Below are 98,922 nucleotides of genomic sequence, written 5' to 3'. Positions count from 1 at the left end.
ACGTATGTTCACTCAGAGACTTGGTATTCATTTATTGTCCGAAGACATTAAGAATCCATGTCACTTTGAGTGCCCACACAGATTGTCTGATAAATTGTTAAAGAGCAGTGCAACGCGGCGTTAAGCTCACCGTTGCGAGGTCCCGTATATTACGTTTTCCTCATTCAGAGTCAAGTGATTATTTTCGCTTTTCTCTGCCGGCGTTCATCTCTGAACCCCGCTAACCCGGCGGCCTGTAAGCCGTTGTTCCGTGTCAGTGGAGGCGCATTATAGGGAGTTCTCAGACGTTGACAACCCCTCTTTTAAAAAAAACTTTCAACCGTCTCTTTTTTGCTCAAAACCGTGCTACAGCGCCAGTTTTTCGAGCGTTTCAAAGCCATAACGGCGTAAAACGGGTAAAAGTTGCTCAGTCTCTTTCGTGATGGCCATACAAAACGCGATATTCGCATCGGTAGATTTCGCATCCGGCGCTTCATGCTCCAGCAACCAGGCCGTACGACGGGCAATAGCCGCACCGGAATCCACAAGGCGTGTCCCCTCCGGCAGCACCTCCAGTAGCTCTTCCTGTAATAGCGGGAAGTGAGTACAACCCAGCACAACGGTATCCGGAGGTTCGGGCATCCGCAGCCACGGACGTAGAATACGACGCAGCTCCTCGGGTGATACCGCCTTGCCATGCAGCTTCGCTTCAGCCATCTCCACCAGCTCAGCCGAACCCAGCATCGCTATCTGGCATTCGTTTGCAAAACGGTCGATCAGCTCGCGGGTATAAGGACGCTTTACCGTACCTCGCGTGGCCAGCAAGCCCACAATGCCGTTCGCCGTCAGACGCGCGGCAGGCTTTATTGCAGGAACGACGCCCACAACCGGGAACTGGAATTTTTCACGCAGGGCGGGAAGAGAAACGGTGCTCGCCGTATTACAGGCGATGACGGCCAGCGCAAGGGGATAGCGCTTTTGTACCGCAGTGACGATTTCCACCACACGCTCAACAATAAAATCTTCGCTCTTTTCCCCGTACGGGAAAGCGACGTTATCGAAGGCGTAGATGTAATGGAGATCCGGCAGAAGATGCCGAATCTCATCATAGACCGAAAGCCCACCGACGCCGGAATCAAACACCAGCACGGTGGGACGCGGATTAGAAGGTGTAGCTGCCAGACAAGGTGTATTCCCGTCCTGCAGTTTGGTAGCCATAAACTGTCTCGTAATCTTTATCGAACAGATTGGCTATTTTACCACGAACTGTGAGATGTGAGGTGACAGGATACGAAACTGCGACATCCCACAGACTGACACCGCCCATTTTCACGCGTTCTGACGAATAGGTGTCTGGATCAATCGCGACATCATAGCGGGTGCCCAGATAACGATAGGCAAGGTTCCAGTCGAGATCCCATACCTGCCAGTCAAGCTGGTACTTAACCTGCTGTTTAGAACGGCGGGCCAGTACTTCGTTGGTTTTGGCATTACGCGGGTCGACATAATCATAGGAAATCTGATGTCCGACCGGGCCAGTATCGAACTGTGCCGTCGCTTCCACACCTTTAATACGTGCTTCGTCAACGTTGTAGTAACGATACGTATGCGGATCGCTGCTAATAAGATTATCAATGTCATTGCGATAACCGGTGATACGCCAGTTGACCGGTCCCGTCAGGCCTTCAAAGCCCCCTTCCCACTGCTTACTCTCCTCCGGTTTAAGGTCCGGATTACCGTAAGAGGCACTGTGGATTTGGCTCATGGTCGGTGCTTTAAAAGCGGTACCGTAGGAGGCAATGACGCGATAGCCCTCCACAAACTCCCACGCTGCGCTGGTTTGCCACGTGCCATGGTTGCCGAAGTTAGAGTTATCGTCATTACGCGCCGCCGCTTCCAGCGTCACGCTGCTGAACTGCTGCATCGCCGAAACAAAGACGCCGGTATTGCGTTGCTCGTAACCTTTCTCCAGATAGCCCGTTCCAGCCTGGGTCTTCTGCTTTTGCCAGTCCAGACCTGCGCCAATGTTGCCGTGACCGACTTCTACGGTGTTGAGCCATTGGGTGGTGTACTGCTTCACGTCATCCATGGTGGCGGAATCAGCGTAACGCCCTTTCTTCGGATCATAGTTCTGATCTTTACTGCGACCGTAACCCGCCACCAGCTGTGACTGGAAAATCCCCCGGTTGTAACGCAGACCGGTATCCCAGTTCTGGCTGTAGAGCTGGCGAGTATCAGGTCGTCCATCCACCATAAAGTTGGCGTCGTAGTGATCGTAACCGTCATACGCGGTGCGGTTGTCATAACCAAAGCCACGGAAGAAGCCGCTCACGCTGTCGGTAATCTGCTGTTCCACGGAGCCGTACAGCGATTTACTCATAAAGCCATCGCGGTCAGGCTGGCGCGGCGCATCTTTTGCAGCGATGTCAAAACCCCGGGTATAGGTGTAGTTACCGGCCATGGTGATTTTGGTTTTATCCAGCACCTGCTGGAAGGCGCCATCATAGGTCTGGTAACCCTTAGAGCCAACACCCGCTGAGATTTCTGCACCCGGCTTATCACGTCCGGTAATGATGTTAATCACGCCACCAATCGCGTCGGAGCCATACAGGGCTGAACGCGGACCACGGATGTACTCAATACGCTGAATCAGCGAGGTCGGGATTTGGCTCAGATCGGGAACGTTGCTGATCCCGGCGTTATTCAAAGGAATACCGTCAACCAGCACCAGCACATGGCGAGATTCCGTTCCGCGAATAAAAGTCGAAGAGTTCGAGCCCATTCCACCGCTTTGCGCGATATCCACGCCTGGCAGACGTGACATGATTTCCACCACGCTCTTTGCCTGCCAGCGCTCAATGTCTTCACGCGTCACGACGGACGTCGGTGCCAGAACAGTTTTTGCCGGTTGTTCAAAACGATTTGCCGTCACCACCAACGAGTCGGCGCTGTCCTGCGCCCAGCCCGAAAATGCCGTGACGGACAACGCCGTCAACAGCGATACTTTTTTAATCATTGTTAAAGCATCCACAATATAAGAAGGATGCCGCAGGCCTCATCGATAGCACGCGATGATGAAACCAAATGCGACGTGATCCCGGCAGGTCTTCGGGCTAGGTGGCTATATAAGGATGAAGACTTCCCATTTACACAGTGTCTACAACGCTCATCCCGCCAGTCTTTACCGCTGCGCGTCAGCTCCAGATTTACACTGGATTCCCTTTTCACTCTCAGGAGACCGGAAACAGAATGCTACAATTAGACACGTATGGATGTCCAGACAGCTATTGGCCATTAAATCTGGACATCCCCTGAACAATGCCTACAATCGCCGCGTAATTCTTTATCACTCAGGACGCATCATGACCCCAGAACACCTCCCGACAGAACAGTACGACGCGCAGCTGGCAGAGAAAGTTGTCCGCCTGCAAAGTATGATGACGCCTTTCAACGCGCCCGTTCCCGAGGTGTTCCGCTCTCCTGTCAGCCACTACCGCATGCGCGCCGAGTTCCGCATCTGGCACGACGGTGACGACCTGTACCACATCATTTTCGATCAGCAGACAAAGTCCCGTATCCGCGTGGACAGCTTTCCGGCGGCGAGCGAGCTCATTAACCAGTTAATGACGCTGATAATGGACGGTGTGCGTAACAATCCGGTACTGCGTAACAAGCTTTTCCAGATTGACTACCTGACCACGCAAAGCAATCAGGCGATTGTCTCTCTCCTGTATCACAAAGCGCTTAACGACGAGTGGCGCGAGCAGGCGGAAGCGCTGCGCGATGCGCTGCGCGCGCAGAACATCAACGTTCACCTGATTGGCCGCGCGACCAAAACCAAAATCATGCTGGATCAGGACTACATCGACGAGCGCCTGCCGGTAGCGGGTAGAGAGATGGTTTACCGTCAGGTCGAGAACAGCTTCACCCAGCCGAACGCCGCGATGAACGTGCAGATGCTGGAGTGGGCGCTGAAGGCGACGGAAGGGTCAACGGGCGATCTGCTTGAGCTCTACTGCGGTAACGGCAACTTCTCGCTGGCGCTGGCGCGTAACTTCGATCGCGTGCTGGCAACGGAAATCGCCAAGCCGTCGGTGGCCGCCGCGCAGTACAACATTGCCGCCAACCATATCGACAACGTGCAGATCATTCGCATGGCCGCTGAAGAGTTTACCCAGGCCATGAATGGCGTTCGCCAGTTTAACCGCCTGGAAGGTATCGATCTGAAGAGCTACCAGTGTGAGACGATTTTTGTCGACCCGCCGCGCAGTGGCCTGGACAGCGAAACAGAGAAGATGGTGCAGGCGTACCCGCGTATTTTGTACATCTCCTGTAACCCGGAGACGCTGTGCAAGAATCTCGAAACATTAGGCCAGACGCACAGTATTGAACGTCTGGCGCTGTTCGATCAGTTCCCGTATACGCACCATATGGAGTGCGGTGTACTCCTCACGGCGAAGTAATATGGCCTTGTAGGGCAGGTAAGCGAAGTGCCACCTGCCAAAAAAGCCGGATGACGCTTCGCTTATCCGGCCTACAATGACAAAACCCTTTACTCTGGTAACTGGCTCTTACGGCTACGCATGCGCGAGCCAATCCAGAACACCAGCGCCACAGACAGTACCGCAGGGAAGAAGTTAGAGCCGATATCCGGATATTCCGCGCGAACCACGGTGCTGTACAGCAATACGCCCAGAATAAAGCAGGCGGCGGCCAGCCCCGGTAACCCCACCGGCATGGTGCGGTTCAGGTAGCGTTGATGCAGGCAATAAACCGTCAGCACCAGCGCAATAAGCGGGAAAATCGAAAACGGCACGATTGAGCTAAAAATAGCGGCAAACGTACCATTAATGGATAAGCCAGCGATCAATGCCAGCAACAGCGTCCCTTTATCCTGACCTGACTGTTTCATTACTCACCTTCACTCTTCGGTTTGATGTGCCAGTTTCTCTTGTTCACGGCGATACCAGTAGTACGCGCCTTTGGAGATCATCCTGAGCTGTAATACCAGTCGCTCTTCGAGCTGCTTGCGTTGTTCAATGCTGACATCCAGCGCTTCGGCACCCGCGCTGAATACAATCGTCACCATCGCCTCGGCCTGTGCTTCAGTAAACGCACGCGGCATATGGTTTTCGAGTTCAAGATAGTCGGCAAGTTCCGCGATGAAGTGCTGAATTTCGCGCGCGACGGCGGCACGAAACGCTGCCGAGGTGCCCGAACGCTCGCGCAGAAGCAGACGAAACGCGTTGGGATTGTTGCCGATAAATTCCATAAAGGTCGACACGGAGGTGCGGATCACGCTGCCCCCTTTGGCGATACGCTGACGCGCCTGGCGCATCAGCTGACGCAGCATCAGGCCGCTCTCGTCGACCATGGTCAGGCCCAGTTCATCCACATCACGGAAGTGACGATAGAAGGACGTTGGCGCAATCCCGGCCTCGCGTGCGACTTCGCGCAGGCTCAAACTGGCAAAACTCCGCTCGGCACTCAGTTGACTGAATGCGGCTTCCACCAGCGAACGCCGGGTTTTCTCTTTTTGTTGTGCTCTTACGCCCATCACGATAGTTGAATCCTTCCAAAGGCCTGATGGCACTATACCAGAGAATAAAATTAATCTGTTTGCCTGGCTTTGTGAATGATTGTTTACGTGCGGTTTGTGCTCCACTGCCGGAAAAAAGCACAACGATAATTGGGTTACTCTGGCAATGATGTTATGATTCTGTTGCTTTTATGTATAAGAACAGGTAAGCCTTGCCATGCCACATTCCTACGATTACGACGCAATAGTTATTGGTTCCGGCCCCGGCGGCGAAGGCGCTGCTATGGGTCTGGTGAAACAGGGAGCCAGAGTAGCGGTCATCGAGCGCTACCATAATGTCGGCGGCGGTTGCACCCACTGGGGCACCATCCCTTCGAAAGCCCTCCGCCACGCCGTTAGCCGCATTATCGAATTTAACCAGAACCCTCTTTACAGCGACCATTCCCGACTTCTTCGTTCATCTTTTGCCGACATCCTGAATCACGCGGATACCGTCATTAACCAGCAGACGCGTATGCGTCAGGGGTTTTATGAGCGTAACCACTGCGAAATTTTGCAGGGCAACGCGCATTTTGTGGATGAACACACCCTGGCACTCGAATGCCACGACGGGTCGGTTGAAACTATTACCGCTGAAAAATTTGTGATTGCCTGCGGTTCACGCCCATACCATCCGGCCGACGTGGACTTCTCGCACCCGCGCGTCTACGACAGCGATTCGATTCTGAGCCTGCACCATGAACCCCGCCACGTCATTATCTATGGCGCAGGAGTTATTGGCTGCGAATATGCGTCGATCTTCCGCGGAATGGACGTCAAAGTTGACCTGATCAACACCCGCGACCGCCTGCTGGCGTTCCTCGATCAGGAAATGTCAGATTCGCTCTCCTACCACTTCTGGAACAGCGGCGTGGTCATTCGCCACAACGAAGAGTACGAGAAGATCGAAGGCTGTGACGACGGGGTGATCATGCACCTGAAGTCCGGCAAGAAGCTGAAAGCAGACTGCCTGCTGTACGCCAACGGCCGAACCGGCAACACCGATTCCCTGCAGCTGGAAAATATCGGACTTGAGACCGACAGCCGCGGTCAGCTGAAGGTCAACAGCATGTATCAGACCGCCCTGCCACACGTTTACGCGGTCGGCGACGTGATTGGCTACCCAAGCCTGGCCTCAGCCGCTTACGACCAGGGACGCATTGCCGCACAGGCGCTGGTAAAAGGCGAAGCGACGGCGCATCTGATTGAAGATATCCCGACGGGCATCTACACCATCCCGGAAATCAGTTCCGTAGGGAAAACCGAGCAGCAGCTGACGTCTATGAAGGTGCCTTACGAGGTGGGTCGTGCGCAGTTTAAACATCTGGCGCGGGCGCAAATCGTGGGGATGAGCGTGGGAACGCTGAAGATCCTGTTCCACCGCGAGACGAAAGAGATCCTCGGGATTCACTGCTTTGGTGAACGCGCCGCGGAAATCATTCATATCGGACAGGCGATAATGGAGCAGAAAGGTGGTGGTAACACCATTGAGTACTTCGTTAACACCACCTTTAACTACCCGACCATGGCGGAAGCCTACCGGGTAGCGGCACTAAACGGCCTGAACCGCCTGTTTTAACGCGCTGTCGAAATGGCCATCCATCGAACCACGGATGGCCTCTGCCAGCTGCTCATAGCGGCTGCGCAGCGGTGAACCCGGACGATATACCAGGCCGATAGTGCGACGCGGCTCCGGCTTGATGCACGGCAAATAGACCACGCCATCACGCTTACGCTCGCGCGGCACGGCCAGCGCAGGCAGCAGCGTTATACCGCTTCCCGCCGCGACCATGTTACGCAGCGTTTCCAGGCTGGTTGCGCGGAAATGGGTATCCTCATCCGCACCCGCTTCGAAGCAGAAGCCCATCGCCTGGTCGCGCAGGCAGTGGCCATCTTCCAGCATCAGCAGCTTTTCACCCGCCAGATCGGCCATCGGCACGCGATCGCGGTTCGCCCACGGGTGATCTTCATAGATCGCCAGCATCATCGGCTCATCGAACAGCGGCACTTCAATAAAGGCTTCACTCTCTTTTACCAGTGCCAGAATGGCGCAGTCGAGCTTGCCGCTATCTAACTGCGCCAGCAGCTGATGGGTTTGCGCTTCGTGCAGGTACATTTCGAGTTTCGGGAACGTCTGGTGCAGCATCGGAATGATGTGCGGCAACAGGTACGGGCCAACGGTTGGGATCAGGCCAATATGCAGCGGGCCGGACATCGCCTCCCCCTGCTGGCTTGCCATTTCCTTGAGCACTTTGACCTCGCGCAGCACGGTGCGCGCCTGATCCACCAGCAGAAGACCTGCCTGTGTGAACAGAACCTTACGACTGGTGCGCTCCAGCAGCATCACGCCCAGCTCGTCTTCCAGCTTGCGGATCTGGCCACTCAGCGTGGGCTGGCTGACGTGACAGGAATCTGCCGCGCGGCGAAAGTGACGATGCTCGGCTAACGCTACCAGGTATTCAAGATCACGAATATTCATTATTCATCCTCCGTCGCCACGATAGTTCATGGCGATAGATAGCATAGCAACGAACGATTATCCCTATCAAGCATTCTGTTGAATAATACACCACATAGACGAGGCGGCACGTGTTTGACCCTTGACGTCCCCGCACCGTCAGCGAGTTTCTCTCAAAACTCGAACAACTAAAGCCAACGTGAACTTTTGCGGACCCCGTGGTCCGCTTTTTTTTGCGTAAAAAAGCCCGGCGCTAAGCCAGGCTCCGTTTTTCTCCCTCTCCCTGTGGGAGAGGGCCGGGGTGAGGGCACCAGCCCGCACGGTTCAAACCAGCCGGTTTTTCGCATCCGCAATCGCCTGCGCCACCTGCTTCGGCGACACGCCGCCTTTCGCGGCACGCTTGTCCAGACAGGACTGCAGCGCCAGAATCGGATACACATCATCCCCGATAACCGCGCTGAACTTCTGCAGATCGGCCAGCGCCAGATCCTCCAGCGGTTTACCCTGACGAATGGCTTCCACAACCGCTTCACCGACAATATGGTGCGCTTCACGGAACGGTACGCCCTTCGCCACCAGATAATCCGCCAGTTCGGTAGAGTTCGCATAGCCCTGCTGCGCCGCTTCCTGGCAGCGCGGACGTTTCACCTGAATGCCGTCCAGCACAAGCGCGCCCATATGCAGACAGTCCAGCCAGGTGTCGAGCGCGTCGAACAGCCCCTCTTTGTCTTCCTGCATGTCTTTGTTGTACGCCAGCGGCAGCCCTTTCAGGGTCATCATCATGCCGGTCAGCGCACCCTGCACGCGACCACATTTGCCGCGGATCAGCTCGAGCGCGTCCGGGTTTTTCTTCTGCGGCATCAGGGATGAACCTGAGGTCACGCGGTCGGACAGCTCGACGAAGCCCGCTTCACCGGAGTTAAAGAAGATCAGGTCTTCGGCAAAGCGCGAGAGGTGAACCATCCCGATAGACGCATTGGAGAGCAGCTCCAGCACGTGGTCGCGGTCGGAGACGCTATCCAGGCTGTTACGGGTGGCGGAGGCAAAGCCCAGCCAGCCTGCCAGTTGTTCACGGTCGATTTCATACGCCGTACCCGCCAGCGCGCCGCTGCCCAGCGGGCTGACGTCCAGACGTTTCAGGGTATCCTGCAGACGGCTTTCGTCACGCGCCAGCATCTCTACGTAGGCCAGACACCAGTGCGCAAAGGTCACCGGCTGCGCGCGCTGCAGGTGGGTATAACCCGGCATCACCGCGTCCTGGTTGTTCTGCGCGGTTTCCACCAGCGCGCTCTGCAGCTGACGGTTGGCCGCCAGCAGTTCGCTAACGGTATCTTTACACCACAGCTTCAGGTCGGTGGCGACCTGATCGTTACGGCTGCGCCCGGTGTGCAGCTTTTTACCCAGCTGGCCGACTTTGTCGATCAGTTTGCCTTCCACCCAGCTGTGAATATCTTCGGCATCGCTCTGCAGGATTTGCTGCGGATCCAGACGCACCTCTTCCAGCAGATTGTTCAGCGCTTCTTCCAGCTGTAACTGTTCGTCTGCGGTCAGTACGCCTACCGTTACCAGCGCTTTGGACCAGGCCACAGAGCCGACAATATCCTGTTCGGCCAGGCGGTAGTCGAAGCGCAAAGAGTCGTTGAACTGTTTGAACCGCTGATCCGCTGCCTGTGTAAAACGCCCACCCCAAAGTGCCATAACATGCTTCCTTAATATCTTTGAATTTCATTGCCCGGTGGCGCTGCGCTTACCGGGCCTACAAAACATTAAATCGATTACGCTAAAATACGCGTGCCAATCGGCGTGCCGTTAAACAGCGCCGGAAGCTGCTCCGCGTGACGCCATGAGGCGATATCCACCGGGCGGCCCAGCGTGCGTGCCGCATCCAGCGCGGCGTTCACTTTGACGATCATGCCGTCGGTGATGATGCCCTGAGCAATCAGCTGCTCGGCTTTCTCAGCCGTCATTTCCGCAATGCGCTGGCCTTTACCGTCCAGAATACCGCTCACGTCGGAAAGCAGGATCAGGTCCGCACCCAGCGTTGCCGCCAGCGCGGTCGCCGCCTGGTCAGCGTTAACGTTCATCAGCTCGCCCTCTTCGGTCACGCCGATGGAGCTCACCACCGGCAGGAAACCGCCTTCCAACAGCGTGTTAATCAGCTTAGGCGAACCTGGCTGCGCCAGTCCAACATGACCGAGCGCTTCGTCGAGCTGGGTCACTTTTACGCTGTCGCCATCGCCCAGATAGAGGCCCACGGACGCAATATGGTGTTTCTTCGCCCACGCCAGCAGCGTTTTGTTCGCCGTACCCGCCAGCGCGCCGGTAATGATGTCAATCTGGTCAGCAGGCGTCACGCGCAGGCCGTTCTTCTTTTTCACCGGCAGGTTGAGCCCTTTCATCAACTCATCCACCACACAGCCACCGCCGTGCACAATCACCAGCGGACGTTGATGTGATTCGCGATAGTTCACCAGCGCGGTAAACAGACGCTCCAGCGCTTCTTCGCTGTCCAGCAGTACACCACCGAGTTTGATAATTAATGGGTTCATCATCACACCTTAAATAAGAGCCTGCGTTTCCGGGAAACCGAAACGAATATTTGCACACTGCATTGCCTGTGCGGCAGCGCCTTTCAGTAAGTTATCTTCTGCGGCCACCACGATGAGATGCTCACCCTGAACGGCAAAGCCGATATCGCAGAACGGCAGACCGACCACGTTTTTCAGCGCCGGCACGCCTTTGTCGTACAGGCGCACCAGCGGTTTATCCGCATACGCCTGCGTGAAGACCTCACTCACCTGCTCTTTGGTCACGCCCGGTTTCAGGCGGCAGGTGATGGTTTCGAGGATCCCACGCGGGAAGCTGCCCAGGTGCGGGGTGAAAATGACGTCCGCGCCCAGATGCGTCGTGATTTCAGGGTGATGACGGTGATTAAACACGCCATACGGCTGAAGGCTCACTTCGCAGAAGCTATTGGAGATCGCCGCCTTGCGTCCTGCACCGCTCACGCCGCTGGTGGCGTTGATCACCGGCCACTGGTTCAGATCCAGCAGACCCGCGTCGATCAGCGGCTTCAGGGAAAGCTGCGCCGCCGTCGGGTAGCAGCCCGGAACGGCAATCAGGTCCGCTTCTTTCAGTTTATCTGCGCTCCACTCCGCCAGGCCGTACACCGCTTTTTCAAGCAGATCCGGGTGCTGATGGGTGAAACCATAATATTTTTCGTAAAACGCGCCGTCGTTAACGCGGAACGCGCCGGAGAGGTCGAAGACCACGCAGCCGGCCGCCAGAAACTGCGGCGCCAGGTCGTGGCTGACCTCATGCGCGGTGGCTAAAAACACCACGTCGACGCCGTCGGTAAACTCGCTGATGTCAGACATGGGCTGCAGCGGCAGATCGACCAGGCCCTTAAGCTGCGGATGCAAATCGGAAATTAACTTTCCTGCATCATTGCTTTGCGCTGACACGGTCAAAGCGGTTATGGTCATATGTGGATGGCGATTCACGTAGCTTACAAGCTCTGCGCCCGCATAACCGCTAGCGCCTACAATCAGCGTATTCAACATCGGGTTCCTTTATGCTCAACGTTAATGTATTTTTATTCACATTTATTGCATGAATATTGATACTATCACGACCTAAGGTGTGTCAACAATGAAAATGAACTTACCGCCATTTATCGAGATCTACCGCGCCCTGATTGCCACACCGTCCATCAGCGCAACGGAAGAAGCGCTGGATCAGAGCAATGAGTCTTTAATCAATCTGCTGGCGGGTTGGTTTAGCGATCTTGGGTTTAACGTTGAGGTTCAGCCCGTCCCCGGCACTCGCCACAAATTTAACCTGCTCGCCAGCACCGGAACCGGTGCGGGCGGCCTGCTGCTGGCCGGTCATACCGACACCGTGCCGTTTGACGATGGCCGATGGACGCGCGATCCGTTCACCCTGACCGAGCACGACAACAAGCTCTACGGTCTGGGCACCGCCGACATGAAAGGCTTCTTCGCCTTTATCCTCGACGCGTTGCGTGACGTGGACGTGACGAAGCTGAAAAAACCGCTCTACATTCTGGCGACCGCTGATGAAGAGACCAGCATGGCGGGCGCGCGCTACTTCTCTGAAAACACGTCGATTCGCCCGGATTGCGCCATTATCGGCGAGCCGACGTCTCTGCAACCGATCCGCGCGCACAAAGGCCATATTTCTACCGCCGTGCGCGTGCTGGGCCAGTCCGGCCACTCCAGCGATCCGGCGCGCGGCGTGAACGCCATCGAGCTGATGCATGACGCCATCGGCCGCATCATGACCCTGCGCGACGATCTGAAAGAACGCTATCACTACGAGGCGTTCACCGTGCCGTATCCGACGCTGAACCTCGGCAGCCTGCACGGGGGTGATGCCTCCAACCGTATCTGCGCCTGCTGCGAACTGCACATGGATATCCGCCCGCTGCCGGGCATGACCCTGAGCGATCTTGACGGCCTGTTGAATGAGGCTCTGGCCCCGGTGAGCGAGCGCTGGCCGGGTCGCCTGACGGTCTCCGAACTGCATCCGCCGATCCCGGGTTATGAATGCCCGCCGGACCATCAGCTGGTTGAAGTTGTGGAAAAACTGCTCGGTGAGAAAACCGACGTGGTGAACTACTGCACCGAAGCGCCGTTTATTCAGACGCTGTGCCCTACCCTGGTCCTTGGCCCTGGCTCCATCAACCAGGCGCACCAGCCGGATGAATATCTGGAGACCCGCTTCATCAAGCCCACCCGCGAACTGATTACCCAGGTTGTGCATCACTTCTGCTGGCATTAAAACCGCACCGAAGAGTCCCCTCTCCCTGTGGGAGAGGGTTAGGGTGAGGGCAACAAATCGCATGATCTCCGTCACATTCCCATAAGCATCTCTTATCTGACGCAATGCGAATTAAATTTCGTAAATTGCCCGCATTTATTCGTTTGCTGAACCGTTTTCGCAGCAATTGACGACGGGGGTTTTACGTGGCTTTATAAAGGGAGATGACAAAATAATGTCCAGAAGATTTTCGCCTGGGCATAAACAAAAATGATGGGGTGACTGGGTTTTTATGAACGAACAATATTCCGCGTTGCGTAGTAATGTCAGTATGCTCGGCAAAGTGCTTGGAGATACCATCAAAGATGCGTTGGGGGAGAACATCCTCGACCGCGTTGAAACCATCCGCAAGCTGTCTAAATCTTCCCGCGCCGGTAACGAGGCCAGTCGTCAGGAGCTGCTCACCACCTTGCAGAACCTCTCTAACGATGAGCTGCTGCCCGTTGCACGCGCCTTCAGCCAGTTCCTGAACCTGGCCAACACCGCTGAGCAATACCACAGCATTTCGCCAAACGGCGAAGCGGCCAGCAACCCGGAAGTCATTGCCCGCACCCTTCGTAAACTGAAAGACCAGCCAGACCTCAACGAAGCCACCATCAAAAAAGCGGTGGAGTCGCTTTCACTGGAGTTGGTGCTGACCGCACACCCAACCGAAATTACCCGTCGCACCCTGATCCACAAAATGGTGGAAGTGAACAACTGCCTCAAGCAGTTGGATAACAAAGACATTGCCGACTACGAACGCAACCAGCTGATGCGCCGTCTGCGCCAGCTGATTGCCCAGTCCTGGCACACCGATGAAATTCGTAAGCATCGCCCCAGCCCGGTCGACGAAGCCAAATGGGGCTTTGCGGTGGTGGAAAACAGCCTGTGGGAAGGGGTGCCTAACTACCTGCGCGAGCTGAACGAGCAGCTGGAAGAGAACCTCGGCTACCGCCTGCCGGTCGATTTCGTGCCGGTGCGCTTCACCTCCTGGATGGGCGGTGACCGCGATGGCAACCCGAACGTGACCGCGGAAATCACCCGCCACGTCCTGCTGCTGAGCCGCTGGAAAGCGACCGATCTGTTCCTGAAAGATATTCAGGTATTGATCTCCGAGCTGTCGATGGTTGAAGCAACGCCGGAACTGCGCGCGCTCGCCGGCGAAGAAGGCGCCAGCGAGCCGTACCGTTTCCTGATGAAAAAGCTGCGTGGTCAGCTGATGGCCACTCAGGCCTGGCTGGAAGCACGCCTGAAAGGCCAGCGCCTGCCAAAACCAGAAGGCCTGCTCAGCCAGAACGGACAGCTCTGGGAGCCGCTTTACGCCTGTTATAAATCACTGCAGGCCTGCGGGATGGGTATCATCGCTAACGGCGAACTGCTCGACACCCTGCGTCGCGTGAAGTGTTTCGGCGTGCCGCTGGTGCGTATCGACGTACGTCAGGAAAGTACCCGTCATACCGAAGCGCTGGGCGAGCTGACCCGCTATCTCGGCATCGGCGATTATGAAAGCTGGTCCGAAGCTGACAAGCAGGCGTTCCTGATCCGCGAGCTGAACTCGAAGCGCCCTCTGCTGCCGCGCAACTGGGAGCCAAGCAACGAAACCCGCGAAGTGCTCAACACCTGTAAAGCGATCGTTGATGCGCCGAAAGGATCGGTGGCCGCCTATGTGATCTCCATGGCGAAGACCCCGTCCGACGTGCTTGGCGTTCACCTTCTGCTGAAAGAAGCGGGAATCGACTACGCCCTGCCGGTCGCCCCGCTGTTTGAGACCCTCGACGACCTGAACAACGCCAACGACGTGATGAGCCAGCTGTTGAACATCGACTGGTACCGCGGCTTTATTCAGGGCAAACAGATGGTGATGATTGGCTATTCCGACTCCGCGAAAGACGCGGGCGTGATGGCGGCATCCTGGGCGCAATATCAGGCGCAGGACGCACTGATCAAAACCTGCGAGAAAGCCGGTATTGAACTGACCCTGTTCCACGGACGCGGCGGTTCAATTGGCCGTGGCGGCGCACCGGCGCACGCAGCGCTGCTGTCGCAGCCGCCGGGAAGCCTGAAAGGCGGCCTGCGCGTCACCGAGCAGGGCGAGATGATCCGCTTCAAATACGGCCTGCCGGAAGTGACCATCAGCAGCCTGTCGCTCTATACCAGCGCGATCCTGGAAGCCAACCTGCTGCCACCGCCGGAGCCGAAAGCCTCCTGGTGCCATATCATGGACGAGCTGTCGGCTATCTCCTGCGATCTGTACCGCGGCTACGTGCGTGAAAACAAAGATTTCGTCCCTTACTTCCGCTCAGCCACCCCTGAGCAGGAGCTGGGTAAACTGCCGCTGGGCTCACGTCCTGCGAAGCGTCGCCCAACCGGTGGCGTAGAGTCTCTGCGCGCGATCCCGTGGATCTTTGCCTGGACGCAGAACCGCCTGATGCTGCCCGCCTGGCTGGGTGCCGGTGCTGCGCTGCAAAAAGTGGTGGAAGACGGCAAACAGAACGAACTGGAAACCATGTGCCGCGACTGGCCATTCTTCTCTACCCGTCTGGGAATGCTGGAGATGGTCTTCTCGAAAGCTGACCTGTGGCTGGCGGAATACTACGACCAGCGTCTGGTGAAACCTGAACTGTGGGCGCTGGGTAAAGAGCTGCGCGAACTGCTGGAAGGCGACATCAAAGTGGTGCTGGACATCGCCAACGACTCACATCTGATGGCGGACCTGCCGTGGATTGCAGAGTCTATTCAGCTGCGTAACATTTACACCGACCCGCTGAACGTCCTGCAGGCAGAACTTCTGCACCGTTCGCGTCTGGCGGAAGAAGAAGGGAAAGAACCGGATCCGCGCGTTGAACAGGCGCTGATGGTGACGATTGCGGGCGTTGCGGCGGGTATGCGTAACACCGGCTAATGCTTTATGCCCGGCGGCGCTGCGCTTGCACGGGCCTACGTTAAGTAGGCCAGGTAAGCGTTAGCGCCACCCGGCAATACCCTGGTATCCACCATGCACCACGACATTACCCGCATCCTGACGGACCTGATCAACAGCACAACGCCGCTGCGTCAGGTGCATTTTGCAAACCCAGCGACCTCAGCCCCCGAACTTGCCTTGCAGGTCGATTTTCCGCGTCTGGAGATTGTGATCGAAGGTTCGATGAAAGACCAGGCTGCCTGCGTTTTACAGCAGGGTGATGTTTTATACGTCCCGGCTGGCGGCTGGAATAATCCACAATGGCAAGCCCCCGCAACAACGCTGAGCATCCTGTTTGGCAAACAGCAGCTTGGGTTTAGCCTTCTGCACTGGGACGGTGTAGACGTTTGTAACCTGGCGAAGCAGCACGTTGCCCGCCGCGGTCCGCGCATTGGCTCGCTTCTCTTACAGACGCTCCATGAAATGCAGATGCAACCGCACGAGCAGCAAACCGCGCGGCTGATTATCGCCAGCCTGCTTAGCCACTGCGTCGACCTGCTGGGGAGTCAGATCCAAACCGCCTCCCGCAGTCAGGCTCTGTTTGAGGCGATTCGGGTCTATATTGACGAACACTTCGCCACTCCGCTTACCCGGGAATCCGTCGCGCAGGCGTTTTATATCTCCCCAAACTACCTGTCGCATCTGTTTCAGAAAACGGGCGCAGTGGGTTTCAATGAATACCTGACGCATACCCGGCTTGAACACGCGCGCCAGCTGTTGAAAGGGTATGATTTAAAAGTGAAAGAGGTGGCGCATGCCTGCGGATTTGTCGACAGTAACTATTTCTGTCGGTTATTTCGCAAGAACACGGAGCGTTCGCCGTCAGAATACCGTCGCCAGTATCACAGTCAGCTCACCGGAAAGGCAGCTAGTCCAGAATGACCTGAGTATGCTGCGGAGCGGATAGCATTTTACGCACCGCTCCCATCACCTTTTGGGGATCACGTAAAAAGGCGTTAATACCGCACTTCACGTAGCGCGTATGCTCGAAACGTTCACTGCCCGCCAGTTCGATATCAGTAATGAGCAATACGACATCGGCACGCCGGATGTCCTCTTCCGTAAGCTCGCTCTCAACGCCCAGCGCTCCCTGCGTCTCGATGTTAACGCTCCACTTCTCCTGCTGGCAGAGCTTTTCCAGCCGTTCGGCAGCCATATAGGTATGTGCGACACCACTGACGCACGCGGTCACCGCCACCAGATGACGTCCCGCTATCACTGTCATGTTCAGCCTCCCAGGGTAACATTGAAACCTTCGCGCTCGGCCAGTAGACGCATCGCTGACACCTCATCTTCTGTCGGCGGGCTCGCTTGCCGCATTCCCCACTTCTGCCCCAGCAGGCGGTATTTTGGCTCCCCATACTGATGGAAGGGCAACAAATGCAGCTGCCGTATTCCTGAAGGTAGCAGGAAAGCCAGCACGCGCGCCATGTTCGTTTCGTTAAGCGTATAGCCAGGAATAAGCGGGACGCGGGGAATCACGTTTATCCCGTCAGCCACCAGCTGACGGAAATTATCCAGTACTCTGGGAAGATTCATTGCCACAATTGATTGGGCCAGCGCCGTGTCCATGATCTTCAAATCAAACAGCACTTCATCACACTGGCGCGCCAGCGGCATTAGTCGGGACAACGGCGCATCGCCTGCCGTTTCGATGGCCGTATGCACGCCGAAACGACGCAACCTCTGTAGAAACTTTGTCGCGAAAGGCGCCTGCAGCAACACTTCCCCGCCCGAAAGCGTCACCCCGCCTCCCGAGGATCGAAAGAAGACATCGTCTTTCATTACCTCGTTTTCCAGCTCATCCAGGGTCACATCTCTTCCGATATGCCCGAAGGCACCGGACGGACATTCATCTGCGTCCCGCAGGCAGGGAACACAGTGCAGGCATTTACTCTCCCGACGCACCGTTTCGATTTTCGGCGAGATCGACTCCGGATTCGCGCACCACGGACAGCGGTGAGGGCAGCCTTTAAAAAAAACCACCGTACGGATGCCGCGTCCGTCATTTAATGAGTAGCGCTGGATATTGAAAATACGCGCCACGTCGACGCGCGTTTCAACCACGTCACAGCTGATGCGCTGTGCGGCGGATAATATCATCCTGGATCTCCTTCGATAGCTCAACAAAGAAGGCGCTGTAGCCTGCAACGCGTACCACCAGCCCGGCAAAATCCTGCGGACGCTGTTGCGCTTCACGCAGTGTTTCCGCATTCACCACGTTGAACTGGATATGCTGCAACTTAAGCTGGGTGAAGGCGCGAAGGAAATCCGCCAGCTTTTGCAGCCCGGCATCACCTTCCAGCGTCGCAGGGGTGAATTTAACGTTTAGCAGCGTGCCATTAGATAACAGATAGTTATCCAGCTTACTTACCGATTTCAGTACCGCCGTCGGGCCCTGCATATCTTGTCCAAGCATCGGCGAAAGCCCACCGTCTGCCAGTTGTTCCCCGGCAAAACGGCCATCGGGCGTTGCCCCCACCACCGCCCCCAGCGGCACGTGTGCCGATACGGTATAAGAACCCGGGGTGAACTGCCCGCCGCGCGGGTTGCGGTATTTTTCGACCTCTTTACAGTAGTGGCGCAGCAGTTCAGCGCTGATGTTGTCGACATCATCGATATCATTGCCGTATTTTTCGAAGCGATTGATCAACCGGGCGCGGATTTTTTTGCCCTCAGGCGTGGCAAAGTTAGCGTTTAACACGGCTAACAGCGCGTCAAAACTTAAGCGCTGCTGTTCAAAGACCAGCCCTTTCAGGGCGTGCAGCGAGTCGCTCAAATTCGCTATCCCGATGCCCTGCACGCCGGAAAAGTTATAGCGCGCGCCACCGTCGGTGATGTCTTTCCCTGATGCTAAGCAATCGCTGATAAAAGAAGAGAGCAATGGCACCGGAGCCCAGTCACGATGGCCGATATCGCAGATATTGCTCCCCTCAACCATCAGCGCAATGTAGTGATTAATTTTGGCGCGAATATGCTCCAGCAAGCCTTCATAACTCAGCGCTGCGTTGCCTTCGTTCTCCTGCATCGCGATTTCCATCACCTTCAGCAGGTTAAACATCGCGATATCGTGCAGACCGTAGGTTTTACCCGGAATTGACAGCTCTACACAGCCAACCACCGCGTAGTCGCGCGCATCTTCCAGCGACACTCCCCTGTTGAGGAAGGCAGGCACCACCACTTCATCGTTAAAGATCTGCGGGATGCCGGTACCCAGGCGGATCGTTTCCGCCGTTTTAAGCAGGAATGCCCGGTCGATGAGTTCGTTAACCCGCACGCCGAGGTTCGGTTGAGGAAGCTGAACGCTCTGGTAAGCATCCAGACACAGGAAGGAGAGCACGTTAACCGCGCTACGCCCGCTCTCCGTCAGGCCGCCCAATAGTGCGGTATACCCGGTCGGGAACCCGGCAAAATAGCGGGCGCTGCTGGTGGAGCGTAAAAGCACCACATCATTGCACTTCACCCACAGCGATTCCAGAATCTCTTTCAGGAACGCGGGTTCTTCGCCCTGTGAGAGCGAGGCCTGATAAAAGGGCAGCATGTACTGGTCAAAGCGCCCGATGGAGAGCGAGCTGGCGTTAGATTCATACTGCAAAATGACGTTCATGTACCAGAAGAGCTGACACGCCTGCCAGAACGTTTGCGGCTTATGCTGCGCGTTGTGGCGCGAGATTTCTGCCATCTTCCGTAATTCTTCACGCCGTGAAGCTTCATCACAGACGGTAGCAAGGGTTTCAGCCAGCGCGGCGTAGCGCAGAATATGACGCTGGGACGCTTCAAGCAGAATCAGCGCGGCGGCATAGAACGTGTTCTGCGCATCGCGGGCGCAGTGTTCGCGCAATTCCTCCACCAGCACACCCAGGCCGTTATTGAGCAGGCGCGGATAATCAATAATGATATGCCCCTGCCCTTTGTCCGTTTGGTTGACGCTGAAAATTTGCGTCCCCACAGCGGCTTTCACCTCATCCGTCATCTGGCTGTTAATGAAATCCTTCATCGACCGTTTTTCCCAGTAGGGATACAGCACGTCACGGTAGATCTGCTTATCCTCATCGCTGATTTCAAAGCGATCCTGCGGACGCCTGGCAAACTGGTCCAGCTCCTTAAGCAGCCAGTAGGGATCCATCTCAGGAGACATAATGCCCGCACGCGGTTTAACGGTCCGGTTTCCGGCAATCAGTTCCTCATCACGAATCGCGATGTTCACATGGTCAAGAATGTACGCCGTGGCTTTTGCACGCCTGAGGATAACCGGCTCGCCCTCCGTCTGCTTATGGCTGGCGGTATAGAGCAAAGCACGCTCAAGCGAGATTTCACGTGGGCTGGCAAAAAGTGCGTCTTTCAAACGCTGGGTACGATTCGTCATGAGGGAACTCCTGTAACGGAAAACGAGCCCGCCCCGAAGGGCGGGAGAGCGTCAGGCGGTTTGCGCCAGGTGGGCATCAATTTTGTTCATGATGGCGTCAGCGCGTTTCACCGCGTCGCTGATGTTGACGCGCACGATGGTTTTCCCGGTAAAACGTTCTTCGAACTTAATGCCAATATCTTTGGTCAGGATCACCATATCCGCTGCGGCGATATCCTCAGCATTCAGTTCGTTCTCAAGACCAATCGACCCCTGCGTTTCAACCTTCACTTCCCAGCCTTTGGCTTTAGCGGCGCTTTCCAGCGCTTCGGCCGCCATGTAGGTATGAGCAACGCCTGACGGGCATGCGGTTACTGCGATAATTCGGGCCATGTTCTCTTCCTCACTCAGTTAATTTCGAAATCCAGATCCAGGTCGTCCTCTTTTTCATCGACCTGTTTTGCATTCTTGCGGGCAATACTCTTCAGCACGTTGACGCTAATGGCAGTCACCACAGCCCCTAAGGCAACCGCCGCGATGTAGCCCAGTTTGCCCTCCACCACAGGGAGAACGATAAGCCCGCCCCATCCGGCATAACATTGCGCGCCCATCACGGCAGCCGTCACTGCGCCGCACGCGGATCCCAGCATGATGGAGGGAATGACACGCAGAGGGTCGGCTGCGGCGAACGGAATGGCCCCTTCGGTGACCCCCACGCAGCCCATCACTAATGCAGCCTTGCCCGCTTCGCGCTCTTCACCGGTAAAATTCTTGCGATTAATCAACGTCGCCAGGCCTAAGCCCAGAGGAGGCACGCAGATGCCTACCGCCGCAATCGCCACCACGGTGTAGACGCCCTGAGCAACGCAGATCAGCATGAAGGCATAGGCGACTTTATTAATCGGGCCGCCCATGTCGAAGGCCAGCATCAACCCCATGATGATGGCCAGCACGACGATGCTGCCCTGCTGCATCCCTTGCAGCCACTGGGTTAAGCCCGTCGTCAACGCACCAACAGGTTCGCCCAGACCCCACATCATGATGCCCGCGGTAACAAAGGTGCCGATGATAGGGATGATGAAGATAGGCATGACGGAGCGCAGGACTTTCGGGACCGGCAGTTTTTTCAGATACCAGACCACAATCCCGCCGAGGATCCCGGCAATAATGGCGCCGAAGAAACCCGCACCGAAGCTGTTACCAACCCACGCGGCAATAGCACAGGGAGCAAGCGCGGCGCGCTCGGCAATGGAGTAGCCAATATAGGCGGCCAGGAAAGGCACCATCAGCGTTAACCCCGCCACGCCGATATCGAATAGCTTTTTGAGGTTGGGATCGGTTGCGGCATCCGGTACCGCGCCCTTGCCGTACAGCATGACTGAAACCGCCAGCAAAATACCGCCCGCGACCACGAACGGGATCATGTGCGACACCCCGGTCATCAGATGCTGCCGCGTGTTCTTGAGAATATGCACCAACTCTTTCATATGTCGCTCCAGGCCTAAAACCATAAAGATGTTGTGGCAAACAATAGGCAATCAGGAAGACGGCGGACAGGAGACAAAAAGGCCATTTACTGGATTTTTGTAATGTCGAAATGAAAATGCGATCCGCCTCGACATTTCGAAGCACTCCGGCGCTAAGCAAAAATTAATAACCTGTGAGTCAAATCTCACTTTTCGCGTGATATTACATTTATCCAGTGTTTGGCATATTTGTCACATGGCGCGCATCATCACCACGCTCGTATGCTGTTCCCCAATGAATGTTGATTGCTTTCAGGAGTGTGTATGGCTCTGGTAGTGGAATTTACCTGTGAATTACCCAACGGGGTTCACGCGCGTCCGGCAAGTCATGTGGAGACGCTGTGCAATACGTTTATCTCACAGATCGAATGGCATAATCTGCGCACCGACCGAAAAGGGAATGCCAAGAGCGCACTGGCACTTATTGGCACCGACACGCTGGCAGGCGACGCCTGTCGTCTGGTGATCCACGGTGAAGATGAGCAGAGCGCCCATCAACAGCTGGAACAATGGCTCCGGGAAGAGTTTCCACACTGTGATGCGACGCTCGCAGAAGCCATCAATATTGAGCGCGATCCGCTGCCAGAATCCCTCGCGCGCCTTAATCCAACGCTTTTCCGCGCCCTGCCCGTTTGCAGCGGTAGCGCCCAGGGCGTGTTGACCTTGCTGACCTCGCTGGATCTCAATGCACTGACGGATTTACCCGACGCGAAAAACGTGGAAGAAGAGCAGTCAGCGCTGGATAGCGGCCTCACCCTGCTGGTGAAAAATATTGAGCTGCGCGCGCTGGACAGCGACAGCACCGCCAGCGCCATTCTTGAAGCCCATCGTTCGCTGGCTACGGATACCTCTTTGCGCCAGCATCTTCTTGCGGGCGTAAGCCAGGGGCTAAGCTGTGCGCAAGCGACAATCGCCACAGCCAACCATTTCTGCGATACGTTCTCTCGTTCCAGCAGCAGCTACTTACGGGAACGTGCGCTGGATGTGCGCGATGTCTGCTATCAACTTTTACAACAGATTTATGGTGAACAACGCTTCCCCGCACCGGGACAGCTCACTCAACAGAGTGTTTGTCTGGCTGATGATCTTACGCCCGGCCAGTTCCTGGAACTCGATAAAACCTTACTTAAGGGGCTGCTGTTAAAAAGCGGCGGAACCACCTCGCACACCGTCATTCTTGCACGTTCCTTTAATATTCCGACGCTGGTGGGCGTCGACAGTGAAAGCCTGCTGCAGTGGCGCAATAAATCCGTATTTATTGATGGAAATGCCGGTGCGGTCGTGGTCAACGCCAGCGATGCGGTGGCACGCTACTACCGCCAGGAAGCACGAGTACAACAGACACTACGCGAGCAGCAGCGTATCTGGCTCGATCGGGAAGCCAGAACCGCCGATGGCCTGCGCGTTGAGATTGCCGCGAACATCGCCCACGCGGTGGAAGCGCAGGCAGCATTCGGGAACGGCGCCGAGGGCGTTGGCCTGTTTCGCACCGAAATGCTGTATATGGACCGCAGCAGCGCACCCGGTGAAAACGAGCTGTACAACATTTTCTGTCAGGCGCTGGAGAGTGCAAACGGGCGCAGCATTATCGTGCGCACCATGGATATCGGCGGCGATAAGCCGGTGGCGTACCTGAATATCCCGGCCGAAAACAACCCGTTCCTCGGCTACCGCGCCGTACGCATTTACGAAGAGTATGCAGCGCTTTTCACCACCCAGCTTCGGGCGATCCTGCGCGCCTCTGCTCACGGCAGCCTGAAGATCATGATCCCGATGATCTCTTCTATGGAAGAGATCCTGTGGGTGAAAGAGAAACTTGCCGAAGCGAAACAGCAGCTCCGGGCTGAACATATTCCATTTGATGAAAAAATCCCGCTCGGCATCATGCTGGAAGTGCCTTCGGTAATGTTCATCATCGATCAGTGCTGTGAAGAGATTGATTTCTTTAGCATCGGCAGCAATGACCTGACGCAATATCTGCTGGCCGTCGACCGCGACAACGCCAAAGTCACACGCCACTACAACAGCCTGAACCCAGCCTTCCTGCGGGCGCTGGATTACGCGGTGCAAGCCGTCCATCGCCAGGGGAAATGGATTGGCCTGTGCGGCGAACTGGGTGCAAAAGGTTCGGTGCTGCCATTGCTGGTGGGTCTGGGTTTGGACGAACTGAGCATGGGGTCGCCCGCCATTCCGGCAACCAAAGCGCGTCTGGCACAGCTTGATAGCCGCGCCTGCCGCCAGCTGCTGAACCAGGCCATGGCGTGCCGCACCTCGCTTGAAGTGGAACACCTGCTGGCACAGTTCCGCATGAATCAGCAGGACACGCCGTTGGTCACACCTCGCTGTATTTCGCTGGACAATGACTGGAACAGTAAAGAAGAGGTCATGAAAGGGATGACCGATAACCTGCTGCTCGCCGGACGTTGCCGCTACCCCCGCAAGCTGGAGGCCGATCTGTGGGCGCGCGAAGCCGTATTCTCTACCGGTCTTGGCTTCAGCTTCGCCATTCCGCACAGCAAGTCTGAGCACATTGAGCAATCCACCATCAGCGTCGCACGCCTGAAATCGCCGGTCATGTGGGGCGATGAAGAAGCGCAATTCATCATCATGCTGACGCTGAATAAACACGCCGCGGGAGATCAGCATATGCGTATTTTCTCCCGTCTGGCACGCCGCATCATGCATGACGATTTCCGCAGCGCGCTGGTCAACGCCAGCTCAGAAGAGGCCATCGCCTCCCTGCTGCAACACGAATTAGAACTCTGAAACGAGGAAGAGTAATGGAACTGTATCTGGATACCGCCAACGTGGCGGAAGTTGAACGTCTGGCGCGCATCTTTCCTATTGCGGGCGTCACCACCAACCCGAGCATCATCGCCGCCAGCCGCGAATCCATCTGGGACGTGCTGCCGCGTCTGCAAAAAGCCATCGGACCGGAAGGCACGCTGTTTGCTCAAACCATGAGCCGCGATGCCGAAGGCATGGTGGCGGAAGCCAAACGTTTGAGTAACGCCATACCGGACATCGTGGTGAAAATCCCTGTCACGGCTGAGGGCCTTACCGCGATCAAGGCGTTGAAAAAAGAGGGGATAACCACGCTGGGGACCGCCGTTTATAGCGCTGCACAGGGCTTGCTCGCCGCACTCGCAGGGGCGAAATATGTCGCGCCGTACGTAAACCGCGTTGATGCGCAGGGCGGTGACGGCATTCGCATGGTGCAGGAGCTGCAGTCTCTGCTGGAACTGCACGCGCCGGAAAGCAAGGTGCTGGCCGCCAGCTTCAAAACGCCGCGTCAGGCGCTGGACTGTCTGTTGGCGGGATGCGAGGCAATCACGCTTCCCTTAGACGTAGCGCAACACATGCTCGGCACGCCAGCGGTAGAGTCAGCCATAGAGAAGTTTGAGCAGGACTGGAAAAACGCGTTTGGTAACCTCAACCTCTAAGGGAGAACTGTTATGGACCGTATCATTCAATCGCCGGGGAAATATATCCAGGGCGCTGATGTGCTTACCCGTCTCGGCGACTACCTGAAACCCCTGGCCAATCGCTGGCTGGTGGTCGGCGATAAATTTGTGCTGGGTTTTGCCGAAGAGACCCTGCGTCAGAGTTTTAAAAAAGCCGAACTGCATGCCGAAATCGCGCCGTTTGGTGGTGAATGTTCACAAAATGAAATCGATCGCCTGAAAAAGCTGGCCGACAGCGCCGACTGCCTGGCAGTGCTGGGCATTGGCGGCGGTAAAACGCTGGATACCGCCAAAGCGCTGGCCCATTTCATGGACGTACCCGTCGCTATTGCGCCAACTATCGCCTCCACCGATGCGCCATGCAGCGCCCTTTCCGTCATTTACACCGACAGCGGTGAGTTCGATCGCTACCTGATGCTGCCTCACAACCCGAACATGGTTATCGTCGATACCAAAGTGGTAGCGGGTGCGCCGGCACGTCTGCTGGCCGCCGGGATTGGCGATGCGCTGGCGACGTGGTTTGAAGCACGCGCCTGCTCGCGCAGCGGTGCGACCACCATGGCGGGCGGCAAATGTACGCAGGCAGCACTCGCGCTGGCCGAGCTGTGCTACAACACGCTGGTTGAAGAGGGTGAAAAAGCCATGCTGGCGGCGGAACAGCATGTGGTTACACCGGCGCTGGAACGCATTATCGAAGCCAACACCTATCTCAGCGGCGTAGGCTTTGAAAGCGGCGGGCTGGCGGCAGCACACGCTATTCATAACGGCATGACGGCGGTGCCGGACGCGCATCACTTCTATCACGGCGAAAAAGTGGCGTTTGGTACGCTGACGCAGCTGGTACTGGAAAACGCGCCGGTAGAAGAAATAGAGACCGTCGCCGCGCTTTGTCACAGCGTTGGGCTGCCGATCACCCTGGCACAGCTGAACATCAAAGAGGATATTCCGGCCAAAATGCGTCTGATCGCGGAAGCGTCCTGTGCGGAAGGAGAAACCATCCACAACATGCCCGGCGGCGTAACGCCGGATCAGGTGTATGCGGCACTGCTGGTAGCCGACCAGTATGGGCAGCGGTTCCTGCAGGAGTGGGAGTAAATAGCGTGAATAAAAATCCCCGCATCAGCGGGGATTTTTTTGCCCGTAGGCCGGGTAAGCGTTAGCGCCACCCGGCACAAGGGTTACTGCAGGTCAAACCGGTCCAGATCCATCACCTTCGCCCATGCGGCAACGAAGTCGCGGACAAACTTCTCATGCGCATCATCGCTGGCGTAAACCTCTGCCAGCGCACGCAGGACGGCGTTCGAACCGAAGACCAGATCGGCGCGGGTGGCGGTATATTTCACTTCACCGCTGGCGCGATCGCTTCCGGCAAACAGCTCATTGGATTCGTCGGTCGCCTTCCACTGCGTGTTCATGTCCAGCAGGTTCACGAAGAAATCGTTGCTCAGCACGCCCTCGCGGTCGGTGAACACGCCATTCTTGCTGCCATCAAAGTTGGCACCCAGCACGCGCAGGCCGCCGATCAGCACCGTCAGCTCCGGTGCGGTCAGCGTCAGCTGCTGGGCCTTGTCGATCAGCAGTGACTCCGTGGTGGACACATCCACCTGCGCACGATAGTTGCGGAAACCATCGGCAACCGGTTCGAGCAGGTTAAACATCTCGATATCCGTCTGATCCTGACGTGCATCCACGCGGCCTGGGGTGAACGGTACGGTGACGTACACGCCTGCGGCTTTTGCGGCCTGCTCAACGCCTACGACGCCCGCCAGCACGATGATATCGGCCAGTGAGGCTTTGTTGGTGGTGCGCTGAATAGCTTCCAGAGCCGGCAACGCGCGAACCGCCGCGGCGTTCACATCCCAGTCGCGCTGAGGCGCCAGCGCCAGACGCGCGCCGTTAGCGCCGCCACGCTTATCGCCACCGCGGAAGGTTGAAGCTGACGCCCAGGCAACGGAAACCAGTTCGCTCACGGACAGACCAGAGGCCGCAATTTCCGCCTTCAGGCTTTCAATGTCTTCTTTCGACGGATTGAACACCGCCTGCGGCAGCGGGTCCTGCCAAATCAGATCTTCTTTCGGCACTTCCGGGCCAAGGTAACGCGATTTTGGCCCCATATCACGGTGGGTCAGTTTGAACCACGCGCGCGCGAAGGCTTCGTTGAAGGCCTGCGGGTCGTTCAGGAAGCGGCGGGAAATTTTCTCGAATTCCGGGTCAAAACGCAGCGTCAGGTCGGTGACCAGCATGGTAGGTTTGCGTTTTTTCGACGGGTCGAACGGATCGGGCATGATTTCCGGTGCATCTACGGCTTCAAACTGAATCGCCCCTGCCGGGCTGCGGGTCTGCACCCATTCGTATTTGAACAGGTTTTCGAAGAAGTAGTTGCTCCACTGCGTCGGGGTTTGTGACCAGATGACTTCCAGACCGGAGGTAATGGCATCAGCACCCACGCCCGTGCCGAGCGTGCTCGCCCAGCCCAGGCCCTGCGCTTCAATTGGTGAGGCTTCCGGGTCGGTACCCACGTGGGTGGCTTCACCCGCGCCGTGAGTCTTACCGAGGGTGTGGCCGCCTGCAATCAGCGCGACGGTCTCTTCATCGTTCATGCCCATGTTGCCGAAGGTCGCGCGAATCGCTGCCGCCGCTGACAGCGGTTCACCGCTGGCGTTTGGCCCTTCCGGGTTCACGTAGATCAGGCCCATTTCGGTGGCGGCCAGAGGACGCTTCGCCAGCGCTTCCGGATCGCGGTGGGTCAGCCAGGCTTTTTCATCACCCCAGTTTACGTCCAGATCCGGTTCCCAGACGTCTTCACGCCCGGCACCGAAACCAAAGGTGCGGAAGCCGGAGTTCTCCAGCGCCACGTTACCCGCGAGGATAAACAGGTCAGCCCAGGAAATTTTTTGTCCGTATTTTTGCTTGATGGGCCACAGCAGACGGCGCGCCTTATCCAGGCTCACGTTATCCGGCCAGGAGTTCAGCGGCGCAAAGCGCTGTTGACCGCGTCCTGCGCCACCGCGTCCGTCAACGGAGCGATAGGTACCCGCGCCATGCCAGGCCATACGGATAAACAGGCCCGCATAGCTGCCCCAGTCGGCAGGCCACCACGGTTGGGAGTCGGTTAAAAGTGCTTTGAGATCGCCTTTCAGCGCGGAGTAATCAAGCTTGCTAAATTCTTTGCGGTAGTCAAAGTCTTCACCCAGCGGGTTCGAACGATTGGAATGTTGGTTAAGAAGATCGATGCGGAGTTGTTTTGGCCACCAGTCGCGGCTGCCTGTACCTGCGCCCGCGCTGTGATCGACGCCGCCCTGATGGAACGGGCATTTGCCGACTGATGCCGCTTTATTGGTTTCGTCTGACGTGCTCATCGCTATGCTCCCTTTTACAGTGTTACCGTTACGATATACGCCCTTGTTGATAAGGTATAGTTGAGATAACCCACAGATTCGATAGTTAAATCCGTTTAATTTCTCATGGAAAATACATGAGTTTTGTACGTCAAAGGCAGCATTGCTGATATGGCAGGAAAATAAAACCCTTATAAATCAAAAAACCCTCCGAAGAGGGCTCTTTTTTGTTACACGCCTGGTCTAACGCCGAGCGTGTGGCATATGGCGTAACTCATCTCAGCACGGTTCAGCGTGTAGAAGTGGAAATCCTTCACCCCTTCACGACTTAAGATCTTCACCATGTCCATCGCGATATTTGCGCCCACCAGCTTGCGTGTTTCCGGGTCATCGTCCAGCCCCTCGTACATTTTAGACATCCAGAGAGGAATACGCACATTGGTCATATCAGCAAATTTCTTCGCCTGTTTGAAGTTAGAGACCGGCAGAATACCCGGGATAATTTCAACGTCGATGCCCGCGGAGACGCAGCGGTCACGGAAGCGCAGATAGCTTTCCACATCAAAGAAGAACTGAGTAATGGCGCGGTTTGCGCCGGCATCCACCTTACGCTTGAGGTTAAGCAGATCGGCCTGAGCGCTTTTCGCTTCCGGATGTACTTCAGGATAAGCGGCCACGGAGATATCAAAGTCCGCCACCCCCTTCAACAGCCCCACCAGATCGGCGGCATACATGTCCGGCTTACCGCTCCCAGGAGGCAGGTCACCGCGCAATGCAACAATATGACGGATACCGTTATTCCAGTAATCCTGGGCGATGGCGCGCAGCTCGTCGCGGGTGGCGTCGATACAGGTGAGGTGCGGGGCCGCTTCGAGACCGGTGCGATCTTTGATGCCTTTAATGATGCTGTGCGTACGGTCACGCTCGCCGGAGTTCGCACCGTAGGTCACGGAGACAAACTTCGGTTTCAGGCTGCTGAGACGATCGATAGAGCTCCACAGGGTTTGCTCCATTTCACTGGTGCGCGGCGGGAAAAATTCAAAAGAGACGTTAATCTGGCCGTTTACTTCGGCCAGGCTCTGATTCAGTGCTTCCCGCTGGTTGGCGTGAAAAAAGCTCATACCTTACCTCTATCAATCGCGTGTCATTGTCTGTTGTGTTGTGAACTTCTATACGTTTAGACGTCCAGATGTAAAAATGACGGAAAAGCGGAGGGACGTCAATAGAAATAATCAACAATAACGGTGAGGTTTGCTCAGGGAATATGAGAAAAATTCAAGATGAGGGTGAGTGCGGTCTGATGCCCTCACCCTAACCCTCTCCCACAGGGAGAGGGAAATGCAGATGTTACAGCAGCTTAGCCAGACGGTTGATGTCGGACTGGATGGCCCCGGCGGTGACATCGCGCCCCGCGCCCGGACCGCGGATCACCAGCGGGTTATCGCGGTACCAGCGGCTTTCGATGGCGAAGACGTTATCGCACGGCAGCAGCGCCGCCAGCGGATGTTCAGGACGCACCGCCTCGACACCGACTCGCGCTTTTCCGTTGGCCTCGAAACGCGCCACGTGGCGCAGCACCAGCCCCATCTCGTTCGCCGCTTCCAGACGCTGCACCATTTGCTCGTTAAGCTCTTCTCCATTTTCAAAGAAATGGTCCACAGAGCCTTCTTCACAGCCGGCAGGCACCAGCGATTCGACGCGTACGGAATCCGGTTCGATGTCATAACCGGCTTCACGCGCCAGGATCACCAGCTTGCGCATCACGTCTTTACCGGAGAGATCAACGCGCGGATCGGGTTCCGTTAAGCCCTGCTGCCACGCCTGATCCACCAGGTCGGTGAACGGTACGGTACCGTCAAACTGCAGGAACAGCCAGGAGAGCGTGCCGGAGAAGATACCGCTCAGCGCCAGAATGCTGTCGCCGCTTTCAATCAGGTCACGCACGGTGTGGTTAACCGGCAGGCCTGCACCCACGGTGGCGTTATACAGCCAGTGGCGCCCCGTTTTTTCAAACGCGTCGTGGATCTGGCGGTATTTATCGGTGCTGCTCGCCCCCGCCAGCTTGTTCGCACTGATGACGTGGAAACCGTGGCTGGCGAAATCAAGGTACTGATCGGCAAGCTGCTCGCTGGCGGTCACGTCCAGCACCACCAGATCGTCATACGGGTGCGCGCGCATCCACAGGAACAGCGACTCTTCATCCTGCTCTACGGCTTCATCATTAAAGAAGGCAAGCGCGCGGCTGGCGTCCAGCCCTTCGTAGTTCAGCAGGCTGCGACGGCTGTCCACCACGCCTGCGAGAATGAATTCGAACCCGGTACGCGCCGAGAGCGTGACCTGTTCGCGGGCGAACAGCTCCAGCCAGCGGGAACCGATGTTGCCTTTACCAAACAGCACCAGGCCGATGCGCTTTTCCGCGCGGAACAGGGAGGTGTGCAGACCCTGAATCAGGCTTTCGGTTGGCCCTTTGCGCAGAACGGCCACCAGGCTGATGCCCTCTTCCGACTGCCAGGTGAACTCCACCGGCTGGCCTTTCAGCTGCTGCCAGAAGCGGTGGCAGTGCAGCGGGTTACGGGTGACGCCCGCGCCCACCATCGCCACCAGCGCCAGCCCCTGACGCAGGCGAAGCTCGCCCGGCAGGCCCGCTTCATCCAGAATTTTCAGGGCGCTGTCCGCCACTTCAGCGGTATAGCAGAACTGCAGCAGCTGGCGGTCATTGTGGACGCCAACGGCCAGCGGGCGCACCTGAGCACGCTTTAACACCAGGTCGATCTCTTTATGCGCCAGTTTGAAGTCCTGGCCCGCAGGCACCTGGAACTCAATCAGGCAGATGTCGTCGTGGCTGGTGACAATACGCGCCCCGGTGCCGGACGCCAGTACGCGTTCAATACGGGTAGAGCCTTGATCCGGGGTGTAGCTGCAGCGCAGCTGGAGGTCGATATCGCTGCCGGAAACCGGCTGCAGCGTGCGCGCGTGCAGTACCGGCGCCGCCAGACGCGCCAGCTCGCTGGCTTCATCCAGGCGCAGCAGCGGCAGCAGACAGGCATCTTTCACTTTACGCGGGTCGGCGCTGTAAACACCGGCCACGTCGCTCCAGATGGTGACGCGGGACACGCCCGCCAGGGCACCGATTTGCGTTGCCGAGTAGTCGGAGCCGTTACGGCCCAGCAGCACGGTTTCACCCGCGTTGCTGCGGCTGATAAAGCCGGTAACCACAATACGTTTGCCCGGATGCTGCACCAGCAGCTGTTGCAGCAGCGGATAGGACAACCCTTCATCCACCTGCGGCTGCGCGGCGCGTTCGGCGCGCAGGAAATCACGCGCGTCGAGCCAGGCCGCCTCCACGCCCAGGTGTTGCAGCACCGCGGCCATCAGGCGCGCGGACCACACTTCACCGTGGCCCACCACTTCGGCATACACCGCATCGGTGATCCCGCTGTCCAGCAGGGCGGCCAGACGCTCAAGGTCATGGGTAAAGGCACTGATCAGCCCGTCCGCCACGTCCGCAGGCAGCAGGCCGGCAATCAGCTCGCTCTGGTAACGGCGTAAGGACTGTTGCACCTGATGCGCAGAGAGGCGATCGGTCTGGCTCAGTTTCAGCCAGCTAATCAACTGGTTGGTGGTGCTGCCCGCCGCCGAGACAACCATCATGTCACCCGGCTGTGAATATTCCGTCATGATCCCTGCGACACGCAGGTAACATTTCACATCAGCAAGACTACTACCACCAAACTTGTGCAGCTGACGACCCTTCGCCCCTGCCTGCGCTATCACACTCATGATTACCCCTTGGCTGCGATCCGGAAGCCATTTTCCAGATCGGCAATTAAATCTTCAGAATCTTCAATACCGGTTGAGATCCGCAGCAGCGTCTCAGAAATCCCGGCGGCGGCACGTGCTTCCGGTGCCATACCTGCGTGCGTCATGGTCGCGGCGTGGGAGATCAAGCTTTCAACCCCACCTAAGGATTCCGCCAGCGTAAACAATGACAGCCCGCTCAGGAAGCGACGCAGCGTTTGCTCGTCACCGTCCAGTTCAAAACTTAACATCGCGCCAAACCCTTTCTGCTGGCGCGCGGCAATTTCGTGCCCCTGATTTTCCGGTAGCGACGGGTGATAGAGCTTCTTCACCAGCGGCTGGTCTTTCAGGAAATCGACAATCGCCTGGGCATTGCGTTGCGCCACTTCCATGCGCGGCGACAGCGTGCGAATGCCGCGCAACAGCAGATAGCTGTCGAAGGCACCCGCGGTGACGCCAATATTATTGGCCCACCATGCCAGTTCGGTGACAACGTCGGGATCTTTGGCAATCACCACGCCCGCGACCACATCAGAATGGCCGTTCAGATATTTAGTGCATGAATGCAATACCAGATCGGCACCCAGTGCGAGTGGGTTCTGAAGGGCCGGACTGAGGAACGTATTATCCACTACACTTATCGCTCCCGCATCCCTTGCGAGCTGACAAATTTTCGCAATATCGACAACGCGCAACAATGGATTGCTTGGACTTTCCACCAGAACCAGCTTTGGCTTCTCTGCCAGCGCCTGTTTCAGCGCCTGTTCATCGTTTTGATCGACAAACAGTACGCGATAGCAGCCGCGTTTTGCCAGGCTATCAAACAGGCGATAGCTGCCGCCGTAGCAATCGTGCGGCGCAACCAGCAGGTCACCTGGTTTCAGGAACACGGTGGTCACCAGGTGAATGGCGGACATCCCCGTATTGGTTAATACGGCGCCTGCGCCACCTTCCAGCTCGGCCAGCGCGCGCTGGGTCACGTCACGCGTAGGGTTGCCACGACGCGAGTAATCATGCGCGCGGGGTTCATTAAATCCGGTGAAGTTGTAGGTACTGGAAAGATGAATGGGCGGGACAACGCAGCCGTACTGCTCGTCATCATTTAATCCGCTACGCACTGCGATAGTGGCCTGTTTACGCGTCATGGTGAGGGCTTCCTGGCGAATGAGGTGAAAAGTCAGGCACCAGAGTAAACATTGAAAGTATGGACGTCAATACATCTGGACATCTAAACTTCTTTGCGTATAGATTGAGCAATGCGCAAATAGCCGTTAAAATTATATGCTTTAGTGCACGCTGCAGCGGCAATATCCGTGCCACGGTATCGTCTCTACGGTAAACTAGGCAAGATTGCGGTTCAAAACGAGTGGTTACAGGTTTTGCACCTTTAGATAAATGACTGAGAGGATTAAAGGTATCTCATGGCTGAATGGAGCGGCGAATATATCAGCCCATACGCTGAGCACGGTAAGAAGAGTGAACAAGTAAAAAAAATTACGGTTTCTATTCCTCTGAAGGTGTTGAAGATCCTCACCGATGAACGTACGCGTCGTCAGGTGAACAACCTGCGCCACGCAACCAACAGCGAGCTGCTGTGCGAAGCGTTTCTGCATGCGTTTACCGGTCAACCGTTGCCGAACGATGAAGATCTGCGTAAAGAACGCAGTGATGAAATCCCGGAAGAGGCGAAGGTGATCATGCGTGAACTGGGTATTGACCCGGAGACGTGGGAATACTGAGAAGCGGATACAAAAAAGGCACCTTGCGGTGCCTTTTTTTTCGGGAAACTTATTTAGCGCCCGGGATGCTGAAACGCTTGTTGAAGCGGTCAACACGGCCACCGGTTGCAACATCACGCTGCTTACCAGTGTAGAACGGGTGGCATTTGCCGCACACGTCCAGGTTCAGATCGTGACCCACGGTAGAGCGGATCTGGATAGAGTTACCGCAAGAACAGTTTGCAGTAATCATTTCGTATTTCGGGTGAATATCTTTTTTCATGGGAGAACCTCAGTTAAGGCCGCGTCGCTCTTCCAGCCCTAACGCCAGACACCACGCGATGTTGATTGTAAGTTCTTTGGCGTAAAGTACACCAAAGGCGGCGAATCATACAGAATTTGACCAACGTATGCAAACTGATCCGCACGCCGCTTTCACTAATGTGTATACTAACGCGCCACTTTTCAAGTCAGGAAGATTCGATGCCCGTCGCTCACGTTGCCCTGCCCGTTCCGCTTCCTCTCACCTTTGACTACCTGCTGCCCGACAGCATGAGCGCCAAAGCGGGCTGTCGCGTGACCGTGCCGTTTGGCAAACAGCAGCGCGTGGGAATTGTTGTCTCCGTCAGCGATCGAAGCGAACTGCCGCTCAATGAACTGAAGTCGGTGGTTGAGGTGCTCGACAGCGAGCCCGTTTATTCCACCAGCACCTGGCGACTGCTGCTGTGGGCGGCGGATTATTATCATCACCCCATTGGCGACGTCCTGTTCCACGCCCTGCCCATCATGCTGCGCCAGGGCAAAAGCGCCAGCCATGCGCCGATGTGGTACTGGTTTGCTACGGAAGATGGCCAGGCCGTCGACATTAACAGCCTCAAGCGCTCACAGAAACAGCAGCACGCCCTGGCGGCGCTGCGTCAGGGGAAAATCTGGCGGCATCAGGTCGACGAGCTTGAGGTCAGCGAAACGGCGCTACAGGCATTAAGAAAGAAAGGGTTGAGCGACCTGGCAAGCGAAGCGCCTGCCCTTTACGACTGGCGCGAGAGTTTCTCCGTTTCAGGGGATCGCCTGCGTCTGAATACCGAACAGGCCACCGCCGTGGGCGCGATTCATAGCGCCTCCGATCATTTCTCCGCCTGGCTGCTGGCGGGCGTGACGGGCTCCGGCAAGACGGAAGTCTACCTGAGCGTGCTGGAAAACGTGCTTGCGCAGGGCAAACAGGCGCTGGTGATGGTGCCGGAAATTGGCCTGACGCCGCAAACCATCGCCCGCTTTCGCGAACGCTTTAACGCGCCGGTTGAGGTGCTGCACTCCGGCCTGAACGACAGCGAACGCCTCAGCGCCTGGCTGAAAGCGAAAAACGGCGAAGCGGCGATTGTGATCGGCACCCGCTCGTCGCTGTTTACGCCGTTTAAAAATCTTGGCGTTATCGTGATCGACGAAGAACACGACAGCTCCTATAAACAGCAGGAAGGCTGGCGCTATCACGCCCGCGATCTGGCTGTTTATCGCGCCCACAGCGAGCAAATTCCTATTATTCTCGGCTCCGCCACGCCTGCGCTCGAAACGCTGCACAACGTGCGCCAGCGTAAATACCATATGCTGCGCCTGACGCGTCGCGCGGGGAATGCCCGTCCGGCCATTCAGCACGTACTGGATCTGAAAGGTCAGCAGGTCCAGGCCGGGCTTGCGCCTGCACTGATTACCCGCATGCGCCAGCACCTGCAGGCGGGCAATCAGGTGATCCTGTTTCTTAACCGTCGCGGATTTGCACCTGCCCTGCTGTGCCACGACTGCGGATGGATTGCCGAGTGCCCGCGCTGTGACCACTACTATACCTTCCACCAGGCCCAGCGGCATTTACGCTGCCACCACTGCGACAGCCAGCGTCCGGTGCCGCGCCAGTGTCCGTCATGTGGCTCAACGCATATCGTGCCGGTGGGGCTGGGAACGGAACAGCTGGAACAGGCCCTTGCGCCCTTCTTCCCCGACGTGCCCCTGTCCCGCATCGACCGGGACACCACCAGCCGCAAAGGCGCGCTGGAACAGCAGCTGGCGGAAGTGCATCGCGGCGGCGCACGCATCCTGATTGGCACTCAGATGCTGGCAAAAGGCCACCACTTCCCGGACGTGACGCTGGTCGCCCTGCTGGACGTGGACGGCGCGCTGTTCTCGGCAGATTTCCGTTCAGCCGAGCGCTTCGCTCAGCTTTATACCCAGGTGGCAGGGCGCGCCGGGCGTGCCGGTAAACAGGGCGAAGTGGTATTGCAAACGCACCACCCGGAGCACCCGCTGCTGCAAACCCTTCTGCACAAAGGCTATGACGCCTTTGCCGAGCAGGCGCTGGCCGAACGCCAGACCATGCAGTTGCCGCCGTGGACCAGCCACGTCATCATCCGCGCGGAAGACCACAACAACCAGCAGGCGCCGCTTTTCCTGCAGCAACTGAGAAACCTCCTGCAGGCCAGCCCGCTGGTGGATAATCAGCTGTGGATTTTGGGCCCGGTGCCGGCACTCGCACCAAAACGCGGCGGACGTTTTCGCTGGCAAATTTTGCTCCAGCACCCCTCTCGCGTTCGTCTTCAGCACATCGTCAGCGGCGCGCTGGTGCTGATTAACACCCTGCCCGAGGCGAGAAAAGTGAAGTGGGTACTGGACGTCGATCCCATTGAAGGCTGAAGCTGGATCGAAAAATTTAACGCTCCTCACACTTTTTATGAAAATTCTGTAACCGATTCCATTAACTATCTGTAAAAATGGTGATGTCAGAAGTTCGGTGTTCAGGCGAGGAGAAGACGTTGAAGTCCAGGAAAGAGGTTGCACCGGCGACCATGAAAGACGTTGCCCAGAAAGCGCAGGTCTCTACGGCAACGGTATCCCGCGCATTAATGAACCCGGATAAAGTCTCCCAGGCGACCCGTAACCGGGTGGAGCAGGCTGCGCTTGAAGTGGGCTATTTCCCACAGGCGATGGGGCGTAACGTCAAACGCAATGAGTCGCGCACCATCCTGGTGATTGTACCGGACATCTGTGACCCTTTCTTCAGCGAGATTATCCGCGGTATTGAAGTCACCGCGGCGGAACAGGGTTACCTGGTGCTGATTGGCGACTGTGCTCACCAGAACCAGCAGGAAAAAACCTTCATCGATCTCATTATCACCAAGCAGATCGACGGCATGCTGCTGCTTGGCTCTCGCCTGCCGTTTGATGCCAGCATTGAAGAGCAGCGTAATTTACCGCCGATGGTCATGGCCAACGAGTTTGCGCCAGAGCTGGAGCTGCCGACGGTCCACATTGATAACCTCACCGCCGCATTCAACGCCGTAAACTATCTCCAGGAACTGGGGCATAAGCGTATTGGCTGTATTGCCGGACCGGAAGAGATGCCGCTGTGTCACTACCGCTTACAGGGCTACGTTCAGGCGCTGCGCCGTACCGGCGTCACCGTCGATCCGCACTACATTGCGCGCGGTGATTTTACCTTCGCTGCGGGTGGACAGGCGCTGGAGAAACTTCTGGACCTGCCTGAGCCGCCAACCGCCGTATTTTGTCACAGCGACGTGATGGCGCTGGGTGCATTATCGTATGCCAAACGCCGCGGCCTTCGCATACCGAAAGATTTATCGATCATCGGATTCGATAATATTTCGCTTTCGGAATTTTGCGATCCGCCGCTCTCAACGGTCGCTCAGCCGCGCTATCAAATCGGCCGCGAAGCAATGCTTCTGCTGCTGGATCAGCTTCACGGTCAAACAGTTAGCAGCGGCTCGCGGTTGCTGGACTGCGAACTGATTGTTCGCGGCACGACCCAGGCATTGACTTAAAGTAAACGTCTTTCGGATACCCTTATCTGGTCAAAGCCCCGCCGCTTAAGTAACATGGCGGGCTGACGAACGAATAAATACAGCGAAACGATAGTGGCACAACGAGATTATGTACGTCGCGGCCAGCCGGCACCTTCGCGACGCAAAAAGAGTAGCTCAAGGAAAAAGCAACGTAACCTGCCTGCTGTCTCGCCAGCAATGGTCGCTATTGCTGCGGCTGTAGTCGTCGCCTTTATTGGTGGCCTGTACTTTATCACGCACCATAAAAAAGAAGAGTCTGAGGCGCTTCAGGCCAGTAAAGTCGCCGGAAACGGCCTTCCTCCGAAGCCTGAAGAGCGCTGGCGCTATATCAAAGAGCTGGAAAGCCGTCAGCCTGGGGTACGTGCGCCAACCGAACCTTCTGCGGGTGGTGAAGTACAGAATGCGAATCAGCTGACGGATGAACAGCGTCAGCTGCTGGCACAAATGCAGGCCGATATGCGCCAGCAGCCTACGCAGCTGAACGAAGTGCCGTGGAATGAACAGACGCCGGCGCAGCGCCAGCAAACGCTGCAGCGACGTCAGGCACAACAGCAGATTCAGCAGCAACAGCAGCAGCAGTGGGCGCAAACCCAGCCGGTGCAGCAGCCTAAAACGCAGCCGCGGGTAACGGAACAACCATACCAGCAGCAGACGCGTACGGTGCAGTCTCAGCCTGTCCAACAGCAGCCGAAAACGCAGCCGCAGAAACAGGCGGCTCAGCCGTATCAGGATTTGCTCCAGACGCCAGCGCATACCACCGCGCAGCAGCCGAAAACGCAGCAGGCCGCACCGGTCACCAAAGAGACCGAAGCGCCGAAGCAGACGGCCGAGAAAAAAGATGAGCGCCGCTGGATGGTACAGTGCGGTTCGTTCAAAGGTGCCGAGCAGGCGGAAACGGTACGTGCTCAGCTGGCCTTTGAAGGGTTTGATTCGCGTATTACCACCAATAACGGCTGGAATCGCGTGGTGATTGGTCCGGTCAAAGGCAAAGAAAATGCCGATGGCACCATTTCGCGTTTGAAAGTCGCCGGCCACACAAACTGCATTCGACTCGCCTCCGGGGGTTGAAACCCCCGAAATCCCCCCCATCTATCATTTAATTCAGCCCTGAGCACAGGCTCAGGGCTTCTGTTTCCCGATTCTGTAACCAGGGGGTCTGCTCGTGACAACAATAGTAAGTGTACGCCGTAACGGCCATGTGGTAATCGCCGGTGATGGCCAGGCCACGCTGGGTAATACCGTCATGAAAGGCAACGTGAAGAAAGTGCGCCGTCTCTACAACGACAAAGTGATCGCCGGTTTTGCAGGCGGCACGGCGGATGCCTTCACACTGTTTGAACTGTTTGAACGCAAACTGGAAATGCACCAGGGTCATCTGGTGAAAGCTGCCGTTGAGCTGGCGAAAGACTGGCGTACCGACCGCATGCTGCGCAAGCTCGAAGCGCTGCTGGCGGTCGCCGATGAGACCGCATCGCTTATCATCACCGGTAACGGTGACGTGATTCAGCCGGAAAATGACCTGATTGCCATCGGCTCTGGCGGCCCTTATGCCCAGGCTGCAGCCCGCGCGCTGTTGGAAAATACCGACATGAACGCGCGTGATATCGCGGTGAAGGCGTTGGATATTGCAGGTGATATCTGCATCTATACCAACCACAACCACACCATCGAAGAATTGACCTCCAAAGCGTAAGGATCTCCCATGTCTGAAATGACCCCACGCGAAATTGTCAGCGAACTGAACAAACACATTATCGGCCAGGATAACGCCAAGCGCTCCGTGGCTATCGCCCTGCGTAACCGCTGGCGTCGTATGCAGCTTGACGAAGAGCTGCGCCACGAAGTCACGCCGAAGAACATTCTGATGATCGGCCCGACCGGCGTCGGTAAAACCGAAATCGCCCGTCGTCTGGCGAAGCTGGCCAACGCGCCGTTCATCAAAGTTGAAGCCACCAAGTTCACCGAAGTGGGCTACGTGGGTAAAGAAGTGGACTCCATCATCCGCGATCTGACCGACTCGGCGATCAAAATGGTGCGCGTCCAGGCGATCGAGAAAAACCGCTATCGCGCGGAAGAGATGGCCGAAGAGCGTATTCTCGACGTGCTGATCCCACCGGCAAAAAACAACTGGGGCCAGGCAGAACAGCAGGCGGAACCGTCCGCTGCGCGTCAGGCGTTCCGCAAGAAGCTGCGTGAAGGCCAGCTGGACGACAAAGAGATTGAGATCGATCTCGCTGCCGCACCAATGGGTGTGGAAATCATGGCGCCTCCGGGCATGGAAGAAATGACCAGCCAGCTGCAGTCCATGTTCCAGAACCTGGGCGGCCAGAAGCAGAAAGCGCGTAAGCTGAAAATTAAAGACGCAATGAAGCTGCTGATTGAAGAAGAAGCCGCGAAGCTGGTGAACCCGGAAGAGCTGAAGCAGGACGCTATCGACGCGGTTGAGCAGCACGGTATCGTGTTTATCGACGAAATCGACAAAATTTGTAAGCGCGGTGGCAACAGCTCCGGCCCGGATGTGTCCCGCGAAGGCGTTCAGCGCGACCTGCTGCCGCTGGTTGAAGGCTGCACCGTCTCCACCAAGCACGGCATGGTGAAAACGGACCACATCCTGTTTATCGCATCAGGTGCCTTCCAGGTTGCCAGCCCGTCGGATCTGATCCCGGAACTGCAGGGCCGTCTGCCTATCCGCGTTGAGCTGCAGGCGCTGACCACCGAAGATTTCGAACGTATCCTGACTGAGCCAAACGCCTCTGCTACCGTACAGTACAAAGCGCTGATGGCGACCGAAGGCGTGAACCTCGAGTTCACCGAAGACGGTATCAAACGTATTGCCCAGGCTGCATGGCAGGTGAACGAAACCACCGAAAACATCGGTGCGCGTCGTCTGCATACCGTGCTGGAACGCCTGGTCGAAGATATCTCTTACGACGCGAGCGACCTGAACGGTCAAACCGTTACCATTGACGCAGAATATGTGAGTAAACATCTGGATGCGTTAGTGGCAGATGAAGATCTGAGCCGTTTTATCCTATAATCGCGGTTACTGGATTCTCATCACGTTTAATGGGGGCTAATGCCCCCATTTTTATTGGCTAAATACTTATGACTGACATCAGCCGTACTCAGGCGTGGCTCGAAAGTCTGCGCCCTAAAACACTTCCTCTGGCCTTTGCCGCGATTATCGTCGGCACCGCCCTTGCCTGGTGGCAGGGTTATTTTGATCCGCTGGTCGCCGCGCTGGCATTGATTACCGCCGGCCTGCTGCAAATCCTCTCCAATCTCGCCAATGACTACGGTGACGCGGTAAAAGGCAGCGACAAGCCGGACCGCATAGGGCCACTGCGCGGAATGCAGAAAGGGGTGATTACCCAGGCGCAGATGAAGCGCGCGCTGATTATCACCGTGGTGTTGATCTGCGCATCCGGCCTGGCGCTGGTGACGGTGGCGTCTAAGACTCCCAGCGATTTCATTGGCTTCCTGGTGCTGGGTTTACTGGCCATTATCGCGGCCATCACCTACACCGTCGGCACGCGACCTTACGGTTATATTGGGCTCGGTGATATCTCCGTACTGGTTTTCTTCGGCTGGCTGAGCGTGATGGGAAGCTGGTACCTGCAGGCGCATACGGTGATCCCTGCCCTGTTCCTGCCCGCGACCGCCTGCGGCCTGCTGGCAACGGCGGTGCTCAACATCAACAACCTGCGCGACATCGACAGCGATCGCGAGAATGGCAAAAATACCCTGGCCGTGCGTCTGGGGCCGGTGAATGCGCGCCGCTATCATGCCTGCCTGCTCACTGGCGCGCTGGTTTGCCTGGCGCTGTTTAACCTGATTTCGTTGCAGAGCGTGTGGGGCTGGCTGTTTGTGCTTGCCGCGCCGCTGCTGATTAAGCAGGCCCGCTTTGTGATGCGTGAACGTAGCCCGTCCGCCATGCCGCCGATGCTGGAGCGCACGGTAAAAGGCGCGCTGCTGACTAACCTGTTGTTCGTCATCGGGATTGTATTAAGCCAGACGCTCAGTTAGCTGACAAATATCAATTAACAATTGATGATTTTGCCAACAACGCATTTCGCACGATATACTGAACACATTCGCAGCAACTGAGCGTTAAACCTATGAAATACGATACCTCCGAGCTTTGTGACATCTACCAGGAAGATGTCAACGTCGTTGAACCGCTGTTCTCCAACTTTGGTGGGCGGTCGTCGTTTGGCGGACAGATCGTCACGGTGAAATGTTTCGAGGACAACGGGTTGCTGTACGATCTGCTCGAACAGAACGGCCGCGGCCGCGTACTGGTGGTCGATGGCGGCGGTTCCGTGCGCCGTGCATTGATTGATGCTGAGTTGGCCGGCATTGCCGTGCAGAACGAGTGGGAAGGCCTTGTGGTATACGGCTCCGTGCGCCAGGTGGACGATCTGGAAGACCTGGATATCGGGATTCAGGCCATCGCGGCCATACCGGTAGGGGCGGCGGGTGACGGCATCGGCGAAAGCGACGTGCGCGTTAACTTCGGCGGCGTGACCTTCTTCTCCGGCGACCATCTCTACGCCGATAATACCGGCATTATCCTTTCCGAAGATCCGCTGGATATCGAGTAGTAAAACCGTAAGCGTGAACCATAAAAAAACCGCCAGCAGCAATGTGGCGGTTTTTTTTGTCCCTCGGGATTCGCGGTCCGTTGGGAAGTTTTGCAACCTTTAACCAGGATTTTTATCTTACCCTGGTTCAAATCTCAGGTAACCCCATCGACCCTTTATAAATTCCTAATTAACTATTAAAACCTTAACTACGCTGCTGCTGCTCATTATGATGCATCGTCCCTTTCCGCCATCTCGCACATGGGCATCGGTCCAGGGAAAGGTGTATTCACAACCGTAAAGCAACCTTTAACCGGGCTTGTGTCCACCGACTTATCACCGGTGGTGAACGGTGGAGCGGTTAGCTGCAGGGACCGCATAATGAAACGCTATTTATGTATCGCGTTCATTGTCGCCAGCGTACTCGTTGTAAAGAGTGATGAACCGAATGTGTTCGTTGCTTTTGCTATGACAGCGCAGGACAAGTAGCGTTAAGGCCGCCTCTGGCGGCCTTTTTTATAACTGGCATAAAAAAAGCCGGGTAGCGGCATCGCCTTACCCGGCCTGTTCAGTTCATCCCAATGGGAATCAGACTTCTTCCATACGTCCCAGCAGCGCCTGCAGGCGATCCTGCCAGCCGTTCTGCTGTTCGCGCAGCTGGTTGTTTTCGCGCTCCAGTTCTTCACGGCCGTGCTGCGCGTTCTGAACTTCCTGCGCCAGGCTGTTGTTCTTCTCTTTCAGCTCTTCAATTTCCATCTGCAGCAGGGTGATGGTGTCAATCGCCTGCTGTACTTTCGATTCCAGTTTCTCAAACACTTCTAAAGACATGATGCTACCTCTCCTGAATTGCAAGGCGACGCTTTAACATAAACGCGCACGACATATACCGTCGATTGTATGGAGCGCGGCGCTCTGTGTCCAGCGACACACCGCGCAGATCGCGGTTTGCAACACTTTTAGGTCTGGTCCTGGTGCGTTCGCGTCATATACCCCTAAATTGTTAACTGATTCGTTAATGAAATGATTCAGCTCACATTCCTGTACCGATCCTGCACTGCTGCAAAAATGTGCTTTATGGCGCGAAAACGCTCATTTTATTGACGCAGACCACACATTTTGATTTCGATATTTCTCGTTTTTGCTCGTTAACGATAAATTAACACTATGTCTACAGGGCATCGTGGCTGTCACGGGCGGCCATGCTAACAATAAACATCAATTTCTTCAGGATTCCGATTATGAGTCAGACATCAACCTTAAAAGGCCAGTGCATTGCCGAGTTCCTTGGTACCGGGTTGTTGATATTCTTCGGAGTGGGCTGTGTCGCTGCACTGAAAGTGGCGGGTGCCAGTTTTGGTCAGTGGGAAATCAGTATCATCTGGGGTCTGGGCGTGGCGATGGCCATCTACCTGACCGCAGGGGTGTCTGGTGCACATCTTAACCCGGCGGTGACAATCGCACTGTGGCTGTTCGCGTGCTTCGACGGACGCAAAGTTGTTCCTTTCATTCTTTCTCAGTTTGCCGGCGCGTTTTGCGCAGCGGCGTTAGTTTACGGGCTTTATTACAATCTTTTCATCGACTTCGAACAGACGCATCATATGGTACGCGGCAGCGTCGAAAGTCTGGATCTGGCAGGCATCTTCTCAACCTACCCAAACCCGCATATCAATTTTGTGCAGGCGTTCGCAGTTGAAATGGTGATTACCGCTATTCTGATGGGCGTTATCCTGGCGCTGACCGACGACGGAAACGGCATTCCGCGCGGCCCGCTGGCCCCCCTGCTGATTGGCCTGCTGATTGCTGTGATTGGCGCCTCCATGGGCCCGCTGACCGGCTTCGCGATGAACCCGGCACGTGATATCGGACCAAAAGCGTTCGCCTTTATCGCAGGCTGGGGCGACGTCGCCTTCACCGGCGGCAAAGACATTCCTTACTTCCTGGTACCGCTGTTTGCGCCGGTTGTCGGGGCTGCGCTGGGTGCGTTTAGCTACCGCAAATTAATTGGTCGCCATTTACCGTGCGACACCTGTGTGGAAGAGGAGAAGGAAACGACTTCTACCGCACAACAAAAAGCTTCGCTGTAATCTGACTACGGGACACATACCATGACCGAAAAAAAATATATCGTTGCGCTCGACCAGGGCACTACCAGCTCCCGCGCTGTCGTAATGGATCATGACGCGAACATCGTCAGCGTGTCACAGCGCGAATTTGAGCAAATTTATCCTCGTCCAGGCTGGGTAGAACACGACCCGATGGAGATCTGGGCGTCACAAAGCTCCACGCTGGTCGAAGTGCTGGCGAAAGCCGATATCAGTTCCGACGAGATTGCCGCGATTGGTATCACTAACCAGCGTGAAACGACGATTGTCTGGGAACGTGAAACCGGTAAGCCTATTTACAACGCCATCGTCTGGCAGTGCCGCCGTACCTCTGAGATCTGCGAACAGCTTAAGCGCGACGGCATGGAAGAGTACGTGCGCAGCGCCACCGGCCTGGTGGTTGACCCGTATTTCTCCGGCACCAAAGTGAAATGGATCCTCGACCATGTGGAAGGTTCACGCGAGCGTGCTAAACGCGGCGAGCTGCTGTTCGGTACCGTTGACACCTGGCTTATCTGGAAGATGACCCAGGGACGCGTTCACGTCACCGACTACACCAACGCCTCGCGCACCATGCTGTTCAACATCAACACCCTGGAGTGGGATGACAAGATGCTGGACGCGCTGGATATCCCACGCGCGATGCTGCCTGAAGTGCGCAAGTCTTCAGAAGTGTACGGTCAGACCAACATCGGCGGTAAAGGCGGCACCCGTATTCCTATCGCCGGTATCGCCGGTGACCAGCAGGCGGCGCTGTTCGGCCAGCTATGCGTCAAAGAAGGGATGGCGAAGAACACCTACGGCACCGGCTGCTTTATGCTGATGAACACCGGCGAGAAAGCGGTGAAATCAGAAAACGGCCTGCTGACTACCATCGCCTGCGGCCCGCGCGGCGAAGTGAACTATGCCCTGGAAGGTGCGGTGTTCATGGCCGGCGCGTCTATCCAGTGGCTGCGCGACGAGATGAAGCTGATCAGCGATGCGTTCGATTCCGAGTACTTCGCGACCAAAGTGAAAGACACCAACGGCGTGTACGTGGTACCTGCGTTCACCGGTCTGGGCGCACCGTACTGGGATCCGTATGCACGCGGCGCGATTTTCGGCCTGACGCGCGGTGTGAACTCTAACCACATTATTCGCGCCACCCTGGAATCCATCGCCTACCAGACGCGCGACGTGCTGGAAGCGATGCAGGCTGACTCCGGCATTCGTCTGCACGCCCTGCGCGTGGACGGCGGTGCGGTCGCGAATAACTTCCTGATGCAGTTCCAGTCCGACATTCTGGGCACTCGCGTTGAGCGTCCTGAAGTGCGTGAAGTGACGGCGCTGGGCGCGGCGTATCTTGCCGGTCTGGCGGTAGGCTTCTGGCAGAACCTGGACGAGCTGCAGGAAAAAGCGGTGATCGAACGCGAATTCCGCCCGGGCATTGAAACCACCGAGCGTAACTTCCGCTACAGCGGCTGGAAGAAAGCGGTGAAACGCGCCCTGGCGTGGGAAGAGCACGACGAGTAAGCCCCCCAAAGGGGAGAGGGGACTTAAAACCCCCCTCCCCACTCTGTGATAAACTTCGTGCAATTCCTTTTGATTGCACGAGTACCTCATGAAACGTGAACTTGCTATCGAGTTTTCCCGCGTCACCGAAGCGGCCGCCCTTGCAGGCTATAAATGGCTGGGTCGTGGCGACAAAAATACCGCAGACGGCGCAGCCGTCCATGCCATGCGCATTGTCCTTAACCAGGTCAACATCGACGGCACCATCGTGATCGGCGAAGGCGAGATCGACGAAGCGCCAATGCTCTATATTGGTGAAAAAGTCGGTACCGGCAAAGGCGATGCCGTGGATATCGCCGTCGACCCGATCGAAGGTACGCGCATGACGGCAATGGGTCAGGCCAATGCCCTGGCAGTGCTGGCCGTGGGCGATAAGGGCTGCTTCCTTAACGCGCCGGATATGTACATGGAAAAGCTGATTGTCGGGCCTGGCGCAAAGGGCGCAATCGACCTCAGCCTGCCGCTGGAAGAGAATCTGCACAACATCGCCAAAGCCCTGGGCAAACCCCTTAGCGAACTGACCGTGACGATTCTGGCCAAACCGCGCCACGACGCCACCATCGCGCAGATGCAAAAGCTCGGCGTGCGCGTGTTTGCTATTCCTGACGGTGACGTTGCCGCCTCAATCCTGACCTGCATGCCGGACAGCGAAGTAGACGTGCTTTACGGCATCGGCGGCGCGCCGGAAGGTGTCGTCTCTGCGGCAGTGATCCGCGCGCTGGACGGCGACATGCAGGCCCGTCTGCTCCCCCGCCATGAGGTGAAAGGCGACAGCGAAGAGAACCGCCGTATCGGAGAAAACGAGCTGGCGCGCTGCGAAGCGATGGGCATCGAGGCCAATAAAGTGCTGGCTCTGGACGAGATGGCCCGTAGCGACAACGTTGTCTTCTCCGCGACCGGCATCACCAAAGGCGATCTGCTGGACGGTATCACCCGCAAGGGCAATATGGCGACCACCGAAACGCTGCTGATCCGCGGTAAATCGCGGACCATTCGCCGCATCCAGTCTATCCACTATCTCGACCGCAAAGACCCGGACGTACAGACGCACATTCTGTAAAACCGTTTGATCGATAGAGCTTTCCGGCCCTGATGGGCTGGAAATTGTCACCACAAGTACGGAAGATAGAACAGAGAAACAGCACAGGAGAAGATCATGGCGGACTGGGTAACAGGTAAAGTCACGAAAATAGAGTTCTGGACCGATGCGCTATTTAGTCTCACCGTCCATGCTCCCGTCCACCCGTTTAAAGCCGGGCAATTCGCCAAGCTGGGGCTGGATGTCGACGGCGAGCGCGTGCAGCGCGCCTACTCTTACGTTAACGCGCCTGATAACCCGGATCTCGAGTTCTATCTGGTCACCGTTCCGGACGGTAAGCTCAGCCCGCGTCTTGCCGCCCTCAAGCCCGGCGACGACGTGCAAATTGTAAGTGAAGCGGCAGGCTTCTTTGTGCTCGAAGAGATCCCTGATTGTGACACGCTCTGGATGCTGGCAACCGGCACGGCCATCGGCCCTTATCTCTCTATTTTGCAGTACGGCAAAGATCTGGAGCGCTTTAAAAACATCGTGCTGGTGCACGCTGCGCGCTACGCTGCAGACCTGAGCTACCTGCCGCAGATGCAGGCGCTGGAACAGCAGTACGGCGGAAAGTTAAAGATTCAGACGGTGGTCAGCCGCGAAACCGTAGCAGGAGCGCTTACCGGTCGCGTGCCGGCGTTAATTGAGAGTGGAGCCCTGGAAGACGCGGTGGGTTTGCCGCTGAACGCTGAAACCAGCCACGTCATGCTGTGTGGCAATCCGCAGATGGTTCGCGACACGCAGCAGCTTCTGAAGGATACCCGGCAGATGACGAAACATCTTCGCCGCCGGCCGGGCCATATGACCGCCGAACACTACTGGTGATCAGCGGTACTTCACCTCAACGGTATCTTTACCGTATTTGTTTTCGCTCTGGGTGCCAATAAACGCGCCCAGATCGACAATCATCATCACGAAGATGACCGACGGCAGCAGCCTGCCCACGACCCACGGCAGGATGGACGGCAGCATCGCCCAGTTTCCCGCCACCAGCATCCACGCCAGAATAATCAGAAATGCCCACGCGCCGGAACGTCCGCGATCGTGCAGCCGTTTCACGACGACAGCCGCCGTTGGCCATAGCAGACAGACCAGCGCGAAGGCCGCCGTTTGCGTGCTTAGCCATGCGTTATAGGCAACGAAAAACAGAAGCAGCATGGCGACAATCCACGTCACCATCCAGATCCAGAAATCACGGCGTCCAATACGCCCTTTGAACGAAAACAGCCACTGCTGTATGGTCATGTAAGGTTCCTTATTATCGTATAGCGCGCATTTTACCCTGGAGTTGTGACCTTTTGACAAGCCGACCAGATATCGTTTTAATCATGAGCACTTACGGCCAGGGGCAATGTTGATGAAAAGTTCGGCACGTTCTCTCTTCCTGTGTTTAGCGCTGCTCAGCGTGGGTTATCCCCTGCACGCCGCCGAAAGCACTGCCCCGACCACAGCTCCGTATCTGCTGGCGGGCGCGCCGTCGTTCGATCAGTCCATTAGCCAGTTTCGTGAAACCTTCAATCAGGCCAACCCTACGCTGCCGCTGGATGAGTTTCGTGCCATCGATGGCCCCCGCGACACGCCTACCCTGACCCGTGCGGCAAGCAAGATTAACGAGAATTTGTATGCCTCCACGGCGCTGGAGCGCGGGACGTTAAAAATCAAAAGCATGCAAATCACCTGGCTGCCAATACAGGGGCCAGAGCAGAAAGCCGCTAAGGCGAAAGCGCTGGAGTACATGAGCGCGGTATTGCAGGCCTTTACTCCGGCACTGACGAAAAAACAAAGTCAGCAAAAGCTGCAAAAACTCCTTACCGCCGGGAAAAACAAGCGTTACTACGCCGATACCGAAGGCGCGATCCGCTATGTTGTAGCGGACAACGGCGAAAAAGGACTGACCTTCGCTGTTGAACCGATTAAGCTGGCACTATCTGACACTCTCGACGGGGCGAATTAATGACAAAAAGCAAAGCCTTTCGAGGGAAAATCTCTATACTGATTCACAGACCATGCTGCCCGACAGGGTGGCCATATTCCTTAATTCGCTTATTGAGCGTGGAGAATTGAAATGCGACATCCTTTAGTGATGGGTAACTGGAAACTGAACGGCAGCCGCCACATGGTAAACGAACTGGTTGCGAACCTGCGTAAAGAGCTGGCTGGCGTGACGGGCTGCGCGGTTGCTATCGCTCCGCCGGATATGTACCTGGATCTGGCTAAACACGCCGCTGACGGCAGCCACATCATTCTGGGCGCGCAGAACGTTGACGTTAACCTGTCTGGCGCGTTCACCGGTGAAACCTCCGCTGAAATGCTGAAAGATATCGGCGCGAAATACATCATCATCGGCCACTCCGAGCGTCGCACCTATCACAAAGAATCTGACGAGTTCATCGCGAAGAAATTCGCCGTGCTGAAAGAGCAGGGTCTGATCCCGGTTCTGTGCATCGGTGAAACCGAAGCAGAAAACGAAGCGGGCAAAACCGAAGAAGTGTGCGCACGTCAGATCGACGCCGTGCTGAAAACCCAGGGCGCGGCAGCGTTCGAAGGCGCGGTTATCGCTTACGAGCCAGTCTGGGCGATCGGTACCGGCAAATCAGCAACCCCTGCGCAGGCTCAGGCGGTTCACAAATTCATCCGTGACCACATTGCGAAAGCTGACGCCAAAGTCGCTGAGCAAGTGATCATCCAGTACGGCGGTTCCGTAAACGCCTCCAACGCTGCTGAGCTGTTCACCCAGCCAGACATCGATGGCGCACTGGTTGGCGGTGCATCCCTGAAAGCGGACGCTTTCGCGGTGATCGTTAAAGCGGCAGAAGCGGCTAAACAGGCGTAATTGCCTTTGTGGCGGGTGGCGCTTGCGCTTACCCGCCCTACAAAAACGCTACAACTTACCTAACACGCTAAACCACAGATAATCCAGCGGCAGCAGCACCAGATAAGTTGCCACCGCCAGCGCCAGACAAAGCACCATCCCCGCCCTTGCAGGCACCTTCCCGAGCCCCATCGCCACCACAATCGGCGACGCCTGATACGGCAGCAGCGGCGTAGAATAGCCCAGCACCTGAATCATGATCACCGACAGCAGCGGGAAGCCGGTCGCGTCCGAGAAGCTCTGCGCCAGGGTGGTGTAAAGCGCCGGCACGCCGTTGGCGGTCATAATGAAGTTGAGTGCGGTGGTAATACCGGTCAGCGCCAGGAAACTGGTGAACGGTCGGTCTGCATCCAGAGGCATAATGCGGAGCAACGCCTCGCCCACCGCCGTTCCGATGCCGGTTTGGGTCACGACGATCGCCAGCCCCAAAATACCGGCAACGTAGATACAGGTGCGCATATTCACCCCCGCAGAAAACTCCTCCCCGGTGATAAAACCTATACGCGGTAGCATAACGATGATCGACGCCGCCAGCCCCGTCCACGCGGGTCCCACGCCGTGCCAGCTCTCCGTCACCCACATCCCCAGCACCACCGCCAGCAGCCAGGCGAGACGCTTTTCGTCCCGCCCCATAGGCTCAGACGGCGCCTGTTCCTTCGGCGGTTTCGGGCTACCGGGAAATAGCCAGCAGATCAGGCCAATCAGGATCAGGCCTTTGAGAATGCCCAGCACCGGCGTGTGCAGCAGCAGATACGGGACATAGTTCAGATGGATGCCGTACGAGCCTTCCGCCGCACCGCTCATCACCAGATTAGGGACGTTAGCGGGCAGAATCGTCGCCGAAAGCTGGAAAGTCCCGAACCCTACCGCCAGCGCCAGACCAAACCAGGCGCGGGAGCCGTCGGCGATACCGGCGCGTTTTGCCATCGCCGCGACAATCGGCATCAGCAGCGCAATACGTCCCATGTTCGACGGCATCACAAACGCCAGCGCATAGCTCAGCAGCACCACGCTCGCTACCATTAATACCCAGGAGTCGGTGAGCTTTGACGACAGCGCCCGGGCGGCCCTGTCCGCCAGTCCGGTTTTACGGATCGCCACGCCGAGCACAAAGCCGCTGAATACCAGCCAGAAAGCCGACGAGGCAAAACCGCCGAAGATGACCTCCGGCGGGGCGATTCTGGCGGTCATCGCCGCCGTGAAGAACAGCAGCGCGGTGATGAATTCCGGCAATAACGACGTCGCCCACAGAACGATGGTGACGCCAACAATCAGTGAGGGTAGCAGCAGAGGATACGTTAACCAGAGCGACATACCTGTCTCCTGTAGAATTTTTCAGCAAGTCTACGGTGACAGGCAGCCCGAGTAAACGCGATTTATGGTGGGGTTACTTCAGGATAGCGCATTGATGATCCTGCAATTCCTCTGCCGACGCGCGGTTGAGCATCAACAGATTGCGCTCGGTCGCCAGCAACACAAACGAGCCATCCGACTGCTGCGCCATCGCCAGGGCAAAGCGCCCCATATGGTCGCGCGCTTCCGGCAGCTCTTCAGCCAGCATTATGAACGGGCTGCGCTGCACCAGTTCATTTTCCGTCACCCGGCGAGCAAGATACTCATGTCCTTCCAGCCCTCCGGGAAGAGGCAGCCACTGGGTGCTGATTTCTCCCTGTGCCGCGTTGAGCTTCTCGCGCACGTCCGGGCGCAGGCAGGAGATATGAATATGGAAATGGTTCTGCGTGCGCCCTGTCGGCGAGTTAATCGTCAGCGAAATGGCGCTGTCAGGCACCTCGGAGCCGCGCTTCAGAGTCATAAAGCTGCGCGACTGCCAGGCCAGCCAGAAAAAGTTCGGCGTGTGCGCTTCGGTCAAAAGCGGGCTTTCGGTGCCGTTGATGCGGTAGGTTGGCATCAGCAGGTACTGCAGCGGCCCGTTGCGATCTTTAAACACCACGTAGCCTGCGTCCGTTTTCACCTGCGCACACGGTGCCGGGTTACGGTTCTGGATCTGATTCGGCACACACTGGTCGAGAACGATATGTCGCAACGCATTCGGATTACCCACCTTCATCCAGTACCAGCCGCCTGCGGCAAGGGCGATGACAATGAGGAGCAATAAGATAATTTTTTTCACAACGCGTTCCCTGTTTTCAATAGAGGCAAAAGAGTAACGCAAAATGATGACCAAATAAAAAACCCGGCGGATTTCTCACGCCGGGTCACCGTGTCATGGGCTAAGGGGTTAGCGCTGGCTGATCTGGTCGAAGGTGCCGCCGTTAGAGAAGTGCTCTTTCTGCGCTTTGGTCCAGCCACCGAACTCGTCATCAATGGTGAAGAGTTTCAGTTTAGGGAATACGCTTTCGTATTTCTTCGCAACGGCCGGATCGCGTGGACGATAGAAGTTTTTCGCCGCAATTTCCTGGCCTTCTGGCGAGTACAGATACTTCAGGTAGGCTTCTGCTACCGCTTTGGTGCCTTTCTTCTCAACCACTTTATCGACCACGGAGACGGTTGGCTCAGCCAGAATCGATTCGCTTGGGGTCACGATCTCGAACTTGTCTTTACCCAGTTCATTGGTAGCCAGCAGGGCTTCGTTTTCCCATGCGATCAGCACGTCGCCAATCCCGCGCTCGACGAAGGTGTTGGTGGCGCCACGCGCGCCGGAGTCCAGCACCTCAACGTTTTTATACAGCGCTTTCACGAACTCCTGCGCTTTGGCCTGATCGCCATTGTTATGGTGCAGCGCGTAGCCCCATGCGCCCAGGTAGTTCCAGCGAGCACCGCCAGAGCTTTTCGGGTTAGGCGTGATGACTGACACGCCCGGCTTAATCAGGTCATTCCAGTCATGGATCTGTTTCGGGTTGCCTTTACGTACAAGGAAAACGATGGTCGACGTGTATGGCGCGGAGTTATCCGGAAGGCGTTTGATCCAATTTTTGTCGATACGGCCACGCTCGGCGATCGCGTCAACATCGTAGGCCAGCGCCAGGGTCACCACGTCGGCTTCAATCCCGTTGATAACGGAGGTCGCCTGCTTGCCAGAACCACCGTGAGACTGGCGAACCACGACGTTGTCGCCGGTTTCATGTTTCCAGTGTGCTGCAAACGCTTTGTTGTATTGCTCGTACAGCTCACGCGTCGGGTCGTATGACACGTTCAGTAACTGGATGTCCTTAGCCAGAACGCTGGTCGATGCCAGCAATAATGTTAAACCCACGCCCCATTTATTCATCGCCCAGCTCTCTTGTGTAGTGTTTTGATGAATGCAGCGTGCCAGAAAGCGAATCGAGGATTAAAGAATAAAAAAAGATTGGGTATAACGTAGTGGAATAAAAAAGCGTGTACACATAAAAAAGCCGGGTGGCGGCTTCGCCTTACCCGGCCTACGAACCGTGCTTTTGTAGGCCCGGTAAGCGCAGCGCCACCGGGCAAAAAACGCCGATCAGTACAGTTTTTTCGCGCAGTCCAGCCAGTCACCTTTGAACGGACGCTTCATGTTTTCAATCGCGTCGATGATGTCATGGTGAACCAGTTTTTCGTTCTGAATACCGACGCAGCGGCCGCCGTGACCCTGCAGAAGCAGATCGATAGCGTACGCGCCCATACGAGACGCCAGAATACGGTCGTAAGGGCCTGGGGAACCGCCACGCTGGATGTGACCCAGTACGGTCGCGCGGGTTTCGCGTTTGGTTTCGGCTTCAATGTACTTCGCCAGCTCGTCAACGTCACAGATGTGCTCGGTGATAGCCACGATCGCGTGTTTTTTACCTTTCGCGATGCCCGCTTTGATTTCAGCCACCAGATCTTCACGGCTAAATTCGACTTCTGGCACGACGATAAATTCGCAACCGCCCGCAATGGCTGCCGCCAGGGTCAGGTCGCCGCAGTAACGGCCCATCACTTCAACGATAGAGATACGCTGGTGAGAAGACGAGGTGTCACGCAGACGGTCAATCGCTTCAACAACGGTACCCAGCGCGGTAAAGAAGCCGATAGTGTAGTCAGTACCTTTGATGTCGTTGTCGATGGTGCCCGGCAGACCGATGCACGGGAAACCCATTTCGGTCAGACGTTTTGCACCCATGTAGGAGCCGTCACCACCGATAACCACCAGGGCGTCCAGGCCGCGTTTCTTCATGTTTTCGATAGCCACTTCACGAACGTGTTCATCACGGAATTCCGGGAAGCGCGCAGAACCGAGGAAAGTACCGCCACGGTTGATCATGTCAGACACGCTGTAACGGTCGAGCTGAACCATACGATCTTCATACAGGCCCAGATAACCGTCATAAACGCCAAAAACTTCCAGGCCTTCCGTCAGCGCTGCACGGACAACACCACGAATTGCCGCGTTCATGCCCGGCGCATCACCGCCGCTTGTCAACACACCGATTTTCTTAATCATGACTACCTCTGAACTTAGGAATGCAAAATTGAAATCTGTTGCCGGAAGAAACTTATCGACCAACGAATACTGCAAATAGTATATCAATCCCTTCCAGCTGAATTGATTCAGGTCAGACCAAATGGCGGTAATTTATACACAAAATGCTGGCCTGGCTCACTTTTTTACAACGAATTACGAAAGCCCAACATGACCGGGTACAACCGAGCAGGGATCCTGGTGAATGATGACGTCTGAACCAGGAAAACGCTGCAAAATCGCCTGCTCGACCTGCTCAGCTATCACGTGAGCCTGAACCAGTGGCAGGTTGTCTTCCATTTCAATGTGAATCTGAATAAAGCGGGTCGGCCCTGACTGCCGCGTTCGAAGATCGTGTGCACCGCTGACGCCGGGCCAGGAGGTCACGATAGAAAAAATTTCATTTCGTTCTGAGTCCGGGAGGGCGCGGTCAAGCAGTGATTGCACCGCTTCATACCCCATCCGCAGGGCGCTATATAAAATATAGATACCAATCCCTAACGCAAACAACGCATCGGCCCGATGCCAGCCATACCAGGCCAGACCGAGCGCAATAAGAATAGCCCCATTCATCATAACATCAGATTGATAATGAAGCATATCCGCCCGTACGGCCTGACTTTGCGTTTTGCGAACGACCCAGCGCTGGAACGTTACCAGAACAAGTGTGCATATAAGCGCGACAATCGTCACAACGACGCCGACACCGGGATCGTTCATTGGTGTCGGCGAGACGAGATGCTGAATGCCGGTGAGAAACAGGAACAGCGCGGAACCGGATATAAACATGCTCTGCGCCAGCGCGGCCAGCGACTCCGCTTTGCCGTGCCCAAACGTGTGCTCTTCATCCGCTGGCTGCAGCGAGTAACGCACCACCAGCAGGTTGGTCAGCGAGGCGGCAATATCGACCAGCGAGTCCACCAGCGCCGCCAGAATACTGACCGATCCGGTATACCACCACGCAAAAACCTTAATGACCAGCAAACACGACGCCATGATCGTCGCGGCCATGGCGGCCCGGTTTACCAGTCTTCCATAGGATTGATTCATAAACGCTCCTGTCATGTCATGCCGCTAGTATAACGGAAGCATGTGGAGTCGAAGGATGAATAAACGGTTAACAAATCAGAATGCGGGGCAAAAAAAACCCCCACATCATGTGGGGGAAGACAGGGATGGTGTCTATGGCAAGGAAAACAGGGTTTACTGGTTACTACGGGTACTGCTATTGCTACTGAAAAACGTCGTTTCTGAGCTTCGCTGCATCCGTGCAACCTCACGCAGCTGATCCATACGCTGCTGATGTCTGGTGTTCAAAACCGCTTGCTGCTCGGGCGTTAGCAGGTGGAACATCTGGTTGCGGACCTTCGCCATTTCAACCTGGCGAGCAACCTGTTCCTGTGCCATTTTTTCGGCCTGAGCGCGCACAGCGCTTTCGTCAAAATTTTCTGCGGTGACAAGGCGATGCATTGTCTCCATTTCGCTAACATTAACAGGGGGCTGGTCGTGTCTCGCCCTCTGCATCAGATCTCGCATCTGTTGACGCTGATGTTCGGTTAAACTTATGCCGTCAAACATATGGCTTTGGCTACTGTGCTGCGTTGTGTCCTCTTGTGAGGAACCGTTATCGCTGATGATAGCTACAGCAGCCTGGCTAAACGCACTGAACGCCAGCGTTGAGGCCATGACGGCAGCGGTAACTTTGCGCATCACTTGCTCCCAAAATCTTTCGTGTCGCGATTCAACGAGAGACAGTCTACGATTCAGGCTGCAAACATGCGTCAGGGGGTGTAAAACAACGTAAAGTCATGGATTAGACAGCCTTGATGTCGTAATTTCTGCCTCGGAGGTATTTAAACAATGAATAAAATCCTGTTAGTTGATGATGACCGAGAGCTCACATCCCTTTTAAAGGAGTTGCTCGACATGGAAGGTTTCAACGTCCTGGTTGCCCATGATGGCGAGCAGGCGCTGAGTCTCCTTGACGACAGCATCGATTTACTTTTGCTCGACGTGATGATGCCGAAGAAAAACGGTATTGATACGTTGAAAGAACTTCGCCAGACACACCAGACTCCCGTAATCATGCTGACCGCTCGCGGCAGCGAACTCGATCGCGTACTCGGCCTTGAGCTGGGCGCGGATGACTATTTACCGAAGCCGTTTAACGACCGCGAACTGGTCGCCCGTATTCGCGCGATCCTGCGTCGTTCCCACTGGAGCGAGCAGCAGCAAAATACCGACAACAGCTCACCTACCCTTGAAGTCGACTCCCTGAGCCTGAACCCGGGCCGTCAGGAAGCAAGCTTTGATGGCCAGACGCTGGAACTCACCGGCACGGAGTTCACCCTGCTGTATCTGCTGGCACAGCACCTCGGCCAGGTGGTCTCGCGTGAGCATTTAAGTCAGGAAGTGTTGGGCAAGCGTCTGACCCCGTTTGACCGCGCCATCGACATGCACATCTCTAACCTGCGCCGTAAGCTGCCGGAGCGTAAAGACGGTCACCCATGGTTTAAAACCCTGCGTGGTCGCGGTTATCTGATGGTTTCCGCTTCATGATAGGAAGCTTAACCGCCCGCATCTTCGCCATCTTCTGGCTGACGCTGGCACTAGTTTTAATGCTCGTACTGATGTTGCCAAAACTCGACTCACGCCAGATGACGGAGCTTCTCGACAGCGAGCAACGTCAGGGCGTGATGATCGAGCAGCACGTGGAAGCCGAGCTGGCAAACGACCCGCCGAACGATTTAATGTGGTGGCGCAGATTATTTCGCGCTATCGACAAGTGGGCGCCGCCCGGACAACGCCTGCTGCTGGTGACCAGCGAAGGCCGCGTCATTGGGGCCGATCGCAATGAAATGCAGATTATCCGCAACTTCATTGGCCAGGCGGATAACGCCGATCATCCCCAGAAGAAGAAATATGGCCGCGTAGAAATGGTAGGGCCGTTCTCCGTCAGAGATGGCGAGGATAACTATCAGCTCTACCTGATTCGCCCCGCGAGCAGCTCCCAGTCCGACTTTATCAACCTGCTGTTTGACCGCCCTCTCCTGCTGCTGATTGTTACTATGCTGGTCAGCTCGCCGCTGCTGTTATGGCTGGCGTGGAGCCTGGCAAAACCGGCGCGTAAGCTGAAAAATGCCGCCGATGAAGTGGCGCAGGGTAACCTGCGACAACACCCTGAACTGGAAGCCGGACCGCAGGAATTCCTTGCCGCCGGGACCAGTTTTAACCAGATGGTGAGCGCTCTCGATCGCATGATGACCGCACAACAACGTCTGCTGTCGGATATCTCGCACGAACTGCGTACCCCGCTTACCCGCCTGCAGCTTGGCACCGCGCTGCTGCGCCGCCGCAGCGGTGAGAGCAAAGAGCTGGAGCGTATTGAAACAGAAGCTCACCGCCTGGACAGCATGATCAACGACCTGCTGGTCATGTCGCGCAATCAGCAGAAAAACGCGCTGGTCAGCGAAACGGTGAAAGCCAATCACCTGTGGCACGAGGTGCTGGACAACGCGGCGTTCGAAGCGGAACAGATGGGTAAATCCTTCACCGTCAACTTCCCACCGGGTCCATGGCCGCTGTACGGTAACCCCAACACGCTGGAAAGCGCGCTGGAGAATATCGTGCGTAACGCCCTGCGCTACTCGCACACGAAGATTGAGGTGGCGTTCTCGGTGGATAAAGACGGGATCACCGTCATTGTCGACGACGACGGTCCTGGCGTCAGCCCGGAAGACCGCGAGCAGATTTTCCGTCCGTTCTATCGTACCGATGAGGCGCGCGACCGGGAATCGGGGGGTACGGGGCTGGGCCTGGCGATTGTGGAAACCGCCATGCAGCAGCACCGTGGCTGGGTGAAAGCCGATGACAGTCCGCTGGGTGGATTGCGATTGACCCTCTGGCTGCCGCTGTACAAACGTTCATGACGCCCTGTCCCCGGCGTTTGCCGGGGACAGCTGACCTTATACCTCCGCGGTGACTGCCGCGCGGTTCTGCTTTTTGATCCGTTTCACCAGCAGCGTTGAGCAGACGAATCCCATCAGGCTGAACGCGATCATCACGCTAAAAACATAGTTGTAGCCTGCGATACCGGTGTGGGTATCCAGCAGCCAGCCATAAAGCGTGTAAGCAAACATGGCGGGCATGTAACCGATGATGCAGCCAAACGCCATTGCCGAGCCGGCATACTCACGCGGGGTGCCTATCTCATCCATCGGCGCGAAGAAAATGGCGCGCTGCGAGAAAATAATCGCCCCAAAACCTAAGGTTGCCGCCATCCCGATATAGACGTTCATCGATTGGTGGGGTAGCTGCATAAAGACAATCATCGCCGCGGCGGCAATCAGGAAGGTCCACTTCAGGTAGACAGTAGGCGATTTTGCCACTTTATCCGCCAGGAAACCGCCCACCGGTCCCCCCACCATTTTCAGGGCATACTGGTTGATAATGCCGTAGGCTCCCACCAGCGCAACCGGAAGCATATAGATATCTTTGAGGAAAGGGATAAAGTATGTCAGCCCGCAGTAGGCAGCGTACACGAAGAAAATGCCAAACGCGGCCAGCCAGACGTTGGCGCAGGAGAGGATATGTTTGATCCCCTTGAGCACCTCCATGTTGGCACTCCCCTTTTCGCTGCCTTTGACCTTGTCGTCATCGACAATGAAGTAGGTGATCACCCCTGCGACCAGGGTAATCAGCGTGTAGTATAACAGCCCCGCCTGCATGCCCGCTTTGCCTTCCCCGAAGTGCACAAAGACGAACAGTGCCCCGGAGGCAACAACCACGTCCACCACGCCGCGGCCAGCCTCAAGAAAGCCAAACATACGCCCCTGTTCCTCCTGCGTTCCCAGCAGACGCACCGCTTTCAGCAATACTGGCCAGTAAACTACGTCAGCGAAAAAGGCCATCGCCGCAAAACAGAGCAGATACCCGGTAAATGACGGCAGCGTGGATAAGTAGAGGCCGCACAATCCCACGCCGATTAAACCAAACGGCAGCAGTATTTTTTTAGAGTAACGGTCGGCAATATACAGAGAGAGGAACAGGCCCGTTGTCTGGACAATAGTATATACCGTAAAGCTTAAACCAATTTGGGTATTGGTTAATCCCCAGTCATTTTGCATAGGTACATAAAAGACATCTTTCATACTGGAAAGTTTGAATATCGTCCCGCCGCCTAAAATCAAAAAGCAGAGTCGTGCCCATTTATTCATGAACATAATTAACACCCTTAGCGTAGGTTGAGAAAACGTTCTCAATCAGAAAATGAATGCAATAATCCTCAGCCAGCTCAAAATGAAATGGCCTTCATGTTGACGTTCTTTTTTAACGATCTAAATACTAGTCAGGTTGTTATAAATTTTTGACACACGTTACGTATATACTGAATTTGAGAAAGGGCGTGATGTTTTTCCTCCGCAAGACGGGCATCTACCATCGTGCTGTCGGGCAATGGGGTATAGCTCGCATTTCGCCACGGTATCCAGGGGTTATTCCCTTCATCGTCGAAACGGAACGCAGGAGCATAATATTCCACCTCTTCTTCTAAGCCAAAAGAGGTGACCTGGGGTTGCTCATCACCTAAAAGTAGTAATCTTTTTAGCATCTCCTCCACAGGTAGATCACCGTATCCGGTACGACAGGCTTCATGTCCCCAACCTTTCCCCTCGTTAATAATCCGCGCATCTTTAATATGCACCTGGGTAATCAAGGGGGCCATAACCTCTAATGCCGCCAGCGGCTCTTCGTTGGCATTAATCATATTGCCAAAGTCGAACAGAATGGAGAGGTTTTTCATCCCGCTGTTTTTCACCAGCGTCACCAGTTCATGGCCCTGTAAATCTTCATGTTGTTCAATAGTAAAACTCAGGCCGCAATCGTCATAACGAGATAAATACGCAATATCGCTGGCAATTCTATCGAGCACGTCTTTCAGATACCCTTCATAACGCGGGTAGAAGCGCACCGAGGTCGCTCCCGTCGCCAGGGCGATACGGATCGCATCATCCAGCGTCGCTTTATCCGAAGCGCTGGTTTCAATATGAATATCCAGATGATAGCCTTGCGCTTTTTCTTTAAACGTGCGTAACTGTTGGTCATTTAATTTTTGCAGGGATTGCGTTTCACCGTCTTCGACATGAATTTTTACCCCCTTTAATTTCTGCTGATACGCTATATCTAACAAATCACCCGGCAATACGCGTTCGTAGCGCATATTTAAATGAAACGCGTAGGCGTGCAGATAGAGAGGTATATTTCTCGCACGTTCCGCCAGCCGCACTTTATCAATATTTTTCATTTTTCTTCTCATTCATCATGAATAACGAGTTCCACTGATTCAAGGCGCCAGTATTCAAAATCGACCTGCACCACTTTTTTATCCCGTGTCGCTCGGTGTTTTTCCACCAAAATTCCGTAAGTATTCGGTGCCACACCCAGTTCTTTGCAGGCCAGCTCCGGCATATTGACCGGTTTGAAGATCATCTCTTTAATGGTTAAGGTATGACCGAATTCATCTTCCCAAACGCTGGCAAACGACTGATTCTCCAGTTTATGGATATATCCCGGCGCGGTTTCTGCATCAATATATGACTCGTGGTAAAAAACCTTATGTTCATCGAGCCCACACCATCCTGTTACCCGATAGCAATTCTCAGACGCGGGAAACACCCTCTCAACCTGATGCGGCACGCTCTCCATGCTCTCACGGGATAAATAGCCCCAGGAGGGATTTCGCCCCTGGGCACGGGCTTCCGCATTAAAACTGGAGAGGGATTTTGGGTTATAGATAAAGCGCTTAGCAGAAATAAACCAGCCGCTGCGGTTCTTTCTAAATATCCGTGCACCCACCTCCAGCTCAATCAGCACCTGCCGTAAGGTCATGCGTTTGGCATCCAGCAGTTCGCACAACTCGCGCTCAGACGGTAGCTTCGAGCCAGCCGGTAAGTTTTGTTCACTCAGCCAGCGTTCAAAACGTTCCCTGAGCACATCCACGTAGTTTTTTTCTTTCATCCCACACCATCTGGTTTAAACCAATTTGATCATAAGATATTTGAGCCGGAAGAATTCTCAAGTGTTTTTACATGGCCAACACTTTTTTTGTGGGCCATGTATCAGGAATGAAGCAAGGAAAGGTTGAGTACGGTGTAAAAGAAGGGAGCATCCCCCGTTAGCACGGGGGAGACGAACGAAAGAGAAACCTATTTACCCCATAACCGACGGGCATTGTCTTCAATTTTGTTACTGAGCCGCCGTTTTTGCATGGTGCGCGTCCAGCTGGTCGACAACCCCGCCGCCGACAGCAGGCGGTGATACTGTTCGTCATCAAACGGCATATGCCAGGCAATGGCGCAGGCGTCATAAACAGACACATCGCTCAGGCGTGATGCCAGCTCAAGCGGTGCGTCCGCTGAAACCTGCCCAGCCAGCACCACACGGTACAGCCAGCCGGTTTTACCCGCGTTTTGCATCTGAGCCGACATGTCATGAATGCTGAAATGGTAGTTGAGCTTGAAGCACGGCGAGCGCGGCTGCGTCACCTGAATCAGGGCATCGCCCCAGCGGTAAATATCACCGATAAAGACGTTTTGCTCGGTCAGCCCTTCGGTCGAGAGGTTCTCACCGAACGCGGGCGCGACAAACAGATCCGCCTGTTCGGGGAATTCGGCTTTCCAGTGCTGATAGTGCTCGCGCGGGTAGTGGCACAGCGCGCGCTCGGGCCCGCCGTGGATTTTCTTTTCGGCCTGCTCGTCACCCGCCAGCCCGAGGTCGGTAAGCGTCAGCTCACCGTCGACCTGAATTTTAGCGATGGCGCTCGGGCGACTGCCGTCGTACTCCCTTACCTTGCCTGTAAACACGTTCACCGGGTAATGCATTGCTGCCTCCATTACGCAGATACAAAAAAAGCGAGTCATAAGACTCGCTTCTCACAGGCGTCAACGCAACCTTATTTTTTAGCGGCGAAACGTGCTGCAGCTTCGTCCCAGTTCACCACGTCCCAGAAGGCTTTGATGTAGTCCGGGCGACGGTTCTGGAATTTCAGGTAGTAAGCGTGTTCCCACACGTCCAGACCCAGGATTGGGAAGCCCGATGCGCCAGAGATCGCTTCACCCATCAGCGGGGAGTCCTGGTTAGCAGTAGAAACCACCGCCAGTTTGTCACCTTTCAGAACCAGCCACGCCCAGCCAGAGCCGAAACGAGTAGCCGCGGCTTTTTCGAACTCCGCTTTGAAGTTGTCCACGGAACCGAAGTCGCGCTCGATAGCCGCTTTCAGGTCGCCCTGCAGGGTGGTACCGGTTTTCAGGCCTTTCCAGAACAGGCTGTGGTTAGCGTGGCCGCCAGCGTTGTTACGCAGAACGGTTTTCTTGTCCGCTGGCAGCTGGTCCAGCTTGGTGATCAGCTCTTCAACAGGCAGGTTAGCGAACTCTGGCAGGCTTTCCAGCGCGGCGTTCGCGTTGTTCACATAGGTCTGATGGTGTTTAGTGTGATGGATTTCCATCGTCTGCTTGTCGAAATGCGGTTCCAGTGCGTCGTAGGCATACGGCAGGGATGGCAGTGTATAACTCATAATCCTCTCCATTATTGTCGGGCGGCACAGCTGTTAATGCCGCGTAAGCAGTTGGTTCATTATAGTTAATTAAATGATATTGAAAATGATTATCAATGCCGTAGTTTTTATAAGGTTATTCACATTCTGACAAAAGCCAAAATGGGTAATTCACTCAGGAGGTTAACGGAAGATGCTGCCGCGAAGACGACAGCATTGTCGGGTTAGTTTTGTTCCGCCACCAGCAGCGCGTAAGTGTCTGGCTCCAGGGCTTTAAAGATGTGCGGCTGGTCGGCGGGATAACAAATGTAATCCCCTGCGCCGAGCTCTTCCGCCGCGTCAAGCAGGCCAACCAGCGCCCGACCTTGCGTCACAATAATATGTTCAACCGAGCCCGGCGGATGCGGCTGTGAAATACGGTCTGCACCCGGCTGGGTCATCAGAAGATAAACATCGCGGCGCGCGCCGGGGGGGCATGCGGCCAGTAAAATAGCCTCGTAATTAGCCTGTCCGGCGACCACTTTCGTCCCTTCACCGCGGCGGATCACCTGTGTGGTCGGCAACTGCGGCTCAAGCAGGCGGGCGAAAGGAATATCCAGCGCCACGCAAAGCGACCACAGCGTTTCCAGGCTAGGGTTACCGTTGCCGGACTCCAGCTGGGAAAGGGTGGATTTTGCGATCCCGGCACGGCGGGCAATTTCCGCCAGTGAAAGCCCGGTTCGCAGGCGTTCTCGCACCAGACTTTTGGCGATCAGGCTGATCGGCTGCGTCATATAACGGCCTCTTGTTCTATAAAACGAACGAATCGTTCGTCTTGAAAATCAGTTTCGTTGCGTTCATTATAATGGATACACGTTCGATATGGCTAAAATTGTATGAAGCATCATCTCTCTTGCCTGAAAGGCGACACCATAAAAGCAATTATCCTGGTCTGCCTCGCGGTGGGCGTGGTCGGGATGTCCTACGGCTCCCTGGCGATGGCCTACGGTTTCCCGGTCTGGGTACCGTTTGTACTCTCCATCACCGTACTCGCGGGCGCGTCAGAGTTTATGTTTATCGGCATTGTGGCAAGCGGCGGTAACCCACTGGCAGCCGCAGCCGCGGGGTTGCTGGTCAACGCGCGGCACGTGCCGTTTGGCGTGACGGTGCGTGAACTGGTAGGCAAACGCGGCCTGAGCCTGTTGGGTTGCCACATTATGAACGACGAAAGCGTGGTGTTTGGCCTGTCGCAAAAAACCGCCGAGCAGCGTAAGGCCGCCTACTGGCTGTGCGGCTTAGGCGTCGCCATCGTCTGGCCGCTCGGCGCGCTGCTGGGCGCAATGGTTGGCAAACTGTTACCTGACCCGGAAACCATCGGCCTGGACGCGGTATTCCCGGCCATATTACTGGCGCTGGTGGTTCCCGCATTTAAAAACCGTACCACGCTAATCCGCGCCTGCAGCGGTGCCGCGCTATCACTGGCTGCCGTGCCGTTTGCCCCGGTAGGATTACCGGTGCTGCTCTCTTTACTGGGTCTTGCTGCGAGGAAAAAATAATGGGAAATATGACGTTTTTTATTCTCGGCATCGCCATTTTGTCTGCGGGAACGTACCTGATGCGTCTTGGCGGGGCGAAACTGGGCAGCAGGCTGGCACTGTCAGAACGCTCTCAGGCGCTGCTTTCGGACGCGGCAACAGTGCTGCTGTTTTCCGTGGCGCTGGCGACCACGTTTTATGAGGGCGAACATTTCGCAGGAATGGCGCGCGTGCTGGGCGTGGCGTTTGCGGTGTTTTTGGCCTGGCGGAAAATGCCGTTAATTGTGGTGATCGTGGCGGCGGCAGTGGTAACCGCGCTGCTGCGCGTGGCTGGCATAAACTAAAAAAGCGCCCCGGGGGCGCTCTTTCGACGGTGTGACAGCTTATTTCGTCAGTTCAGCGGTCATGTGTACGCGGTTACCTGAGAACGCCTGGGTAATTTTGTAAGATGACGCGCCGGCTTCCTGAGCCTGAGCCGCGATTTTCGCTTCTGCGCCGTCAATGGTTGACGCGGTTGCGGTCACGGTCTGAGCAGCGAAAGAACCGAAAGAAGTAGCCAGAGCGATTACAGCGACAAAAGTTTTGATGCTTTTCATAATATAAACCCTTTCATTAAGTTGTTTAGGTAAGGCACCGTGCCTTGATGAGATAAATACTAGACCTCATCATGAACAACTAAAAGCGGAAGGATTTGCTATTATCATTCAAAATTATTGATTAAGAATTAATCGCTGTGGATGGGTATAAATGGTTGCCCTTCCCGGCTTGCAGAAGCCCACCAGCGTCAGGTTACAGCGCTCCGCCACCTCCACCGCCAGCGTCGTTGCGGCTGAGACCGCAAACAGAATTTCCACACCGCACATCGCGGATTTTTGCACCATCTCGTAGCTGGCCCGGCTGGAAACGAGAGCCGCCCCCTGCTTCCAGACGTCACTTTCACGCGCCCGGCGCCCCAGCAGCTTATCCAGCGCCACATGGCGGCCAACGTCCTCATGCCCACCGGCAATCTCTCCCGACGGCAACACCCATGCCGCCGCGTGCGTACAGCCGCTCAGCTGGCCGATGGGCTGTACATCGTTCAGGTGCTCAAGCGCATGGTCGAGGTGAGCCAGATTAAAGGTCTGAGTAAACGACAATGGCGCAACGGGTTTACCAATATCATTGAGTTGCTCAACGCCACAGACGCCACAGCCGGTACGCCCGGCCAGCGCGCGGCGGCGCTCTTTCAGCCCCATAAAGCGGCGGCTGGAGAGTTCGATTTGCACTTCGAGACCGTTGCAGGCCTGCACCACGTCCATGCCGTAGATGTCTTGCGGATGCTCGATGATGCCTTCCGAGAGGGAAAAACCGATGGCGAACAGCTCAAGATCTTTTGGCGAAGCCATCATCACGACATGCGAGATACCGTTGTAAACGAGCGCAACGGGCACCTCTTCCGCCAGAAAATCCGGCGTGGCATGGGTGATGTGGGGCGGTCTGTGTACCGACAGTTCCACAATGCCCGCAGGCAGTGGTGACGAGTGGGGAGCACGGTTTTGTTTAGACACAGCGGTATTCCTGAACAACCACGGAGGTGAGCCTGCTATTGCAGCATAATCCACAGGCGTTACGCATAGTATGGATCAACTTTTCGACAACCATTCTCCTACTCATTTAGCAGGGGTGCAACCTGCCACCGGCTACACCGCTTTAACATGCAGAGCTGTTAATGTGATCAATATCACACTTTATAATCAACATGGTGATAATACGTTCACTTTGTATTAACGCCATTAGAACAGCGGTACCGACAATGTGGTATTCTGATGATATCCCTCGTGGAATTGAGGGATTAACGCAAATTTTTCTCCTTTGCGGTCATTCTTCAACCGCGAAGTCAAAACTACATATGTAAGCAATGTCGAAACAAGGAGTGACCCATGCAGGTCAGCAGAAGGCAGTTCTTTAAGATCTGCGCTGGCGGTATGGCAGGCACCACGGCAGCGGCACTGGGCTTTGCGCCCGGCGTAGCGCTGGCGGAAACGCGGCAGTATAAACTGCTGCGCACCCGTGAAACCCGTAATACCTGTACGTACTGCTCTGTCGGTTGCGGGCTGTTAATGTATAGCCTCGGCGACGGTGCTAAAAACGCCAAAGCGTCTATTTTCCATATCGAAGGCGACCCGGATCATCCGGTCAACCGCGGCGCATTGTGCCCGAAAGGGGCCGGTCTGGTGGACTTTATCCACTCCGAAAGCCGCCTCAAATTCCCTGAATATCGCGCGCCTGGCTCCGACAAATGGCAGCAAATCAGCTGGGAAGAGGCGTTTGATCGCATCGCAAAACACATTAAAGAAGACCGCGATGCCAACTTTGTTGAGAAGAACGCCGACGGCGTTACGGTCAACCGCTGGCTCTCCACCGGGATGCTGTGTGCCTCTGCTTCCAGCAACGAAACCGGTTATTTAACCCAGAAATTTACGCGCGCACTCGGTATGCTCGCGGTCGACAACCAGGCGCGTGTCTGACACGGACCAACGGTAGCAAGTCTTGCTCCAACATTTGGTCGCGGTGCGATGACCAACCACTGGGTCGACATCAAGAACGCCAACCTCATTGTGGTGATGGGCGGTAACGCCGCTGAAGCGCACCCTGTCGGGTTCCGCTGGGCGATGGAAGCCAAAATCCACAACGGTGCGAAACTGATTGTGATCGATCCCCGCTTTACGCGTACTGCGTCAGTGGCGGATTTCTACACCCCTATTCGTTCAGGTACTGACATCACTTTCCTGTCAGGCGTATTGCTGTACCTGATGACCAACGAAAAATACAACCGCGAATACACCGAAGCCTATACCAACGCTAGCCTGATCGTGCGTGAGGATTACCACTTCGAAGATGGCCTGTTCAGCGGTTACGACGCCGAAAAACGCAAGTACGATAAAACCAGCTGGAACTACGAGCTGGATGAGAAAGGCTTTGCGAAGCGCGACACCACCCTGCAACACCCGCGCTGCGTGTGGAACCTGCTGAAAGAGCACGTCTCCCGCTACACGCCGGAGGTTGTCGAAAACATCTGTGGTACGCCGAAGGCGGACTTCCTGAAGGTGTGCGAGCTGATCGCCGAAACCAGCGCGAAGGACAAAACCGCGTCGTTCCTGTACGCCCTCGGCTGGACGCAGCACTCCATCGGCGCGCAGAACATCCGTACCATGGCGATGGTTCAGCTCCTGCTCGGCAACATAGGGATGGCAGGCGGCGGCGTGAACGCCCTGCGCGGTCACTCCAACATTCAGGGTCTGACCGACCTCGGCCTGCTGTCTCAAAGCCTGCCGGGTTACATGAACCTGCCAAGCGAGAAACAGACCGACCTGCAAACCTACCTGAAGGCCAGCACGCCTAAACCGCTGCTTGAAGGCCAGGTGAACTACTGGGGCAACTATCCGAAGTTCTTCGTCTCCATGATGAAAGCGTTCTTCGGCGATAAAGCGACGGCGGAAAACAGCTGGGGCTTTGACTGGCTGCCGAAGTGGGACAAAGGCTACGACGTGCTGCAGTATTTCGAGATGATGCACCAGGGCAAAGTGAACGGCTATCTGTGCCAGGGCTTTAACCCGGTGGCATCGTTCCCGAACAAGAACAAGGTTGTTGAGTCTCTGTCGAAGCTGAAGTTCCTGGTGACGATTGACCCGCTCAATACCGAGACCTCGACCTTCTGGCAGAACCACGGTGAATCGAACGACGTCGATCCGTCGAAGATTCAGACCGAAGTGTTCCGTCTGCCGTCAACCTGCTTCGCGGAAGAGAACGGGTCTATCGTTAACTCCGGACGCTGGCTGCAGTGGCACTGGAAAGGCGCGGACGCCCCGGGCATCGCCATGAACGACGGCGAGATCCTGGCCGGTATCTTCTTGCGCCTGCGTAAGATGTATGCGGAAGAAGGCGGCGCGAACCCGGAACCGGTCCTGAACATGACCTGGAACTACTCGACGCCGGAAAACCCTGCGCCAGAAGAAGTGGCGATGGAGAGCAACGGTAAGGCGCTGGCGGACGTTATCGACCCGGCCACCGGCACCGTGCTGGCGAAGAAAGGCGATCAGCTTAGTACCTTCGCCCACCTGCGCGATGACGGTACCACGTCAAGCGGCTGCTGGATCTTTGCCGGTAGCTGGACGCCGAAGGGCAACCAGATGGCCAACCGCGATAACGCCGATCCGTCGGGCCTCGGCAATACGCTGGGCTGGGCATGGGCGTGGCCGCTTAACCGCCGCATCCTCTATAACCGCGCATCCGCTGACCCGCAGGGCAACCCGTGGGATCCGAAGCGTCAGCTTCTGAAGTGGGACGGCGCGAAATGGGGCGGCGTGGATATTCCGGACTACAGCACTGCCGCACCGGGCAGCGACGTTGGGCCGTTTATCATGCAGCCTGAAGGGATGGGACGCCTGTTTGCTATCGATAAGATGGCGGAAGGTCCGTTCCCGGAACACTACGAGCCGTTTGAGACGCCGCTGGGCACCAACCCGCTGCACCCGAACGTGGTCTCTAACCCGGCTGCCCGTATCTTCAAGGGCGACTTTGAAGCGCTGGGTAAAAAAGACAAGTTCCCGTACGTGGGTACCACCTACCGTCTGACCGAGCATTTCCACTACTGGACCAAGCACGCGCTGCTTAACGCCATCGCGCAGCCGGAACAGTTTGTGGAGATCGGCGAGAAGCTGGCGAACAAGCTCGGGATTGCCCATGGCGATACCGTGAAGGTCTCCTCTAACCGCGGCTACATTAAAGCCAAGGCGGTGGTGACCAAGCGTATTCGCACGCTGAACGTTCACGGTCAGCAGGTGGATACCATCGGTATTCCGATTCACTGGGGTTATGAGGGCGTGGCGAAGAAAGGGTTCATTGCGAACACCCTGACGCCGTTCGTCGGTGATGCGAACACGCAGACGCCGGAGTTTAAGGCCTTCCTCGTGAACGTGGAAAAGGTGTAACGGAGACGACTTATGGCTTATCAATCTCAAGACATTATCCGTCGTTCCGCGACTAACGGTTTCACGCCCGCGCCTCAGGCGCGGGACCACCAGCAGGAAGTGGCGAAGCTTATCGACGTGACCACCTGTATCGGCTGTAAAGCCTGTCAGGTGGCGTGTTCAGAGTGGAACGATCTGCGTGACGAAGTGGGTCACAACGTCGGGGTGTACGACAACCCGGCGGACCTGACCGCCAAGTCCTGGACGGTGATGCGTTTCTCGGAAGTGGAGCAGAACGACAAACTGGAATGGCTTATCCGCAAAGACGGCTGTATGCACTGTGCGGATCCGGGCTGCCTGAAGGCATGTCCGTCAGAAGGGGCTATCATTCAGTATGCCAACGGCATCGTCGACTTCCAGTCCGAACAGTGCATCGGCTGCGGCTACTGCATCGCGGGCTGTCCGTTCGACGTACCGCGCCTGAACCCGGAAGACAACCGCGTCTACAAATGCACCCTGTGCGTGGACCGCGTTACCGTCGGCCAGGAGCCTGCGTGCGTGAAGACCTGCCCAACCGGCGCGATCCACTTTGGCTCCAAAGAGGATATGAAAACGCTGGCGGCAGAACGCGTGGGCGAGCTGAAAACCCGTGGTTACGACAACGCGGGCCTGTACGATCCGGCCGGGGTTGGCGGTACGCACGTGATGTACGTGCTGCACCACGCCGACAAGCCGAATCTGTATCACGGCCTGCCGGAGAACCCGGAAATCAGCGCCACCGTGAAGTTCTGGAAAGGCATCTGGAAACCGCTGGCAGCGGTGGGCTTTGCTGCCACCTTCGCAGCGAGCATCTTCCACTACGTCGGCGTCGGTCCGAACCGCGCGGAAGAGGAAGACGACAACCTGCATGAAGAGAAAGACGAGGTGCGCAAATGAGAAAACGTGACACCATCGTGCGCTACACCGCGCCGGAACGCATCAACCACTGGGTCACCGCCTTCTGCTTCATGCTGGCGGCGATAAGCGGGCTGGGGTTCTTCTTCCCGTCCTTCAACTGGCTGATGCAGATCATGGGGACACCACAGCTGGCGCGCATCCTGCACCCGTTTGTAGGCGTCATCATGTTCGCGTCGTTCATCATTATGTTTTTCCGCTACTGGCACCATAACCTAATCAATCGGGATGATATCTTTTGGGCGAAGAATATTCGTAAGATCGTCGTCAACGAGGAAGTGGGTGATACCGGGCGTTATAACTTCGGCCAGAAATGCGTATTCTGGGCGGCGATTATCTTCCTGGTCCTGTTGCTGGTGAGCGGCGTGATCATCTGGCGTCCGTACTTTGCGCCTGCTTTCTCAATCCCGGTGATCCGATTCGCGCTGATGCTGCATTCATTTGCCGCAGTGGCGTTAATTGTGGTTATCATGGTGCATATCTACGCCGCCCTTTGGGTGAAAGGCACCATTACCGCGATGGTGGAAGGATGGGTAACCAGTACGTGGGCGAAGAAGCATCACCCGCGCTGGTACCGTGAAGTCCGCCAGAAACAGGAAAAGTCATCTGAATGAGTATTCGCATAATCCCGCAAGATGAGCTGGGGTCGAGCGAGAAACGCACGGCGGATTATATTCCGCCGTTGTTATTCCCCAGACTCAAGAACCTCTACAACCGCCGCGCAGAGCGTCTGCGCGAGCTGGCAGAGAACAACCCGCTGGGCGATTTTCTGCGTTTTGCCGCACTGGTCGCCCACGCGCAGGAAGTGGTGCTGTACGATCACCCGCTGCAAATGGATCTGACCGCGCGCATCAAAGAAGCCAACGCGCAGGGCAAGCCGCCGCTGGACATTCACGTCCTGCCGCGCGACAAGCACTGGCAAAAGCTGCTGCATTCGCTCATTGCCGAGCTGAAGCCGGAGATGAGCGGTACCGCGCTGGCGGTCATTGAGAATCTGGAAAAAGCGTCCGAACAAGAGCTGGAAGAGATGGCGAGCGCGCTGTTTGCCTCTGACTTCTCGCTGGTGAGCAGCGATAAAGCGCCGTTTATCTGGGCTGCCCTGTCGCTCTACTGGGCGCAAATGGCGAGCCTGATCCCGGGTAAAGCGCGCGCCGAATACGGCGAGGCGCGCCAGTTCTGCCCGGTCTGCGGCTCTATGCCGGTCTCCAGCATGGTGCAAATCGGCACCACTCAGGGGCTGCGCTACCTGCACTGCAACCTGTGTGAAACCGAGTGGCACGTGGTGCGCATCAAGTGCAGCAACTGCGAACAGACCCGCGATCTGAACTACTGGTCGCTGGAAAATGAAGACGCGGCGGTGAAAGCCGAAAGCTGCGGCGACTGCGGCACTTACCTGAAGATTCTGTATCAGGAAAAAGACCCGAAAGTCGAAGCGGTGGCCGACGATCTCGCCTCGCTGATTCTGGACGCGAAAATGGAGCAGGAGGGCTTTGCCCGCAGCTCGATCAACCCGTTCCTGTTCCCGGGTGAAGGGGAGTAATTCCCTGTGACAGTGCCGGGCAGCGCGTGCTTGCCCGGCCTGTAATTCGACAGCAAGACCCGCCGCCTTTCATGCCAGATACCCTCCATTCTCGTTGAGAGACGCGTTATCGTCTTTGCGAGGCGCTTTCCAGCTTGTTGCCCTCAACAATATTCTTGTTTTCTTTTGAATCAAACCAGGCTATAAAACTGTTCATCCATACAGTAAAAGGGAATTTTCATGGCGCTGGAACAGGGTATTGCACAACTGGTTCAGGGATTTATCGCTGCAGGTCGACCCTCGTCACGTCGCCAGAGCATTGAGGTGCGACGAGCAGGCTATATTGCCAGCACGGGGCTTTCCGGGGAGACCGAAACGCGCGTACAGGTGGAGACGCTTGTTCTTGAGGGTCTTACCATTCGGGTATTTTCACCTCTCAATGCACCTGAAATATTGCCTGCAGCCATCTACTATCACGGTGGATGCTTTATCAGCGGCGGCTTTGATACCCATGACAACCAACTTCGGCAGTTAGCCTGCTACAGTAACTGCCGGGTGATTGCGATTCAGTACAGGCTGGCGCCGGAGCATACCTTCCCCGCCGCACATGACGATGCGGAAAGAGGTGCGGAACTGGTATGGCAATATGCGGACAAATTAGGCGTCGACAGGAACCGGCTCACCCTTTGCGGAGACAGCGCGGGGGGACATCTTGCGCTGGTAACGTCATTGCGGCTCAACGCGAAAGGGCGATGGAAACCCGCACAGCTTATTCTTATCTACCCCATGCTCGACGCCACCGCCAGTTTTGAAAGCTATGCCCTCAATGGCACGGATTACGTTATCACCCGGGATACTCTGCTCAGCGGGTATGAAATGTATCTCGCAGAGACTGACCGTCAGCATCCCGAAGCGAGCCCGATGTGGCGCGATGATTTTTACGGGCTTCCGCCAGTGCACATCATTACCGCAGAGTACGATCCGCTGTGCGATGAGGGAGAAATGTTGTATCAGCATCTGACTGAGCAGGGTGTGAAGTGTACCGCTCAGCGCTGGCTGGGCGTCATCCATGGCTTCTTTCAGCTTGGCGGCGTTAGCCAGTCAGCGCGAGACGTTATGCGGGATATCGCCGGGCGAATTCAGCACGCCCGGTAAGAGTGAACAGGAGATTACTCCTCCTCGTTCCCACCCTCTTCATACGCGCCGAAGGGCTTCGCCGGAAGAACGATATAGGTGCCTTCAAACACCGCGCCCGGTGTTTTATCGCCAAACAGTTCAACCTGCATTTGTACGCGAGCCTTGCGGCCACGTGCCAGACGGTCCAGATCGCCGCCCAGTGACCCCAGATCGGCCACCGCGCTCGGCTTGCCGCTGATCGGTGCACTATAGCGGATGTGAGCATCGGCCAGAATGATGGTGCCGCCCAGATGGCGCTCGCGCAGCATCAGCCAGATCAGTCCCCAGCCGGTGAGCGTGGCCAGTGAGAACAGGCTGCCGGCAAACAGCGTGTGGTGCGGGTTCTGATTGCCGGTTTCCGGCATGGTGGTAATAAATTTTTGTCCGGTGTACTGCTGAATGCGCACGCCCATTTTTTCACTGAGCGGAATGTGCTGATACCAGGCCTGCTGGAGCTGTCCGCACCAGTCGGCGCGATGCAGAATATCGTCCAGCGTGGCGATGGGTTTGATCATCAAAAAATGACGAATCGGCGTGGTTTGCGGGGTCGTGATCTCCCCCTGATTCACAAAACCAAGTTTGGCAAAGAATTCTACGGCATCTTCGCGGGCGCTACAGGTGACGCGCTTAACGCCTTCCTGACGGGCGACGGACTCCAGGGTCATCGCCATTAGCGTCCCCAGACCTTTGTCCTGCACGGAGGGATGAACCGCCATAAAGCGAATAGACGCTTCGTTATCGGCGTTGATATACAAACGCCCGACGGCGACGAGGTTACCCTCTTCGTCCATCACCATCTGATGGTGGGCCATCGCGTCCCAGGCGTCGCGTTCAGAGCCTTTTGGCTGATGCAGTGGCTTGCGCAGCATTTCCCAGCGGAACTGGTAATAAGCGTCTAACTCTTCTTCCGTTTGCGGTACTCGAAGGTGATACATAGCTGTACTCTCTCTTGTTACCCGCGGCCACGCCGCCAGTATGCTCATACCTGGAGCCAGAATGTGACGGGGCCATCGTTCACCAGCGACACCTGCATATCTGCAGCGAATCGTCCGGTTTGCGTATTCATTTCCTGCTGGCGACAACGCTCAACAAAGTACTCGTAAAGTGCTTCTGCACGATCCGGCGCGGCGCCTTTAGAGAAGCTCGGGCGCATGCCGCGCTCGGTATCCGCTGCCAGCGTAAACTGGGAAACCACCAGCACGCTGCCGCCCGCCTGCTGGACGTTCAGGTTCATCTTGCCTTCCGCATCGCTGAAAATACGGTAGCCCAGCACGCGTTCACATAAGCGGTTGGCTTTTTGTTCGTCGTCATCCTTTTCGACACCTAACAACACCAAAAGTCCTGGGCCAATTTCACCCGTCACCTCTCCCTCCACGGTGACGCTGGCACGGGTTACGCGCTGTATCAATGCAATCATGGTTGGTCTGCTTCTTGTTGTTTTTCAGCTGCTGCTGCTTTTTTCAGTTCGCGGTAAACACCGAGAGTGACAGTTATTTCGGCACCAAGCAAGACGATACACCAGGTCCAGTAGACCCAGACAAACAAAATGGGGATCACCGCCAGCACGCCGTAAATAAGCTGATAGGACGGAAACATGGTGATGTAGAGGGCAAACCCTTTTTTACCGAGCTCAAAAAGCAACGCCGCCACCAGCGCCCCCACAACCGCATCGCGGTTAGGCACGCGCGTGGTCGGCACGACGCTATAGAGCAGCCAGAACGAGAGCCACGACAGGATCAACGGGAAGATGCGAAGCGCATTATCAATTACGCCGTTTAACTCACTCGCCCAGCGCAAGGAGAGAAGATACGAACTGATCGCCAGGCTCGCCCCGGCCAGCAGCGGCCCCAGCGTGAGAATCATCCAGTACACGGCAAAGGAATACACCTTTGGCCGCGCTTTTTTGCTCCGCCAGATCGTGTTCAGCGCGTTATCGATGGCGTACATCAACAGCAGCGCGGTGACGATAAGCCCGCATGCCCCCACAGCCGTCATCTTGCTGGAATTGGCGACAAACTGCTCAATGTAGTTCTGGATGACATCCCCGGTTGCAGGAATGAAATTCGCGAAGACAAAATGACGAAGCTGCAGGCTGACGTCCGCAAACATCGGAAAGGCGGAAAACAGGGCAAAGATAACCGCCACCAGCGGTACTAATGAGAGCAACGACACGTAGGCGAGGTTACCCGCCAGCGTGGTCATATTGTCCTCATCAATACGGTGCCAGAGCAGTTTCAGCCAGGCCCGCAGCGGGCGAGTATGGTGCGTGGCTTTTTGATGAACGGTTTTTAGCATAGCTGCTTCGCGAAGTAGTTTGGTATCGTCTCTTTTCCGGTCACCAGAATTGACGTGATACCCAACTGATTAGCTCCCTCTATATTATCAGCGTTGTCATCGAAAAAGACCGCATCGGCCGCGGTGAATCCCTCTGACTGCAGAACAGCCTGGTAAATTCGCGCTTCAGGCTTACGCATACCCATCTCCTGCGAAAGATAGATCTTATCTGCCGCCGCCTTAACTTCAGGGTATTCCTCAGGCCAGAACGTCGTGTGCAGACGGTTGGTATTTGATAGCACAACGACCCGATGCCCCTGCTCGCGCAGTTTGTGCATGATGTCGATCACCTCAGGCCGAATGGCGACAAATACCGCCTGCCAGCCGTGTGAAAACTGCTCGTAGCTTAACGGTAGATCCATCTCCTGACAGAAACGTTCCGCGAATTCCTCATCACTGATCTCGCCCCGCTCATGCTGATGGAAGGTCTCGCCCATCGCGAAATTCTGCTTCAGTGTCGCCAGCGGAACGCGGCTAAAGTCGCTCCACGCACCCAGCACGCGATTAAAATCGATATCGACGATTACGTTTCCTAAATCAAAGATATAAAGCATGGTTATCTCCTGCTCGCCGTGGAGAGGTAACTGTAGCGGGAAAGATAAAGTTTGGCTATGCACGAGATTCAGCTGAGAGGGAGCAGTATGAAGAACAAAAATTTAGCCCGGGAAGATGATATTGGCTTTCGGGCGATAGGCTGGGATGAGTTTTATTTAAGTGCGTTTTTGCGAAGATATACGTTTTAGTTCATTTTGCAAAAAATTATAGAAAAACGCTTCCATAAGCTTTTTCTCATCACCATATTCCCCCAGTTTTTTCCATGGCAATCCCATTTCTCGCGGCTTTGCGAGAAATTGCAACAAGTTTACTTTACTTAAATTTACATTTAGATACAAATACTCTATTTATCTTCTTTTTTATAATGCTAAGTTTACATTACTTTACACATGGAGCTGCACTTTCGTGAAGATTAAAAAGGGATACGTCCTCAGTGCCGTATTAATAGCAATACTCTGCGCATTCGCTATTTATTCATACAATGCCTACCAATTTAAAAAAGCCAGCAGAGATATTTTATATCAACTCTCTAGCCAATTAATTGTGAAGCAAGGGCTTGAACCAAAATCTTCAACCCACCTCGTTTTTGATACGTTATATATCGACGGAAACATATCCAAAGATGATGACAAAATCATTGTGGGACTTATCAAAAAAAACCTTATCCCTGTCAGAACAATATCGATAAACAGTGGTGGCGGCGATGTCGAAACTGCAATCAATATAGCACGAATTATTCATGATAAAGAAATTAACATTGAGGTCAGGCGATTATGCCTTTCTTCCTGTGCTAACTATCTTTTCCCAGCGGCAAAAAACAAAATCATCAACTATGGTTCGATTATTGGTTTCCATGGGTCACCTAATTCTGATGACAATAAGTTAACAACTACAGTTAATGGAGAAATCAATACAGACACAACGATAACAGATCGCATTTTCTCAGAAATAAGAAAAACGGATAAAGCATTCTACAAAGAAATAAATGTGTCATGGATGATGCCACTTTGCGGGCAAAAAGAAAATATTGGTGATCCAGACACAGGTCTGTCGACGTACAGCGAAAAGGATTTTACGCGTTTTGGCGTAAAAAACATTTCATTCACGGATGGTGAAATGGTATGGAAAAAGTCTATGGATATTATGGGTATACCTTTTGCTCACTATTGCAAGGAACATTAATAATGCGTGAACTCAATGAAAGTGAATTAAGTAACGTCAGCGGTGCAGGAATGTGGGGTTCTATCGGTAGTGCGATTGGTGGGATGTTCGGTGGTGGTAGTGCTGGTTGTAATGGCAGCTATTCTCACACCAGCACCACTAATAAAGATGGTTCTCACTCTGAAAGCACATCCTTTAGCGGTGGTTGCTCGGTTAACGTTGGTGGTAAAAGCGGTGGTTCATCAAAAGGTAATGGTGGTTCGAAAAGTGGTGGCGGCCGCCAGGGTAATGATCACGGTAGACATTAATTCCTGAATCATTATAACTCATAGCCGCTGATATTTAGCGGCTATTTCCACCCTGCAAGAGGCCAGATATGTTTCGCAAGGAAGCTATTGAATATCAGAGTACCCGGTGGGAAGGGAAAGCCGTTCTTCTGCCGGGCATCCCTTTTGCTTTTATTATATTGCTCAGCATTGTTTTTATTGCTTCCATTTCTATTTTTATTACCAAAGGTTCCTATACCCGTCGCGTCATCGTTCACGGTGAGGTAACCACTTTCCCTGGCTCAGTGAATATCTCTGCATCAATGCAGGGTACAGTCGTGAAGAGTTTTGTTAATGAAGGCGATCGCGTAAAAAAAGGTGACGCCCTCTTTCTCATTCATTCAGGTGTATCGACGCAATCAGGCCTGGTTGATGAAAATAAAAAAAAGGAGATCGCGCTACAGATAAACAGTATCAGCGTAATGATGGCAAATTTGAACGCTTCAAAAAAACGTACTCTCGCTGCGCTAACAACTCAAAAAGATCATTATCAGTCCAGTTTTAATACCTCATCTGGGTTACTCGTGCAGGCTGAACGGGAACTGAATCAGATTGAGAAGAACGTTAACGATTACCGTATTTATCAGGAAAAAGGTCTGGTCACCAAAGACCAGATGAGCAGTCAAAACGCACTACTCTATCAACAGCAGAGCAATGTTTCTGACCTGGTCGCCAGAAAATCACAAGATCAGGTTCAGGTCGATACGCTCAATCAGCAGATCCAGTCCCAGGGCGCCGATTATGACCATCAGATTTACCAGCTTGAGCAACAAAAATACGAGCTGGAAAAAGAAAAGTTAAATACAGAAGCGGAAGGTAATTATGTCATCGAGGCAACAGCCGATGGCTTAATCGACTCCATCAATACGGCGCAAGGTAAGATGATCGGCGCAGGCGATGTACTGGCGCGAGTTCAGCAGAATATCCATTCACCATGCTATCTCGAAACCTGGGTTCCCGATGAAGTTCTTCCTTATCTGGCGATTGGCCAGCGCGTTAATGTCAGTTACGACGCCTTTCCTTATGACAAATTTGGTCAGTTCAGGGCATCAATATCAGCAATATCCAGGCTTCCGGCATCGAAGCCAGAACTCCTGTCAAAACAGACCATCGCACACGAATTCTATGACGATAAAAAGTCCTGGTACAAAATCATGATCAAACCCGACCTACAGTCTGTGCAAGTTCATGGAAAACAACTCTCACTGAGCCAGGGAGCCAAAGCGCAGATTTCTCTTTTCCTTGAAAAGAGACATATCTATGAGTGGTTATTATCGCCATTTTACGAAATGAAAATGAGCGTAACGGACGCAGGTAATGAATAATCTTTATACACTTGAGACGCTGCTGCGCAAGTTGGATCTGAAAATATTTAAACGCATCCCAGTTGTCTTTCAAACCGAAGCGTCCGAATGTGGCCTGGCCTGTCTTTCAATGATATGCAGTTTTTATGGCAAGCAGGTGGATCTACTGCAACTCCGGCAACAATTCAATTTGTCATCACGTGGGGTCAACCTCAATGCGATAAAAGCAATTGCCAGTGAACTGGAGATGTCGTCACGCGCATTGTCCGTGGACCTTCAGGAATTACATGACGTGCGTAAGCCCTGCATATTGCATTGGGATTTTAACCATTTTGTCGTACTGATTAAGGTCGATAAGAACAGCGCGGTGATCCACGACCCTGCGTTTGGACGACGGGTGATTAGCATGCCCGAATTGTCCCAACATTTTACTGGTGTTGTGCTTGAGGTATGGCCGGGAACCACTTTCTCAGTTCAAAAGAAGCAAAACAGGTTAAAAGCGACCACGTTATTAAAGAATATCAATGGACTGATAACTTCACTGACGAAGGTATTTTTCTTATCGCTGGTGATTGAGTTGATCAGCCTGCTAATGCCAGTGGGGACACAATTAGTCACGGATAATGTGATTGCATCCGGAGATTACGGTTTACTTAATATCATCTGTCTTGGGTTGTTTATTCTGATTCTGTTACGTTTGACGGTCAGTGTCATACGCTCCTGGACCACGCTGATACTGGGAACACTCATCGACGTCCAGTGGAGTTTTAGCCTCTTTTCTCACCTTATTAAGCTACCGACCACCTATTTTGAAAGACGCAAACTGGGGGACATTCAGTCTCGCTTCCACTCGCTTGATGTTATACGGGCCACTTTTACCACAGGTTTGACTGGTAGCATTATTGATACGCTAATGCTCATGGGTTTGCTGGTAATGATGTTTTTATACAACCTGCAGCTCAGCATGATAGTGGTCTCTTTTACCGCAATATACACCTTCATTCGGTTTGCTACCTATCGATACTATCGCCAGCTATCCGAAGAAGAGTTAATCAAGGAAGCACGCCTTAATTCTTATTTTATGGAAACCCTGTACGGTATCGCGACGATTAAGATTCAGGGGATGACTGACCTGAGAATCAATAACTGGTTTAATCTTTTTTCAGATAAGGTCAATACAGGCATTCGTTTGACGCGAATGGATCTTTTCTTTGGTGGCGTCGTCTCTTTTATCGCCGCCTGCGACCAAATTGTTATCCTGTGGGTTAGCGGCAGGCTGATGATGGATAGTCATTTAACCATCGGTATGTTTATCGCATTTAACACCTTCAGGAGTCAGTTCTATGACCGAATAAATGCCCTGATCAACTTTATCATTCAGCTGAAGATCATCAACTTACACAATGAACGCGTTGCCGATATTGCGCTGCAGGAAGCATCTTCTTCAACGGCCACCAGCCCGCTGCGTTTACCACACGGAGCCTTAACGCTCGAAACTCAGGATCTGACTTACCGTTATGATAACCATGCGGACCCTATCTTCAGCAAACTGAATCTGACCATTCATGCCGGAGAGAGTATTGCTATTACGGGCGTATCGGGTTCAGGTAAAAGCACCTTGATGAAAGTGTTGTGCGGTTTATTCGAACCGTCGAACGGCTGCGTCCGAATTAATGGCATTGATATTAAGCAACTTGGTTTCGAGCATTATGCTGAACGCATTGCCTGTATCATGCAGGAAGATAAGCTGTTTTCAGGCTCAATCAAAGAGAATATCGCCGGTTTTCGGCCTGACATTGACGAGCAGTGGATGGTGCAATGCGCTATCGCAAGCCATATTCATAATGACATTTTAAAGCTACCAATGGGTTACGAGACACTGATTGGTGAACTTGGGGAAGGGTTGTCCGGCGGTCAAAAACAGCGGATTTATATTGCCCGGGCATTATACCGTAAACCGGGTATTTTATTCATGGACGAGGCGACCAGCCACCTTGATAAAACCAGTGAAAGTCAGGTCAATCAGTCTATACAGGCGATGAACATTACGAGGATTATTATCGCGCATCGCGAAACCACGATTTCATCGGCAGATCGGGTGTTCGTGATAAATGGAGCAGAGTTACCCTAATCCGTGAATTTCGCAGGAAAAAGATAGCGTTGGGACATAACGTCCCCGGGTAATGAAGAATTCTGGCGATCATCGAATAAAAAAGCCGCTGAGGGATCAGCGGCTTTTTACCTGCCGGGTGGCGCGTGCGCTTACCCGGCCTATAGATTGACCGTATTAGTCTTCTTTCGCACCGCGCATAGCACGTTTACGATCGTTCTCGGTCAGGTGACGTTTACGGATACGAATTGACTGTGGAGTCACTTCTACCAGTTCGTCATCATCGATGAATTCCAGAGCCTGCTCCAGAGTCATCTTGATCGGTGGAACCAGAACCGTTGCTTCGTCAGTACCGGACGCACGCATGTTGGTCAGTTTCTTACCGGTCAGGCAGTTTACGGTCAGGTCGTTAGAACGACTGTGAATACCGATGATCTGGCCTTCATAAACTTCAGCACCGTGACCCAGGAACAGCTTACCGCGATCCTGCAGACCGAACAGCGCAAACGCAACCGCTTTACCCTGACCGTTGGAGATCAGCACGCCGTTGTTACGCTGGCCCACTTCGCCCGGACGAACGTCGTCGTAGTGGCTGAAGGTGGAGTACAGCAGACCGGTACCGGAGGTCATGGTCATGAACTCTGAACGGAAGCCGATCAGGCCACGGCTTGGGATCACGTAGTCGAGACGTACGCGGCCTTTGCCATCTGGATTCATGTTTTTCAGGTCGCCTTTACGCTCACCCAGAGCCTGCATCACAGAACCCTGGTGCTGCTCTTCAACGTCCAGCGTCACGTTTTCGAACGGCTCTTGTTTACGGCCGTCGATTTCGCGGAAGATTACTTTCGGACGGGAAACCGCCATTTCGAAACCTTCACGACGCATGTTTTCGATCAGAACAGACAGGTGCAGCTCACCACGACCCGAAACGCGGAATGCATCAGCGTCTTCGGTTTCTTCAACGCGCAGCGCAACGTTGTGCACCAGCTCTTTGTTCAGGCGGTCAAGGATCTGACGAGAGGTAACGAACTTACCTTCTTTACCACAGAACGGAGAGGTGTTGACGTTGAAGAACATGGATACGGTTGGTTCATCAACGGACAGGGCTGGCAGCGCTTCGACGTTCTGCGGATCGCAGATGGTGTCGGAGATGTTCAGTTCACCCAGACCGGTGATAGCGATAATGTCGCCCGCTTCAGCGATGTCGCTCTCGATACGCTCAAGACCCAGGTGAGTCAGCACTTTACCAACTTTACCGTTACGGGTTTTGCCTTCACTATCGATGATAGTAACCTGCTGGTTAGGCTTCACTTTACCGCGCTTGATACGACCAATGCCGATTACGCCAACGTAGTTGTTGTAGTCGAGCTGAGAGATCTGCATCTGCAGGGTACCGTCAAGATCGACGTTTGGCGCAGGAACACGGTCAACAATCGCCTGATACAGCGGGGTCATGTCTTCAGCCATGTCTTCGTGGTCCAGACCTGCGATACCGTTCAGCGCAGAGGCGTAAACGATAGGGAAGTCCAGCTGCTCGTCGGTCGCGTCGAGGTTAACGAACAGGTCGAAGACCTGGTCAACAACCCAGTCAGGACGCGCGCCAGGGCGGTCAACTTTGTTGATAACAACGATTGGCTTCAGACCATGGGCAAAAGCTTTTTTGGTCACGAAGCGCGTCTGTGGCATTGGGCCATCCATTGCGTCAACGACCAGCAGAACGGAGTCTACCATGGACATTACACGTTCAACTTCACCACCGAAGTCGGCGTGCCCTGGGGTATCAACGATGTTGATACGGTAGTCATTCCATTTAATCGCGGTGTTTTTCGCGAGGATAGTAATCCCACGCTCTTTCTCCAAATCGTTGGAGTCCATCACGCGTTCTTGGGTTTCGGCACGCGCATCAAACGTACCGGATTGCTGCAGCAGCTTGTCAACCAGGGTAGTTTTACCATGGTCTACGTGCGCGATGATGGCGATGTTACGCAAATTTTCGATCACAACTTTGCCTCAGGCATTTAGAAATAGCGCGTTATTGTACACGGATTAATCGCACTACAAAACAGGATCACAAACATCCCCCGCAAACAAGTCATGCAGGGATGCTTTGTGATCGCTTTCACGGAGCGGTAAAAGGGCTCCTTAACGTAAATTGCACCAATATGGTGCTCAATGTTCACATTGAAGCACTATACTGGTGCAACAAATCCATCGTGGTGCAGCCCTTTTGCACTATGGTGCGCATGATAACGCCTTTTTGGGGTGTTTTAAAAGTTGGCACAGATTTCGCTTTATAAAAAATACATGGCACCAGCCAGTACAAACAGAAATTGAAGACCTCGTTACCACGACGACAATGACCAATCTGGAGAGTTAAGTATGTCCGCTGAACACGTTTTGACGATGCTGAACGAACATGAAGTGAAGTTTGTTGATCTGCGCTTCACCGATACCAAAGGTAAAGAACAGCACGTCACAATCCCTGCTCATCAGGTGAACGCCGAATTCTTCGAAGAAGGCAAAATGTTTGACGGCTCCTCCATTGGTGGCTGGAAAGGCATTAACGAATCCGACATGGTTCTGATGCCGGACGCGACCACTGCGCTCATTGACCCGTTCTTCGAAGAACCAACCCTGATCATCCGTTGCGACATCCTCGAGCCAGGCACGCTGCAGGGCTACGACCGTGACCCACGTTCTATCGCAAAACGTGCTGAAGAGTACCTGCGTTCTACCGGCATCGCAGACACCGTTCTGTTCGGACCAGAGCCAGAGTTCTTCCTGTTTGACGACATCCGTTTCGGCGCTTCAATTTCTGGTTCCCACGTGGCTATCGATGACATCGAAGGTGCATGGAACTCTTCCACCAAATACGAAGGTGGTAACAAAGGTCACCGTCCTGGCGTGAAAGGCGGTTACTTCCCGGTTCCTCCGGTCGATTCTTCACAGGACATCCGTTCTACCATGTGTATGATCATGGAAGAGATGGGCCTGGTTGTTGAAGCGCACCACCACGAAGTGGCGACTGCTGGCCAGAACGAAATCGCTACCCGCTTTAACACCATGACCAAGAAAGCGGATGAGATTCAGATTTACAAATACGTTGTGCACAACGTTGCGCACCGTTTCGGTAAAACCGCGACCTTCATGCCAAAACCAATGTTTGGCGATAACGGTTCCGGTATGCACTGCCACATGTCTCTGTCCAAGAACGGTACCAACCTGTTCTCTGGCGACAAATATGCCGGTCTGTCCGAGCAGGCGCTGCACTACATCGGTGGTGTTATCAAACACGCTAAAGCGATCAACGCCCTGGCGAACCCAACCACTAACTCCTACAAGCGTCTGGTCCCGGGCTACGAAGCGCCAGTGATGCTGGCCTACTCAGCACGTAACCGTTCTGCTTCTATCCGTATCCCGGTGGTGGCGTCTCCTAAAGCACGTCGTATCGAAGTGCGCTTCCCGGATCCAGCGGCTAACCCATACCTGTGCTTCGCAGCACTGCTGATGGCCGGTCTGGACGGTATTAAGAACAAGATCCACCCGGGCGAAGCGATGGACAAAAACCTGTACGACCTGCCGCCAGAAGAAGCGAAAGAGATCCCACAGGTTGCTGGCTCTCTGGAAGAAGCCCTGCAGGCGCTGGACGCAGACCGCGAGTTCCTGACTGCGGGTGGTGTGTTCACTGATGAAGCGATTGACGCTTACATCGCCCTGCGTATTGAAGAGAACGACCGTGTGCGTATGACGCCACACCCGGTTGAGTTCGAACTGTACTACAGCGTTTAATAAAGTTGTTTTACCCGGCGTGACAAGCGCCGGGGGTAGTTGCCGTGGAAACTTTTAGCCCATCTCCGGATGGGCTTTTTTCTCCACCAACAACCTGATCTCACGCGCTATTTACGCCGAAAACGCTATACTGCACTAAAACAGTGCAACAACTCCAGGAGACTGCTGAATGGCAACTGGCACGCTGCCCGATGCTGGGCAGATCCTCAATTCTTTGATTAACAGCATTTTGCTGGTCGATGACGAGCTGGCCGTTCATTACGCCAACCCGGCGGCGCAGCAGCTGCTCGCCCAAAGCGCACGTAAACTGTTCGGCACCCCGCTTCCTGAACTCCTGAGCTATTTTTCGCTGAATATTGGCCTGATGCAGGAAAGTTTGCAGGCTGGCCAGGGGTTTACCGATAACGAAGTGACGCTGGTGATCGACGGACGCTCGCACATTCTGTCTCTGACCGCGCAGCGTCTTCCCGATGGGATGATCCTGCTGGAAATGGCGCCGATGGATAATCAGCGTCGACTGAGCCAGGAGCAGCTTCAGCATGCACAGCAAATTGCCGCCCGTGACCTGGTGCGCGGTCTGGCGCATGAAATCAAAAACCCGTTGGGTGGATTACGCGGCGCGGCGCAGCTTCTGACCAAGGCACTCCCCGATCCCGCGCTGGCGGAGTACACCAACGTCATCATTGAGCAGGCGGACCGTCTGCGAAATCTGGTAGACCGTCTTCTTGGTCCGCAGCAGCCGGGAATGCACGTCACTGAAAGCATCCATAAAGTGGCTGAACGGGTGGTGAAGCTCGTCTCAATGGAGCTGCCGGAGAACGTCACGCTGGTACGTGATTACGACCCAAGCCTGCCGGAACTGGCCCATGATCCGGACCAGATTGAGCAGGTCCTGTTGAATATTGTGCGTAATGCCCTGCAGGCGCTGGGGCCTGAAGGGGGCGAGATTATTTTACGCACCCGCACCGCCTTCCAGCTCACGTTACACGGCGTGCGCTACCGGCTGGCGGCCCGAATCGACGTTGAGGATAACGGGCCCGGCATTCCATCGCATCTGCAGGATACCCTGTTCTACCCGATGGTAAGCGGTCGCGAAGGCGGGACCGGCCTGGGCTTATCCATTGCCCGCAGTTTGATCGATCAACACTCCGGGAAAATTGAATTTACCAGTTGGCCGGGACATACCGAGTTTTCGGTTTTCCTGCCGATTAAAAAATAAAGGTGACGTTTATGCAACGAGGGATAGTCTGGGTAGTCGATGACGATAGCTCCATCCGTTGGGTGCTTGAACGCGCGCTCACAGGGGCAGGGTTAAGCTGCACGACGTTTGAGAGCGGCAGCGAAGTGCTCGATGCACTCACCACCAAAACGCCGGATGTTCTGCTTTCGGATATTCGTATGCCGGGCATGGACGGGCTGGCGCTGTTAAAGCAGATCAAACAACGCCACCCTATGCTTCCGGTCATCATAATGACCGCGCATTCCGATCTGGATGCCGCAGTGAGCGCCTATCAGCAAGGGGCGTTCGATTACCTGCCCAAACCGTTTGATATTGACGAAGCGGTGGCGCTGGTTGAGCGCGCGATTAGCCATTATCAGGAGCAGCAACAGCCGCGCCACGCGCCCGATTTTGGGCCAACGACAGACATCATCGGCGAAGCGCCGGCGATGCAGGACGTGTTTCGCATTATCGGTCGTCTGTCCCGCTCGTCCATCAGCGTCTTGATTAACGGCGAATCGGGAACCGGTAAAGAGCTTGTGGCGCATGCATTGCATCGCCATAGCCCGCGGGCAAAAGCGCCGTTTATCGCTCTGAATATGGCGGCGATCCCGAAGGATTTGATTGAGTCCGAACTGTTCGGCCATGAAAAAGGGGCATTTACCGGCGCTAATACCATTCGTCAGGGGCGTTTCGAACAGGCTGACGGTGGCACGTTGTTCCTGGACGAAATTGGCGATATGCCGCTGGATGTTCAGACCCGCCTGCTGCGCGTGCTGGCCGACGGACAGTTTTACCGCGTGGGCGGCTATGCGCCGGTGAAGGTAGACGTGCGCATTATTGCCGCGACCCACCAGAACCTGGAGCAACGCGTGCAGGAAGGGAAATTCCGTGAGGATTTATTCCATCGCCTGAACGTCATCCGCGTTCATCTGCCGCCGCTGCGTGAGCGTCGGGAAGATATTCCCCGCCTGGCGCGTCATTTTCTGCAGGTGGCCGCCCGCGAGCTGGGTGTGGAAGCCAAGCAGCTTCACCCGGAAACCGATGCCGCTCTGACGCGCCTGGCGTGGCCGGGCAACGTGCGTCAGCTGGAAAACACCTGCCGCTGGTTAACCGTGATGGCCGCCGGGCAGGAAGTGCTGATTCAGGATTTACCCGCTGAGCTGTTTGAAGCGACCGCGCCTGAAAGCACTACCGGGCACGCGCTGCCGGACAGCTGGGCGACGCTGCTGGCACAGTGGGCCGACCGCGCGTTGCGTTCCGGTCATCAAAACCTGCTGTCTGAAGCTCAGCCAGAGATGGAGCGTACGCTGTTAACTACCGCGCTTCGTCATACGCAGGGTCACAAGCAGGAAGCCGCTCGCCTGTTGGGATGGGGACGTAATACCCTGACGCGCAAGCTTAAAGAGTTGGGAATGGAGTGATCTTCCCCGAAGTGTAAAGGTTATTAATTGAGCGCAAATCGCCGTTATTTTGCGCTTTACTGTTCCGATGAGTTTTGTATGATCGTGCCCGGAAATTGGGGGTGAACATCATGCTGGAAACAATCGTGAATATGCTCTCTAGCGGAGCCGCTGAAAGCCACACGCCACAAACCGCCGTTGCGGCTATGTTGTGTGCGGCGCTGGTTGGGCTGTTTAGCTAGCGGGGTTGAACGTAAAAGCCGGGTGGCGGCTTCGCCTTACCCGGCCTACGTTTGCGCTTTTGCGGCTTAAATCACCCGCGAGAACTGCTGCAGTCGCGCTTTCTGACGCAGATACGCGTCGAAGCACATGCAGATATTACGGATCAACAGACGCCCTTTCGGCGTGACCTCAATCGCGCTCTCCGACACATCCACCAGCCCGTCTTTCGCCAGCGGCGCCAGAAGCTTCAGGTCTTCTGCGAAATAATCGCTGAAGTTCAGCTTCCACTGCGCTTCCACGTCGCTGAAATCGAGACGGAAGTTGCAGATAAGCGCCTTAATCACATCGCGACGGACACAGTCATCGCGCGTTAATGCAATGCCGCGCCACAGCGCGTTGCCCGTCTCATCAACCTGCTGGTAATACAGCTTCAGTTCTTTCTGGTTTTGCGCGTAGCAGTCGCCAATCATGCTGATGGCGGAGACGCCCATTCCCAGCAAATCGGTATCGCCCTGGGTCGTGTAGCCCTGGAAGTTGCGGTGCAGGACCCCTTCGCGCTGAGCTACCGCCAGTTCGTCATCCGGACGGGCAAAGTGATCCATCCCGATAAACTGATAACCGGTTTCGGTCAGCGAGGTGATCGTTTCCTGCAGGATATCCAGCTTCTGCTGGGCAGAAGGCAGATCGGCATCTTTGATTTTGCGCTGGGCAGCAAACAGCGTCGGCAGATGCGCGTAGTTAAAGACGCTCAGGCGGTCCGGGTTGAGTTCGGCCACGCGCTTCAGGGTGAAGGCGAAGCTTTCCGGCGTCTGCTTTGGCAGGCCGTAAATCAGGTCAATATTGGTCGAGGTGAAGCCAATCTCACGCGCGTGATTGAGTAAGGCAAAGATAAATTCTTCGTCCTGCTCGCGATTCACCAGACGCTGAACCTCTTTATTGAAATCCTGCACGCCCATGCTCAGACGATTGAAGCCTTCGGCGCGTAAGTGATCCAGTACATCCAGCTCAATTTCACGCGGATCGACTTCGATCGAGATTTCAGCGTCAGCGTTAAAACTGAAATTGCCGCGCAGCAGGGTCATCAAGCGGCTTATTTGCGCTTTATTCAGATAGGTTGGCGTGCCGCCGCCCCAGTGAAGCTGACTGACGTGACGGCCAGCAAACAGCGGCGCGCGATGCACAATTTCTTGTTCGAGCGCATCAAGGTACTGGTCGGCTTTATGCTGCTGACGGGTCACGATTTTATTGCAGCCGCAGAAGTAACACAGCTTATGGCAGAACGGAATATGGACGTAGAGAGACAGCGGACGCTCAGGATAGCGCGCGACAGCCTGCTGAAAATCACGCTCTCCGAAGGCATCGGAGAACTCCAGCGCGGTGGGGTATGACGTATAACGCGGCCCGGAATAGTTATATTTCTGGATTAGGGCCAAATCCCAGTCGATAGTTGGTGCTGACATGCTCACTCCTTCCGTTGGTGTCGCGTTCGTATACGGCGGCCCGTTCTGGCCCCATCGCGGGTCATCACTCGGGTGCGCAGCCACTTCTGTCGCCGCGACAACCGCCGTAGTTTAACGAATAACCACACCAGATAACATATAACCGGAAGGGTTATAAGCAGGACTATCGTGCCTGCCGGGTGCAAATGTTAGTTTCCACCCTTCAGAAGACGCATCATATCTTCCTGCTTTTCGTCTTCTTCTTCGTCGTCTTCGTCATCGTAAGACAGGCCCAGCTTCTGCATCAGCTCGTCGATGCGATCCAGTTTGGCATCCACCCATGACTGCTCTTCGGCGGTCAGGGTTTCACCCTCTTCAAGACGTTCCAGCAGCGCGTCCAGGCGCTCATCGTTCTCCAGCAAATCCAGCTCAGCCTGCGGTGAAAGCATAGGTTTCTCGCTCTTTGGTTTGTGCTGCTTAGTGACCGGGGTGTCTGTCACGCCCAGTGGAATGGGAGTTTTACTGCCGATACGAGGATCTTTCTGCTGTTTGCCTTTTGCAGAAGCGCCCGCTGCACCACCACCGTTGGCACGGCTACCCGCAGCATGACCGCGATGTTTTTTGTCGCGTTTGCGATCGCGCGCTTCCTGGTTCAGTTCTTCGCGCGTTTTGCGGCGTGCTTTTGCAGGGCGTTTCGCGCCCGCAGCGGAGGTTGGTTTTTTCATGATGTTTTATCTTTAAGTCGTTTTCTTCAGTATAGAATTGCGGCGAAATCTAGCAGAAAGCAAGCAAAGAAAAAAGGCGACAGAGCAATCTGTCGCCTTTTTTCCTGACTCACAACCCTTAGCGGGTCAGACATTCCGTGTTTGCCAACAACAAACCCTGTTTATCCCTTGGCTAATACCGTCCGTGATACGGTTCCCTTTCCTGCTTAAACGCCTCCAGGCGCTGGTCATCCTGACAATCCTGCGTCTTCGCCTCCTGGCGCTCCTGACCCTAATCCTTAAGTCGATATCCTGTTGGCTTCCTCGCCCTGACGCACACTTTACCTTGTTCCGTTAAACTAACAAGCAACGAAACGGTACAAAAAGGGATTTTCAGACAATTACCCGGGAATAAGCTTATGATTTAAAACAGTTTGGCTTTTTTGACGCCTGCGAATTCTCTGAAATCTCCCATAGCCTCTCTGGCCGATCTCTCACACTGGTTGGGGCATTCGCCTACAAGTCCTGGCAATCAGAAAAGCCTTTTGCCTGCATTCAGGTATAATCCCCCTCAGATTACGATTTTGGAGACGACCACGTGACTACCTGGAACTACCAACAGACGCATTTTGTCACCAGTGCGCCCGATATTCGCCACCTCCCTTCTGATACCGGTATTGAAGTGGCCTTTGCTGGCCGCTCCAATGCGGGGAAGTCCAGCGCCCTGAATACGCTGACCAATCAGAAGAGCCTGGCGCGTACCTCAAAAACACCTGGCCGTACCCAGCTCATCAACCTGTTTGAAGTCGCAGAGGGCAAACGCCTGGTCGACTTACCGGGCTACGGTTACGCGCAGGTACCGGAAGAGATGAAAATCAAGTGGCAGCGTGCGCTGGGGGAATACCTGGAAAAACGCCTGTGCCTGAAAGGTCTGGTGGTGCTGATGGATATTCGCCATCCCCTGAAAGATCTGGATCAGCAGATGATCGACTGGGCTGTGGCAAGCGATATCGCCGTGCTGGTGCTGCTGACGAAAGCCGATAAGCTGGCAAGCGGCGCGCGCAAAGCGCAGGTGAATATGGTTCGCGAAGCGGTGCTGGCGTTCAACGGTGACGTGCAGGTTGAGCCGTTCTCCTCGCTGAAAAAGCAGGGCGTGGACAAGCTGCGTCAGAAGCTCGACACCTGGTTTAGCGAGCTGGAACCCGCGACGGAAGCGGAAGAAGAGTAATACCGAGCGCGGCGATGGCCGCGTTTTTTTTGCCTGAATTTTTCTTTGCCGCAATAAAAAACGCCCCAGTCATTACTGACTGGGGCGGCTAAAATATTCAGCCAAATCCGATTACGTGAAGTAAAAGGTCTGAAAGATAGAACATCTTACCTCTGTACCCTACGCCGATAACTCTACCCCTTTTTGTGCTGCAGAAAAAGCACTTTTTGTAGTTTTTTTTCATTCTTTACATAGGGAATTCTAATGATCGTCACAAAACGCGCGTTGTTATGTTGCAAACTTACATAAAAGGCGCGTTATGCGAAGAACCATTAGTGAGCCTGATCCCAGTTTTCACCACTTCCCACTTCCACCAGCAACGGCACGTCAAGCGTCATGCTGCTTTCCATCAGTTCGTGGATCTTCTTCGACACGGCGTCGAGGTCCTCTTTGTGCACTTCAAATACCAGTTCATCGTGTACCTGCATGATCATTTTCACGCGAGGCTTCTCTTTCTCCAGCCAGGCATCAACGGCGATCATTGCACGCTTAATAATGTCCGCCGCGGTACCCTGCATCGGGGCGTTGATCGCCGCACGCTCTGCGCCAGCGCGACGCGCCGCGTTGCTGGATTTGATGTCAGGTAAGTAGAGACGGCGACCATCAAGGGTTTCGACATAACCTTTCTCCTTCGCCTGCGCGCGAGTGCGTTCCATATATTCCAGCACCCCCGGATAACGCTCGAAGTAGAGATCCATATACTTCTGCGACTCTTTACGCGGAATGTTGAGCTGGCGCGAAAGCCCGAATGCACTCATGCCGTAAATCAGACCGAAGTTGATCGCCTTAGCGCTGCGGCGCTGTTCGTTGGTCACGCTGTCCAGCGGCAAACCGAAGACTTCTGCCGCGGTTGCCCGGTGGATATCCTTCCCTTCGGCAAATGCGCTCAACAGGCCTTTGTCACGGGACAGGTGCGCCATAATGCGCAGCTCAATTTGCGAGTAGTCCGCCGAGACAATCAGATAATCCTCTGGAGCGATGAAAGCCTGGCGAATACGACGGCCTTCTTCGTTACGTACCGGGATATTCTGCAGGTTGGGATCGGTTGATGAGAGTCGACCGGTCGCCGCGACAGCCTGATGGTATGAGGTATGCACGCGGCCCGTTTTCGGGTTGATCATCAGCGGGAGCTTATCAGTGTAGGTAGACTTCAGCTTCGCGAGACCACGGTACTCCAGAATCACTTTCGGCAGCGGATAATCCAGCGCCAGCTCTTCCAGCACCTCTTCAGAGGTTGACGGCGCACCGCCAGGGGTTTTCTTCAGCGGCTTGATGCCCTGCTTTTCAAACAGGATGGTTTGCAGCTGCTTCGGTGAAGAAAGGTTAAACGGCTCGCCTGCAAGCTCATGCGCTTTTTGCTCCAGCTCGGTCAGGCGCTGCGCCAGTTCCCCGGAGTGGTTATGCAGCACCGTTGGATCGATTTTCACGCCGTTACGTTCAATGCGTGACAGCACGGGCACCAGCGGCATCTCGATATGCTGGAACACATTCAGCGGACCTTCGTGCTTCTGCAGTTTTGGCCACATCTTCAGGTGCAGCTGCAGCGTGACGTCAGCGTCTTCCGCCGCGTAGCGTCCTGCCTCTTCGAGAGCAATCTGGTTAAAGGTGAGCTGATTTTTCCCTTTGCCGGCAATCTCTTCGAAGGTGATCGTTTTGTGCTTGAGCCAGCGGTCAGATAAGGAATCCATATCATGGCGACCCGCGACGCTGTCCAGAATGTAGGATTCGAGCATGGTGTCGAAGGCGATCCCGCGCAGTTCAATGCCGTAGTTTTGCAGAATGCCGCGGTCGTACTTGAGGTTTTGCCCAACCTTAAGCGCCTTTTCGTCTTCCAGGATCGGCTTCAGCAGCTCAAGCACGCGTTCACGGGAGAGCTGCTCCGGCGCATCCAGGTAATCGTGCGCAACGGGAACATAGGCCGCATGACCAGGCTCTGTCGCAAATGACAGGCCTACCATATTGGCAGAAATGTTATCGAGACTGTCCGTTTCGGTGTCAAAGGCGAAGACCGGCGCTTTTTTCAGTTTCTCGATCCAGGCGATCAGCTGCGATTCTTCAAGAAGGGTTTCGTAGTTGTCGAAGGTAAGCACCACGGCTTCTTCTTCCGCCTGCTCTTCTGCGTCAACGACAATCGTCTCCTTCGGCTTTGCAGCAGGTTTCGCCCCTTTTGCCTGCAGCCATTTACCGGCTTCCACGTCAGTGATCCAGCGCTTAAATTCGTATTTCTTAAACAGGCTCAGCAGATCGTCAGCGGAAGGCTGTTGCACTTCCAGCTGCTCACAGCCCAGCTCCAGTTCGACATCGGTTTTGATTGTAGCCAGCTTATAGGAGAGATAAGCCACCTCTTTGTTCTCTTCCAGCTTCCCGGCCATGGTTTTTGCACCACGGAAGGAGAGCCCGGCGATTTTGTCTGATTCGGCGTAGAGCGTATCCAGCCCGCCAAGCCCCTGAAGCAGCGCCTGCGCGGTTTTCTCACCGACGCCGGGAACACCAGGGATGTTATCCGAGGAGTCGCCCATCAACGCGAGGAAGTCGATAATCAGCTCAGGCGGCACGCCATACTTAGTGACCACTTCTTCTGGCCCCAAAATGGTGTTGGTCATGGTGTTAATCAGGGTGATTCCTGGCGTTACCAGCTGCGCCATATCTTTATCACCGGTGCTGATCAGCACAGGACGACCCATTTTTTCTGCTTCACGCGCCAGCGTGCCGATGACGTCATCGGCTTCAACGCCGGAGACGGCCAGCAGCGGCAGCCCCATCGCTTTTACCATGGCGTGCAGCGGCTCAATCTGCGCACGCAGATCGTCAGGCATTGGCGGACGGTGGGATTTGTAATGCTCAAACAGCTCATCGCGGAAGGTTTTACCTTTCGCATCAAAGACGACGGCCGCATGGGTTGGCTGATACTGAAGGATCAGGCTGCGCAGCATGTTCAGCACGCCATACATAGCGCCGGTGGGTTCCCCTGCGCTATTGGTCAGAGGAGGAAACGCATGGTATGCCCGATACAGGTAAGAAGAGCCATCGACGAGAATAAGAGGGTTTTCTGGGATCTGAACCATAATGTCCGTGCCTTTAATCAATTTATGGGTAAAGGATGCCACAGAAGGATGAAAACATCAGTTATTAGCGCCTGATACAGGAAAAGATTTTGCGATCGTGAGGATCGCTCGCAAAAATCAAACTGTGGATAAGTTTGTGTATATTTTCACTTCATATGAATAACAGACGCAAAAAACACATATGAGGTAATATTTAGATCTTAATTATCATGCTGTTATGTTGTTAGATCTTATCTATATGGCCAACTGATGGCAATTTAGTCTATGTGGATATAAGCCTTGATTCGCGCAGAACCCCAGAGAAATCTGCTGCGCCAGGGTAAAAGCCGCCAAATCATCATGTGAAAGCGCCATTCATTTGTCTGTTTTCTGGTAAAATCAGCGCCCAGCGTCGACTAGTCGGTCGCTCACTTACAGCTAACTATTTGAAAAAGCTCATCATGTCGAGATTGCTCGCTGCAATAACATTACTGCTAAGCATCATTTTAACTATTCTGGTGACGATCGCCTGTTCCGTGCCGATCATTCTCGCCGGGATCATTAAACTGCTGCTGCCTGTACCCGTGGTGTGGCGAGCCGTGTCCGCATTTTGTAACTTCATGATGTATTGCTGGTGCGAAGGGCTGGCGATCCTGTTGTGCCTTAACCCGCATCTGAAGTGGGATGTCAAAGGGCTGGAGAGTCTCAACAAAAAGAACTGGTACCTGCTGATCTGCAATCACCACAGCTGGGCGGACATCGTGGTGTTATGCGTGCTTTTTCGCAAACACATCCCGATGAATAAATACTTCCTGAAACAGCAGCTCGCCTGGGTGCCTTTTATCGGGCTGGCCTGCTGGGCGCTCGATATGCCGTTTATGAAACGCTATTCGCGCAGCTATTTGATTCGTCATCCGGAACGTCGCGGTAAGGATGTGGAGACCACGCGCCGTTCCTGTGAAAAGTTTCGCGCACATCCAACGACCATCGTGAACTTTGTTGAAGGTTCCCGGTTTACGGAAGAGAAGCGCCAGCAAACTCGCTCTCCTTATCAGCATCTGTTGCCGCCAAAGGCGGCGGGGATTGCGATGGCGCTTAACGTGCTGGGAGCACAGTTCGATAAACTTCTTAACGTCACGCTCTGCTATCCGGAAAACGACAGGACGCCGTTCTTCGATATGCTCAGCGGCAAACTGACGCGCATTGTCGTGCACGTCGACCTGGTTCCGATTGACGCTGAACTGCACGGTGATTACGTAAACGATAAGAACTTCAAACGTCGTTTCCAGCAGTGGCTTAATACGCTCTGGAAAGAGAAAGACGAACAGATAGACAAGATAAAATCTTCATACAAAAACGCCGGTCAGTGACCGGCGTTTTTACATCAGCGAAATTACTTCTTCTCAACCAGGTATTTCACGGTATCAGCATACTGCTGTACGAAGATATCCATGCTGCTGGTGTCCATACCCTGCATGTTCAGCTGGTATTTGCCGTTAACAAACATCGCCGGAACGCCCTGAAGCTGGAGGTCAGCAGCCGCTTTTTCCTGCTGGGCAACCAGTGATTTCACCACGAAGCTGTTCCATGCGGCATCGTACTCTTCACCTTTCACGCCGGCATCAACAAACACTTTACGGATATCCGCAGTGGTCTGAACGGTCTGGGTTTTCTGTACGGCTTCAAACATTGGCGAAGTGATCTTATCTTCCACGCCCAGTGCCATCGCCACCGCCCATGCCTGAGTCAGGTCTTTACCCAATGGGCCCAGGAACTCAACGTGGTACTTGGTCATTTTGGTGCCTTCCGGCAGCTTTTTCTTCACGTTGTCAGAGACATGCAGCACCTGCTCGAACTGATAGCAGTGTGGGCAATAGAACGAGAAGAACTCCAGAACCTGTGGCTCGCCAGCGACCGGCTTGTCCAGCGTGATATACTGTTTTCCGTCGGTAAACTGCGCAGCAGAAGCGCTAAATGCCAGAATCATACCTGCCAGCGCCAGCCAAATTTTTTTCATGATTAACTCTCTCCTGGGTGTGTCCAATTAATACATCGGCGTTAATTGCAGAGGGGGCTCCTGAAGAACCTTAACCTGCTCAGTAAATGTAGATATCTGGCTACGCCAGTAATCCTCTCCGGTAAGCCACGGGAAATTTCGGGGAAATGCCGGATCGTCCCAACGCCTGATTAACCATGCGAGATAATAAACAAAACGCATCGCACGTAAAGGCTCAATCAGGGCAATTTCGTCTGAATTAAACGGGCTAAATTCTTCATAAGCTTCAATAATGGTTTCAAGCTGCATGCGTTGCTCGGCTTTGTCGCCATTGAGCAGCATCCACAGGTCCTGAACCGCTGGCCCCATACGCGCATCATCGAGATCGACAAACAGCGGGCCATCACGCCAGAGAATATTCCCGGCGTGACAATCGCCATGCAGGCGCAGAACGGAAATATCATCGCGCCAGCAGGTTTTCACTGCAGCAATAAGCTTATCGGTGGCGTTGAGGAAATCATCCTTTAGCGCAGCGGGGATCATTGCAGACGTTTCGAATAGTTCGCGCGGTTCAAGGAGGTATTCCTGAATCCCCATCGTTGGACGGGCAATAAAGGCTTTTTTGCGTCCCGTCTGGTGGATACGCCCAAGATAGCGGGCAACCCATTCCATCTGATCGATATTATCCGCTTCAAACTGACGACCACCCAGGCTCGGGAATACAGCGTAGTAAAACCCTTCGTGCGTGAGGAGCGTTTGGTTATTGAATTTTAGCGGTGCGGCAACGGGAACATCGTCATCCAGCAGATCGTGAGCAAACTGATGCTCTTCCTGAATTTGTTCTGCGGACCAACGTTCAGGACGATAGAACTTTACGACGAAGCGCTGACGATCCTCGTCCTGAAATTGATAGACGCGGTTTTCGTAGCTGTTTAATGGGGTTAGCCCGGAATCCACCCGAATACCCTGTTCAAACAGGGCATCCATAATGGTGTCCGGGTGTAATGTCTGGAAAGTAAAAGCCTGGTCGTTCATCCGATCATCCGGAAATTATACGAATGATTCAGGATATCATCTTGTGGCGATTTCGGTGCCGCCGCTTACAAGCTTTTACTCTTTAATTACGCCTCGGGCGCGCAATAATGCGGTCTTAAAATCTTCCTCATAATCTTTCTGAATACCAGGAATAACAGCATCTTTGGCGGAGTCGCGCATTTTAAGGTGGTAGATCAGGATGTCGTCAGAAAGGTCTGCCAGATCGCCGTCAAAACCTGACTCTTTCGCCAGTTTCTGTAAAAATTGCATCAGATTTAGCTCTGGCTCTTTTTGCCAGGCGGGCTGGAGGAGTTCAATAACTTCATTCAGACGTTTACATTTCATGGTGGTGCTCCTTTCATTTAGAGTGACACGTTAGCAGGGTCAATCCCACAATAAAAGAGGCGATATTCGTGAATGTTAGCCAGGAAATCATCGGGGTCGTTCTGGCAGGCGGCAGAGCAACGCGAATGGGCGGTAAAGATAAGGGGCTTCAGCTTCTTAATGGAAAGCCCTTGTGGCAGCATGTCGCCGATACGCTTGCCGGCCAGGTGACGGCAATGGCCATCAGCGCGAACAGGCATATCGACACTTACCGACGCAGCGGGTACGCCGTTTATCAGGATAGCCTTGAGAATTACCCGGGACCGCTTGCCGGTATGCTTTCGGTCATGCAACAGTCGCACGGAGAGTGGTTTATCTTCTGCCCTTGCGATACGCCGTTTATTCCCTCCTGTCTTGTCGAGCGTCTGCTCCTGCTTCGTGGTACAGCTCCTGTGGTTTGGGTACATGACGGCGAGCGTGACCATCCTGCTGTCGCGTTGATGCATCGTTCGCTAGCGCCTGCTCTGCAGAGCTATCTGGCTGCGGGAGAGCGCAGGGTGATGGTCTTCATGCGTGAGTCTGGTGGCCATTCCGTTGATTTTAGCGATGTGAAATCAGCGTTTGTGAACGTGAACACGCATGAAGATTTGCAGATGATGCAGGAGAAAAAATGATACCTCTTTTAGCCATTTCCGCATGGAGTGGGAACGGGAAAACCACGCTGCTGAAAAAGCTGATACCCGCGCTGTGTGCCAGAGGCCTTCGTCCTGGATTGATTAAGCATAGTCATCACAACATGGATATCGATACGCCAGGAAAAGACAGCTATGAGCTGCGTAAGGCCGGAGCAGCACAAACGATGGTAGCAAGTCCTCAGCGCTGGGCGTTAATGACAGAAACGCCGGACGAGGCGCCGCTGGATCTCGCTTATCTGGTCAGTCGGATGGATCATTCCACCCTGGATCTGGTGCTGATTGAGGGATTTAAGCATGAGGCAGTGCCTAAGATCCTGCTGTTCAGAAGCGATGCCGGGCATGATATGAGTGAGCTAACGCTTGATGAGCATGTTATTGCGGTGGCCAGTGATATGGTATTGCCGCTTGAGGTTCCGGTGCTGGACTTAAATGATGTGGATGGGATTGCGGGCTTTATTGTGACGTGGAGTGCGGTCTGACGTGCCGGGTGGCGGCTTTGCCTTACCCGGCCTGCCGTTTTTTTGGCGCATAAACGCAAAAAGGCCATCCTTTCGGATGGCCTCTTCACTTGTTTGATGCCTGGCAGTTCCCTACTCTCACATGGGGAGACCCCACACTACCATCGGCGCTACGGCGTTTCACTTCTGAGTTCGGCATGGGGTCAGGTGGGACCACCGCGCTAAAGCCGCCAGGCAAATTCTGTTTAATCTGTATCAGGCTGAATTTTGATTGTTCGTCTCTTCGCCAAAACATCTTCGGCGTTGTAAGGTTAAGCCTCACGGTTCATTAGTATCGGTTAGCTCAACGCATCGCTGCGCTTACACACCCGACCTATCAACGTCGTCGTCTTCAACGTTCCTTCAGGACTCTCAGGGAGTCAGGGAGAACTCATCT

General features: G+C 55.0%; 89 protein-coding genes, 2 rRNA genes and 1 riboswitch. Of the genes, 43 read left to right on the top strand and 48 right to left on the bottom strand.

The window, feature by feature from the left end; all coding sequences use genetic code 11:
* Positions 1-345 precede the first annotated feature (345 nt).
* Complete coding sequence (murI, locus tag AC0TN7_RS01335) at positions 346-1,197, bottom strand: glutamate racemase (protein WP_473701777.1); 852 nt, start codon at positions 1,195-1,197, stop codon at positions 346-348.
* Complete coding sequence (gene btuB, locus AC0TN7_RS01330; protein WP_473701776.1) at positions 1,142-2,995, bottom strand: TonB-dependent vitamin B12 receptor BtuB; 1,854 nt, start codon at positions 2,993-2,995, stop codon at positions 1,142-1,144. Before btuB ends, murI begins: the two co-directional genes overlap by 56 nt.
* 66 nt (positions 2,996-3,061) lie before the next feature.
* A riboswitch (cobalamin riboswitch) is annotated at positions 3,062-3,237 on the bottom strand.
* A 104-nt stretch (positions 3,238-3,341) separates the two neighbouring features.
* On the opposite strand from btuB, the gene trmA reads away from it, so the two are divergent.
* Complete coding sequence (trmA, locus tag AC0TN7_RS01325; protein ID WP_473701775.1) at positions 3,342-4,442, top strand: tRNA (uridine(54)-C5)-methyltransferase TrmA; 1,101 nt, start codon at positions 3,342-3,344, stop codon at positions 4,440-4,442.
* A gap of 89 nt (positions 4,443-4,531) precedes the next feature.
* On the opposite strand, the gene AC0TN7_RS01320 is transcribed toward trmA, so the two are convergent.
* Both AC0TN7_RS01320 and fabR read right to left on the bottom strand, forming a co-directional pair.
* Positions 4,532-4,891 carry a YijD family membrane protein gene (locus AC0TN7_RS01320; protein WP_008501783.1) on the bottom strand — a complete coding sequence of 120 codons (360 nt, stop codon included), beginning with the start codon at positions 4,889-4,891 and terminating at the stop codon, positions 4,532-4,534.
* Positions 4,892-4,900: 9 nt separating this feature from the next.
* Entirely contained in the window at positions 4,901-5,539 is a 639-nt protein-coding gene (fabR, locus tag AC0TN7_RS01315; protein WP_008501784.1) for an HTH-type transcriptional repressor FabR, read from the bottom strand.
* 196 nt (positions 5,540-5,735) lie between these two features.
* Between fabR and sthA the strand changes: the two genes are divergently transcribed.
* Entirely contained in the window at positions 5,736-7,136 is a 1,401-nt protein-coding gene (gene sthA / locus AC0TN7_RS01310) for a Si-specific NAD(P)(+) transhydrogenase (protein ID WP_008501785.1), read from the top strand.
* Here the strand turns inward: sthA and oxyR are convergent.
* The 4 genes from oxyR to argC all read right to left on the bottom strand — a co-directional run bounded on the left by oxyR (position 7,110) and on the right by argC (position 11,578).
* Positions 7,110-8,036: a DNA-binding transcriptional regulator OxyR gene (oxyR, locus tag AC0TN7_RS01305; protein WP_023333839.1), complete on the bottom strand. Its 927-nt coding sequence runs from the start codon at positions 8,034-8,036 to the stop codon at positions 7,110-7,112. The genes sthA and oxyR overlap by 27 nt on opposite strands.
* Before the next feature lie 303 nt (positions 8,037-8,339).
* Positions 8,340-9,713 (bottom strand): argininosuccinate lyase, encoded by a 1,374-nt coding sequence (argH, locus tag AC0TN7_RS01300; RefSeq protein WP_061716300.1) that lies wholly within the window; start codon positions 9,711-9,713, stop codon positions 8,340-8,342.
* A 77-nt stretch (positions 9,714-9,790) separates the two neighbouring features.
* On the bottom strand, positions 9,791-10,567 hold the full coding sequence (gene argB, locus AC0TN7_RS01295) for an acetylglutamate kinase (protein ID WP_155858022.1): 777 nt from the start codon (positions 10,565-10,567) through the stop codon (positions 9,791-9,793).
* A 6-nt stretch (positions 10,568-10,573) separates the two neighbouring features.
* Entirely contained in the window at positions 10,574-11,578 is a 1,005-nt protein-coding gene (argC, locus tag AC0TN7_RS01290) for an N-acetyl-gamma-glutamyl-phosphate reductase (RefSeq protein WP_024909174.1), read from the bottom strand.
* An 88-nt stretch (positions 11,579-11,666) separates the two neighbouring features.
* Between argC and argE the strand changes: the two genes are divergently transcribed.
* The 3 genes from argE (at position 11,667) to AC0TN7_RS01275 (ending at position 16,683) form a co-directional block, all read left to right on the top strand.
* Positions 11,667-12,818 carry an acetylornithine deacetylase gene (gene argE / locus AC0TN7_RS01285; protein WP_008501790.1) on the top strand — a complete coding sequence of 384 codons (1,152 nt, stop codon included), beginning with the start codon at positions 11,667-11,669 and terminating at the stop codon, positions 12,816-12,818.
* Positions 12,819-13,089: 271 nt separating this feature from the next.
* Positions 13,090-15,741, top strand: a complete 2,652-nt coding sequence (gene ppc / locus AC0TN7_RS01280; protein ID WP_463727433.1) for a phosphoenolpyruvate carboxylase — start codon at positions 13,090-13,092, stop codon at positions 15,739-15,741.
* 93 nt (positions 15,742-15,834) lie between these two features.
* Positions 15,835-16,683: an AraC family transcriptional regulator gene (locus AC0TN7_RS01275; RefSeq protein WP_463727432.1), complete on the top strand. Its 849-nt coding sequence runs from the start codon at positions 15,835-15,837 to the stop codon at positions 16,681-16,683.
* Here the strand turns inward: AC0TN7_RS01275 and AC0TN7_RS01270 are convergent.
* The 5 genes from AC0TN7_RS01270 to AC0TN7_RS01250 are packed head-to-tail and all read right to left on the bottom strand — an operon-like array spanning position 16,670 to position 21,633.
* Complete coding sequence (locus AC0TN7_RS01270; RefSeq protein WP_024909177.1) at positions 16,670-17,026, bottom strand: PTS fructose-like transporter subunit IIB; 357 nt, start codon at positions 17,024-17,026, stop codon at positions 16,670-16,672. The genes AC0TN7_RS01275 and AC0TN7_RS01270 overlap by 14 nt on opposite strands.
* A gap of 2 nt (positions 17,027-17,028) precedes the next feature.
* Positions 17,029-17,904 carry a [formate-C-acetyltransferase]-activating enzyme gene (locus AC0TN7_RS01265; RefSeq protein WP_463727431.1) on the bottom strand — a complete coding sequence of 292 codons (876 nt, stop codon included), beginning with the start codon at positions 17,902-17,904 and terminating at the stop codon, positions 17,029-17,031.
* A complete protein-coding gene (locus AC0TN7_RS01260) occupies positions 17,870-20,167 on the bottom strand; it encodes a formate C-acetyltransferase (protein ID WP_267217758.1) in 2,298 nt (765 codons plus the stop codon). Before AC0TN7_RS01260 ends, AC0TN7_RS01265 begins: the two co-directional genes overlap by 35 nt.
* A gap of 51 nt (positions 20,168-20,218) precedes the next feature.
* Positions 20,219-20,539 (bottom strand): PTS fructose-like transporter subunit IIB, encoded by a 321-nt coding sequence (locus tag AC0TN7_RS01255; protein WP_024909180.1) that lies wholly within the window; start codon positions 20,537-20,539, stop codon positions 20,219-20,221.
* A gap of 14 nt (positions 20,540-20,553) precedes the next feature.
* On the bottom strand, positions 20,554-21,633 hold the full coding sequence (locus AC0TN7_RS01250; RefSeq protein ID WP_267217759.1) for a PTS fructose transporter subunit EIIC: 1,080 nt from the start codon (positions 21,631-21,633) through the stop codon (positions 20,554-20,556).
* A 303-nt stretch (positions 21,634-21,936) separates the two neighbouring features.
* Between AC0TN7_RS01250 and ptsP the strand changes: the two genes are divergently transcribed.
* Genes ptsP through gldA form a run of 3 tightly spaced genes read left to right on the top strand, consistent with a single transcriptional unit; the run spans position 21,937 to position 26,231 of the window.
* On the top strand, positions 21,937-24,438 hold the full coding sequence (gene ptsP / locus AC0TN7_RS01245) for a phosphoenolpyruvate--protein phosphotransferase (RefSeq protein WP_267217760.1): 2,502 nt from the start codon (positions 21,937-21,939) through the stop codon (positions 24,436-24,438).
* A gap of 14 nt (positions 24,439-24,452) precedes the next feature.
* Positions 24,453-25,115 carry a fructose-6-phosphate aldolase gene (fsa, locus tag AC0TN7_RS01240; RefSeq protein ID WP_208763348.1) on the top strand — a complete coding sequence of 221 codons (663 nt, stop codon included), beginning with the start codon at positions 24,453-24,455 and terminating at the stop codon, positions 25,113-25,115.
* Between the two features lie 12 nt (positions 25,116-25,127).
* Entirely contained in the window at positions 25,128-26,231 is a 1,104-nt protein-coding gene (gene gldA, locus AC0TN7_RS01235) for a bifunctional L-1,2-propanediol dehydrogenase/glycerol dehydrogenase (protein ID WP_008501794.1), read from the top strand.
* Positions 26,232-26,314: 83 nt separating this feature from the next.
* Here the strand turns inward: gldA and katG are convergent, their stop codons facing one another.
* The 4 genes from katG to metB form a co-directional block, all read right to left on the bottom strand.
* Positions 26,315-28,495 (bottom strand): catalase/peroxidase HPI, encoded by a 2,181-nt coding sequence (katG, locus tag AC0TN7_RS01230; protein WP_267217761.1) that lies wholly within the window; start codon positions 28,493-28,495, stop codon positions 26,315-26,317.
* A gap of 209 nt (positions 28,496-28,704) precedes the next feature.
* Entirely contained in the window at positions 28,705-29,595 is an 891-nt protein-coding gene (metF, locus tag AC0TN7_RS01225) for a methylenetetrahydrofolate reductase (RefSeq protein ID WP_024909186.1), read from the bottom strand.
* Between the two features lie 226 nt (positions 29,596-29,821).
* Positions 29,822-32,254 (bottom strand): bifunctional aspartate kinase/homoserine dehydrogenase II, encoded by a 2,433-nt coding sequence (locus tag AC0TN7_RS01220; protein ID WP_473701774.1) that lies wholly within the window; start codon positions 32,252-32,254, stop codon positions 29,822-29,824.
* Positions 32,255-32,256: 2 nt separating this feature from the next.
* Positions 32,257-33,417, bottom strand: coding sequence for a cystathionine gamma-synthase (metB, locus tag AC0TN7_RS01215; protein WP_024909188.1), 1,161 nt, complete (start codon positions 33,415-33,417; stop codon positions 32,257-32,259).
* 276 nt (positions 33,418-33,693) lie between these two features.
* Here metB and metJ point away from each other — a divergent pair, with 276 nt between their 5' ends.
* On the top strand, positions 33,694-34,011 hold the full coding sequence (gene metJ / locus AC0TN7_RS01210) for a met regulon transcriptional regulator MetJ (RefSeq protein ID WP_015966498.1): 318 nt from the start codon (positions 33,694-33,696) through the stop codon (positions 34,009-34,011).
* A gap of 49 nt (positions 34,012-34,060) precedes the next feature.
* On the opposite strand, the gene rpmE is transcribed toward metJ, so the two are convergent.
* Positions 34,061-34,273: a 50S ribosomal protein L31 gene (gene rpmE / locus AC0TN7_RS01205; RefSeq protein ID WP_003862040.1), complete on the bottom strand. Its 213-nt coding sequence runs from the start codon at positions 34,271-34,273 to the stop codon at positions 34,061-34,063.
* 200 nt (positions 34,274-34,473) lie between these two features.
* On the opposite strand from rpmE, the gene priA reads away from it, so the two are divergent.
* The 7 genes from priA (at position 34,474) to rraA (ending at position 42,439) form a co-directional block, all read left to right on the top strand.
* On the top strand, positions 34,474-36,669 hold the full coding sequence (gene priA, locus AC0TN7_RS01200) for a primosomal protein N' (protein WP_473701773.1): 2,196 nt from the start codon (positions 34,474-34,476) through the stop codon (positions 36,667-36,669).
* Between the two features lie 119 nt (positions 36,670-36,788).
* Positions 36,789-37,814, top strand: a complete 1,026-nt coding sequence (cytR, locus tag AC0TN7_RS01195) for a DNA-binding transcriptional regulator CytR (RefSeq protein WP_023309683.1) — start codon at positions 36,789-36,791, stop codon at positions 37,812-37,814.
* A gap of 93 nt (positions 37,815-37,907) precedes the next feature.
* Entirely contained in the window at positions 37,908-38,903 is a 996-nt protein-coding gene (ftsN, locus tag AC0TN7_RS01190) for a cell division protein FtsN (RefSeq protein WP_157189880.1), read from the top strand.
* 94 nt (positions 38,904-38,997) lie between these two features.
* A complete protein-coding gene (gene hslV / locus AC0TN7_RS01185) occupies positions 38,998-39,528 on the top strand; it encodes an ATP-dependent protease subunit HslV (RefSeq protein ID WP_008501802.1) in 531 nt (176 codons plus the stop codon).
* A gap of 9 nt (positions 39,529-39,537) precedes the next feature.
* Positions 39,538-40,872 (top strand): HslU--HslV peptidase ATPase subunit, encoded by a 1,335-nt coding sequence (gene hslU, locus AC0TN7_RS01180; RefSeq protein ID WP_023309685.1) that lies wholly within the window; start codon positions 39,538-39,540, stop codon positions 40,870-40,872.
* Positions 40,873-40,940: 68 nt separating this feature from the next.
* Positions 40,941-41,861 (top strand): 1,4-dihydroxy-2-naphthoate polyprenyltransferase, encoded by a 921-nt coding sequence (menA, locus tag AC0TN7_RS01175; protein ID WP_248166378.1) that lies wholly within the window; start codon positions 40,941-40,943, stop codon positions 41,859-41,861.
* A 92-nt stretch (positions 41,862-41,953) separates the two neighbouring features.
* Positions 41,954-42,439 (top strand): ribonuclease E activity regulator RraA, encoded by a 486-nt coding sequence (gene rraA, locus AC0TN7_RS01170; RefSeq protein ID WP_023309687.1) that lies wholly within the window; start codon positions 41,954-41,956, stop codon positions 42,437-42,439.
* 567 nt (positions 42,440-43,006) lie between these two features.
* On the opposite strand, the gene zapB is transcribed toward rraA, so the two are convergent.
* On the bottom strand, positions 43,007-43,246 hold the full coding sequence (gene zapB / locus AC0TN7_RS01165) for a septal ring assembly protein ZapB (RefSeq protein WP_010436935.1): 240 nt from the start codon (positions 43,244-43,246) through the stop codon (positions 43,007-43,009).
* Between the two features lie 410 nt (positions 43,247-43,656).
* On the opposite strand from zapB, the gene AC0TN7_RS01160 reads away from it, so the two are divergent.
* The 4 genes from AC0TN7_RS01160 to fpr all read left to right on the top strand — a co-directional run bounded on the left by AC0TN7_RS01160 (position 43,657) and on the right by fpr (position 47,974).
* Positions 43,657-44,502: an MIP/aquaporin family protein gene (locus AC0TN7_RS01160; protein WP_014885705.1), complete on the top strand. Its 846-nt coding sequence runs from the start codon at positions 43,657-43,659 to the stop codon at positions 44,500-44,502.
* A gap of 21 nt (positions 44,503-44,523) precedes the next feature.
* The gene (gene glpK / locus AC0TN7_RS01155; protein WP_014885706.1) at positions 44,524-46,032 is read left to right on the top strand and encodes a glycerol kinase GlpK; all 1,509 of its coding nucleotides are present in this window, start codon (positions 44,524-44,526) and stop codon (positions 46,030-46,032) included.
* A gap of 88 nt (positions 46,033-46,120) precedes the next feature.
* Entirely contained in the window at positions 46,121-47,131 is a 1,011-nt protein-coding gene (gene glpX, locus AC0TN7_RS01150; RefSeq protein WP_032662725.1) for a class II fructose-bisphosphatase, read from the top strand.
* 96 nt (positions 47,132-47,227) lie between these two features.
* Entirely contained in the window at positions 47,228-47,974 is a 747-nt protein-coding gene (fpr, locus tag AC0TN7_RS01145) for a ferredoxin--NADP(+) reductase (protein WP_061716293.1), read from the top strand.
* Here fpr and AC0TN7_RS01140 read toward each other — a convergent pair whose 3' ends face one another.
* A complete protein-coding gene (locus tag AC0TN7_RS01140) occupies positions 47,975-48,394 on the bottom strand; it encodes a DUF805 domain-containing protein (protein ID WP_023333860.1) in 420 nt (139 codons plus the stop codon).
* A 112-nt stretch (positions 48,395-48,506) separates the two neighbouring features.
* Here AC0TN7_RS01140 and AC0TN7_RS01135 point away from each other — a divergent pair, with 112 nt between their 5' ends.
* Both AC0TN7_RS01135 and tpiA read left to right on the top strand, forming a co-directional pair.
* Positions 48,507-49,103, top strand: a complete 597-nt coding sequence (locus AC0TN7_RS01135) for a DUF1454 family protein (protein WP_061716292.1) — start codon at positions 48,507-48,509, stop codon at positions 49,101-49,103.
* Positions 49,104-49,214: 111 nt separating this feature from the next.
* On the top strand, positions 49,215-49,982 hold the full coding sequence (gene tpiA, locus AC0TN7_RS01130; RefSeq protein WP_014172206.1) for a triose-phosphate isomerase: 768 nt from the start codon (positions 49,215-49,217) through the stop codon (positions 49,980-49,982).
* A 48-nt stretch (positions 49,983-50,030) separates the two neighbouring features.
* Here the strand turns inward: tpiA and AC0TN7_RS01125 are convergent, their stop codons facing one another.
* The 6 genes from AC0TN7_RS01125 to cpxP all read right to left on the bottom strand — a co-directional run bounded on the left by AC0TN7_RS01125 (position 50,031) and on the right by cpxP (position 56,151).
* Positions 50,031-51,335 (bottom strand): SLC13 family permease, encoded by a 1,305-nt coding sequence (locus tag AC0TN7_RS01125; protein WP_024909196.1) that lies wholly within the window; start codon positions 51,333-51,335, stop codon positions 50,031-50,033.
* A 73-nt stretch (positions 51,336-51,408) separates the two neighbouring features.
* Complete coding sequence (locus AC0TN7_RS01120; RefSeq protein ID WP_473701772.1) at positions 51,409-52,152, bottom strand: CDP-diacylglycerol diphosphatase; 744 nt, start codon at positions 52,150-52,152, stop codon at positions 51,409-51,411.
* Positions 52,153-52,260: 108 nt separating this feature from the next.
* On the bottom strand, positions 52,261-53,250 hold the full coding sequence (locus AC0TN7_RS01115) for a sulfate ABC transporter substrate-binding protein (RefSeq protein ID WP_473701771.1): 990 nt from the start codon (positions 53,248-53,250) through the stop codon (positions 52,261-52,263).
* A 210-nt stretch (positions 53,251-53,460) separates the two neighbouring features.
* Positions 53,461-54,423 (bottom strand): 6-phosphofructokinase, encoded by a 963-nt coding sequence (gene pfkA, locus AC0TN7_RS01110; protein WP_023309696.1) that lies wholly within the window; start codon positions 54,421-54,423, stop codon positions 53,461-53,463.
* Between the two features lie 174 nt (positions 54,424-54,597).
* Positions 54,598-55,491 carry a CDF family cation-efflux transporter FieF gene (gene fieF / locus AC0TN7_RS01105; protein WP_473701770.1) on the bottom strand — a complete coding sequence of 298 codons (894 nt, stop codon included), beginning with the start codon at positions 55,489-55,491 and terminating at the stop codon, positions 54,598-54,600.
* 153 nt (positions 55,492-55,644) lie between these two features.
* Entirely contained in the window at positions 55,645-56,151 is a 507-nt protein-coding gene (gene cpxP, locus AC0TN7_RS01100) for a cell-envelope stress modulator CpxP (RefSeq protein ID WP_045909112.1), read from the bottom strand.
* A gap of 150 nt (positions 56,152-56,301) precedes the next feature.
* On the opposite strand from cpxP, the gene cpxR reads away from it, so the two are divergent.
* Both cpxR and cpxA read left to right on the top strand, forming a co-directional pair.
* Positions 56,302-57,000, top strand: coding sequence for an envelope stress response regulator transcription factor CpxR (cpxR, locus tag AC0TN7_RS01095; protein ID WP_006179159.1), 699 nt, complete (start codon positions 56,302-56,304; stop codon positions 56,998-57,000).
* On the top strand, positions 56,997-58,370 hold the full coding sequence (cpxA, locus tag AC0TN7_RS01090; RefSeq protein ID WP_014885717.1) for an envelope stress sensor histidine kinase CpxA: 1,374 nt from the start codon (positions 56,997-56,999) through the stop codon (positions 58,368-58,370). Before cpxR ends, cpxA begins: the two co-directional genes overlap by 4 nt.
* 36 nt (positions 58,371-58,406) lie before the next feature.
* On the opposite strand, the gene AC0TN7_RS01085 is transcribed toward cpxA, so the two are convergent.
* The 6 genes from AC0TN7_RS01085 to AC0TN7_RS01060 form a co-directional block, all read right to left on the bottom strand.
* Positions 58,407-59,657, bottom strand: a complete 1,251-nt coding sequence (locus AC0TN7_RS01085; RefSeq protein WP_152680688.1) for an MFS transporter — start codon at positions 59,655-59,657, stop codon at positions 58,407-58,409.
* A gap of 131 nt (positions 59,658-59,788) precedes the next feature.
* The gene (locus AC0TN7_RS01080; protein WP_024909202.1) at positions 59,789-60,742 is read right to left on the bottom strand and encodes a TIM barrel protein; all 954 of its coding nucleotides are present in this window, start codon (positions 60,740-60,742) and stop codon (positions 59,789-59,791) included.
* A gap of 8 nt (positions 60,743-60,750) precedes the next feature.
* Positions 60,751-61,455: a UTRA domain-containing protein gene (locus AC0TN7_RS01075; RefSeq protein WP_048989393.1), complete on the bottom strand. Its 705-nt coding sequence runs from the start codon at positions 61,453-61,455 to the stop codon at positions 60,751-60,753.
* Positions 61,456-61,643: 188 nt separating this feature from the next.
* Positions 61,644-62,318 (bottom strand): 6-hydroxyaminopurine reductase, encoded by a 675-nt coding sequence (gene yiiM / locus AC0TN7_RS01070; protein WP_463727429.1) that lies wholly within the window; start codon positions 62,316-62,318, stop codon positions 61,644-61,646.
* A 71-nt stretch (positions 62,319-62,389) separates the two neighbouring features.
* Positions 62,390-63,010, bottom strand: a complete 621-nt coding sequence (gene sodA / locus AC0TN7_RS01065) for a superoxide dismutase [Mn] (protein WP_003861999.1) — start codon at positions 63,008-63,010, stop codon at positions 62,390-62,392.
* Positions 63,011-63,213: 203 nt separating this feature from the next.
* A complete protein-coding gene (locus AC0TN7_RS01060) occupies positions 63,214-63,762 on the bottom strand; it encodes a helix-turn-helix domain-containing protein (RefSeq protein ID WP_023309744.1) in 549 nt (182 codons plus the stop codon).
* A 102-nt stretch (positions 63,763-63,864) separates the two neighbouring features.
* Between AC0TN7_RS01060 and AC0TN7_RS01055 the strand changes: the two genes are divergently transcribed.
* On the top strand, positions 63,865-64,524 hold the full coding sequence (locus AC0TN7_RS01055) for an AzlC family ABC transporter permease (RefSeq protein ID WP_023333870.1): 660 nt from the start codon (positions 63,865-63,867) through the stop codon (positions 64,522-64,524).
* On the top strand, positions 64,524-64,847 hold the full coding sequence (locus AC0TN7_RS01050; protein WP_024909205.1) for an AzlD domain-containing protein: 324 nt from the start codon (positions 64,524-64,526) through the stop codon (positions 64,845-64,847). Before AC0TN7_RS01055 ends, AC0TN7_RS01050 begins: the two co-directional genes overlap by 1 nt.
* Positions 64,848-64,886: 39 nt before the next feature.
* Here the strand turns inward: AC0TN7_RS01050 and AC0TN7_RS01045 are convergent, their stop codons facing one another.
* Together AC0TN7_RS01045 and fdhD are read right to left on the bottom strand one after the other, a co-directional pair.
* Positions 64,887-65,099 carry a YdgH/BhsA/McbA family protein gene (locus AC0TN7_RS01045; protein WP_023309747.1) on the bottom strand — a complete coding sequence of 71 codons (213 nt, stop codon included), beginning with the start codon at positions 65,097-65,099 and terminating at the stop codon, positions 64,887-64,889.
* Between the two features lie 114 nt (positions 65,100-65,213).
* The gene (fdhD, locus tag AC0TN7_RS01040; RefSeq protein WP_061716289.1) at positions 65,214-66,050 is read right to left on the bottom strand and encodes a formate dehydrogenase accessory sulfurtransferase FdhD; all 837 of its coding nucleotides are present in this window, start codon (positions 66,048-66,050) and stop codon (positions 65,214-65,216) included.
* Positions 66,051-66,422: 372 nt separating this feature from the next.
* On the opposite strand from fdhD, the gene fdnG reads away from it, so the two are divergent.
* The 5 genes from fdnG (at position 66,423) to AC0TN7_RS01015 (ending at position 73,080) form a co-directional block, all read left to right on the top strand.
* Positions 66,423-69,473 (top strand): formate dehydrogenase-N subunit alpha, encoded by a 3,051-nt coding sequence (gene fdnG, locus AC0TN7_RS01035; RefSeq protein WP_473701769.1) that lies wholly within the window; start codon positions 66,423-66,425, stop codon positions 69,471-69,473.
* A gap of 12 nt (positions 69,474-69,485) precedes the next feature.
* Positions 69,486-70,388: a formate dehydrogenase subunit beta gene (gene fdxH, locus AC0TN7_RS01030; protein ID WP_008501831.1), complete on the top strand. Its 903-nt coding sequence runs from the start codon at positions 69,486-69,488 to the stop codon at positions 70,386-70,388.
* On the top strand, positions 70,385-71,020 hold the full coding sequence (gene fdoI, locus AC0TN7_RS01025) for a formate dehydrogenase cytochrome b556 subunit (RefSeq protein WP_008501832.1): 636 nt from the start codon (positions 70,385-70,387) through the stop codon (positions 71,018-71,020). The genes fdxH and fdoI overlap by 4 nt, the downstream gene beginning before the upstream one ends.
* On the top strand, positions 71,017-71,946 hold the full coding sequence (gene fdhE / locus AC0TN7_RS01020) for a formate dehydrogenase accessory protein FdhE (protein WP_008501833.1): 930 nt from the start codon (positions 71,017-71,019) through the stop codon (positions 71,944-71,946). Before fdoI ends, fdhE begins: the two co-directional genes overlap by 4 nt.
* A gap of 219 nt (positions 71,947-72,165) precedes the next feature.
* Positions 72,166-73,080 carry an alpha/beta hydrolase gene (locus AC0TN7_RS01015; protein ID WP_248166368.1) on the top strand — a complete coding sequence of 305 codons (915 nt, stop codon included), beginning with the start codon at positions 72,166-72,168 and terminating at the stop codon, positions 73,078-73,080.
* A 14-nt stretch (positions 73,081-73,094) separates the two neighbouring features.
* On the opposite strand, the gene fabY is transcribed toward AC0TN7_RS01015, so the two are convergent.
* Genes fabY through yihX form a run of 4 tightly spaced genes read right to left on the bottom strand, consistent with a single transcriptional unit; the run spans position 73,095 to position 75,989 of the window.
* Positions 73,095-74,036 carry a fatty acid biosynthesis protein FabY gene (gene fabY, locus AC0TN7_RS01010; protein WP_023309755.1) on the bottom strand — a complete coding sequence of 314 codons (942 nt, stop codon included), beginning with the start codon at positions 74,034-74,036 and terminating at the stop codon, positions 73,095-73,097.
* A 44-nt stretch (positions 74,037-74,080) separates the two neighbouring features.
* A complete protein-coding gene (dtd, locus tag AC0TN7_RS01005; protein ID WP_008501836.1) occupies positions 74,081-74,518 on the bottom strand; it encodes a D-aminoacyl-tRNA deacylase in 438 nt (145 codons plus the stop codon).
* Entirely contained in the window at positions 74,515-75,396 is an 882-nt protein-coding gene (locus tag AC0TN7_RS01000; RefSeq protein ID WP_061716286.1) for a virulence factor BrkB family protein, read from the bottom strand. The genes dtd and AC0TN7_RS01000 overlap by 4 nt, the downstream gene beginning before the upstream one ends.
* Positions 75,390-75,989 (bottom strand): glucose-1-phosphatase, encoded by a 600-nt coding sequence (gene yihX / locus AC0TN7_RS00995; RefSeq protein WP_024909213.1) that lies wholly within the window; start codon positions 75,987-75,989, stop codon positions 75,390-75,392. Before yihX ends, AC0TN7_RS01000 begins: the two co-directional genes overlap by 7 nt.
* Positions 75,990-76,395: 406 nt before the next feature.
* On the opposite strand from yihX, the gene AC0TN7_RS00990 reads away from it, so the two are divergent.
* From AC0TN7_RS00990 to AC0TN7_RS00975, 4 genes are all read left to right on the top strand, one after another.
* The gene (locus AC0TN7_RS00990; RefSeq protein ID WP_023309758.1) at positions 76,396-77,172 is read left to right on the top strand and encodes a hypothetical protein; all 777 of its coding nucleotides are present in this window, start codon (positions 76,396-76,398) and stop codon (positions 77,170-77,172) included.
* 2 nt (positions 77,173-77,174) lie between these two features.
* Positions 77,175-77,459, top strand: coding sequence for a hypothetical protein (locus tag AC0TN7_RS00985; protein WP_023309759.1), 285 nt, complete (start codon positions 77,175-77,177; stop codon positions 77,457-77,459).
* Positions 77,460-77,527: 68 nt separating this feature from the next.
* Entirely contained in the window at positions 77,528-78,802 is a 1,275-nt protein-coding gene (locus AC0TN7_RS00980; RefSeq protein WP_473701768.1) for an HlyD family secretion protein, read from the top strand.
* Positions 78,795-80,912 carry a peptidase domain-containing ABC transporter gene (locus AC0TN7_RS00975; RefSeq protein WP_024909216.1) on the top strand — a complete coding sequence of 706 codons (2,118 nt, stop codon included), beginning with the start codon at positions 78,795-78,797 and terminating at the stop codon, positions 80,910-80,912. Before AC0TN7_RS00980 ends, AC0TN7_RS00975 begins: the two co-directional genes overlap by 8 nt.
* 156 nt (positions 80,913-81,068) lie before the next feature.
* Here the strand turns inward: AC0TN7_RS00975 and typA are convergent, their stop codons facing one another.
* Positions 81,069-82,892 carry a ribosome-dependent GTPase TypA gene (gene typA / locus AC0TN7_RS00970; protein ID WP_023331638.1) on the bottom strand — a complete coding sequence of 608 codons (1,824 nt, stop codon included), beginning with the start codon at positions 82,890-82,892 and terminating at the stop codon, positions 81,069-81,071.
* Positions 82,893-83,270: 378 nt separating this feature from the next.
* Between typA and glnA the strand changes: the two genes are divergently transcribed.
* From glnA to AC0TN7_RS00950, 4 genes are all read left to right on the top strand, one after another.
* Positions 83,271-84,680 carry a glutamate--ammonia ligase gene (glnA, locus tag AC0TN7_RS00965; protein WP_024909217.1) on the top strand — a complete coding sequence of 470 codons (1,410 nt, stop codon included), beginning with the start codon at positions 83,271-83,273 and terminating at the stop codon, positions 84,678-84,680.
* Between the two features lie 169 nt (positions 84,681-84,849).
* On the top strand, positions 84,850-85,899 hold the full coding sequence (gene glnL / locus AC0TN7_RS00960; RefSeq protein ID WP_023333897.1) for a nitrogen regulation protein NR(II): 1,050 nt from the start codon (positions 84,850-84,852) through the stop codon (positions 85,897-85,899).
* A gap of 11 nt (positions 85,900-85,910) precedes the next feature.
* Positions 85,911-87,323: a nitrogen regulation protein NR(I) gene (glnG, locus tag AC0TN7_RS00955; protein WP_024909218.1), complete on the top strand. Its 1,413-nt coding sequence runs from the start codon at positions 85,911-85,913 to the stop codon at positions 87,321-87,323.
* Positions 87,324-87,433: 110 nt separating this feature from the next.
* Complete coding sequence (locus AC0TN7_RS00950) at positions 87,434-87,544, top strand: YshB family small membrane protein (protein ID WP_023333898.1); 111 nt, start codon at positions 87,434-87,436, stop codon at positions 87,542-87,544.
* A 66-nt stretch (positions 87,545-87,610) separates the two neighbouring features.
* Here the strand turns inward: AC0TN7_RS00950 and hemN are convergent, their stop codons facing one another.
* A complete protein-coding gene (gene hemN, locus AC0TN7_RS00945) occupies positions 87,611-88,984 on the bottom strand; it encodes an oxygen-independent coproporphyrinogen III oxidase (RefSeq protein ID WP_407859246.1) in 1,374 nt (457 codons plus the stop codon).
* A gap of 188 nt (positions 88,985-89,172) precedes the next feature.
* A complete protein-coding gene (gene yihI, locus AC0TN7_RS00940) occupies positions 89,173-89,688 on the bottom strand; it encodes a Der GTPase-activating protein YihI (protein ID WP_014885763.1) in 516 nt (171 codons plus the stop codon).
* 577 nt (positions 89,689-90,265) lie between these two features.
* Here yihI and yihA point away from each other — a divergent pair.
* Positions 90,266-90,895 (top strand): ribosome biogenesis GTP-binding protein YihA/YsxC, encoded by a 630-nt coding sequence (gene yihA, locus AC0TN7_RS00935; protein WP_023309768.1) that lies wholly within the window; start codon positions 90,266-90,268, stop codon positions 90,893-90,895.
* A gap of 97 nt (positions 90,896-90,992) precedes the next feature.
* On the opposite strand, the gene spfP is transcribed toward yihA, so the two are convergent.
* Both spfP and polA read right to left on the bottom strand, forming a co-directional pair.
* On the bottom strand, positions 90,993-91,040 hold the full coding sequence (spfP, locus tag AC0TN7_RS00930) for a small protein SpfP (RefSeq protein WP_071892919.1): 48 nt from the start codon (positions 91,038-91,040) through the stop codon (positions 90,993-90,995).
* 166 nt (positions 91,041-91,206) lie between these two features.
* Positions 91,207-93,999, bottom strand: coding sequence for a DNA polymerase I (polA, locus tag AC0TN7_RS00925; RefSeq protein WP_024909220.1), 2,793 nt, complete (start codon positions 93,997-93,999; stop codon positions 91,207-91,209).
* 440 nt (positions 94,000-94,439) lie between these two features.
* Between polA and AC0TN7_RS00920 the strand changes: the two genes are divergently transcribed.
* Entirely contained in the window at positions 94,440-95,348 is a 909-nt protein-coding gene (locus AC0TN7_RS00920; RefSeq protein ID WP_024909221.1) for an acyltransferase, read from the top strand.
* Positions 95,349-95,371: 23 nt separating this feature from the next.
* Here AC0TN7_RS00920 and dsbA read toward each other — a convergent pair whose 3' ends face one another.
* The 3 genes from dsbA to AC0TN7_RS00905 all read right to left on the bottom strand — a co-directional run bounded on the left by dsbA (position 95,372) and on the right by AC0TN7_RS00905 (position 97,354).
* Entirely contained in the window at positions 95,372-95,995 is a 624-nt protein-coding gene (gene dsbA, locus AC0TN7_RS00915; protein WP_045285687.1) for a thiol:disulfide interchange protein DsbA, read from the bottom strand.
* Between the two features lie 27 nt (positions 95,996-96,022).
* Complete coding sequence (locus AC0TN7_RS00910; RefSeq protein WP_090420816.1) at positions 96,023-97,009, bottom strand: serine/threonine protein kinase; 987 nt, start codon at positions 97,007-97,009, stop codon at positions 96,023-96,025.
* 75 nt (positions 97,010-97,084) lie between these two features.
* Complete coding sequence (locus AC0TN7_RS00905; protein WP_008501866.1) at positions 97,085-97,354, bottom strand: YihD family protein; 270 nt, start codon at positions 97,352-97,354, stop codon at positions 97,085-97,087.
* A 68-nt stretch (positions 97,355-97,422) separates the two neighbouring features.
* On the opposite strand from AC0TN7_RS00905, the gene mobA reads away from it, so the two are divergent.
* On the top strand, positions 97,423-98,007 hold the full coding sequence (mobA, locus tag AC0TN7_RS00900) for a molybdenum cofactor guanylyltransferase MobA (RefSeq protein WP_024909224.1): 585 nt from the start codon (positions 97,423-97,425) through the stop codon (positions 98,005-98,007).
* Positions 98,004-98,507 carry a molybdopterin-guanine dinucleotide biosynthesis protein MobB gene (mobB, locus tag AC0TN7_RS00895; RefSeq protein WP_473701767.1) on the top strand — a complete coding sequence of 168 codons (504 nt, stop codon included), beginning with the start codon at positions 98,004-98,006 and terminating at the stop codon, positions 98,505-98,507. Before mobA ends, mobB begins: the two co-directional genes overlap by 4 nt.
* 98 nt (positions 98,508-98,605) lie before the next feature.
* On the opposite strand, the gene rrf is transcribed toward mobB, so the two are convergent.
* Positions 98,606-98,721, bottom strand: a 5S ribosomal RNA gene (gene rrf, locus AC0TN7_RS00890).
* 72 nt (positions 98,722-98,793) lie between these two features.
* Positions 98,794-98,922, bottom strand: a 23S ribosomal RNA gene (locus tag AC0TN7_RS00885); the annotation flags it as partial.

It is taken from the genome of Enterobacter sp. PL_is511, assembly GCF_055816065.1.
The sequence above is the reverse complement of the archived record's forward strand: the minus strand, read 5'-3'. Positions and strand labels throughout refer to the sequence as shown.

Coding starts and splice junctions, on each gene's coding strand:
- murI (WP_473701777.1), bottom strand. CDS start 1,197: ATGGCTACCAAACTGCAGGACGGGAATACACCTTGTCTGGCAGCTACA.
- btuB (WP_473701776.1), bottom strand. CDS start 2,995: ATGATTAAAAAAGTATCGCTGTTGACGGCGTTGTCCGTCACGGCATTT.
- trmA (WP_473701775.1), top strand. CDS start 3,342: ATGACCCCAGAACACCTCCCGACAGAACAGTACGACGCGCAGCTGGCA.
- AC0TN7_RS01320 (WP_008501783.1), bottom strand. CDS start 4,891: ATGAAACAGTCAGGTCAGGATAAAGGGACGCTGTTGCTGGCATTGATC.
- sthA (WP_008501785.1), top strand. CDS start 5,736: ATGCCACATTCCTACGATTACGACGCAATAGTTATTGGTTCCGGCCCC.
- oxyR (WP_023333839.1), bottom strand. CDS start 8,036: ATGAATATTCGTGATCTTGAATACCTGGTAGCGTTAGCCGAGCATCGT.
- argH (WP_061716300.1), bottom strand. CDS start 9,713: ATGGCACTTTGGGGTGGGCGTTTTACACAGGCAGCGGATCAGCGGTTC.
- argB (WP_155858022.1), bottom strand. CDS start 10,567: ATGATGAACCCATTAATTATCAAACTCGGTGGTGTACTGCTGGACAGC.
- argC (WP_024909174.1), bottom strand. CDS start 11,578: ATGTTGAATACGCTGATTGTAGGCGCTAGCGGTTATGCGGGCGCAGAG.
- argE (WP_008501790.1), top strand. CDS start 11,667: ATGAAAATGAACTTACCGCCATTTATCGAGATCTACCGCGCCCTGATT.
- ppc (WP_463727433.1), top strand. CDS start 13,090: ATGAACGAACAATATTCCGCGTTGCGTAGTAATGTCAGTATGCTCGGC.
- AC0TN7_RS01275 (WP_463727432.1), top strand. CDS start 15,835: ATGCACCACGACATTACCCGCATCCTGACGGACCTGATCAACAGCACA.
- AC0TN7_RS01270 (WP_024909177.1), bottom strand. CDS start 17,026: ATGACAGTGATAGCGGGACGTCATCTGGTGGCGGTGACCGCGTGCGTC.
- AC0TN7_RS01265 (WP_463727431.1), bottom strand. CDS start 17,904: ATGATATTATCCGCCGCACAGCGCATCAGCTGTGACGTGGTTGAAACG.
- AC0TN7_RS01260 (WP_267217758.1), bottom strand. CDS start 20,167: ATGACGAATCGTACCCAGCGTTTGAAAGACGCACTTTTTGCCAGCCCA.
- AC0TN7_RS01255 (WP_024909180.1), bottom strand. CDS start 20,539: ATGGCCCGAATTATCGCAGTAACCGCATGCCCGTCAGGCGTTGCTCAT.
- AC0TN7_RS01250 (WP_267217759.1), bottom strand. CDS start 21,633: ATGAAAGAGTTGGTGCATATTCTCAAGAACACGCGGCAGCATCTGATG.
- ptsP (WP_267217760.1), top strand. CDS start 21,937: ATGGCTCTGGTAGTGGAATTTACCTGTGAATTACCCAACGGGGTTCAC.
- fsa (WP_208763348.1), top strand. CDS start 24,453: ATGGAACTGTATCTGGATACCGCCAACGTGGCGGAAGTTGAACGTCTG.
- gldA (WP_008501794.1), top strand. CDS start 25,128: ATGGACCGTATCATTCAATCGCCGGGGAAATATATCCAGGGCGCTGAT.
- katG (WP_267217761.1), bottom strand. CDS start 28,495: ATGAGCACGTCAGACGAAACCAATAAAGCGGCATCAGTCGGCAAATGC.
- metF (WP_024909186.1), bottom strand. CDS start 29,595: ATGAGCTTTTTTCACGCCAACCAGCGGGAAGCACTGAATCAGAGCCTG.
- AC0TN7_RS01220 (WP_473701774.1), bottom strand. CDS start 32,254: ATGAGTGTGATAGCGCAGGCAGGGGCGAAGGGTCGTCAGCTGCACAAG.
- metB (WP_024909188.1), bottom strand. CDS start 33,417: ATGACGCGTAAACAGGCCACTATCGCAGTGCGTAGCGGATTAAATGAT.
- metJ (WP_015966498.1), top strand. CDS start 33,694: ATGGCTGAATGGAGCGGCGAATATATCAGCCCATACGCTGAGCACGGT.
- rpmE (WP_003862040.1), bottom strand. CDS start 34,273: ATGAAAAAAGATATTCACCCGAAATACGAAATGATTACTGCAAACTGT.
- priA (WP_473701773.1), top strand. CDS start 34,474: ATGCCCGTCGCTCACGTTGCCCTGCCCGTTCCGCTTCCTCTCACCTTT.
- hslU (WP_023309685.1), top strand. CDS start 39,538: ATGTCTGAAATGACCCCACGCGAAATTGTCAGCGAACTGAACAAACAC.
- menA (WP_248166378.1), top strand. CDS start 40,941: ATGACTGACATCAGCCGTACTCAGGCGTGGCTCGAAAGTCTGCGCCCT.
- rraA (WP_023309687.1), top strand. CDS start 41,954: ATGAAATACGATACCTCCGAGCTTTGTGACATCTACCAGGAAGATGTC.
- zapB (WP_010436935.1), bottom strand. CDS start 43,246: ATGTCTTTAGAAGTGTTTGAGAAACTGGAATCGAAAGTACAGCAGGCG.
- AC0TN7_RS01160 (WP_014885705.1), top strand. CDS start 43,657: ATGAGTCAGACATCAACCTTAAAAGGCCAGTGCATTGCCGAGTTCCTT.
- glpK (WP_014885706.1), top strand. CDS start 44,524: ATGACCGAAAAAAAATATATCGTTGCGCTCGACCAGGGCACTACCAGC.
- glpX (WP_032662725.1), top strand. CDS start 46,121: ATGAAACGTGAACTTGCTATCGAGTTTTCCCGCGTCACCGAAGCGGCC.
- fpr (WP_061716293.1), top strand. CDS start 47,228: ATGGCGGACTGGGTAACAGGTAAAGTCACGAAAATAGAGTTCTGGACC.
- AC0TN7_RS01140 (WP_023333860.1), bottom strand. CDS start 48,394: ATGACCATACAGCAGTGGCTGTTTTCGTTCAAAGGGCGTATTGGACGC.
- AC0TN7_RS01135 (WP_061716292.1), top strand. CDS start 48,507: ATGAAAAGTTCGGCACGTTCTCTCTTCCTGTGTTTAGCGCTGCTCAGC.
- tpiA (WP_014172206.1), top strand. CDS start 49,215: ATGCGACATCCTTTAGTGATGGGTAACTGGAAACTGAACGGCAGCCGC.
- AC0TN7_RS01125 (WP_024909196.1), bottom strand. CDS start 51,335: ATGTCGCTCTGGTTAACGTATCCTCTGCTGCTACCCTCACTGATTGTT.
- AC0TN7_RS01115 (WP_473701771.1), bottom strand. CDS start 53,250: ATGAATAAATGGGGCGTGGGTTTAACATTATTGCTGGCATCGACCAGC.
- pfkA (WP_023309696.1), bottom strand. CDS start 54,423: ATGATTAAGAAAATCGGTGTGTTGACAAGCGGCGGTGATGCGCCGGGC.
- fieF (WP_473701770.1), bottom strand. CDS start 55,491: ATGAATCAATCCTATGGAAGACTGGTAAACCGGGCCGCCATGGCCGCG.
- cpxP (WP_045909112.1), bottom strand. CDS start 56,151: ATGCGCAAAGTTACCGCTGCCGTCATGGCCTCAACGCTGGCGTTCAGT.
- cpxR (WP_006179159.1), top strand. CDS start 56,302: ATGAATAAAATCCTGTTAGTTGATGATGACCGAGAGCTCACATCCCTT.
- cpxA (WP_014885717.1), top strand. CDS start 56,997: ATGATAGGAAGCTTAACCGCCCGCATCTTCGCCATCTTCTGGCTGACG.
- AC0TN7_RS01085 (WP_152680688.1), bottom strand. CDS start 59,657: ATGAATAAATGGGCACGACTCTGCTTTTTGATTTTAGGCGGCGGGACG.
- AC0TN7_RS01080 (WP_024909202.1), bottom strand. CDS start 60,742: ATGAAAAATATTGATAAAGTGCGGCTGGCGGAACGTGCGAGAAATATA.
- AC0TN7_RS01075 (WP_048989393.1), bottom strand. CDS start 61,455: ATGAAAGAAAAAAACTACGTGGATGTGCTCAGGGAACGTTTTGAACGC.
- yiiM (WP_463727429.1), bottom strand. CDS start 62,318: ATGCATTACCCGGTGAACGTGTTTACAGGCAAGGTAAGGGAGTACGAC.
- sodA (WP_003861999.1), bottom strand. CDS start 63,010: ATGAGTTATACACTGCCATCCCTGCCGTATGCCTACGACGCACTGGAA.
- AC0TN7_RS01060 (WP_023309744.1), bottom strand. CDS start 63,762: ATGACGCAGCCGATCAGCCTGATCGCCAAAAGTCTGGTGCGAGAACGC.
- AC0TN7_RS01055 (WP_023333870.1), top strand. CDS start 63,865: ATGAAGCATCATCTCTCTTGCCTGAAAGGCGACACCATAAAAGCAATT.
- AC0TN7_RS01050 (WP_024909205.1), top strand. CDS start 64,524: ATGGGAAATATGACGTTTTTTATTCTCGGCATCGCCATTTTGTCTGCG.
- AC0TN7_RS01045 (WP_023309747.1), bottom strand. CDS start 65,099: ATGAAAAGCATCAAAACTTTTGTCGCTGTAATCGCTCTGGCTACTTCT.
- fdxH (WP_008501831.1), top strand. CDS start 69,486: ATGGCTTATCAATCTCAAGACATTATCCGTCGTTCCGCGACTAACGGT.
- fdoI (WP_008501832.1), top strand. CDS start 70,385: ATGAGAAAACGTGACACCATCGTGCGCTACACCGCGCCGGAACGCATC.
- fdhE (WP_008501833.1), top strand. CDS start 71,017: ATGAGTATTCGCATAATCCCGCAAGATGAGCTGGGGTCGAGCGAGAAA.
- AC0TN7_RS01015 (WP_248166368.1), top strand. CDS start 72,166: ATGGCGCTGGAACAGGGTATTGCACAACTGGTTCAGGGATTTATCGCT.
- fabY (WP_023309755.1), bottom strand. CDS start 74,036: ATGTATCACCTTCGAGTACCGCAAACGGAAGAAGAGTTAGACGCTTAT.
- dtd (WP_008501836.1), bottom strand. CDS start 74,518: ATGATTGCATTGATACAGCGCGTAACCCGTGCCAGCGTCACCGTGGAG.
- AC0TN7_RS01000 (WP_061716286.1), bottom strand. CDS start 75,396: ATGCTAAAAACCGTTCATCAAAAAGCCACGCACCATACTCGCCCGCTG.
- yihX (WP_024909213.1), bottom strand. CDS start 75,989: ATGCTTTATATCTTTGATTTAGGAAACGTAATCGTCGATATCGATTTT.
- AC0TN7_RS00985 (WP_023309759.1), top strand. CDS start 77,175: ATGCGTGAACTCAATGAAAGTGAATTAAGTAACGTCAGCGGTGCAGGA.
- AC0TN7_RS00980 (WP_473701768.1), top strand. CDS start 77,528: ATGTTTCGCAAGGAAGCTATTGAATATCAGAGTACCCGGTGGGAAGGG.
- AC0TN7_RS00975 (WP_024909216.1), top strand. CDS start 78,795: ATGAATAATCTTTATACACTTGAGACGCTGCTGCGCAAGTTGGATCTG.
- glnA (WP_024909217.1), top strand. CDS start 83,271: ATGTCCGCTGAACACGTTTTGACGATGCTGAACGAACATGAAGTGAAG.
- glnL (WP_023333897.1), top strand. CDS start 84,850: ATGGCAACTGGCACGCTGCCCGATGCTGGGCAGATCCTCAATTCTTTG.
- glnG (WP_024909218.1), top strand. CDS start 85,911: ATGCAACGAGGGATAGTCTGGGTAGTCGATGACGATAGCTCCATCCGT.
- AC0TN7_RS00950 (WP_023333898.1), top strand. CDS start 87,434: ATGCTGGAAACAATCGTGAATATGCTCTCTAGCGGAGCCGCTGAAAGC.
- hemN (WP_407859246.1), bottom strand. CDS start 88,984: ATGTCAGCACCAACTATCGACTGGGATTTGGCCCTAATCCAGAAATAT.
- yihI (WP_014885763.1), bottom strand. CDS start 89,688: ATGAAAAAACCAACCTCCGCTGCGGGCGCGAAACGCCCTGCAAAAGCA.
- polA (WP_024909220.1), bottom strand. CDS start 93,999: ATGGTTCAGATCCCAGAAAACCCTCTTATTCTCGTCGATGGCTCTTCT.
- AC0TN7_RS00920 (WP_024909221.1), top strand. CDS start 94,440: ATGTCGAGATTGCTCGCTGCAATAACATTACTGCTAAGCATCATTTTA.
- dsbA (WP_045285687.1), bottom strand. CDS start 95,995: ATGAAAAAAATTTGGCTGGCGCTGGCAGGTATGATTCTGGCATTTAGC.
- AC0TN7_RS00910 (WP_090420816.1), bottom strand. CDS start 97,009: ATGAACGACCAGGCTTTTACTTTCCAGACATTACACCCGGACACCATT.
- AC0TN7_RS00905 (WP_008501866.1), bottom strand. CDS start 97,354: ATGAAATGTAAACGTCTGAATGAAGTTATTGAACTCCTCCAGCCCGCC.
- mobB (WP_473701767.1), top strand. CDS start 98,004: ATGATACCTCTTTTAGCCATTTCCGCATGGAGTGGGAACGGGAAAACC.